A 115,343-nucleotide genomic window follows, 5' to 3' on the forward strand; every position below is an offset into this window, starting at 1 on the left:
AAGGTGAGCCTGCGCTGAAACTCAAGCGCCGCGCCCGCGCGATCGCACCCGGCACCGCCTTCGCTCATAGCACCGACTTCACAGCCTTCACCACGTTTTCCACGGTGAAGCCGAAGTGCTTGAAGAGGTCCCCGGCGGGCGCCGATTCGCCGAAGGTGTCGATCCCCACCACCGCGCCTTCGATCCCCACGTACTTGCGCCAGTAGTCGGTGACACCGGCTTCCACCGCCACCCGGGGTACACCCCTGGGCAGCACCGCTTCCCGGTACTGGGGATCCTGGCGATCGAACAGGGAGGTGCAGGGCATGGAGACCACCCGCACCGGGAGGCCCTCGCCGGCAAGGGCTTTCTGGGCGCCCATGGCGAGGGACACTTCCGAGCCGGTGGCGATGAGCACGCAGCGGGGCGCTCCCCCGGGCGCCTCCGCAAGCACGTAGCCCCCGCGCCGCACCCCCTCCAGGGCGGCCGCGTCCCGGGTCTGGAACGGAACGTTCTGCCGGGAGAGGAGGAGCGCCACCGGCCCGTCCCGGCGCTCGACGGCCCGCACCCAGGCCGCCGCGGTCTCCACCGTGTCGCACGGCCGCCACACCTCCATGTTGGGGATGAGCCGCAGGCTCGCCGCGTGCTCGATGGGCTGGTGGGTCGGCCCGTCTTCGCCGAGACCGATGGAGTCGTGGGTCAGCACGAACACCGCGTGCGCCTTCATCAGGGCCGCCATGCGCAAGGCGTTGCGGGCGTAGTCGGAGAACACCAGGAAGGTGCCGCCGTAGGGGATGAACCCGCCGTGCAGGGCCAGCCCGTTCATGATGGCGGCCATGCCGAACTCCCGCACGCCGTAGTGGATGTAGTTGCCGCCGTCCTTGCGGGTGACCGGCTTCGAGCCGGACCAGTTGGTCAGGTTCGACCCGGTGAGGTCCGCCGAGCCGCCGATCAGCTCCGGAAGCAGCGGCCCCAGCCCCTCGAGGGCGTTCTGGGACGCCTTGCGGGTGGCGATGGTCTCGGCCTTCTCGTGGGCCCGTTGCAGCAGCGCCTCCACGTGGGCGCTCCAGTTTTCCGGCAGCTCGCCCCGGATGCGCCGCTCGAACTCGGCCGCTTCCCGGGGATAGGCTTTGCGGTATTCGGCGAATTTGGCGTTCCACTCCGCCTCCAGCCTCGCCCCCTTTTTCCTGGCGTCCCAGGCCTCGTACACCTCCTTGGGAATCTCGAAGGGCCCGTAGTGCCAGCCGATGTGGGGCCGGGTGGCGGCCACCTCGGCCTCTCCCAGGGCCGCCCCGTGCACGTCGTGGCTTCCGGCCTTGTTGGGCGCGCCCATGCCGATCACCGTCTTGCAGCAGATGAGGCTGGGCTTGTCCGTGACCGCCTTCGCTTCCTCGATGGCCCCCTGGATCGCCACCGGGTCGTGGCCGTTCACGTTCGGCACCACGTGCCAGCCGTAGGCCTCGAAGCGCTTGGGGGTGTCGTCGGCGAACCAGCCTTCCACGTGCCCGTCGATGGAGATGCCGTTGTCGTCGTAGAAGCAGACGAGCTTGCCGAGCCCGAGGACCCCCGCCAGCGAACACGCCTCGTGGGAGACGCCCTCCATCAAGCAACCGTCGCCCAGGAACACGTAGGTGTAATGGTTGACGATGTCAAAGCCCGGACGGTTGAATTCCGCGGCCAGCACCTTTTCCGCGATGGCCATGCCCACGGCGTTGGCCAGTCCCTGACCCAGGGGGCCGGTGGTGGTCTCCACCCCGGGCGTGACCCCGTATTCCGGGTGGCCCGGCGTCTTCGAGTGCAGCTGGCGGAAGCGCTTGATCTCCTCCATGGGCAGGTCGTAGCCCGTGAGGTGCAGCAGCGCGTAGAGCAGCATGGAGCCGTGGCCGTTGGACAGAACGAACCGGTCCCGGTCGGGCCACTTGGGATTGGCCGGATTGTGGCGCAGATGATGGATCCACAACACCTCGGCGATCTCGGCCATGCCCATGGGCATGCCCGGGTGGCCGGACTTGGCCTTCTCCACCGCGTCCATGGCCAGCGCCCGGATGGCGCTGGTCAGGTTCTTGAAAACCGGTGCCTCGAAATCCTTGAAGCGCGCCTTGGCACTCATGCCTTGCTCCTTGGCGTTACGGTGAGGGATCCGGACGGGGCCCGGGCCCCGAGTCGCACTCCGAACGGCCCAGGCCGGGATCTGCGCCGAAGGGCGCTGATTATCGCCGACCCCTCATCCCCTAGGCAACGACACCCCCGCCGGATCCCTCGTGCGCGAGAAATTATGGGTGGCGGGCGCAGAGGAGAAAATCGAATGTTTTTATGGTGGGTATAACGACCGGGCGTCGGCGCGGTCAATCCTCGCCGCGGCCGGGAATGCGAATCCCCAACTGCTTCAGCTTGCGATAGAGGTGGGTGCGCTCGAGCCCCACCTTGTCCGCCACCCGGGAAATGTTGCCCTCTTCCCGGGCGATGTGGTGCTCGAAGTAGATCTGCTCGAAGCGCTCCCGGGCCTCCCGCAGGGGTAGATCCAGCGGGATCGGGAAGGGCTGCGCCGGGCCATCCGGGCGCGGCAGCAAGCGCTCGATCTCCTCCGCGGTGATCTCCGGGCCGAGGGCGGCGTGGGCGGCGGAACGGATCACCCCGTTCAGTTGCGCCAGATCGCCGGGCCAGCGGGCGTTGCGCAGCAGGTTGAGCGCCCCGGTGGACAGGGTGCGCACGGGCACCTCACCCGCCTCCACGCACTGGGAGAGGAGCATGCGAGCGATCTCGGGGATGTCTTCCCGGTGATCCTCGAGGGCCGGCACCGGGACAGTCAGCGCCGAGAGCAGCTCGTAGAGCTTGGCGTCGAACTGGCCTTGGCTCACCAGGGCAGCCAGGTTGTTGCGGGCGCTGGCGCACACCAGCCGGACGTTGTAGCGCTCCAGCTTGGCCGCGTGGATCAGCAGGCCCTTCTGCTCCAGGCGGCTCAAGTCCGCCACCTCCCGCAGGAACAACACGCCGTCGCGGGCCTCGGCCAGCAGGTCGACGGCCGGATCGATGAGGCGGGCGCCGTTCTCCAGCGCCACCCAGGGGGTGTTGGGGCGGTGCAGGAAGCGGGCGCACAGCTCCACCGGCGACCCCGGCGGGCCGAGGAGCAGCACCGGCGAGCGCAGGTTCGCCACCTGCTCCAGGCGGCGGCGCAGCTCGGCCACCACGGGCGAGCGGCCCAGGGCCAGCAGGGAAAGGGGCGGGGCGGGCTCGCTCTTGCCCCGCTGCAGGGCGCGCCCGACGGTGGCGAGCAGCTTCTGCATGGCGATGGGCTTTTCCAGGAAGTCGAAGGCGCCGATACGGGTCGCCTCCACCGCCGTGTCGATGGTGGCGTGCCCCGACATCATCACCACGGGCATGGTGAGCAGCCCCCGGCTGGCCCACTCCTTGAGCAGCGTCACCCCGTCGGTGTCGGGCATCCAGATGTCCAACAGCACCAGGTCGGGGCGCATGCGGTTGCGGATGTCCCGAGCCTGGCTGGCGTTCTCCGCCAGGCGCACCCGGTAGCCCTCGTCCTCCAGGATCTCGGACAGGAGCTCCCGGATGCCCACCTCGTCGTCCACGATCAGGATCTGGCTGGGTCCCATGGCCCGCCTCAGGAAGCCACCCGCCCCACGGCCATGCCGGCCTCGGCTACGGCGAGGGCCGGCAGCTCGATGGTGATGCGCGCCCCCCGGGGAGCGAGGTTTTCGATGCGCACTTTGCCGTCGTGGGCTTCGACGATTCTTCTCACGATGGCGAGCCCCAGTCCCGTGCCCTTGGGCTTGGTGGTGACGTAGGGTTCGAAGGCGCGGCGCACCACTTCCTCCGGAAACCCCTGGCCGTTGTCCAGCACCGACAGGGTCACCGTGCCGTCTTGCGCCCGGGTCGCCAGGGTGATCTGGGGCCGCGTCGCCTCCGCCGTGGCGTCCTGGGCGTTGCGCAGCAGGTTGTGGATCACCTGCCCCAACTGCTCCGCGTCGCCCATCACCAGGGGGAGCTGCGGCGCCAGGTCGACCCGGATAGCGGGCGCCGCCGCCTCGTAGAGGGGCAGAATGTCGTTGACCAGCCGGTTGATGTCAAGGGGCGCGCGCTTGATCTCCGGAAGCCGGGCGTAGCGGCTGAAAGCGTCCACCATGGTCTTCATGGCCGCGACCTGGGCGACGATGGTGCGGGTCGCCCGGGCGAGCACCTCCGCGTCGCGCCCGGTAAGCTTGTCCGCCAGCTTGTGCTGCAGCCGCTCGGCGGCGAGCTGGATGGGGGTGAGGGGATTCTTGATCTCGTGGGCCAGCCGGCGCGCCACCTCGCCCCAGGCCGCCTCCCGCTGGGCCTGGATCAGGTCGGTCACGTCGTCGAAAACCACCACGTAGCCGCTCGCCGCCACTTCCGGGAGCCGCGTGCCCCGCGCGAGCAGCACCTGGGTGCCGGAGGCGAGGGGTCGCTCCACCTGGCGCTGCCAGCGCTCCTCCTGGGATTGGGCGAATTCGCGCGCCACCGTCTCGACGAGAGGGGCGAGCTCCGGAAAGCGCTCGGCGATCTCGGCGTAGGTCAGGCCGACGAGGGCCTCCGCGTCCACCCCCAGGATGCGCGCCGCGCTGCGGTTGGCGGAGCGCAGCCGTCCCTCCTTGTCGAAGGCCACCACGCCCGAGGACAGGTTGGCGAGCAGGCTCTCCAGGTAAGCCTTGGCGCCTTCCACCTCGGCCTGCTTGCGCAGGGCCTCCGCCCGGGCCTCGGCGAGCTGCTGGGTCATGGCGTTGAACGAGGCCATGAGGATGCCCATCTCGTCCCGGCTCTGCACCGGGTGGCGGCGGCTGAAGTCCCCCTGGGCCACCGCCCGGGTGCCTTCAGCCAGCAGCCCCAGGGGCGCCGCCAGCCGCTCGCTCAGGATGAAAGCCAGGGCCAGCGCCGACAGCAGCGACAGCAGCAGCGACAGGGTCAGGGTCACGCGATACAGGCGCTTCAACCCGGTGCGCGCCAGTAGCAGCTCCTGGTAGTCCTGGTAGACCGCCTGCACCGACTCCGCGTCCTGCCTGAGCTGGGTCGGCACCGGCTGGATGAGCTGCAGCACCCGCACGTCCTCTCCCGGCAGGAGCACGTTCACCGGCATCAGCACCCGCAGCACCATGCCCCGGTCGGGCAGCCGCTCCACCGCCGAGTACGCCTTCTGCAACCGCACCTGCCGCAGCACGGCGGCGTCGGGAAAGTGGGGCAGCAGGGCCGCGCTGGCGCCGGTGGAGAAGGCGAGGAGCTTTCCCCGCTGGTCGAACAGGGACACTTCGAACAATCCCGTCTGCTCGCGCAACTGGTTGAGCAGCTCCAGGGGCTCGCGGCCGGGCTGTTCGGCGAGCACCAGGGAGAGATTCACCGCCGCCGCGTTCATGTCCTTGAGCATGTTGTCGAGGGCGGTACGGCCCAGGTTGAGGCCGCCTTCCAGCGCCCGCTCGACCCGCACGTCGAACCACGACTCGATGCTCTTGGTGAGGAACTGGACCGAGACCACGTACACCAGCGCCCCCGGCACCAGCGCCATGAGGGTGAAGAGCGCGAGCAGCTTGAAGGCCAGCCGCGAGCCGAACACGCCACGGCGCAGCTTCTTCACCAGCCGCGCGAGCTGCGTTCCCACCACCAGCAGCAACAGGACCACGAGCGCCCCGTTCAGCGCCAGCAGCAGCGGATACTGGTCGGCGAAAAGGGCGCTGTTGCGGCTCGCGGTGGCGAGGAGATATAGCAGCACCGCGCCCAGCCCGATGACGATGACCACCAGGTACTTCACGGGCGCCTCCTGCGGGCGGCGGCGCGGCTCACGGCATGAACCTCCACTGGTACCAGTCGGACTCGATCGCCCAGTCCCGGGTGGTGAGGGAGCTCACTTGAAACGGCGGCGGCAGCCGGGCGGGATCCAGGCGCATGCGCACCGCCGCCCGGTACACCACGCCCCGCTCGAGGGCTCGGCCGTCCAGCACCCGCCAGCCCCGCACCCGCCCCGCCCAGCGCAGCGCCGCCTCTAGGCTGTCGGCCACATGGGTGCCCTGATCGTCGGACACCTCGTACTGGCGCGTGAGGGGGACGTAGGAGAGCCGCACCGAATGCTCGCCGCCCGCGATGCGCTTGCCGAACCAGTACCTGCGCGGGCGCGACACTTCCACGTCCACCACGAAATGGACCGGCACGCCCTTGCTCAGGGCGGTAATGACGACGGGATTGAGGGAGATGGCGAAATCCGCGTTCAGGACGTAGCCGCTGCCCGCTTGCACCAGCTCGGCCGAATTCACCTCGATCGCCTCGGCCCGGGCCGCGGCGGCAGCGGCGAGGAGCAGGCAGGCGGCAAGCGCCCCGCGCCACGGACGCCGCTCAGCCCAGGGCCGGTTCAGCGCTTCCCTTACCGAGCAGGGCATAGAAAAATCCGTCCTGGGAGGCGTCGGGGAAAAGCTGCCGCATGCCGGACTCGGCGCCCGGCAGCGGCAGGAGCCGGGCGTCGCCGTGCCGCTCGAGGAACGCGCCGATGACGCCCTGATTCTCCTCGGCGAACACGGAGCAAGTGACGTAGAGCAATTTACCACCACTGTCCAGGACCCGCCACACGCCGTCCAGGATACGCCCCTGCTCGGCGGCGAACCGGGGAAGATCGGCGGCGCGTCTCAACCACTTGATGTCAGGATGGCGCCGCACGACCCCCGAGCCGCTGCAGGGCACGTCCGCCAGCACCCGCTGGAAGGGCCGGCCGTCCCACCAGCGTTGCGGGTCCGCGCCATCGGCGCACAGGAGGCTTGCCGAAAGCCCCAGGCGGGCAAGGTTGGCCTCGACCCGCTTCAGCCGCTCCGGGTCCCGGTCTAGGGCCACCAGCGCCACGTCCGCGTGCTCGAGGAGGTGGGCCGCCTTGCCCCCCGGGGCGCTGCAGGCGTCCAGCACCCGCATCCCGGGCTGCGGGTCCAGGAAGGCGGGCGCGAGCTGGGCTCCCAGGTCCTGCACCGACACCCAGCCTTCGGCAAAGCGCGGCAGCCGCTCCACCGGCACCGGCCGCTCCAGCAGCACTCCCGCGGGCGGCACCGGGCGGGCTTCGAGCCCCGCCTCCGTGAGCAGCGCCAGGTACCCCTCCAGGGTCGTGCGCCGCAGGTTCACCCGCAGGCCCATGGGCGGATGCCCGTTGCCGGTCTCGAGCAGCGCCCGGTAGCGCCCGGGATACTGGATCTTCAGCGCCTCGATCCACCAGCGGGGATGGGAGTAGCGGGCGCTCTCGTCGTCGGCCACGGCGCTCCTCACCAGCTCCGCCGAGCGGCGCTGGAAGGCGCGCAACACCGCGTTGGCGAACCCGCGCGCCCCCTGCCCTGCCAGCTCGCCCGCAAGCCCCACCGCTTCGCTTACCACGGCGTGGGGCGCCGCCCGGGTGGCATGGAGCTGGTACAGAGCCACCAGGAGCAAGGCCCGAAGCCGCTGCGGGCGGGGGGCCTTACGCGCGAGCCGCTCGAGGACCGCGGCGAGCAGCCCGTAGTGGCGCAGGGTGCCGTAGGCCAGATCCTGGGCGCGGGCCCGCTCGGCCCCCGCCAGATCTTTCCGCCGGTCCAAGGCGAGGGGCAGCGCCGTGGAGAGACTCTCGCCCCCGAGGACCCGCGCCACCGCTTCGGCGGCCACCCGCTGGGCTTCGCGCATCGTCCCGAGACCCCCGCTTCAGCCGCCCAGCCGCTCCCCGGGCTGCAGGGGGAAGCCCCGCAGGAACTCGGCCGCGGGCAAGCGCCGCCCGCCCGGGCGCTGCAATTCCAGGATCCGCAGCGCCCCCGAGCCGCAGCCCACCACCAGGCCTTCCGCGTTCGCCTGGAGCACCCGACCGGGCGCGCCCCCTGGAGATTCCACCGGCCGAGCCCGCCACAGCTTGAGGGCCGTGCCTCTGGCGGAGGTGGCGGCTCCCGGATGGGGGCTGAACGCTCGCACCTGGCGCTCGATGAAAGCGGCCTCCCGGCTCCAGTCGATGGCGGCTTCCTCCCGGGCGATCTTGGGGGCGTAGCAGGCCCCCGCCTCATCCTGGGGCGTGGGGCGCAGCTTCTCCGCTTCCAGGGCGTCCAGAGCTTCCACGATACATTGGGCCCCCAGGGCAGCCAGCTTGCCGGTGAGGCTGCCTGCGGTATCGTCCGGGGCAATGGGCAGGGCCCGCTGGAGCAGCACCGGGCCGGTGTCCAGGCCCTCGTCCATCTGCATGATGGTAATGCCCGTTTGCTCGTCCCCGGCGAGGATGGCTCGTGGGATGGGCGCGGCGCCGCGCCAGCGGGGGAGGAGGGAGGCGTGGATGTTGACGCAGCCATGGCGCGGGATCGCTAGGACCGCGCGGGGGAGGAGCAGGCCGTAGGCCGCCACTACCAGCACATCCGGCGCCGCCTCCACCAGCGCCTGCTGGACCGCCCCATCCCGCAGGGTCTGGGGCTGGAGCAACGCGAGCCCCGCCTCCTGCGCCAGTCGCTTCACCGGGCTTGGGGCGGGCTTGAGGCCCCGACCTGCCGGCCGGTCCGGCTGGGTCAATACCAGCATGACCCGGTGTCGGGAACGCAGCAGCGCCGCCAAGGCGGTCGCCGCGAATTCGGGCGTGCCGGCGAAAACGAGATTCATGGGGGAATCTCCCGGTCCTGGACCGGGACCGGGCTCACATGACCTTGCGCTGCTGCTTGCGCAGCTTGGCCAGGATGCGATTCTGCTTGAGGCGCGAGAGGTACTCGACGAAGACCTTGCCCTGCAGGTGGTCCATCTCGTGCTGGATGCACACGGCGAGCAGGCCCTCCGCGTCCAGGGTGAAGGATTTGCCCTGCGGGTCCAAGGCCCGCACGGTCACCCGCTCGGCCCGCTGCACCCGCTCGAAAATGCCGGGCACCGAAAGGCAGCCCTCTTCGATCTCCGACACGCCGCTCTTCGCCAGGATCTCCGGGTTGATGAGCACCAGCAACCGATCCCGGGTCTCGGACACGTCGATGGTGATCACCTGCAGATGAACGTCGATCTGGGTGGCAGCGAGCCCGATGCCTGGGGCGGCGTACATGGTCTCCGCCATGTCCTGGACCAAGGCCCGGATGGAATCGTCCACCAAGGCGACCGGGGCCGCTTTCTTGTGCAGCCGAGGATCGGGGTACTGCAGGATTTGCCGGATCGCCATAAAATCTTGCCGATTGAATGGACTATATGGAGAATTTAATCTAAAGTGTCAACTGGAAGCCAGCCGTCCGCCCCTCTTTACTCCGCCGGCGGGGGAGGCGCCAGCCCATCGAAAAAGGCGAAGCCGCTATGCATAAGAGCATTATATCCCTGTTTTTGTTTCCTTGTTTCCTCCTTTGGCTGCCCGCCAAGGGCGTTCAGGCCCAGCCCCTACAGCTCGTCCCTGACGCCCCGGACCGGTACGTGGTCCAGAAGGGCGACACCCTGTGGGCCATCTCCGGCCGCTACCTCCAGAGCCCGTGGCGCTGGCCCGAGCTATGGGGGATGAACAAGGAACAGATCAAAAATCCCCACCTGATCTATCCGGGCGACGTGCTGGTGCTGGACCGCCGCGGCCCGGCACCCCGGCTCTCCAAGGAAATGGAGACGGTGAAGCTCTCTCCCCGGGTCCGGGTGGAGCCCAGCACCCGGGAGGCCATTCCCACCATCCCGGCGAGCGCCATCCGGCCGTTCTTGGCCAAGCCTCTGGTGGTGGACGCCCAAGGACTCCATGGGGCGCCCCGCATCGTCGCCATGCAGGAGGGGCGGGTGATCGCCTCCGCCGGCGACCTGCTGAGCGTCGCCGGCCTGCCCCAGGGCCAGGGCCTGCTCTGGGACATCTACGAGCTGGGGGGTGCCTTGAAAGACCCGGGAACTGGAGAAATCCTGGGCCACGAGGCGGTGCATCTGGGGACGGGCCGGATCGTGCGCCATGAACCCGCGGCCACGGTGGTGGAGGTGGTGGATTCCAACCAGGAGATCCTTCTGGGGGCCCGGCTGGTGAAAGCCGTCGAAATGCCTTACATCAACTTCGTACCTAAGGCGCCCCAGCGCCGGATCTCCGGTTTCGTCATCTCCACCTACGGCGGGAGCACCGAGGCGGGCCCCACCGCCGTCGTGGCCATCAACAAGGGCAAGCGGGACGGCCTGGAGCTTGGGGACGTACTGAAGGTGCGGGCGGGCCAAGGCCGGGCGACGGTGGAGCGGGGGCGCTCGGCGGAGGCCGCCCCTGACCAGAGCATCGGGTTGATCATGGTGTTCCGCACCTTCGACCGGGTGTCCTACGCCATGGTGATGCAGGCGAACCGCCAAGTGGCGCCTCTGGACACGATCGAAAACCCTTGAGCGACGGCAGGGCCGCGACCGGGCGATTTCGCCCATGGCGCCGGATCGCCGCACCGAGGCCTGGGTTCGGCTGAGCCTCGTTCCCGGATCGGGCGGCAAGACCCTGCGGAGTCTCCTCGCCGCCTGCGGCGGACCGGAAGAGGTGCTGGCCGCCTCCCGGGGCTTGGTCGCCCGCATCGCCGGGGAAGCCGCCGCGGCCCGCTTGCAGGCGGGCCCTGACCCGGCCCAGGTCGAAGCGACCCTGGCCTGGGCCCAACTCCCCGGCCATCACCTGGTGGCCCTGGACGACCCCCGCTATCCCGGACAACTGCTCCATATCCCGGATCCACCCCTGCTCCTGTACGTGAGGGGCAGGGCCGAGCTCCTGGCGCGACCGGCCCTGGCCATCGTGGGCAGCCGCAACGCCACGCCCCAGGGCCTGGCCAACGCCGAAGCCTTCGCCAAGGCCTTGAGCGACGCCGGGCTGACCATCGTGAGCGGTCTCGCCTTGGGGATCGACGCCGCGGCCCATCGGGGCGGCCTCGCCGGAGCCTCCAGCAGCGTGGCGGTCACCGGGACCGGGCTTGACCGGGTCTACCCGGCCCGCAACCGGGACCTGGCCCTGGCCCTGGCGGAACAGGGGGCCCTGGTGTCCGAGTTTCCCCTGGGAACGCCCGCCCGGGCGGAGAACTTCCCCCGCCGCAATCGGCTCCTGAGCGGCCTGTCCCGGGGTTGCCTCGTGGTGGAGGCGGCGCTCCAGAGCGGCTCCCTCATCACCGCCCGCCTGGCCGCAGACCAGGGCCGGGAAGTCTTCGCCATCCCCGGCTCTATCCACTCGCCCCTGTCAAAGGGCTGCCATGCCCTCATCAAGCAGGGGGCGAAGTTGGTAGAAACCGCCCGGGACATCCTGGAAGAGCTGGGCCTCCAAGCGGCGGGCATCGGGCCGTCCTTAGGCCTCGCCCCCGGTTCTGCGGCACCCGGCCAGGCGGAGGCCTCGCCCCTGCTCGCCCACCTGGGCTTCGACCCGGTGGACCTGGATACTCTGGCCCAGCGCAGCGGCCGGCCACCCCAGGAGCTCCTGGCAGAGCTGGTGGCCCTGGAGCTGGAAGGCCGGATCGCCAGCCTACCCGGCAGCCGCTACCAGAGAATCAAATAAAAAAATCAAAATATTGTGAGTAAGTAAGCGCTCGCAATACGAGTGCCCCGGCTGCCCGCCTGACTTGTACCGCCCGGGAATAGCTCCTATCATCAACCGCTTTCTTTTTCCGGCGCGAACGCTCCCAGCGGTCCATTCCATGGGTAAGAAACTGATCATCGCCGAGAAGCCTTCCGTCGCCGCGGACATCGCCCGGGCGCTGGGGGGCTTCAAGAAGCACGGCGAGTATTACGAAAGTGATCGCTACGTGCTCTCCTCCGCCGTGGGCCATCTGCTGGAGCTAGCCGTTCCTGAGGGGCACGAGGTGAAGCGAGGCAAGTGGTCCTTCGCCCACCTACCGGTGATCCCGCCCCACTTCGAGCTCAAGCCCATCGAAAAATCCGAGGAGCGGCTCAAGCTCTTACTGCGCCTCATCAAGCGCAAGGACGTGACGGGCCTCATCAACGCCTGCGACGCCGGGCGCGAAGGGGAGCTCATCTTCCGCTACATCGTCCGCTACGCCAAAACCCGCAAGCCCATCGAGCGGCTGTGGTTGCAGTCCATGACCCCCGAGGCGATCCGGGAGGGCTTCGCCCAGCTCAAGAAGGACGAGGAGCTGCGGCCCCTGGCGGACGCGGCCGTGTGCCGCTCGGAGGCGGACTGGCTGGTGGGCATCAACGGCACCCGGGCCATGACCGCCTTCAACTCCAAGGACGGGGGCTTCTACAAGACCACCGTCGGGCGGGTCCAGACGCCCACCCTGCGCATCCTGGTGGAGCGGGAGGAGCAGATCCGCAACTTCGTGCCCCGGGACTACTGGGAGGTGCACGCCACCTTCGCCTGCGCGGGGGGCGAATACCCGGGCCGCTGGTTCGACGAAAAGGCGGCCAAAACGGGCGCCGAGGGCGACCCCGAGGCGCGGCCCGAGCGGCTGTGGGACCAGGCCCGGGCGGAGGCGATCCGCGCCAAGTGCGAGGGCAAGCCGGGCACGGTCAGCGAGGAGGCGAAACCGTCCACCCAGGTGGCGCCGCTGCTTTTCGACCTGACCAGCCTGCAGCGGGAGGCCAACAGCCGGTTCGGCTTCTCCGCCCGCATGACCCTGTCCCTGGCCCAGGCCCTGTACGAAAAGCACAAGGTGCTCACTTATCCGCGCACCGACTCCCGGGCGTTGCCCGAGGATTACCTCGCCACGGTCAAGAAGACCCTGGAGACCCTGCGCGGGGGGAAGAAAAGCGAAGCCTCCCCCTACGCCCCCTTTGCCGACCAGATCCTGAAACAGGGCTGGGTGCGGCCGAACAAGCGGGTCTTCAACAACGAGAAGGTCTCGGACCATTTCGCCATCATCCCCACCCTGCAGCCGCCCAAGCACCTGAACGAGACGGAAGCGAAGCTCTACGACTTGGTGGTGCGCCGCTTCCTGGCGGTGTTCTACCCAGCGGCCGAGTACTTGGTGACCACCCGGATCACCCGGGTGGCGGGCGAGGCGTTCAAGACCGAAGGGCGGGTGCTGGTGAACCCGGGCTGGCTCGCGGTCTACGGCAAGGCGGCCGAGGAGGACGCCCAGCGCCTTCCTCCCGTCCAGGCGGGAGAGAAGGCGCGCACCCTAGCGGTGGAGGTGCGGCAGAACCAGACCAAGCCTCCTCCCCGCTACACGGAGGCCACGCTCCTCTCCGCCATGGAGGGGGCGGGCAAGCTCATCGAGGACGAGGAGCTGCGGGCGGCGATGGCGGCCCGGGGCCTGGGAACCCCCGCCACCCGCTCCCAGATCATCGAGGGCTTGATCCAGGAGGAATACGTGCATAGGAACGGCCGGGATCTGCAGCCCACCGCCAAGGCCTTCTCCCTGCTCTTCGCCCTGGACCACTTCGGGGTCAACGAGCTCACCTCCCCGGAACTCACGGGCCAATGGGAGTACAAGCTCAAGCAGATGGAGCAGGGGAAGCTCCCCCGCAGCGAGTTCATGGACCACATCGTGGACCTCACCCGCGACATGGTGAAGCGCATCAAGGAGGGAGAGATCCCGGACGAAGCCTTCCGCACCCTCAAGACGCCCTGTCCCAAGTGCGGCGGCGTGGTGCAGGAGAACTACCGCAAGTTCCAGTGCCAGGGCTGCGACTTCGCCATCTGGAAGGTGATCTCCGGCCGAGAGCTGGAGCCGGAAGAGGTGGAGCGGTTGATCACCCAGCGCAGCGTGGGGCCCCTCACGGGCTTTCGCAGCCGCATGGGCCGGCCGTTTTCGGCGGTCCTACGGCTCAGCGACGACCTGCGCACCGAGTTCGACTTCGGTCAGGCGAGTGCCGAAGGCGACGAGGAGGAAGCGGACTTCTCAGGCCAGGAGCCCGTGGGCCCCTGTCCCAAGTGCGGGGCCCGGGTCTACGAGGTCGCCGCGGCGTACCTGTGCGAGCGCTCGGTGGGGCCCAGCCGTAGCTGCGACTTCCGTACCGGCAAGGTGATCCTGCAGCGGCCCATCGAGCGGGAGCAGATGAAGAAGCTGCTTGCCCACCGCAAGACCGACCTGCTGCATCGCTTCATTTCCCGCAAGAACGGCCGCCCGTTCTCCGCCTTTCTCACCCTGTCGGGCGATGGCAGCGTGGGGTTCGAGTTCGCTCCCAGGGAATCCAAGAGCGCGAAGCAGAGAGAAGCGGGAGAGGCCAAAGCGGCGCCGAAGCCCGAAACCCGCCGCCGGGCAGCCGCCAAATAACCCCTTTTAACCCCTTTCGAAATCGCCTCTAGATATCCAGGTTGCGTACGCCGAGGGCGTTTTCCTCGATGAACGCCCGCCGCGGCTCCACCTGATCCCCCATCAGGGTGGTGAAGATCTCGTCCGCGGTGATGCTGTCCTCGATCTGGGCCTTGAGCAGCCGGCGCTTGGCCGGGTCCATGGTGGTCTCCCAGAGCTGCTCCGGGTTCATCTCCCCCAGGCCCTTGTAGCGCTGGATGGAGGCGTGGGCGCGCACTTCGGCGAGGAGCCAGTCGATGGCCTCGCGGAAATCGGCGACCGCCCGCTTGTGCTCGCCCCTGGCCACGTAGGCCCCTTTGTGCAGCAGGCCCGAAAGGGCTTGGGCCGTCTCCCGGATCTGGGCGCAATCGCCGCTTTGCAAGAACTCCTGGTCGATGGAGCTCGCGCGCACGACCCCGTGCTCCCGGCGCAGGATCATAAGGCGCAGGGCCTCGGTGGCCTCGTCCACCCCCACCTCGACGGCGAGCGCCGGATCGTCCACCGCCGCCGCCAGGACCCTGGCGCTTTCCTCCGCCGCCGCCCGGCCGGACAGGTCCAGCGTCACGCCCTTGAGCAGGGCGCGCAGGGCGTCCCGGTCCACCCCCCGGCTTAGCCGGTCGATCACCGCTTCGGCGAGAAGATACTGTTCCGCGAGCCTCTGGAAAGCGGCCGGTGGCAGCGCCTCTGCCTCCGCCGAGGGGTACAGGGCCGCGTCGGCGAGGGCCTGCTTGAGCAGGAACTGCTTGAGCTCGTGGTCGTCCCGCAAATAGGTCTCCTGGCGCCCAAGCTTTATCTTGTAGAGGGGCGGCTGGGCGATGTAGATATGGCCGCGCTCGATCAGCTCCGGCATCTGGCGATAGAAGAAGGTGAGCAGCAGCGTACGGATGTGGGAGCCGTCCACGTCGGCGTCCGTCATGATGATGATGCGGTGGTAGCGCAGCCTGTCCGGGTTGTACTCGTCCTTGCCGATGCCGGTGCCCAGCGCCGTGATCAGGGTGGCGATCTCCTGGGAGGAGATGAGCCTGTCGAAGCGCGCCCTCTCCACGTTGAGGATCTTGCCCTTCAAGGGCAGCACCGCCTGGAAGCGCCGGTCCCGCGCCTGCTTGGCCGAGCCGCCGGCGGAGTCCCCTTCCACCAGGTACAGTTCCGACCGGGACGGGTCCCGTTCCTGGCAGTCGGCGAGCTTCCCCGGCAGGCCGAAGCCGTCCAGCACCCCCTTGCGCCGGGTGAGCTCGCGCGCTTTCCGCGCCGCCTCCCGGGCCCGCGCCGCCTCGATGATCTTGTTGCAGATGATCCTGGCGTCCTGGGGATGCTCCATCAGGAAGTCGTGGAGCTTGGCGGAGACGATCTCCTGCACCACCGGCTGGACCTCCGAGGAGACCAGCTTGTCCTTGGTCTGGGAGGAGAACTTGGGCTCGGGGACCTTCACCGAGAGCACGCAGGTCAGCCCTTCCCGCATGTCGTCGCCGGTGGTCTCCACCCTGGCCTTCTTCGCCAGCTCCTCCTTCTCGATGTAGCTGTTGAGCGTGCGCGTGAGCGCCGCCCGAAGCCCGGTCAAATGGGTGCCACCGTCGCGCTGGGGGATGTTGTTGGTGAAGCACTGGACCGACTCCTGGTAGGAGTCGTTCCACTGCATGGCCACCTCCACCGTGATGCCGTCCTTTTCTCCGACCGCGTGGAAGATGTTGGAGTGGAGCACCACCTTGGTGCGGTTCATGTACTCCACGAACCCCTTGACACCGCCGCTGTAAGCGAAGTCCTCGCTCTTGCCGCTGCGCTGGTCCACGAGCTGGATCCTGACGCCGTTGTTCAGGAACGAGAGCTCCCGCAGCCGCTTGGCCAGGATCTCGTAGTGGAACTCCACCTTGCCGAAGATCTTCTCGTCGGCGAGGAAGTGCACTTCGGTCCCGGTCTTCTCGGTCTTGCCGATCACCTTGAGGGGCGCCACCGGCACGCCGTGGTCGAACTCCATGGCGTGCACCAGGCCGTCGCGGCGGATGGTGAGGCGCAGCCACTTGGAGAGGGCGTTGACGCAGGACACCCCCACCCCGTGCAGCCCGCCCGACACCTTGTAGGAGTTGCTGTCGAACTTGCCCCCGGCGTGCAGCTCGGTCATCACGATCTCCGCCGCCGAGCGCTTGAGCTCGTCGTCCTCCTTGATCCCGGTGGGGATGCCGCGGCCGTTGTCGATCACCGACACGGAATTGTCCGGGTGGATCACCACCTTGATGTCGTCGCAGTAGCCGGCCAACGCCTCGTCGATGGAGTTGTCCACCACCTCGAACACCATGTGGTGCAGCCCGGTGCCGTCGGAGGTGTCGCCGATGTACATGCCGGGGCGCTTGCGCACCGCCTCCAAGCCCTTCAGCACCTTGATGCTGCTGGAGTCGTAGCTGGAGCTCGGGCGTTCTTTGGCCGCTATCTCAGTCACCGGATTCACCCTCGTTAGATGCGCATCGGCATGACGACGTACTTGAACTGGTCGTCGCCCGGCACCGTCACCAGGCAGCTGGAATTGGGATCGTTAAAGGCGCAGCGCACGGTCTCGCTGGCAAGATTGCCCAGCACGTCCAAGAGGTAGGTCACGTTGAAGCCGATGTCCAGCGGCTCGCCGCTATAGGCCACCGCCAGCTCCTCCTGGGCCTCCTCCTGCTCGTTGTTGGTGCAGATCACCCGCAGGCTATCGGCTGTCAGCACCAGGCGCACGCCGCGGATCTTGTCGTTGGAGAGGATGGCGGTGCGGCTTAGCGCCTGCAGGAAGGCGAGGCGCGGCAACTCGACCACCTTGGGATGGGCCTGGGGAATCACCCGCTGGTAGTCGGGGAACTTGCCGTCTACCACCTTGGAGACCAGCACCACGCCGCCGAAGGCGAAGCGTACCTGGTTCGGCCGCACGGTGATCTCCACCGCGTCCTCCGAGTCCGACAGGAGCTTCAGCACCTCCAGCACTGCCTTGCGCGGCACGATCACCTCCCGCGCTTCCTGGGCGGAGGGAAGCCCCGTCGCGGCGTAAGCCAGACGGTGGCCGTCGGTGGCCACCAGCTTGAGGGCCTGGCCGCCCAGCACCAGCAGCAGCCCGTTCAGGTAGTAGCGGATGTCCTGCTGGGCCATGGCGTAATGGACCAGGGCCAGCAGCCGCCGCAACTCCTTCTGCGGCAGCCGCACGCTCAATTCGTCACCCGCGGTCTCGGCGAGCCGGGGAAAGTCCTCGGCGGGCAGGGTCTGCAAGCTGAAGCGGCTGCGGCCCGCCTTGACCTGGAGCCGCCCGTCCTCCTGGGCGAGCGCCACCTGGGCATCCTCCGGAAGCGCCCGCAGGATATCGTGGAGCTTGCGCGCCGCCACGGTGAGGGAGAAAGGTTTCGCGCTTTCCTTGAGCCCGTGAGCCGAGGTGGAGACCTGGATCTCCAGGTCGGTGGCCATGAAGCGAGTGCCGTCCTGGCCGCGCTCGATCAGCACGTTGGATAGGATCTGAAGGGTGTGCCGCCTCTCGACGATTCCGGTGACCGCCTGGAGGGGCCTCAAAAGCGCGTCCCGGTCGGCTTCGATCAGTAACATGATTGTCCTTCTGGTAAGAATAGATAAGCCCGTCGAAAAGCCCTCGAAACAGGAAATTTGTTAATTATAACAATCTCTTGTACCTATGGAAAGACTGGGTATAAGCCCCAGTCGGGCTGTGGACAGATTGTGTACGAAAAACCGGACCGGACGCGCCGCGGGGGTTATCCACAGGCTGTCCATGCGCCATCAACCGCGCAGGATCTGAATGAGCGTCTTGAAATCCCGGGAGATTTCAGGGTTTGTGGCCTGCAGCTCGCCGATCTTGCGGCAGGCGTGGAGCACGGTGGTATGGTCGCGCCCTCCGAAGGCGTCGCCGATGTCCGGCAGGCTCAAGGAGGTGAGTTCCTTGGCCAGCGCCATGGCGAGCTGTCGCGGGCGGGCCACGTTGCGGGAGCGCTTCTTCGAGTACAGGTCCGACACCTTGATCTTGTAGTAGTCGGCCACCGTCTTCTGGATGTTCTCGATGGAGATCTGCCGGCTCTGCACCGCCAGCAGGTCCTTCAGCGCCTCCCGGGCCAGGTCGAGGGTGATGGGCATGCCGGTGAAGCGGGAGAAGGCTACCACGCGCTTGAGTGCCCCCTCTAGCTCCCGGACGTTGGAGCGGATGTGCTTGGCGACGAAGAAAGCGACGCCCTCGTCCAGTTGAATCTGCTCGGAGGCCGCCTTCTTGATCAGGATCGCCACCCGCATTTCCAGCTCCGGCGGCTCCACCGCCACCGTGAGTCCCCAGCCGAAGCGGGAGATCAGCCGGTCTTCGATCCCGTTGATCTCCTTCGGGTAGCTGTCGCAGGTGATCACCACCTGCTTGTGGGCCTCGATCAGGGCGTTGAAGGCGTAGAAAAACTCCTCCTGGGTGCGGCTCTTGCCACCGAAGAACTGGATGTCGTCGATCAGCAGCAAGTCCAGGGAGTGGTAGTACTGCTTGAAGTCGTCGAAGGACTTGTGCTGGTAAGCCTTCACGACGTCGGAGACGTACTGTTCGGCGTGGGTGTAGCGGATCTTCGCTTCGGGATGGAGTTCGTGCACCAGGTTACCGATGGCCTGGATCAGATGGGTCTTTCCCAGTCCCACGCCGCCATAGATGAACAGGGGGTTGTAGGCGGTGCCGGGATTTTCCGCCACCTGGATGGCGGCGGCCCGGGCGAGTTGGTTCGCCTTGCCGGTGACGAAGGTGTCGAAGGTGAAGATGGGATTGAGCCGGCTCGGGTCCCGGACCCGGGTTCTGGCTCGGGGCAGGCTCGCGGCGCCGGCACCCTCGACCCCCTGACCCGAAAGCTCCAGGGTGACGGGCACGGCCGCGGCGAAATGGGCCTTGGCCATGCCTTCGATCGCCTCCAGGAAGCGGTCCCGCACCCAGTCCAGGACGAAGCGGTTGGGGGCGTGGAGGACGATGCCCCGGGGCTGCCGCTCGTATTTCAACGGCTTGATCCAGGTCTTGAACTGCTGCGGCGTGAGCTCGCGCTCGAAATGCTTGAGACAGCCTGCCCAGAACTCGTCCATGGAGATGGGGGATCTTTTTTTGGGAGAAGGACTTCGCGCCGGCGGCGCGAAATCGACGAAGCGTTATTCTAGTCCCTTCGCCGTGCCTTATCCACAGCGCCCGAGCGCGTCCGCGGCTGCGCCGCCAGCGGGCCGCGGTTGACAGGGTGCGGGTCTCGGTTTGTAATAGCGGGCTTTTCCGCCCAACGATGAGGTTTAACCATGAAGCGCACCTATCAGCCGTCGGTCGTTCGGCGAAAGCGCACCCATGGCTTCCGGGTCCGCATGCGCAGCCGCTCGGGTGCGGCAGTGATCCGCGCGCGCCGGGCGAAGGGCCGCGCTCGGCTCAGCGTCTGACCCTGGCGGTACGGCGGCACGGTTTTCCCAAATCGGCGCGACTGCGCCTGCCCGGTGAGTTTCGCGCCGTCTTCGAGCAGCGTTCGAGCCTCGCCGGCCAGTATTTCCAGGTGTTCGCCCGGCGCAACGGCCTGGGGCGGCCGCGGCTCGGCCTGGCGGTCTCCCGCAAAGCGGCGCCCCGCGCCGTGGATCGCAACTACGCCAAGCGCATCGCCCGGGAAGTCTTCCGCCAGCGGCAGGCGGCGTTGGGAGGGGCGGACATTGTCGTGCGCTTGAGGCGCCCGATTTCCCGAAGGGAGGGGGGAGCGGCGCGGGAAGAGCTGGCGGCCCTGATGCAGAGAATTGCCCCATGTCACGGTTCCTGATCGTCCTTATCCAGGCCTACCAGATAGGGGTGAGCCCCCTGCTCGGACCCCGTTGCCGGTTTACCCCGAGCTGCTCCGAATACGCCCGGGAGGCGATCCAGCGTCACGGCCCCGGACGGGGGACGTGGCTCGCCCTCAAGCGCCTGGCGCGCTGCCATCCGTTCCACGCCGGGGGCTATGACCCGGTGCCCGAGGACCCATGGAAATCCAACGGCTGATCCTGTTCCTGATCTTTTCCATGTCCCTGCTGTTCCTGTGGGACGCCTGGCAGCAGCACCAGCGCGGCTCCGTCGCGCCCGCGCCCCAGGCTCAACCCGCGCCCGAGGCGCCGGCGCCCACGGTGGGGCGGGAGCTGCTGGAGAAGCAGGGGGATCTCGCGCAAGCCGAGCGCCCGGCCACGCCTGCGAGCGGCAGCACCCTCACCGTCACCACCGACGTGCTGCGGGCGCAGATTCAGACCCTGGGGGGGGATCTGGTCCGGCTGGAGCTGCTCAAGCATCCGGGAGCGGTGGATAAGAGCAAGCCCTTCGTCTTGTTCCAGCGGGAGGGGGAACGGGTGTATGTGGCCCAGTCGGGCCTGATCGGGGATAGCCTGCCGAGCCACAAGACCCTCTTCACCGCCGAGCCTGGGTCCTACCAGCTCAAGCCGGGGGAGGACGCGGTGCAGGTGCGGCTCGCTGCTCCGCCCGTCAACGGTACCGTGGTGGAGAAGATCTACACCTTCCGCCGCGGCAGCTACGTGGTGGACGTGGCCTTCTCCATCCGCAACGAGGGCGCCGCGCCCATCGCTCCCTTCGCCTACTACCAGTTTCAGCGGGACGGCAAGGCCCCCGAGGGCGAGCAGCGGTTCCTCCATACCTACACCGGCCCCGCAGTGTACACCGAGGCGACCAAGTTCCAGAAGCTTCCCTTCTCGGATATCGAGAAGGGCAAGGCAGAGCTGCCGAAGGCGGCCAGCGACGGCTGGATCGCCATGGTGCAGCATTATTTCCTTGCGGCCTGGCTGCCCGAGGGCAACGCCTCCCGGGAATTCTTCGCCCGGCAGCTTGCCCCGGACTTGTACGCCGTAGGGATCATCGTGCCGGTGGGCACCCTCGAGCCGGGGGCGAGCCGCACGGCGAGCATGCGGCTTTACGCAGGGCCCCAGGAACAGCGCACCCTGGCCCAGCTCGCCCCCGGCCTCGACCTGGTGGTGGACTACGGCTGGCTCACCGTGATCGCGGTGCCTCTGTTCTGGGTGCTGGATCTGTTCCATCGGTGGGTGGGCAACTGGGGCGTGGCCATCATCCTGCTCACCGTGCTGGTCAAGGCCGTGTTCTATCCCCTGTCCGCGGCGAGCTACCGCTCCATGGCACGCATGAAGGCCGTCACTCCCCGGCTGCAGCGGATCAAGGAGCTGTACGGCCACGACCGGCAGAAGCTGCACCAGGCGATGATGGAGCTCTACAAGGAGGAGAAAATCAACCCTTTGGGCGGATGCCTGCCGATCCTGATCCAGATCCCGGTGTTCATCGCCCTGTACTGGGTGCTGGTGGCGGCGGTGGAGCTGCGCAACGCTCCCTTCGTCGGCTGGATCCAGGACCTCTCGGCGCCGGATCCCTATTTCGTCCTGCCGGTGGTGATGGGCGCCACCATGTGGATCCAGACCAAGCTCAACCCCACGCCCCCGGACCCGATCCAGGCCCGGGTGATGCAGATCATGCCCATCGCCTTCTCCATCTTCTTTTTCTTCTTCCCGGCGGGGCTGGTGCTCTACTGGCTGGTGAACAACGTTCTGTCCATCGCGCAGCAGTGGTACATCACCCGCCGGATGGAGCGGGCGACCGCTGCCCATGCAAAACGGTGAGCCGATCGCGGCCATCGCCACGCCTCCCGGGCGCGGCGGCATCGGCATCGTGCGGCTCTCCGGCCGGGATCTCAAGCCTTTCCTGATCGCGCTCCTCGGGCGCGTGCCCAAGCCCCGCTTCGCCACCCTGGCCTGCCTCCAGGACGCCGAGGGGAGGGTGATCGACGAAGGCATCGTGCTCTATTTCCCCGCGCCCCACTCCTACACGGGGGAAGACGTGGTGGAGCTGCAGGGCCACGGCGGAATGACCGTGCTTCGCCTTCTCCTCCAGCGCTGCCTGGAGCTGGGCGCCCGGCTCGCCGAGCCGGGGGAATTCAGCAAGCGGGCTTTCTTAAGCGGCAAGCTGGACCTGGCCCAAGCGGAAAGCGTGGCCGACCTGATCGACGCCTCCACCGCGCAGGCCGCGCGCAGCGCCATGCGCTCCCTTCAGGGGGAGTTCTCCCGGGAAGTGAACGCGCTCAAAGAGGAGCTGATCGAGCTGCGGGCCCTTACCGAGGCGACCCTGGATTTCCCCGACGAGGAGATCGATTTTCTGCGGGAAGCCGACGCCTTCGGGCGGCTCGAGCGGCTGCGCCGCAAGCTCGAGACGCTCACCGCCAACGCCCGGCAGGGAGCGCTCCTGCGGGAAGGGGCCCAGGTGGCCCTGGTGGGGCGCCCGAACGTGGGCAAGTCGAGTCTGCTCAACCGCCTGGCGCGGGAGGAGGTGGCCATCGTCACCGAGGTCCCCGGCACCACCCGGGACACCCTGCGCAGCCACGTGGAGATCCAGGGCGTGCCCTTCCACATCATCGACACCGCTGGCCTGCGGGAGACCCAGGACGCGGTGGAGCGCATCGGCATCGAACGGGCGCGGGCGGTGGCGGCCCAGGCGGACCTGGTGCTGGTGGTCACCGAGTACGCCCGGGGGGTGACGCCGGAAGATGAGGCGATCCTGCGGGAGTTGCCCCCGGGGCTCCCGCGGGTGATCGTGCGCAACAAGATCGATCTCGTCGGCGTGGCGCCCCGACTCGCCCAGGAAGGGAGTGCGGCCGAGGTGTGGCTCTCCGCCAAGACGGGGGAGGGGGTGGATCTGCTGCAGCAGGCGCTGCTCCGGCAGGCGGGATGGACGGGGGGCGACGAAGGGCTGTTCATGGCCCGGGCGCGGCACCTGGAGGCCCTCGCCCGGGCCGAGGAGCGGCTCGCCGCCGCGGCCGAGGCGGCGGGCCGGGGCCTGGAGCTCTTCGCCGAGGAGCTGCGCCTGGCCCACCTGGCCCTGGGCCAGATCACGGGGGAGTTCACCGCCGACGATCTGCTGGGCCAGATCTTTTCCCGCTTCTGCATCGGCAAGTAGGGTTCCGCGGTGCCTCGGGGCTCGTGTAAAGTGTGTGTCCCATCCCGTCCAACAAAAAAGCAGGGCTACAACGATGAATCGAACCACGGCGGCCGCCGCGAGCCGGCTCGGCGCTCCTGACGAAGTGAGGCATGCACGGCTCATCGAGTGGGTGCGAACCATCGCCGAGCTTGCCCGGCCGGAGCGGATCGTGTGGTGCGACGGCAGCCAGGCCGAGTACGATCGGCTATGCGACGAGATGGTGGCCGCGGGCACCTTGATCCGCCTGAACCCGGCGCTTCGTCCCAACAGCTTCCTGGCCCGCTCCGACCCCACCGACGTGGCGCGCATGGAGGACCGCACTTTCGTGTGCAGCCGCCGCCGGGAAGACGCCGGCCCCAACAACAACTGGGTGGACCCACAGGAGATGCGGGGCACGCTTCGGCGGCTGTTCGCCGGCTGCATGCGCGGCCGCACCCTGTACGTGGTGCCGTTTTCCATGGGGCCGGTCGGCTCCCCCATGGCCCACGTCGGGGTGGAGCTCACCGACTCGCCCTACGTGGTGGTCAGCATGCGCATCATGACCCGCATGGGGCGCGCCGTGTACCGCGTCCTGGGAGAGGACGGTGATTTCGTGCCCTGCGTTCATTCCGTTGGCATGCCCCTCGGCCCCGGCGAAAAGGACGTCCCCTGGCCGTGCAACCGCCAGGAGAAGTACATCGTGCATTTCCCCGAGGACAAGGAAATCTGGTCCTACGGCTCGGGCTACGGCGGCAACGCGCTTCTCGGCAAGAAATGCTTTGCCCTGCGCATCGCCTCCGTCATGGCCCGGGAGCAGGGCTGGCTCGCCGAGCACATGCTCATTCTCGGGGTCGAGTCTCCGAGCGGCGAAAAGAAGTACATGGCGGCCGCCTTCCCTAGCGCCTGCGGCAAGACCAACCTGGCCATGCTGGTGCCGCCCAAGGCCCTGGCGGGCTGGAAGGCTACCACAGTGGGGGAGGACATCGCCTGGATCAAGCCCGGCGCCGACGGACGCTTCTACGCCATCAACCCGGAAGCGGGCTTCTTCGGCGTCGCCCCGGGCACTTCCACCGAGACCAACCCCAACGCCGTGGCCACCCTCCATGCCAATTGCATTTTCACCAACGTGGCCCTGACCCCCGAGGGGGACGTCTGGTGGGAGGGCATGACCCGCACGCCGCCCCCGGTGCTCACCGACTGGCAGGGTGAGCCCTGGACCCCGGACTGCGGGCGCAAGGCGGCCCATCCCAACGCCCGCTTCACCGTGCCCACTGCCCAGTGTCCATCCATGGACACGGAATGGGAGAACCCGGACGGGGTGCCGATCTCGGCCTTCATCTTCGGCGGGCGCCGCTCCGAGACGGTGCCCCTGGTGACCGAGGCCTTCAGTTGGAGCGACGGGGTCTACATGGCCGCCACCATGGGATCCGAGACCACCGCCGCCGCTACCGGCCAGGTAGGGGTCGTGCGCCGGGACCCCTTCGCCATGCTGCCGTTCTGCGGCTATCACATGGGGGACTATTTCCAGCACTGGCTGAGGATGCGCCGGGCGGTGGTGGAGCTGCCCCGGATCTTCCGCGTCAACTGGTTCCGGCTCGGGCGGGACGGCGGCTTCCTATGGCCCGGCTTCGGCGAGAACATGCGGGTCCTCCAATGGATTTTCGAGCGCTGCGCCGGCCGGGCGAATGCCCGGGAGACCGGGCTCGGCTGGATGCCCCGGTACGAGGACCTGGACTGGCGCGGGCTGGAGTCCTTCCCCCCGGCCCAGTTTGAGGAGCTCATGTCGATAGACCTGGAGGCGTGGCGCCAGGAACTTGCCGCCCACCGGGAATGGTTCGAGCGGCTGGGGGAGCGCCTGCCCCGGTCCCTGGCCCTGAGACAGGAGCTACTGGCCCTCGAGCTGGGCGCATGATTTATACAACAAATTGATTTTAATTAATTTTTAGCCGTTCCGTTTCACGTGAAACGCCCATGGGCAGGCCCAGTTTCACGTGAAACCCGAGCCGTCCTGATTGGGCGACCCCCGCGATTGCAGTATCATTGGCAGCCCAATGATTGCGGTTGCGCCATGGAGTATCCCACCCATTTCGACGTGATCGTCGTCGGCGGCGGGCACGCGGGCACCGAGGCGGCCCTGGCGGCGGCCCGGGCCGGAGTCCGCACCTTATTGCTCACCCATAACATCGAGACCCTGGGGCAGATGTCCTGCAACCCTTCCATCGGCGGCATCGGCAAGGGGCACCTAGTGAAAGAGATCGACGCCTTGGGGGGCGCCATGGCGGCGGCCACCGACGAGGCGGGGATCCAGTTCCGCATCCTGAACGCCAGCAAAGGGCCGGCGGTGCGGGCCACCCGGGCCCAGGCGGACCGGGTGCTCTACAAGCAGGCCATCCGCCGGCGGCTGGAAAACCAGCCCAATCTGTGGCTGTTCCAGCAGGCGGTGGACGACCTGCTCCTGGAAGGCGAGCGGGTGACGGGGGTGGTGACCCAGTTGGGGCTTCGTTTTGAGGCCCGGGCCGTGGTGCTCACCACCGGCACTTTCCTGTCCGGCCTGATCCACGTGGGCTTTACCAACTACCAGGCCGGCCGAGCAGGGGACCCGCCGGCCCTGACCCTGGCCGCCAGGCTGCGGGAGCTGAAGCTCCCCGTGGGACGCCTGAAGACCGGGACGCCGCCCCGCATCGACGGGCGCACGGTGGACTTTTCGGTGATGGAGGTGCAGCCCGGGGACGATCCACCCCCCGTCTTCTCCTTCCTGGGGGATCCGGCCCAGCACCCCCGGCAGCTTCCCTGCTGGATCGCCCATACCAACGAGCGTACCCACGAGATCATCCGGAGCGCCCTGGACCGCTCCCCTTTGTACTCGGGCAAGATCCAAGGGGTCGGTCCCCGGTACTGTCCCTCCATCGAGGACAAGGTGGTGCGGTTCGCGGCCAAGTCCTCCCATCAGGTTTTCCTGGAGCCCGAGGGACTGACCACCACCGAGCTCTATCCCAACGGGATCTCCACCTCGCTACCCTTCGACGTGCAGCTGGCGGTGGTGCGCTCCATCCGCGGCCTGGAGAACGCCCATATCACCCGGCCCGGCTATGCCATCGAATACGATTATTACGATCCCCGCTGGCTCAAGAGCTCCCTGGAGACGAAGCAGATCGAGGGGTTGTTCTTCGCCGGGCAGATCAACGGCACTACGGGCTACGAGGAGGCAGCGGCCCAGGGCCTCCTCGCCGGCATCAACGCGGCGCTCCAGGTCCAGGAGCGGGAGCCCTGGAGCCCACGCCGGGACGAGGCTTACCTGGGGGTCCTGGTGGACGACCTCATTACCCGGGGCGTGACCGAGCCCTACCGCATGTTCACCAGCCGGGCCGAGTACCGCTTGAGCCTGCGGGAGGACAACGCGGATCTGCGCCTCACCGAAACCGGGCGGCGGCTCGGCCTGGTGGACGACGGGCGCTGGGAGCGCTTCTGCCGCAAGCGCGACGCCATTGCCCGGGAGCAGGAGCGGCTCAAAAGCACCTGGGTCAACCCCCGCCTGCTGGACCCGGAGGTGCAGGCGCGTCTCTTCGGCAAGTCTCTGGAGCGGGAGGCCTCCGCCCTGGAGCTGTTGCGGCGCCCGGGGGTCACGTACCGGAGCCTGATGACTCTGCCCGGGGTGGGGCCCGGGCTGGAGGACGCCCAAGCCGCCGAGCAGGTGGAGATCCAGGCCAAGTACTACGGGTACATCGAGCGTCAGAAAGACGAAGTGGAGCGCCAGCGCAGCCTGGAATCGACCCGCCTGCCCGAGGACCTAGACTACACCACGGTGCGCGGGCTGTCGGTGGAGGTGCAGCAGAAGTTGAATCTCCACCGGCCCGAGACCCTGGGCCAAGCGGCCCGGATTTCGGGGGTCACCCCGGCCGCCATCTCCCTGCTGCTGGTACATCTCAAGCGGGGTTTCTCCTGCACGCCAGGGCGAGCACAGAAGAGGCGGGCCTGAGGGAAGCCCGGCTCCTGGAAGAGGGGCTTGCCCGGTTGAGCCTCGCGCTGGCCCCCGAACGGGTCCAGCGCCTTCTCGACTACATCGCCCTGCTGGCGAAGTGGAACCGGGTGTATAGCCTCACGGCGATCCGCACACCGGCCCGCATGGTCACGCACCATCTGTTGGATTCGCTTGCGATTTTGCCCTTGATCGAGGGGGCGCGGATCGCGGACGTGGGCAGCGGGGCGGGACTGCCGGGAATTCCCTTGGCCATCGCCCGGCCGGGGCTGGAAGTGACCTTGATCGAAAGCAGCCAGAAGAAGGCGGCGTTTCTCGTCCAGGCGAAGGCGGAACTGGGGCTCGCCAACGTGACCGTGGAGCGGCGCCGGGTGGAAGCTTGGGTGCCCCACATCCCCTTCGATGGGGTCGTGTCCCGGGCTTTCGCGGCGCTGCCGGAATTCCTGCGGCTGGCGGGCCACCTGGTCCGCAGCGGCGGACAAGTGCTGGCGATGAAAGGAGAATATCCGGTGGAGGAGCTGGGGGGAATCCCTCCCGGCTACCGGTTGGAGCGGGTGGCGGCCCTGGGGGTCCCGGGCCTGGAAGCGGCCCGGCACGTGGTGCTACTGCGCAAGGAAGCGGGGCCGGGGGCCTGACCCGGATGTGGCACGAAAGAGGATAGAGGGAGAATGGTACGGATCCTGGCGGTCGCGAACCAGAAAGGGGGGGTGGGGAAGACCACCACCAGCGTCAACCTGGCGGCCAGTCTGGCGGCGGCCTCCCGCCGGGTGTTGCTGGTGGACCTGGATCCCCAGGGCAACGCCACCATGGGCAGCGGCGTGGACAAGCGCAAGCTTTCCCGCACCGTCTATCACGTGCTGTTGGGTCAGGCGACGGTCAAGGAAGTCCTCGTCATCGGACAGTCCTGCGGCTATCACCTGCTCCCCGCCAACCGGGAGCTGGCGGGGGCGGAGGTGGAGCTGGTGGAATTGCCCGACCGGGAGTCGTGCCTGAAACGGGCGCTGGCGGAGGTGGAGGAGGACTATGACTTCATTTTTCTCGATTGCCCGCCGGCCCTGAACCTGCTCACGGTCAACGGGCTGACCGCTGCCCACTCGGTAATGATTCCGATGCAGTGCGAGTACTACGCCTTGGAGGGATTGTCCGACCTGGTGCAGACCATCCGCCGGGTGCGGGCCCATCTCAACCCGCGCCTGGAGATCGAGGGGCTGCTGCGCACCATGTTCGACCCGCGCAACACCCTTTCCCTGCAGGTATCGGCTCAATTGGTGCAGCATTTTGGCGACAAGGTTTACCGCACCGTGATCCCGCGCAATGTGCGGCTGGCGGAAGCCCCCAGCTTCGGGGTGCCCGTGCTGCAGCACGACCGGACCTCTAAAGGATGCCAGGCTTACCTGGCCCTGGCCGGGGAGCTGCTCAACCGGCACCCGGCGCCCCCGTCCGGCCAAACCTGAGAGAGCACCCATCATGGCAAAAGCGAAAGGATTGGGGAGGGGGCTGGACGCCCTCCTCGACGCCACTGGACAAGCCTCCCCCTCAGAGGACCTGCGGACCTTGGCGGTGACGACGCTGCGCCCCGGGCGCTACCAACCCCGGGTCCGGGTGGACGAAGAATCTCTCCGGGCCCTGGCGGACTCCATCAAGGCGCAAGGAGTCATGCAGCCCATCCTGGCTCGCCCCCAGGGGGACGGGCACTACGAGATCATCGCCGGCGAGCGCCGCTGGCGCGCCGCCCAGTTGGCGGGGCTCAGCGAGATCCCAGCCGTGGTGCGGGATGTCCCGGACGAGACGGCCCTCGCCATGGCGCTGATCGAGAACATCCAGCGGGAGGACCTGAATCCCCTGGAGCAGGCCCGGGGGATCCAGCGCCTGACCGACGAGTTCGGCATGACCCACCAACAGGCGGCCGAGGCCTTGGGGTACTCCCGTAGCGCGGTTACCAATCTGTTACGGCTGCTCAATCTGGCTCAGCCGGTGCAGGAGATGCTGCTGGAGGGCAAGCTGGACATGGGCCACGCCCGGGCGTTGCTTGCTCTTTCGGCGGCCCAGCAAGTTCAAACCGCCCGCCTCGTGGTGGCGAAGCAGCTCTCGGTGCGGGATACCGAGCGCCTGGTCCAGAAACGCGGCGCGGTCCCTGAAGCGCCCAGGGCCCGGCGGATCGACCGGGACGTGCGCCGGCTGGAGGAGGAGGTATCCGAGGCCCTCGGGGCCAGGGTGGAGATCAAGCCGGGCGCCCGGGGCCGCGGGCGAGTAATTTTCCACTATGCCACCCTGGAGCAGTTGGATCACCTGTTAGGGAGGCTAAGGGGCGGTCCCCGTCATTAGTGCGGCGCAACATGAAGGGTCCGGCAACAAGCTATTGATAATATAATGTTTTCCTTCGCGCCCCCGACTTATCAAGCGCTATTGCCGTTGACGGCTTTTAGAGCCGCCCAGTAGAATTTCAAGTCTTTTGCGTGGGCTTGCCGCCGAACGGACGCCCCTCGGGCCGTGAATCGTACGATCGCACGAGTCATCTACGCCCAGATCGCGGTCACCGTGCTCGGCGCGCTGCTCGCGGCCGTCTGGGGAGGGAAATGGGCGGCGGCATCGGCCAGCGCTGGCGGAGCCATCGGCTTCGTCCCGAGCCTCGTCTACGCGATGACGGTTCGGGCCGCCGCCGGGGGGACGCTGGAAAAGCAGTGGCGGGCCGGGTATGTGGCGGAGTTCCTGAAAATCGTCGTCACACTGGCGCTCTTCGCGGCGACCTTCATCGGTTTCGCGGAACTCAAGTTCTGGCCCCTGTTTCTGACCTACCTCGGGACCCAGGGAGCCTATTGGCTGATTTTATGGTTTGACGTTCCGGTCATCAAACAACAATGAGCACACAAGCGCCTCAGTCCGCCTCCGAATACATCATCGGCCACCTGACCAACGCCAAGATCGGCAGCGGCTTCTGGACCCTGCACGTCGACACCCTGTTCTTTTCCGCCCTTCTGGGCGCCATCGTTTTCGGCCTGTTCTACAAGGCGGCCAGGAACGCCACGGCCGGCGTTCCCGGCAAATGGCAGAACTTCGTCGAATGGCTGGTGGAGTTCGTCGACAGCCAGGTGAAAGTGATGTTCCACGGCAAGAGCGAGCTGATCGCACCCCTCGCCCTCACCATTTTCGTGTGGGTCTTCATCTGCAACGCCATGGACCTGCTGCCGATCGACATCCTGGCGGTCTTCGGCGTGCACATGAAGCTAGTGCCGACCACCGACCCCAACATGACCTTCGCCATGTCGATCTCGGTGTTCCTGCTCATGATCTACTACAACTTCAAGATCAAGGGGATCAAGGGCTTCCTGCACGAGGTTACCCACGCGCCGTTCGGCAAGTGGCTGGCGCCGGTGAACGTTCTGTTCCGCATTATCGAGGACCTGTCGAAACCCCTGTCCCTGGCGCTGCGGCTTTTCGGCAACATGTACGCGGGCGAAATGGTGTTCATCCTGATCGCCCTGCTGCCGTTCTACATCCAGCCGCTCTTGTCCTGGCCGTGGGCCGTGTTCCATATCCTGATCATCACGCTCCAGGCCTACATCTTCATGATGCTGACCATCGTCTATCTCAGCATGGCCCACGAGACCCACTGATTTCGCTTTCTTTGACCATCAACTTCGGGAGAAAAAATGGAAACAATCGCAATTCTTGGCAACGTTCACGGCCTTGCGATGATCGGTGTGGCCCTGATGCTGGGGCTGGGGGCGCTCGGCGCCGCCGTCGGCGTGGGCCTGCTGGGGGGGCGCTTCCTGGAGGGGCTCGCCCGCCAGCCGGAGCTGATGCCCATGCTCACCGGCCGCTTCTTCCTGGTGGCGGGCCTGGTGGACGCCGTGCCCATGATCAGCGCGGCGATGGGCCTGTACGTGCTGTTCGCCGATCCCTTCGGCTTCCTCGCGGTGGTGCAGAGGGCCGCCGGCGGCTGACCGGCCGGGCCCCGGGGAACTTGAAAGGAGCGCTCCAGTGAACATCAACGTAACGATCATCGGGCAGATGATCACCTTCATCCTGCTCGTCGTGTTCACGATGAAGCTGATCTGGCCCTACCTGATGCGGGCCATGGAAGAGCGCCAGAAGCGGATCGCCGATGGCCTCGCGGCGGCGGAGCGCGGCAAGCACGAGCTCGAGCTGGCGGGCAGGCGTTCGTCGGAGATCCTGCGGGAGGCCAAGCACCAGGCCGCCGAGATCCTGGCTAACGCCGAGCGCCAGTCCGCCCAGCTCATCGAGGAGGCCAAGGCCGCCGCCAAGCAGGAAGGCGAGCGGCTCATCGCCAGCGCCAAGGCGCAGATCGAGCAGGAAGTGTTCCGCGCTAAAGAGGCGTTGCGGCAGCAGGTGGCGGCGCTGGCGGTCGCGGGCGCCGAGAAGATCCTGCGCCGGGAGGTGGACCCCAAGGTCCACCGGGACATCCTGACCCAGATCGAGAAGGAGCTGTAGGCGCGCCATGGCCGAGCCTATCACCATCGCACGGCCCTACGCCGAGGCCGTATTCAAGCTGGCAGCCGAGCAGCAGGCCCTCGCCCGCTGGTCCGAGATGCTGGCGCTGGCGTGCGCCGTGGCCGAGGATCCGCGCGTGCGCACCCTGCTGGGCAATCCCCTGGTTACCCGCAAGCAGCTCGCCGACCTCTTCCTCGGCATCTGCGGCGAGGGGCTCACCGCCGACGCCCGCAACTTCATCCTGGTGCTGATCGAAAACGGCCGCTTGGCGCTGCTGCCCCAGATCCGGGAGCTCTACGAGGATCTGCGGCGGCAACGGGAGGGCGTGCTGGAGGTGGAAATCGAGTCGGCCTACCCGCTGGACGAAGCCCAGAAGGCCGAGCTGGTGCAATGGCTCAAGAAGAAGTACGGTCGCGAGGTGAGCGCCGGGGTGAAGGTCGAACCGGAGCTGATCGGCGGGGTGCGCATCCACGTGGGCGACGAGGTGCTGGACGCTTCGGTGCGCGGCAAACTGGAGGCCATGGCGGCGGCCCTGGCGGCCTGAGGCGGTGGAATTGACGCCGGCGCTGCTTGAGAGCGGCGGCGAAACTTTCGAGGAGTGACCATGCAGCTTAATCCTTCCGAGATCAGCGAGCTGATCAAGAGCAAGATCCAGAGCCTGGCGGTGACGGCCGAGACGCGCACCGAAGGCACGGTGGTGTCGGTGACCGATGGCATCGTGCGCATCCACGGGCTGGCCGACGTGATGCAGGGGGAGATGCTGGAGTTTCCCGGCAACACCTTCGGCCTGGCGCTCAACCTGGAGCGGGACTCGGTGGGAGGCGTGGTGCTGGGCGACTACGAGCACATCACCGAGGGCGACACGGTCAAGTGTACCGGCCGCATCCTCCAGGTGCCGGTGGGACCCGAGCTGATCGGGCGCGTGGTCAACGCCCTCGGACAGCCCATCGACGGCAAGGGACCGATCAACGCCAAGCTCACCGACCCCATCGAGAAGATCGCCCCGGGGGTGATCTGGCGCAAGTCGGTATCCCAGCCGGTGCAGACCGGCTTGAAGGCCATCGATTCCATGGTGCCCATCGGGCGCGGCCAGCGGGAGCTCATCATCGGCGACCGCCAGACCGGCAAGACCGCGGTGGCGGTGGACACCATCATAAATCAGAAGGGCAAGGACCTCTTCTGCATCTACGTGGGTATCGGCCAGAAGGCCTCCACCATCAAGAACGTGATCCGCAAGCTCGAGGAGCACGGGGCGATGGACTACACCATCGTGGTGGCGGCCTCCGCTTCCGAGTCGGCGGCCATGCAGTACATCGCCCCTTACGCCGGCTGCACCATGGGCGAGTACTTCCGCGACCGGGGCCAGGACGCTCTCATCATTTACGACGACCTGACCAAGCACGCCTGGGCCTATCGCCAGATCTCCCTGCTCCTGCGCCGCCCGCCGGGCCGGGAAGCGTACCCGGGCGACGTGTTCTACCTCCACTCCCGGCTGCTCGAGCGTGGCGCCCGGGTGAACGAGGCCTACGTGGAGCGGTTCACCAAGGGCGAGGTCAAAGGCAAGACCGGTTCCCTCACGGCGCTTCCCATCATCGAGACCCAGGCGGGCGACGTGACGGCGTTCATCCCGACCAACGTGATCTCCATCACCGACGGGCAGATCTTCCTCGAGACCGATCTCTTCAACGCCGGCATCCGGCCCGCCATCAACGCCGGCATCTCGGTGTCGCGGGTGGGGGGCGCGGCCCAGACCAAGGTGATCAAGAAGCTGGGCGGTGGCGTGCGCCTGGCGCTCGCCCAGTACCGGGAGCTGGCGGCCTTCGCCCAGTTCGCCTCCGACCTGGACGAGACTACCCGCCGTCAGCTCGAGCGCGGCCGACGGGTCACGGAGCTGATGAAGCAGCCCCAGTACTCGCCCCTGTCGGTGGCCGAGATGGCCCTCACCCTGTACGCGGTGAATAACGGCTATGTGGACGACATCGACGTCAAGCAGTGTCTCGCCTTCGAGGCGGGCCTGCGCGCCTACATGAAGAGCCAACATCCCCAGATCCTGGCGAAGATCGAGGAGACCAAGGACCTGGACGCGGACACGGAAAAGCAGCTCGCGGCGGCCATCGAGGCGTACAAGAAGACCGCCACGTTCTGAGGAGCCGTTCGAAGGAGGATCGCGCCATGGCCGGAGGCCGCGAGATACGCAACAAGATCAAAAGCATCAGGAACACGCAGAAGATCACCAAGGCGATGGAGATGGTGGCCGCCTCCAAGATGCGCAAGGCCCAGGAGCGCATGCGTGCCTCGCGCCCCTACGCCCTCAACATCGCCCGGGTGATGATGCATCTGGCCCGGGCCAACACCGAGTACAAGCATCCGTTCCTGATCAAGCGGGAGACGGTGCGGCGGGTGGGCATCATCGTGGTCACCTCGGACAAGGGGCTGTGCGGGGGCCTGAACACCAACGTGTTGCGCCTGGCGGTGAACCAGATGAAGGAGTGGCAGGCGCAAGGGATCGAGATCGACGTGTGCGCCATCGGCAACAAGGGCTTCGGCTTCATGCAGCGCATGGGCGCCAACATCGTCTCCCACGTCGTCAACCTGGGCGACACGCCCCACCTGGAGAAGCTGATCGGGCCGGTCAAGGTGTTGCTGGATAGTTACAGCGAGGGCCGCATCGACGAGCTGTACGCCTTCTACAACCGCTTCGTCAACACCATGCGCCAGGAGCCGGTGCAGGCCCAGATGCTGCCCATTCCCCAGCAGATCACCGACTACGAGGGCAAGCCGATCGCCGGCTTGGCCGGCACGGGGCTGTGGGATTACCTCTACGAGCCGGAGGCTAGGCCGCTGCTCGATGCGGTGTTCACCCGCGCCACCGAGGCCGAGCTGTACCAATACGTGGTGGAGAACATGGCCTCGGAGCAGAGCGCTCGCATGGTGGCCATGAAGGCGGCCTCCGACAACGCGGGGAACCTGATCGACGAGCTGACCCTGATCTACAACAAGACCCGGCAAGCGGCCATCACCAAGGAGATTTCGGAGATCGTCAGCGGCGCGGCGGCGATCTCGTGAGGAGGCGCCGCTGACGATCGGGCGAGGCTAACGTGAGCGGCAGCGAGCGTTACGACGAGACCAGATCGCCGAAAGCGCGGCGGCGATCTCGTGAGGAGGCGCCGCTGACGATCGGGCGAGGCTAACGTGAGCGGCAGCGAGCGTTACGACGAGACCAGATCGCCGAAAGCGCGGCGGCGATCTCGTGAACGAGGTGCCGGCGGCGCCCGCCCCGGTGAGCAGGGTTTCATCGCTTTGAGGAAAGGACCATGACCGAAGGAACGATTGTCCAGTGCATCGGCGCGGTGGTGGACGTCCAGTTCGACCGCGAGCACATGCCCCGCGTCTATGACGCCCTCACCATGGACGAGATCGGGCTGACCCTGGAGGTGCAGCAGCAGTTGGGCGACGGGGTGGTGCGCACCATCGCCCTCGGTTCCTCCGACGGCCTGCGCCGCGGCATGAAGGTGAAGAACACCGGCGCCCCCATCTCGGTACCGGTCGGGCCCAAGACCTTGGGGCGCATCATGGACGTGCTGGGCCGCCCGATCGACGAGGCCGGCCCCATCGGCGCCGACAAGACCATGCCCATCCATCGCAAGGCGCCCAGCTTCGAGGAGCTCTCCCCTTCCCAGGAGTTGCTGGAGACCGGCATCAAGGTGATCGACCTGATCTGCCCCTTCGCCAAGGGGGGCAAGATCGGACTCTTCGGCGGGGCCGGCGTGGGCAAGACCGTCAATATGATGGAGCTGATCCGCAACATCGCCATCGAGCATTCCGGCTACTCGGTGTTCGCCGGCGTCGGCGAGCGTACCCGGGAGGGCAACGACTTCTACCACGAGATGAAGGAATCCCAGGTGCTGGACAAGGTGGCCCTGGTCTACGGCCAGATGAACGAGCCCCCCGGCAACCGGCTGCGGGTCGGGCTGACCGGCCTCACCATCGCCGAATACTTCCGCGACGAGGGCCGGGACGTGCTGCTGTTCATCGACAACATCTACCGCTACACGCTCGCTGGAACGGAGGTGTCGGCGTTGCTCGGCCGCATGCCCTCCGCCGTGGGCTACCAGCCCACCCTCGCCGAGGAGATGGGCAGGCTCCAGGAGCGCATCACCTCCACCAAGACAGGCTCCATCACCTCGATCCAGGCGGTGTACGTGCCGGCGGACGACCTGACGGATCCCTCGCCCGCCACCACCTTCGGCCACCTGGACGCCACCGTGGTGCTCTCCCGGGACATCGCCGCCCTGGGGATTTACCCCGCCGTGGACCCCCTGGACTCCACCTCGCGCCAGGTGGACCCCAACGTGATCGGGGAGGAGCACTACAACACTACCCGCGCCGTGCAGGCGACCCTGCAGCGCTACAAGGAGCTGCGCGACATCATCGCCATCCTGGGCATGGACGAACTCTCCCCCGAGGACAAGCTGGTGGTGGCCCGGGCCCGCAAGATCCAGCGCTTCCTGTCCCAGCCCTTCTTCGTCGCCGAAGTGTTCACCGGCAGCCCCGGCAAGTACGTGCCCCTCAAGGAGACCATCCGCGGCTTCAAGATGATCGTCAACGGCGAGTGCGATCATCTGCCGGAGCAGGCGTTCTACATGGTGGGCACCATCGACGAAGCGTTCGAGAAGGCGAAGACGCTCCAGTAAGGAGGCTCCATGGGAACCACTATGCACGTGGAAGTGGTAAGCGCGGAGGAGTCCATCTATTCCGGCCCCGCCGAGTTCCTGGTGGCGCCGGGCGAGATGGGGGAGCTTGGCATCTACCCGCGCCACACGCCGCTCCTCACCCGGATCAAGCCGGGGGCACTGCGCATCAAGGTGCCGCTCAAGGACGAGGAGGAGATGGTGGTGGTCTCGGGCGGCATTCTGGAGGTCCAGCCGAGCGGTGTGACCGTGCTGGCGGACACCGCGGTGCGCGCCGCCGACCTGGACGAGGCCAAGGCGCTGGAGGCGAAGCGAGCGGCGGAGGAGGCGCTGCAGAACAAGACCTCCAAGCTGGAGATCGCCAAGGCCCAGGCGGAGCTGGCCGAAGCCGCCGCCCAGCTCGCCGCGATCCAGAGGCTGCGCAAGGCGCGCAAAGGGTAATTTTTTTGCCCCCTCCCGAGTCTACGGAAGGCAGCCTGCAGGCTGCCTTCGTCACTTATACTGCCTAGGGTGCTTCGAGCTCGCGGCAAGCCGGGACCGAGCCTCGAAGATTGACAGGCATCGTTCTTGCTCTTGCTTTCGCCATGACCGCCCTCGACATCGCCATCCTCGCCGCCGGCAAAGGGACCCGCATGCATTCCCGGCTGCCCAAGGTGCTCCATCCCCTGGCGGGACGGCCGCTGCTCGCCCACGTGATGGAGACCGCCCGGCGGCTCGAGCCCCGGACCCTCTGCGTGGTCTATGGCCACGGAGGGGAGCAGGTGCCCGAGGCCCTCGCCGGCTGCGACGCGGTTTTCGTGCGCCAGGAGCCCCAGCTCGGCACCGGCCACGCCCTGGCGACCGCGCTGCCCCACTTGCATCGCACCGGCGTGGTCCTGGTGCTCTACGGCGACGTGCCCCTCATCGGGGAGGCGACCCTACGGCGCATGCTGGAAGGGCGAGCCGACGAGCGGCTCACCCTGCTCACGGCCGAAGTGGACGACCCGGCGGGGTATGGGCGCATCGTGCGCGACAGCGCCGGGCAGGTGGTGCGCATCGTGGAGCACAAGGACGCCTCGGCCCGGGAGCGCTCGATCCGGGAGATCAACACCGGCATCCTGGCGGCGCCCGCCCGCAGGCTCGCCCAGTGGCTGGCGCGGCTCGGTACCGACAACGCCCAAGGCGAGTACTATCTCACCGACGTGGTGAAAATGGCGGTGGAGGAAGGCTTCCCGGTCGCCACCGTGCAGCCGGAGACGGTGGAAGAAGTCCTCGGAGTCAACAGCAAGCGCGAGCTCGCGACCCTCGAGCGCCGCTACCAGCGGCGGCAGGCGGAGCGCCTGATGGCGCAAGGGGTGACCCTGCTGGACCCCGAGCGCATCGATGTCCGCGGCGAGCTCACCTGCGGGCGCGAGGTGGTGATCGATGTGGGCTGCGTGTTCGAGGGGAACGTCCTGCTGGGGGACCACACCCGGGTGGGGCCCTACGCCGTCCTGCGAGACACCCGCATCGGCGCCCGGGTGGAAGTGCTGCCTTACACCCTGATCGAAGGGGCCGAGGTGGGCGACGACTGCCGCATCGGTCCTTACGCCCGGCTGCGTCCGGGGGCGCGCCTGGCCGAGGAGGTGCACATCGGCAATTTCGTCGAAGTCAAGAACAGCGAAATCGGCCGGGGGAGCAAGGCCAATCATCTAGCTTACGTGGGAGATGCCGCCGTGGGTCGTGACGTGAACATCGGCGCCGGCACCATCACCTGCAACTACGATGGGGCCCAGAAGCACCGCACGGTAATCGAGGACGAAGCCTTCATCGGCTCCGACACCCAGCTCGTGGCCCCGGTCAGGGTGGGCAAGGGGGCGACCCTGGGGGCCGGCACCACCCTCACCCGGGACGCCCCGCCCGGCAAGCTCACCCTCTCCCGCGCGCCCCAGGTGACGGTGGAGAACTGGAAACGGCCGGTGAAAAAAGGCGAAAAGTGAGGCTGGAAAGAGTGGGTCCGGGGTTTTTGACTTCCTTGATCTTTTCCTGACATGTGCGGAATCGTAGGCGCCGTAGCGCGGCGAAACGTGGTGCCCATCCTGCTGGAGGGCTTGCGCCGCCTGGAGTACCGCGGCTATGACTCGGCGGGGCTTGCCGTCATCGACGGCGGGCTTAAGCGGCTGAGGAGCGTGGGCCGGGTGGCGGAGCTCGCCCGGCGGGCGACGGCAGAGGGCCTGAACGGCCGCCTGGGCATCGCCCATACCCGCTGGGCGACCCACGGCGCCCCCACCGAGCGAAACGCCCACCCCCACGTGAGCGGCAACGGCCTGGCGGTGGTGCACAACGGCATCATCGAGAACCACGAGGCCATCCGCCGGCGGCTGACGGAGGCCGGCTACGCGTTCGTATCCGACACCGACACCGAGGTCATCGCTCACTTGATCGAGCATTACTTGCGCAAGGGCGAGAGCCTGTTCGACGCCACCCGCCGGGCGGTGGCCGAGCTCCACGGCGCCTATGCCATCGCCGTCGTCTCGGCGGACGAGCCCGAGGGGCTGGTAGTGGCGCGCCAGGGGGCGCCCCTGCTGCTGGGGCTGGGCGAGGGGGAAAACTTCGCTGCCTCCGACGCCTCCGCCCTGCTCCAGGTAACCCAGCGCATGATTTACCTGGAGGAAGGGGACGTGGCCGAGCTGGGACTCGACCGCTACCGGATCGTGGACGCGGCGGGCCACGCGGTGGAGCGACCGGTGCACCTGTCCCAGTTGACCGCCGACGCGGTGGAGCTGGGGCATTACCGCCACTTCATGCAGAAAGAGATCTTCGAACAGCCGGGGGCGGTGGCGGCGACCCTGGAGATGGTGACCGGCGCCTCCTCCCTCTCGCCCCAGCTCTTCGGCGTGGATGCCCAGGAGGTGCTGGCGCGGGTGAACGCCGTCACCATCGTCGCCTGCGGCACCAGCTTCCACGCCGGCCTGGTGGCCCGCTACTGGATCGAGCGGGTCGCCCGCATCCCCTGCAATCCGGAGATCGCCAGCGAATACCGCTACCGGGACAGCGTCCCCGACCCTGACGCCCTGGTGGTGGCCATCTCCCAGTCGGGGGAGACCGCCGACACCCTGGCGGCCCTCGGCCACGCCAAGGCCCTGGGACACCGGCACACCCTGGCCATCTGCAACGTGCCGGAAAGCGCCCTCATCCGCCAGGCGGACCTGCGCTTCCTCACCCGGGCGGGCCCGGAGATCGGGGTCGCCTCCACCAAGGCCTTCACCACCCAGTTGGCCGCTCTGTTCTTGCTCACCCTGGTGCTGGCCAAGCTGCGCGGTCGGCTCACCCCCGAGGAGGAAAGGCGGCACATCGCGGCGCTCCGGCACTTGCCTTCGGCGCTCTCCCGGATCCTGGAGCTGGAGCCCAGGATCGTGGAGTGGTCCCAGCGATTCGCCGAAAAGGAGCATGCCCTGTTCCTCGGCCGCGGCATCCACTATCCCATCGCCATGGAGGGGGCGCTCAAGCTCAAGGAAATCTCCTACATCCACGCCGAGGCCTATCCCGCCGGGGAGCTCAAGCACGGGCCGCTGGCCCTGGTGGACCGGAACATGCCGGTGGTGGCGGTGGCGCCCAACGACCTCCTGCTGGAGAAGCTCAAATCCAACCTCCAGGAGGTGCGGGCCCGTGGCGGGGAACTCTACGTCTTCGCCGACGCCGACAGCCAGATCCAGGAGAGCGAGGGCGTGCACATCATCCAGATGACCGACCATGCGGGGCTGCTCAGCCCCATCCTGCACGTGCTCCCGCTCCAGCTCCTGGCCTACCACGTGGCATTGCAGAAAGGCACCGACGTGGACAAGCCGCGCAATCTGGCCAAGTCTGTGACCGTCGAGTAGCCCGGCTCGGAGCCCGCCCGCCGGTGCCATCTCCACAAAAATTAACTTAATTTTCAGAGCTTATGCTTGATGGGAGGACCCCTTTGGGCCAAGCTTGGGGCTAGGCCACCGGTTTTCTTGCCTCGCGAAGCCGGCCCACGGGGCGGGTTCCATTTGAGCCCGCGGTGAATGGAATGGCTAACCGGCCATTCACCGCCATCCCGTTCCCCTCTTCTGCTGGGAGAGAGGGAGAGAGGGCGGGGAGAGGGTCGAGCGTCTTCGGTTCATGACGCTTGGCGAGCCATAAGAGGAAGCGTCTTCGCGGCGCTTCGTTAAAAACTTATAAACGCTACAAGTGGGGGTTCGTCATGATTTCGGGACCGGGCGCTGCCCGGGCGCTCACCGCAGTCAGGGCGGCGCCGGGCCGGGGCATGGGCGCCGGCCTCGCTGAACCCTTTACCACCGTCATGGCCGGATTTGCCTCCGGGACCCGCCGCCGGGGCTTCGGTCTTCCTGGAATCCCCTGGGGGCGAGGATCGAGTGGGTAGCACGCGCCCTTCCCCGCCGAAGCAGAATCCAGAGCCGCCCGAGGAATCCACGGGCGGGTCCAGTCACGTCTCCGAGCTGGAGGCCCGGCTCGTCGATTCGGTGGTCCGGCGGACCCGGATCATCCGCCTGCCGGCCCTACCCCAGGTGATCGACCGGGCGCTCAAGGCCCACCGGGAAGGGACGGAGACGAACAAAACGGCCGAGTGGCTCCTGCTGGAGCCGGTCCTGGCCCTGCGGGTGCTAGAGGCCGGTGCTAGCATGGCGTTCTCTGCCGGGGCCGGGGGCGCCCCGTCCATGGAGCGGCGCATTGCCGCCCTGGGACACGAGGCCGTCCGGGCCCTCTTGTTGAGCGCGGCCCGGGCGTCCCTGACCCCCCGCCGGGCCCCTCTCTCCCCCGAGGCGCTGGGCGGCTACTGGAGCCATTGCGTGCGAGTTGCCCTCATCGCCCGGGCCTTGGCGGAGGCGGCGGGCTACGAAAGCCAGGAGGAGGCTCACCTGGCCGGACTCCTACACGATTCGGGCGCGCTGCTGCTGGCGACCGCCGTGCCCGATACCTTCCGCTCCCTGGTGGACCAGAAGGCGTGGGCCGAAACGGAAGGCATCCCCGAACAGGCGGGGCGGCTCGGCACGATTCACGCCGATATCGGCGCCCGATTCTTGGATGGGCTCGACCTTCCCTTCCCCTTGCGCGACGCGGTCCTGCTCCATCACGCCCCGGGCGTGGAGCTGGAGGGGACCCACCTGCTGGTGCGCATCGTCCGCTCGGCCGAGTCCCTGGTGCGGCAGCCCGCCTCCGAAAGCCGGCGGGGGCTCGCGGCGGATTTGCTGGGAATTCCCGCAGCGTCGGTGCAGACCGCCCTGGAGCGCGCCGCGCGGGCATTCGAAGCGGTGTTGCGAGGCCTGAACCTGGCGACGCTGCCGCCGCCCCGCTACGAGGAAGAGGCCATTTCCCGCTCTTTCGTCGACACCCGGGCGCTCACCGAGACCCTGGTGGGGCGGGTGGTGGAGGAGGCGAGGCGGCCGGAAGCGCGGGACAGGATCCCGCCGCAAAGAGAAGAACCCGTCCGGGCTGCGGGCGAACCCCAGGGCGGATCCCAGGGGCCGCCCCCCATGGCCTCGGCGGCCGCCTCCCTGCTGGAGCAGGTGCTGGAGGACGCCCTCCAACTCGAGCTGACGGTTCCCTTGCAGGCCCTGGACCGGGTTCCCCTGGGATTGGGAACGCTCATGCCCCTGCTGGCCGCCGTGGCGGGGATCAAGCGTTTCCTCCTTTTCCTACCCGCCGAAGGCGAGGCCGTCTGGCCCGGATGGAAGGTGGAAAGCGGGGAGGTGGCCCGTTTCCAGCTCGATCTCTCCCCTGCCGTGGCCCATAGCCTGGTGGCCCGGGCGGCCCGGGAGGGCACCACCGTCGTCTCCTACGAGGCGGGAGGCCTTAAGCGGCTCATGGGCCTGGATGTGCAGATCGCCCGGGCCCTAGGGGCGGAAGCCCTCGCCGCCCTGCCGTTGAAGGAGGCGGGTGCCCCTGCCCGGGGGGTGTTGGTGCTTCCCGTCCCGGCGTTGCAGGCGGCGGAGTTCGAGGAGATCCTGCCCTTGCTGGAAGAAGTGGCCCGCAAGCTGGCCGCCGCGGCTCGCCGCGGGAGGAAGGAAGCCGGTCCGGCCGAAGCCCTTCCCCTGGAGGCCTTGCAGGCTTCCATCCGGCGCCTGGTCCACGAAGCGCGCAATCCCCTTTCCGCCCTCAAGACCTATCTGGAGATCGCCCGCGGCCGTACGAGGGCCGGGGAGAACGTGGAAAAAGATCTGGAAATGGTCGGTCACGAGATCGACCGGGTCGCCCGGCTGCTGGAGCGCATGGGCCAGCCCGAGGAAGAGGCCGCCCCGGAAGGAGGGCTCATCGACATCAACCGCATGGTGGAGGAGTTCCTTCTGGTTTACCGGGAACCCCTGTTCGCCCAGCGGGGCATTCGGGTCGACCTGGAGCTGGACCGGGGACTGCCGCCCGTGCGCACCGACGCCCGCATGCTTAAGCAGGTGTTGCTCAACCTGCTGAAGAACGCCTCCGAAGCCGTGCCGGAGGGCGGCCGGCTGCGGATCACCACCTCGGACCTGGTCAACTACGAGGGCCAGATGATGGTGGAGATCGCGCTCGCCGACACCGGGCCGGGCATCGCTCCGGAGAAGCTCGCCACCCTTTTCACCCCGCCCGCCGAAGCCGCCCTGGCGGGCCGGGGGGTGGGGCTGGCCAACTCGCTGGCATTGGTCAAGACTATGGGGGGTCACCTGGCCTGCCACAGCCGGGTGGGCGCGGGCACCACCGTGCGCATCCTCCTTCCCCGGATCACCCAGGGGTAAAAGTAGAAACGGTTCTTTCGATGACCGGATGAAAGCGATTCCATGACCCAGGACCCCCCGTCGGCCCAGACCTTCGCCCGCTCGAGCTGGTTCGCTCATGCCGATCATTGATGGCCTGCCCCAGTGGCCCTCCCTGCCGGAGGCGGCGCCGGAGCCCTTGCGGCTCCTGGTGGTGGAGGACGACGCCTCCGTGCGCAATGCCATCCTGGCCCTGATCGCCGGCGAGGCGCGGGAGGTGCGGGCCGTGGACACGGGCGCTGCCGCCGTGGAGCTGCTCGCCCGGGAGCCCGTGGACGTCGTGCTCCTCGACATCAACCTGCCCGACATGACCGGGCTGGAGGTCCTGCGCCGAGCCCGGGAGGCAGGGCTCAAGGTCATGGTCATCGTGGTGAGCGGCGACGACAGCATCGACTCCGCCATCGCCGCCCTGCGGCTCGGGGCCCACGAGTACATCCGCAAACCCTTCGAGCCCGCGGCGCTCCAGCGCAGCGTGGACAACGCCCTGACGGCGCGCCGACTCGCCCTGGAGAACAGCCTCATGCGGGCGCGGCTGGAGCACTCCGAGCGCCTCTATCGCTCCCTGGTGGACCACTCGCCGGACCTGATCTTCGCCGTGGACCCCGAGGGCCGTTTCTGGTACGTGAACGAGCGCTTCGGCACCCTGCTCGGCTACTCCAGGGAAGAGCTCACGGGTGCCCACTACTCGACCATCGTCCACGAGGACGACCTGGCCCGCGCGGCCCGGGTGTTCCACGAACGCCGCATGGGGGAGCGGGCCACCCGCAACGTGGAGCTGAGGTTCAAGGGAAAACCCGTCCAGGACAGCGGCCCGGCGGAACCTGCCTCAGTGATCGTGTCGGTGAGCGCGGTGGGCCTCTACGGCCCGGGCGCCGAAGGCGCGCCCCTGGCGCGGCGCTTCGTCGGTACCTACGGGGTGGCGCGGGACATCACGGCGCGAAAGCGCGCCGAGCAGATCATCGCTTTCCACGCCTACCACGACGCCCTGACGGGGCTGCCCAACCGGGCCCTGTTCCTGGACCGCCTGAAGCAGGCCATCGCCCACGCCCGGCGCCACCAGCGCCGGCTCGGGGTGCTCTTCGTGGACCTGGACCGCTTCAAGCTGGTGAACGACACCTACGGCCACCTGAAAGGCGACCTGCTGCTGCAGCACACCGCGGCGCGCCTGCGCAAATGCCTGCGCAGCACTGACACCCTCTCCCGCATCGGCGGCGACGAGTTCCTGGCCCTGGTCCCCGACCTGGAAGCCCGGGAAGACGCCCTGGCCGTGGCGAAGAAAATCCTTCACGAGCTGAACCAGCCCTTCTTCCTGGGCGACGGGGAATTCACCATCGGCGTGAGCATCGGTATCGCCGTGCACCCCGAGGACGGGACGAGCGAGGAAGACCTGATCCGCAACGCCGACATCGCCATGTACCACGTGAAGCGCCGGGGCAAGAACGCCGCCGCTTTCTTCTCCCCGGACATGAGCGCTTCCTTCAGCGAGCGCATCCAGCTCGAGAACGACCTGCGCGGCGCCCTGCAACGGGCCGAGCTGGAGCTCCACTTCCAGCCGATCCACAACGTGCGCACCGGCGGCATCGAGCGGGTCGAGGCCCTGCTGCGCTGGCGCCACCCGGTCCACGGCCTGCTGGCGCCGGGCCGCTTCATCTCCATCGCCGAGGAGACGGGGCTGGTCCACGCCATCGGCGACTTCGTACTCCAGTCAGCCTGCGCCCAGCTTGAGCGCTGGCGCGCGGGAGGCTTCGCCGACCTGGGGGTGGCGGTCAACCTCTCGCCCCGGGAGTTCGACCGCATCGACCTGGTGGAGCGGGTGATCGGCGCGGTGGAGCGGCATCGCCTGCCGCCCCACGCCCTGGAGGTGGAGATCACGGAGAACGTGCTCATCGAGGACGTGGACGCGGTGGCGCGCAAGGCGGCGCTCTTGAGGGAGCACGGGGTGGGCATCGCCATCGACGACTTCGGCACCCGCTACTCGTCCCTGGCCTACCTGCAGTCGCTGCCCATCAGCGCCATCAAGATCGATCAGGCCTTCGTGCGCGATCTCGGGCAAAAGCGGGAAAGCCATGCCATCGTGGCGGCGATGATCGGCATCGCCCGGGGGTTCGGCCTTGGCTTCGTGGCCGAGGGCGTGGAACGGGCCGAGCACCTGGAGTCCCTCGCGGGGCTGGGATGCGACGTAATGCAGGGGTTTTTCTTCAGCCGCCCCATGCCGGCGGCGCAGATGGACGCTTACCTTGCCCGCCATCGGATGGGTTAAGCCACCTCGGCCGAAACTCCAAGCGCTTCTTTCGGCGACTGCTTTGCCTACGCGCTTGCCGAGGTAGCGGGCGAGCCGCTGCTGTTCGAGGGAGAGGACTTTCTGCACACGGACGTCACGCCGGCCACGCTCGACCTTTAGCCTGTGGCTGCGCGGTCAGACGCCAACGGCGGAGGCGATGGATAAGGTGAGCGTTTCACAGGCGCCGATGAAACTGTAAAGCCTTCGGTGACGCGAAAACCTCCTCGCCTTCAAAAGGGAAGCCGAGAAGGGGAGATAGGTGCATCGGGCACAAGAGCCGTAAAGCGGCAAACCTCGAAACCCATCCCCACCCTGACCCTCCCCTTGAAGGGGAGGGGACCCCATCCCCACCCCAGCCCGTCCACGGCCCGGCAGGCTCGTGTCCTCCTCCCCCTTCAAGGGGGAGGCCGGGAGGGGGATGGGTGCCTGTGGGCGCAGAGCAGTGCTCTGCGAAACCCCCGCTCCGCCCCCTTGAAGGGGAGGAAACGCGCTCCATGCGCCGCGGCGCCCGCCACTGGCGGCGCAGGAAGAAGTTAGAAAGTTCCTTCCCCTTCAAGGGGAAGGACAGGAAGGGGATGGGTGCAACGCCTGCAAGATGCGCTCGAGCACGGCCTCCGTCTCCTGCAGCACTTCGTTGTTCCAGAAGCGAAGCACTCGAAACCCTGCCGCTTCGAGCGCCGCGGTGCGTGCCGCATCCTGGGCGAGGGCCTGGGCGTGTTGCGATCCGTCCACTTCGACAATCAGTTTTTGCTCCAGGCACACGAAATCGAGGATGTAATTTTCGAATGGGTGCTGACGGCGGAACTTCACCCCCAGTTGTTCGCGCCGTATGCGATGCCAAAGCTTTCTTTCTGCGTCGGTCATGCTTCGGCGCAGCCGGACGGCGCTTTTGCGAGCAAGTGGACGTGTTTGGCCGTGCATAGGATTTCTCGTTACCCCATGAAACCCATCCCCACCCCAGCCCGTCCGCGGCCCGGCATGCCCCCGTCATCCTCTCCCCTCAAGGGGGAGTCCGGGAGGGGGATGGGTAGGAGAAACCGTCTCGGCTGGGACTTCTAAAGCGGGGTTAAGGTGCTCTTGAGCGCACCGTTCGTGGGATTTCGACCCTTCGGTGGATGGTGCGTTTCGCCTGCCTGCCGCGGCCCGTGGGGCGCAGGCAGGCTCCACTTAACGCACCCGACGGATTGCCCGAACCCATTCCAGTGTCCACGCGGCCACCTGATCCCGGTGGGCGGCGCTGGAGAAGGTATGGTCCGCCTCCGGCAGCTGCTTCCAGGCGACTCGACACGCGGCGAGCGCCGTGGTCCAACGCTTCGACACCCGCGCCACGTCCATGAATTCCTTGGCGGTGTAGTCGTTCCCGCTTAGCATGAAAAGCACCGGTCCCCGGAATCGAGCGAGACTGGCGGCCATACGGTCGGGAAGGCTCCCTGGGCCCGGAGCGGTAGCCAGGGATGATGCGCCATCTTCCCCGTCCTGCTCTTTGGGTCGCAGCGCTTTGCCCACGAGCCGGGCGAAGGCGCCGAGCGACTCCGTCGGGCGCCACTCTCCCCGGGCGAGCTTCATCCAGAAATCCCGATCCCAAAGCCGCCGGGCGTAGTAGTGCTTCAAGTAGGTGGCCGCAGCGGTCGCCTCGGTGCGCACCCAGGGATTCAACAGGACGAGCCCCGCCACCCGGGCGTCGCTGGGCGCGTACAGGCAGGCGACGGAGGCGGCGTCGCACAGTCCCCACAGCACCACTTGCTCCAGCCCGGGCAGCCGGTCCATGAAGGCGTCGATGGCGACGCCCACGTCGGGCAGCGCTTGCTCGAAGCCTTGCGCAGGCCCAGTGCTGTCTCCCATGCCCCGGTAGTCGAAGCGCATACAGGGCACACCGTGGGCGGCGAGCATGCGACTCAAAAGCAGGAACTGACGGTGGCTGCCTACCCGGTACTGGGGGCCACCCACGATCACGAGCACCCCGACCGGCGCCGGACGGGATGGCCGGGCGATGATTCCGAGCAGGGACTCGCCGCCGCAGGAGAAAAAAAAGGGCAGCTCTTCGACGGTCATGCCCCGCTTGCCCGCAATGCGCTGATCGTCGCCTCCACCAGGGCCGGGCACTCGCTCACCTCCACGGTTTGCCAGAAGGGCGGCCCCGCCACGGCGTGAGCCGCGACCCGCAGCCCCTCCTCTTGCCACCGGGCGATGCGCTGCCCCGCGGCGGGACTCAGGACTGGCGGAGTTGTTGCGGAAACCTCGAGCCAAACGATGCGCTTCACCTGCGCCCCGATCTCCAGGGTGGCGTGCTCAAGCCCCCGGGCAAGGGCAGGGGTAAGGGTGTAACCCGCCACTTCGACGGGCTGGTCTTCTTCAACAAGCTTGCGCCTCAAGTCGTCACGGCGGGAGGCCGACCCCGAGGCCAGCAGCGCGTTCGCGCTCTTGAGCCTCAAAAACTGGGCTAGGTGTTGGGCACCGCTCGCCACCGGCTGCCACAACAGCAAGCCGTTCACGCTTTCGATGCGGCGCGAGGCTTCCGCGGCCAAGAGGCATCCGGCCCGCAATCCCCACAGCCAGCCCACGGGCGATCCCTGCTCCCGCGCCAGCCAGTCTGCTGCCGCCCGGGCGTCTTCCAGCCAGCCGTCCCAGGTGGCCTCGCCGAAATCCCCCGGGCTGTCACCGCATCCCAGGAGATCCACCTGGAGCACCGCGAACCCCGCCGCCGCCAGGGCCTGGGCGCCGAGGGCCGCCATGCGGCGGCACTTGTTCATCTCCTCGGCGAAGGGATGCAGGTAGAGGACGACCCCCCGGGGGTTGCCAGCCGCGGGACGGTGCAGGAGGCAAAAGCGGGGCCCGGTGGCGAGGGGGGCGAACAGGCACCGGGAATCGATGGGGGACAAGCCTCAACCTTGGGCGAGCTTGCCTTCCACAAAGGCGGTGAGGCTCCCCACGGTGGCGAAGGTAGATCCGTCGATCTCGTCGTCGGCCACGACGAAGCCGAAGTGCTCCTCCAAGCTCGTGATCACCGCCACCACCGCCATGGAATCGAGTTCGGGGATGTTGCCCAAAAGCCGCGTGGACGCCGTGAAGCCCGCCGCGCGCCCCCGCAGGCTCAGCACCTGGTCGAGGATGTGGAGCACCTGGTGTTGAACGTCCGAGGTTGCGATGTCGGAAGGAGGCACGCTCATGAGCTTAAGCCCCGTGGCTGATTCGAGGAAATAGGAGGCGAAGGCACCCTTCGGAAGGCGTATTATAGGCGAGCTGGCGGGCTGTAAGCCTTATCCGGCAGGCCATGCGCCCAGGATTAATAAAATTTAAACTCGCCCTGGCAGGAAGCCTTCTATCATGGCGTCTGAACCCGTTGGAGCCCCTCGAGCCCTGTGACTGCGAGGCCGCATCCCTTGCCTTCCGCTTCCAAGGCCTTTCCCATTCCCAAACTGCCGGTGTTCGGCTGGCAGACCTTTGCCGGGGACAGCAGGGCCCCGCTGCCTACCCTGCTGGACCTGCCGGGCCTGGTCTTTACCACCAGCGGCCGGGCGGCCATCGGCCTCGCCCTCAAAGCCCTGGGCGTGGGCCCCGGCGACCGGGTCCTGCTGCCCACCTACCACTGCACCACCATGGTGGCGCCGGCGGTCGCCGCAGGGGCGCGGCCCGTGTACTACCCTATCACCAGCTCGGGAAGCGCGGACCTGGCGGCCCTCGAGGGCCTCGATACGGCCGGCGTGCGAGCCATGCTGGCGGTGCACTACTTCGGCTTTCCCCAGCCCCTCGGGGAAGTGCGGGCCTTCTGCGATCGCCGGGGCATCACCCTCATCGAAGATTGCGCCCACGCCCTTTTCGGTGAAACCGACGGGCGCACGGTGGGAAGTTGGGGGGATCTCGCCATCGCGAGCCTCACGAAGTTTTTTCCCGTGCCCGAAGGCGGCTGCCTCGTCTCCACCCGGCGCCCGCTGAACGGGGTGGGATTGAAGCGCCGCGAAGCGCTGGCCGAGGTGCGGAGTCTCGCCAACATGGTGGAGACGGGGGTGGATCATGACCGGCTGTGGGGACTCAACACGGTGCTCTCGATGGCCTTCGGGGTGAGAAACAGCTTCCTCCATCGCAGGCGGGCGGAGTCTTCCAACGGAGTCGATGCACCGCGTACCACCGAAAGCGAACTCTTGGCCCAATTCGACCAGCGGCTCGCCGACCACCGTCCCACCCGGGTCTGCCGTTGGCTCGCGCGCCGGGCGAGCCGCGAGCGCATCGTGACCAGGCGGCGGGAAAATTACGCCTATCTCGCCAGACGTTTCGAGCATTTTCCCGGCGCGCGGCCCTTGCTGCCCGAACTGCCGCCCACCGCCGTGCCCTACGTGTTCCCCCTGTGGGTGGAAAACCCCGACGGCCGTTACGCGCTCCTCAAGGCCGAGCGCTTCCCCGTGTTCCGTTGGGACTGGCTGTGGCCGGGCACGCCGGCCCTCCCCGGCGATCACGGGCTGCCGTGGTCGAGGCACGTGTTTCAGTTGCCGTGCCACCAGGATTTGTCCCGGGAGCATCTCGATGCGCTGGTCGATCGCCTGGGGCGGACCTTCGAGCGCGTGAAGCCTTGAAAAAAGTCTTGATGATCGCCTTCCACTTCCCGCCCTTGATGGGCTCGAGCGGGATCCATCGCACGTTGAATTTCGTGCGCTACCTGCCCAAGTTCGGCTGGTCCTCCCTGGTGTTGACGGCCCACCCCCGGGCCTACGAGACGGTGAGCGACGATCAGCTCGCGGCGGTTCCCCCGGACACCGTCGTCGAGCGGGCCTTCGCCCTCAACACCGCGCGGCACCTCTCCCTCCTGCGCCGCTATCCGGCGTTCCTCGCGCGGCCCGACCGGTGGGTGAGTTGGTGGCTGGGGGCGGTGCCGGCGGGACTGCGCCTCATCCGGCGCCACCGGCCGGACGTCATCTGGTCCACCTATCCCATCGCCACCGCCCACCTGATCGGCGCCACCCTGGCGAAGCTGACCGGCCTGCCCTGGGTGGCGGACTTCCGCGACCCGATGGCGCAGGACGGCTACCCCAGCGACCCGAAAACCTGGCAGAGCTTCAAGCGGGTAGAAGAACGCGTCTTCGACCGGGGGTCGGCCTTCGTCTTCGTCACCCCCGGCGCCGCCCGCATGTACCAGCAACGCTACCCGAGCATCGAGAGAAGCCGCGTGTTCGTGATCGAGAACGGCTACGACGAGGCCATCTTCGCGGCGGTGGAAGCGGAAACGGACCGGACGCAACCGCTCAATCCCGGCCGGGTCACTTTGCTGCACAGCGGGGTCATTTATCCTTCCGAGCGCAACCCCGATCCCCTGCTAGCCGCCCTCGGCGAACTCGTGGCCAGCGGCAAGATCGACGCGAACCGTTTCCGCCTGCGCTTCCGGGCGGCGGTGCACGAAGCGCTGCTGCGCCGGCTTGCGGCGAAATACTCCATCGAGCCCTGCGTCGAGCTTTTGCCTCCCGTGCCTTACCGGGAGGCCCTCGCCGAGATGCTGCGGGCGGACGCGCTCCTCATCCTGCAATCCCGGGGCTGCAACGACCAGATCCCGGCCAAGCTCTACGAATATCTCCGGTGCGCAAAGCCGGTGCTGGCCTTGACCGACCCCCAAGGAGACACGGCGAGCCTGATCCACCGCCACCGGGCTGGCCTGGTGGTCCCCATGGAGTCGAAGGAGGAAATTGCCCGGGCGCTGCCGGAGTTCCTCGCTCGGCTCGCCCGGGGAAGCCTCCCCGTGGCGGATCCCGGCAAGGTGAAAAACGCATCCCGCTTGGAGCGGACACGGGAGCTTGCCCAGGTGCTGGACGAAGTGGCGTCCGCGGCGGGTGCTCGCGCCCCGGCGGCCCAGGAAGCCCCGCCTCCGCGCCGGCCATGAACGAGACGTGTCTGCTGATGGAACGGGCTTTTCTTGCCCTGAGTTCTGGTAGGGCGCGCTTCAGCGCACCGTCGCAAAAGATCGGAAGGCATGGCGCGTTTCGTTGACTCAACGCCCTTGAGGGGCTTCGAGGTAGCTCTCATGGAGAGATGCATAATCGGCCTTACGCGCGATAGCGCAGTTGAGCTTGCCCTCTCCCCCAGCCCCTCTTCCCTGGGGAGAGGGGTGCGCGGCAGCGCAGAAGAGGGCTGCTTGGCATATCTCAAGGGATTGCGTAAGACTCTACAGGCAAGTCGAAAGACCGCCACGTGATGGAATGGAGTCTGTTGCCGGCGGACGGCTTTCCCAGCATCGCGAACGCCTGGGATCGTCTGAACGCGTTGAACCGTGCGGTGCCGTTCCTGGGCTCGGAATTCATCGCCCAGGCCCTCGCCCATTTCGGAACCGGCCGGGAGAGGATTGCCGTCTGCACGGCGCAAGGCGAGCCCGTCGCGATGGGGGTGCTAACCCGCCTGTCTGCGGGCATGTGGCGGACTTTCCAGCCCTCCCAGCTTCCCCTAGGCGCCTGGGTGGTGCACCCGAATGGGCGACTGGAGGCGTTGGCTGCGGAGCTGATCCGGTATCTCCCGGGTTCACCCCTGCTGCTCGGGATCACCCAGCAGGACCCTGACCTCGTCCCTCGACCGGAGGACTCGGAGCGCATGAGGACTCTGGACTACATCCAGACCGCCTGGGTGGACATCTCCGGCACCTTCGACGAGTACTGGGCGGCCCGGGGGAAAAACCTGCGTCACAACATGAGACGGCAGCGGGCAAAACTGGAGGCGGACGGAATCCAGGCCGTCCTCGAGGAGCTGACCCGAGCGGAAGAAGTGGCCGACGCGATCCGGGACTATGGACGGCTGGAAAGCGCCGGGTGGAAGGCGGCGAGCGGCACCGCCATTCACCCTGATAACGTGCAGGGGCGCTTCTACCGCGACATGCTGGAAGCCTATTGCCGGAACGGCGCCGGACGCATCTACCGCTACCGCTTCGACGACAAGGTGGTGGCGGTTGACCTGTGCATCGAAGGCGGCGCTACTCAGGTGGTGCTGAAGACGACCTACGATGAATCCTACAAGAATCTCTCCCCAGCGTTTCTGATGCGCCAAGAAGCCCTGCGTCGCCTGTTCGAATCAAAACGATTCAGGCGGGTAGAGTTCTATGGAAAATGCATGGAATGGCACACCCGTTGGACCGATCGGGTGCGCACTCTGTACCATATCAACGTCTACCGCTGGCCCCTGTTAAACCGGCTGCACGCCTGGTGGAGCGGCCGGCGGGACGCGCGGGAAGCCCAGGCGCCCGGCGCGGCGTGAGCGGGCTTTCCGCTGTCATGAGGGGGACAATTGGGAGACGGAACGTAGGAGGCATGGAAGCGAAGGGCAATGCACCACGCGGATTGCCGCGCGCCAAGGCGCACCCTACGACTCTGTGCCGGGATACATTAGGAATGCGACGTTGCCAGGCGGCTCAGCATAGCGCTGCGGATGCACCCCTCTCCTTCAAGGGGAGGGTCGGGGTGGGGATGGGTCTTAACGGTCACCGCCGAAATTCAACTCCGCGCCGTTCCTTAAACTTCGAAAAGCTCTCGGCATGAACCCCAACGCGCACACACCCGCGCTGAACGACGAAGAACTGCTGGCGGTCGCCCAGGAGGTGCTGCGCACGGAAGCCGAGGCCATCACCGCCCTGATCGGGCGCCTGGATGGGGGTTTCGTCGAGGCCGTGCGCATCATCCTGGTATCCAAGGGCCGAGTGGTGGTCACGGGCATGGGCAAATCCGGTCACATCGCCCGCAAGATCGCCGCCACAATGGCGAGCACTGGCACCCCGGCCTTTTTCGTCCATCCGGCGGAGGCGGGCCACGGGGACCTGGGCATGATCACCCCCGATGACGTGGTCATCGCCATCTCTAACTCGGGCGAAAGCAACGAGATCTTGCTCATCTTGCCCATGCTCAAGCGCCAGGGCGCCAAGCTCATCGCCATGACCGGCAATCCCCGCTCCAGCCTCGCCCGCCAGGCGGACGTGCACCTGGACGCGGCGGTCGATCGGGAGGCGGGCCCCCTGGGGCTTGCGCCCACCTCTAGCACCACGGCGGCCCTCGCCTTGGGCGACGCCCTGGCGCTTGCGCTGCTCAAGGCCCGGGGCTTCAGCGCCGAGGACTTCGCCCGCTCTCATCCCAGCGGCAGCCTCGGGCGGCGGTTGCTGGTGCGCGTCGCGGACGTGATGCATCAAGGCGAGCGGCTGCCCAAGGTGCCGCGGGACGCTCTGATCGTGCAGGCTTTGCTGGAGATGAGCGGCAAGGGCCTGGGTATGACAGCAGTGGTGGACGCGGACGACCGTCTGCTCGGGGTCTACACCGACGGCGACCTCCGCCGCACGTTGGAAAAACGCATCGACGTCCACACGACGAGGATCGACCAGGTCATGCATCCCCATCCCCACACCATCGGGCCCGAGCAGTTGGCCGCCGAAGCGGTCAAGTATATGGAGAAGTTCCGCATCAACGGCCTACTGGTGGTCGACGAAGACGGACGGCTCGTCGGCGCGTTCAACATGCATGACCTGTTCAAGGCGGGCGTGGTTTGATGCCAACGCGGGTTATAGGATCAACAGAGCGAGCCGAGCTCGCTTGTGTTACTGAAGGCCCTCTTTTTCTCGGCCGATAAAGTTTGGCACGGGCCGACAGGCCTGTATGGCGCAATCTCCGGGTGCACAATTCAACGTGATTACCACCATCATCCCATACTATCAGCGGAAGCCGGGCATACTGGGTCGAGCAGTTCGCTCAGTTATCAAGCAATCTCTACCTGAGCGGATCGACTTGATCATCGTGGACGATGAATCCCCTGTTCCTGCTGGAAACGAGCTCCAGGAGATCGACGTGCCAGACCGAATTTCTGTTCGCGTGATTCGCCAGCTCTGCGGTGGCCCAGGCGCAGCTAGGAATGCGGGCCTCGACAACACCTCTGAAGAAACCAGATATGTGGCATTCCTCGATTCCGACGACGAATGGACGGAGGATCATCTTGAGAATGCGGTGATCGCGTTAGACCACGGTTACGATTTCTATTTTGCGGATTTCTATCAGCTCCATCAGACAGTCAGCGCGTTTGCAAGAGCGGGCAGGATTGATGTGGCAAAACACGAGCGGGTGCGTGGGGCACAACATCTATTCGCCTACGCAGGAGACATGGTAAACCAGATCATTACTGGGAATATCATCGGCACCTCCACAGTGGTATTCAATTTCAGAAAGTTTCCAGAGATCCGGTTTCGTGAGCACCTTAGATTTGCCGGCGAGGACTACCTTTTCTGGATGGAGTTTGCGAGACGAGGTGCTAGATTCGTTTTTTCCTCGCGTCCGGAAGCCATTTACGGGGCCGGGGTAAACGTTTACTCAGGAGCGAGATTTGGCTCACTAGAGTTGCTTCGCCGAATCCAAAACGAGCTCGAATATCGCAAAGCTACCGATGAAGTTGTGGCTCTGACAGAGGCTCAAAAAAAATTCCTGAAAACAAAGATAGCCGAACTCCGGGAAAACTTTCTGAGAGCATTGTTCCAGTATGTAGTTGGTGCGAAAAAAGTACCTGCTTCATTGATCTTGCTGCAACTCAGGCAAGACCCGGCAACGATGTTTGCTCTGCCAAAGTTGATCGGGCGAGTTGCTACAAGGCTTTGGCGGCAAAAAGGATGAAACCCGCACCGCGCTCCTGGGTCCAGTCTGTGGGCAGGGAAATCATGGTCGAATCGAGCGGATTGCCGCCCTGGGTGCCACCGGAAGGCACGTTCGCTGATTTGCCTGCGACCAATACACCGGAGGAGGCCGCTCCGAAGTTTTATGCCAAGCGCAGGGTGCTAGACCCATTCATCCAATGGGGCGGCGGCGCCTACGCCCCGGAATGGGGACAGCTCGGAGCCATGCTTTACCACTCGAGCGGGCACTTGCCGAAAGGAACACCGGTTTTTCAGCCAGTGCTGTGTTTCGATTTCGATCGGTTAACTTGGTATTCGACCAACGAGCCTATTCGGCAAAACGTGGAAGGACAGCCGCTCGACCAAGATGGTAGGTTCGAAGATGGAACCTATTACACTCCGCATACGTATCTCGGCCTCCAGTATTTCCCCGTATCATGGGGTGCTACCGCGCCAAGAGGCGAACTACTGCAATTTTTCCATGCGGGCGGGCGGATTAGGAACAGGGTCTTGCGGTTCGATTTGAACCAGAAGAAATTGGGAGTCACGAAGTGGTTGACCATCGATTTCGACGGCCTCATGGGAACTTATCCTTCCACCGTGATGGATCGCAAACGCAAAGGTTGGTGGGTAGGCGCATGCTATGGCACCTTATGGCGGATGGCTTTCCTGAGCGCCGACGGTGAAATTACCTATCACGATATACCGAACAATCGCTCCACGAGCTGGTTAATCAATCCATTAGCGGATGTGATGATTGGCCTGAGCGACTGGGATGACGAAAACCCACGTACCCAGCAAGTCTACGTCGTCGATCTGGGCGCACCCAGCAGACGACGCAATAGAGTCTCCTTGAAGATTTCAGCAAGCACCCAGAAACCTTTTCCGATCAAAGGAACAAATCGGGCGGAATTGTTCAAGCTCGGAATGGTTTGGTCTGATCTGCTCAACTGTGGAGTGGGGTACGAGGGGGGCGGCAGCCTGATAGTTCACAAGCTGCTCATGCCAGACGATCCTTTTCACGGGCCATACGTATTGACCCATGAACAACTCGCACCGCACAGAAGTGCAGTCCCCGCCTTCAATGGGGTAAGGAACGGAACCTGGGGTCGCTTTCGCGAGGTGCCGGCATTGCGATCGTTTTTTTGGGCGGATTTACCCGGCGGTAACCCGCAACTCTTTCGGTTGAAAGGAATGGCTTAAAGCGCATGAGCCAAGACTTAATCTGACAAGGCGTGTCGGTTTTGATATGTTTGCAGCACCCTCAGTCGAAGGGCCGAAGGGCGCTGTGGAGAGGACCGACACGATGAACAAGCAACAGAAAGTGATTCGCTGCGAGGTGGGGCTGCTGGAGCAGGCGCAGCAGCTGGACAACGTCAGCCAGGCATGCCGCATGATGGGGTGCTTGCGAGACAGCATTTGCCGTTTCAAGGAGCTCTATGAGAGGGGGCCAAGCTAGCGCTGCAGGATATCAGCCGGCGAAAGCCCGTGATCAAGAGCCGGGTCGTCCCCGAGATCGCACAGGCGATTGTGGCGCTTGGCGCGCAAGCAGCCTGGCTGGGACAGGCGCGGGTATCGATGTACTGGCCAGGCGGGTGTGCGCTGTGTTTGGCTGCGTCATGATTTAGAGAAGGCCCGAAAGCGGCTGAAGGCGCTGGAAGCGAAGGTGGCGCAGGGGGGCTGGTGCTGACCGAAGCGCAGTTGCCTGCCATGGAGAAGGCAAAGGCCGAGAAGGAGGTGTACGCAGAGTTCGAGTCCGAGCGCCCGGGCTACTGCGGCGCTCAAGACACCTTCTACGTCGGAACGCTCAAGGGCGTAGGGCGGATCGACCAGCAGAACTTCGTGGACACCTGCGCAAAAGTGGCCTTCGCGAAGCTCTATGACCGGAAGACCCCGATCAGCGCGGCGGACTTGCTCAACGATCGGGTGCTGCCCTTCTACGAGGCGCAGGAGGTGCCGCTGCTGCGCGTTCTCACCGACCGGGGGACCGAGTACTGCGGCAACCCCGAGCGGCACGAGTACGAGCTCTACCTCGCGATCGAGGACATCGACCACAGTCGCACCAAGACCAAGAGCCCCGAGATCCGCGGCATCGTCGAGCGGCTGCATCGCACGATGCTCGATGAGTTCTACCGCGTGGCGTTCAGAAAGAAGATCTACCGCTCGATCGAAGAGCTGTAGCAGGACCTCGATGCGTGGCTAGAGAACTACAATTGGCGGCGCCCGCACCAGGGACGCTGGTGCTTCGGCAAGACGCCGATGCAGACATTCCTGGACGCACGCCCGATCGCACAGGAGAAACGCATGGCATCCTAACAAAGACCACCTCACACAACACCGGGACACCGACTATCAAACGAAATCCTAGCTAATACGGATCAAAAGTGAGGGCTTTGTTTGTATCACGCCATTTTCCGAATCCGCCAGAACAGGCAACTTATGGCGTCTTTCAGCGATTGCGGATGTTTCTTGAGGCGGCAGCCGGTCTATGTGAGCGTCTCGACGTCCTTTTTTTTGCGCCACCAAGCTTCGAAATCAACAGAAGGAGCATTGCAGCCTGGCAAGATCTTCTACGGGTCGACTGGGCACTAGACATCAATCTTTTTCTCTCGCACCTTGATTATCTTGAACAGCCTACCACAGGCGCGCTCAGGTATTACTTGACTGGAACGCTGGATTACTGCAATCAACACCCATATCGACAAGCTGCAGGGACCAAACAAGCTCATGCTCTTCTTGAGAGACTTCAGGATCAGCCTGATTTTATTTTTTTACACAAGCTCTCTGTGACCTGCGCTTGCCGGCATCTGAGAAAGAGATTGCCGCCGCTCTTTATTGATCTTGATGACCTGGATTACCTTGCGCTTTTGCGACGGCTTAGGCAAATGGCGGCCTGGCCCGGAGAGAGACTCAAGCTCGCTCAGGTGCCTGCCTTGGCCTTCGGAACAAGGAAGGCTATAGCTGCTGCTCGAAAGGCTTTCGTCTGCTCGCAACTAGACAAAAAGCGATTGTCCAGATTCTGTCGTCCTGAGAGTATTTCTGTCATACCCAATGCCGTGCCATTGCACGAAGCAGTGGCTACACTCCAAGGCACCAAGACCATCTTGTTCATTGGATCATACGGATACCCACCCAACGCCGATGCCGCTGAGTTTCTCATAAAGCAGATATGGCCAAGAATTCAGCGCCACTGCCCAGAAGCCAAACTCATCATTGCCGGACCAGAACCGGAAAAAATCCCTAGCTTTCAAGAATCGCCGCAGAGCGTGGAATTCACCGGCTTTGTGCGCCGACTAGACGAGCTTTATAAAACCGTTAGCGTATTATGCTGTCCGATCAGGGCTGGAAGCGGAACGCGGCTCAAAATAATTGAGGCCGCCTCCTACGGGGTCCCGGTGGTCTCAACGACGCTCGGAGCCGAAGGGTTGGAATTCCGGAATCGTGAGGAGATCTATTTATCCGATGACCCAGAAGAAATGGCGGGCCTGTGTGCTTTTCTGTTGAACAATGTCGCTGCAAGACAGGCGGTGGGTAGTGCAGCAAGAACCGCCTTCGTTAGGCACTACGAAAGGAAGGCGGTTATACGACGCATTCAGGACGAGCTAACGGCAGCTCTTAGCCGCCGTGGTTAGACTTTCCTAACGGCAATGAGTGGATTGCCTTGAGCGGCACCCGCAGAGCCCTTTTTCTCTCCTTCGCCCAGCGCTACGTGGGGCTGATGATCTACCTCGTCAGCACCATGATCCTGGCGCGGCTGCTCACACCCGAAGAGATCGGGATTTTCTCCCTCTGCGCCGCCTTCACAGCGATTGCCGGGACTCTGCGCGACTTCGGCGTGAGCGAATACATCATCCAGGAGCGGGAACTGACCCGAGATCGGCTCAAGGCAGCCTACGGGCTCGCGATCGTAACATCGTGGTCAATCGCGGCGGTTGTCTTTCTATCACGCTGGCCCTTGGCCGAATACTACGACGAGCCTGGATTGCGAGCGGTGCTAGCGATATTGACCTTGAATTTCTTGCTTCTGCCTCTGGCGTTTCCCGCTTACGCCGTTCTTACTCGGGAAATGAAATTTGCCGCTATATTTGTCATTCAGACCGCTGCAGCGCTCACGCAAGCGGCGACGGCGATTGCGCTCGCATGGCAGGGCTTCAGCTACCTGAGCCTCGCCTGGGCTGGAGTTGCGGCCAATGTCGTGCAGATCCTCGGCACAGGTTATTTTCGTCCGCGAGAAGCCTGGCTGCTGCCCGGATTCAGAGAGTGGAGGCGTGTCTGGGACTACGGCTCCCGCGTGAGTGGCGCGACCCTGCTGCAAGAGGTGTCTAGAAACGCCTACGAATTCATCATCGCCAAGCAGCTCGGCTTCGCTTCGTTGGGTCTTTACAACCGCGCCGTCGGCCTGATGAGCCAGTTCCACCAGAACATCACTTCGGCCATCATCCGGGTCGCCCATCCCAGCTTCGCGGCAGCAAATCGGGCCGGCCGGGACATTGTTCCAGAATATACCCGGGCGCTTGCCTATTTCACGGGGGTTGCCTGGCCGTTTTTTGCTTTCGCTGCGGTGATGTCGCGCGAGATCATCGAAGTCTTGTTCGGCCATCAGTGGCTGGAGGCGGCTCCTCTAGCGAGGATTCTCGCGGTCAGCTCGATGATTTATTGCACCTGGGCCTTTGCGCCCACGTTGCTTGGGGCTCTTGGGCAAGCGCGGCGCAAGTTGCGTGTTCAGCTCTTTTTGACGCCTTTGACCATAGGCATTGCGCTGCTTGCCTCGTTACATTCTTTAACGGCGGTTGCCTACGGCGCTGCGCTCGGTTCCGCGATGGCGTTCGTGCTGTACGGTGAGCAGTTAAAGCAGGTCATCGGCTTAAAAGCGATGCGCGCCCTTCGCGCCTGTGGCGTAAGCGCTAAAGTTGCGCTCCTTTGCTTGGGAATTTCGGTGGCGGCGCACGCACTGATAGCGGCTGAGGCCACCAACCCCTTGCTGCAATTATTTTGGGTTGGAACTTGGGCAGCGATTGCCTGGATTGTAGGAATTCTGATATTTGGCCACCCGCTGCAGGCCGAATTGTCGAACGCATGGTCAAACATCAAACGCCATCGTTCGTTGGGCATCGGCAGGGATCCGCTAGACAGGTAATGCGCGTAATTACAACGCTTAGAAATGCGTGGCCGGAACACGTCTCAATCACAGGTTCGGTCAAGCATGCCTTACTGGGCTTGCTCGTGTTTATATCGGCGTCGGTCAGGCAGTTGTACCGCCTCGTTGACAAGCATCCTGGCATCATTATTCTCTCTCCCGCCGATCCCGGAAGCCTAGGGGATGAGGCGATGATGATCGTGGCTGCGGAGCGCCTTCGCTCGATCGGTTATGCCAAAATAGCCGTCATCTATCACACGCGCCGGAATCAGCGATATCCGGTAGGCGAGCACAAGAGCATCGTCCTGAGCAGGTTTTTCTCCTGGGGATCATGGAGCGACAAGTGTCGCTTCCTATGGATGAGCACGAGTTTCGAATCGTTCGTTTGCCTTGGCGCGGATGTGTTGGATGGAGGATACAGCGTTGAGGGTTCCGTAAGAAGGCTAGAGCTTGTTCGCTTGGTAGCGAGGGCTGGAATGAGTACACGGGTGGTGGGGTTCAGCTTAAACGTAGCTTTAGACATCGCCGTTATCCAAGCCATACGTGCCTTGCCGCCATCCGTTCTTTTCTTTCCGCGTGATCCCTTGTCGTTGCAAAGACTTCGCTCGTTCGCTGGCGTTCCTGGTGAATTATCCGCCGATCTGGCATTCTTGCTCCAGCCAAGGAGCACGCCGGCTTCCAGAGCCGTTACCGCTTGGATCGAAGAACGGAGGGCAGTTGGGCAAATTCCCATCGGGATCAACGCGAACTATCTGTTGGTCAAAGATCATCACGATGACCCTTATAGCGCGTTTTTGGAATTGATAGGTTTTAATGTAGCGTTGATTGAATCTCTACGCGCCGCAAATCCTCGATATTGTTTCATCCTTATTCCCCATGACTATCGGGGTCCTTGGAGCGACGATCGTCTTGCACAGCTCATCCATGAGAAGCTTGCCAATGTGACACGAGATTACGTCTTGACGGTCGCGAATAAGCTGTCAGCCGCGGAAGTCAAGGCCATCTGCGCACGCCTAGAGTTCCTCGTCACCGGGAGGATGCACCTCGCGATTGCCGCCCTAGGTATGGGAATTCCTGCCGCATGCTTTTCTTACCAAGGGAAAGTACAGGGCCTATTCGAGCATTTTGGAATAGGCGAGCTTGCACTTGAGTTACCAGCCACCCTGACTGCCGAACGGAGTACCGAGCAAGTATGGACTCATATAGAAAACAGGGTTGCGATCAAGCGATGTATTCAGGATCGTTTAAACACGGTGTTATTCTTGGCGTCAAAGAACTTGGCAGGCCTACCATCGCATCCTAGGCGGGGAAAACGACAGACGACGACTTTTTAATGCCGCACTTTTTCCGCTTTGTTGGAATTTCGGACCACTTCGTGAGATGTCGAAAATCGTGAGAGGAGGAGCGACTGTACGCACGGCTTCGAGGGCAGAAGGCATTTGGGCATGCCAGCGAGCATGCTGAAAGTTTGCGAGCGAACAGCGCATGCTTGGTGGGGTCTCATCCTCGCAGCGTATGCCCAGAAAGGGAGAGGGCGCTAAAAGACGTCACTTTGGCAAGACCTTTTGGAGCAGCGCCCAACGCGTTCGCGCGCTCGTCGGACCGATCGGCAACAGCGCTTTATAAAAGTCTTTAACAATCCCAGCGGATCAAGGAACAAGACCGCAACGCGCTTCTTTCACTATCATCATGCTGGCGGTCGAGTAAAATTCCTGAGAAGCGCTGTCAAAATAACCCATGAAATCAACGACTCTCCTGCATGATCTTCCGACAGCGTCGGCCGAAGGCATCCCTTCGAGCCGGGCCTTGACCTACGCCGAGGCGTCGCTTTCCTATAGCGAGCTTGCCGCACAGATCGACGCTTTTTGCAGCGGCCTTTTGGCGCTTTCGTTGGCCCGCGCCGAACGGGTGGCCGTCTACCTGGAAAAGCGCTTTGAGACCGTCATCGCCATCTTCGGCACCTCCGCGGCCGGCGGGGTTTTCGTGCCGATCAACCCGCTGCTCAAGGCGGAGCAGGTCGCCTATATCCTGAAGGATTGCAACGTCCGCGTGCTGGTCACGTCAGGTGAGCGCCTGGAGACCCTCACCGGCGTGCTAGTCGAGTGCCCCGACCTGCGGCACGTGGTCGTCGTAGGGGCAGATGGTCGTCAATCGATTGCCCGCGGCGCGTTGAAAGGCCTGTCGGTCCACGCCTGGAACGAGCTGCTCGCGTCGCCGCCCCGGCCCGGCCACCGGGTGATCGACACCGACATGGCGGCGATCCTTTACACCTCCGGCAGCACCGGCCGCCCGAAAGGCGTGGTGCTGTCCCACCGCAACCTGGTGGCGGGGGCGAAGAGCGTCGCCCAGTATCTGGAAAACGGCCCGGAGGACGCGATCCTGGCCGCGCTCCCCCTCTCCTTCGACGCGGGCTTCAGCCAGCTTACCACCGCGTTTCACGTGGGCGCCCGGGTCGTGCTGCTCAATTACCTTTTGCCCCAGGACGTGGTCAAGGCCCTTGCCAGGGAGAGGGTCACGGGCCTGACCGCCGTGCCGCCCCTGTGGATCCAGTTGACCCAGGTGGCCTGGCCCCAGCCCATCGCCGGACACTTGCGCTACATCGCCAATACCGGCGGCCGGATGCCTTTGGAGACGTTGAAGGCGCTCCGGGCGCGGCTGCCCGGGACCAAGGTTTACCTGATGTACGGGCTGACCGAAGCCTTCCGCTCCACCTATCTGCCCCCGGAGGAAGTGGACCGCCGGCCGGACTCCATCGGCAAAGCGATCCCCAACGCCGAGATCCTGGTGTTGCGGGAGGACGGGACCCCCTGCGGCCCCAACGAACCCGGGGAGTTGGTGCACCGGGGGGCGCTGGTGGCCATGGGCTACTGGAACGACCCCGAGAAAACCGCCGAGCGGTTCAAGCCGTTGCCCGGGCGGGAGGCGGGCCTCGTGCTGCCCGAGATCGCCGTCTTTTCCGGGGATACCGTGCGCATGGACGAGGAAGGCTTTCTCTACTTCATCGGTCGCCGGGACGAGATGATCAAGACCTCCGGCTACCGGGTGAGTCCCACGGAGATCGAAGAGGTGCTCTACAGCACCCAGCTCGTGGCGGAGGCGGCGGCGTTCGGAGTGGAGCACCCAACGCTGGGGCAGGCCATCGTGGCGGTGGTCGTGCCCAAGGATGGGCACGATCCCACGGCGGAGGCGATCATCGCCGAATGCCGGGAACGGCTTCCCGCCTACATGGTGCCCGCCCACGTGGAGCTTCGGCGGAGGGCGCTGCCGCGCAATCCCAACGGCAAGATCGACCGCAAGGGCCTGGCTCAGGAATTCGCGGGGATGTTTCGAGCTTCTTTTACATAGACCTATCTCAAAATCGGCTAGGCGGCGTTGTGCGCAGCCGAAACGCACTGCGCATCCAGAGGCGCCGCGACGGTGCGCTGAAGCGCCCTTCCGCGCCGGCGATTTTGAGACAGGTTCTAAGGGGCTTCTTCAAGTCACCACCGCCACGCCGGCGGAGCGGCAGGCCGCGGCCAGCTTCCGATCGAGGGTGGCGAGCGGAAGCTGCATGCGCAGCGCAAGCTCCAGGTAAGCGGCGTCATAGGCCGAAATCCCGTGGCGGTGGGCCAAATCCAATATCTGGAGCGCTTGATTGGAAGTATTAGGATCGACCTCGATGGGAAGCGCCCCAAGATCGGCGAAAATGCGCCGCCAGTCATCTTCCGCGAGTCGTCCCCGGCGCGTTGCCACGAGCAGAACGTTGGCCACCTCGATGGGCCACAGCTCGGGCACGACCGCCAGCTCGGTCACGAGAGCATCGCGCAGGGCCTCAGTCCTGTCGGTGGCCTCGTCCCGGAACACCCAGGCCATGGTCACCGAACAGTCCAGCACGAAGGGCACTATTTACGACCTTCCTCGATCATGTCGCGCACGGAAAGGCCGCCCAGGTCATGGGCCGCCTGGAATGCCTTAAGATCCTCGATAGCCTTGCGGATGCGCTGGGGATCGCGTTTGCTCACGGGGGCCAGCTCCGCCACCGGACGACCGTGCTTGGTGATCAGGAAACGCTCCCCCTTTTCCACCCGCTCCAGCAATTTGGGAAGATGGGTCTTCGCCTCGTAAGCGCCGATTTCACGCATGTTGATGTGCCCATATCAGACTAGTGTTAGACTAGTCTATTTATGTTAATAAGTGCCTGTCAATAAGAGCATAAAGGCAACCAATGAGCGCCCTTGAGCACGCTTTCGTCTGCCCCTTCCCCGTCATCGACGATTGCCTCCAGGTGGGCGGCATGCCCCTTACCCGGCTTGCCGAGCGGGTGGGCCGCACCCCTTTCTACGCCTACGACCGCGGCCTCATCGGCGAGCGGGTGGCGCTCCTCAAGCGCCACTTGCCGGAAGCGGTGAGACTTCACTACGCCGTCAAAGCGAATCCCATGCCGGCGCTGGTGGCCCATATGGCCGGGCGGGTGGACGGGCTCGATGTGGCTTCCGCGGGGGAGCTTCGCGTGGCGCTGGATAGCGGCATGGCGCCCGCCGAGATCAGCTTCGCCGGCCCAGGAAAACGGGACGAGGAGCTGCGCCAGGCGGTCGCGGCCGGCATCTTGGTGAACGTGGAGTCCTTCCGGGAGGCCCGGGCGCTTGCCCGGATTTCGGCGGAACTGGGACTCCCTGCCCGGGTGGCGGTGCGGGTGAATCCGGATTTCGAGCTCAAGTCGTCCGGAGCCAAAATGGGGGGTGGCCCCAAGCCCTTCGGCGTCGACGCGGAGAAGGTGCCGGAGTTGCTCCACGAGATGGGCGCGCTGGGCCTCGCTTTCGAAGGATTCCACATCTTCGCCGGCTCCCAGAACTTAAAGGCCGAGGCCATCGTCGAGACCCAGGTGAAATCCTACGAGCTGGCCGTCAGCCTCTCCCGGGAAGCGCCTGCGCCGGTCAAAGTGGTCAACATCGGCGGCGGGTTCGGGATTCCCTACTTCCCGGGGGAGCAGCCCTTGGATCTCGCCCCCATCGGGCGAAACCTCGCCGGGCTGACCGAGCGCGTGCGGCGCGATTTGCCGGGCGCCCACCTGGTGCTGGAGCTGGGGCGCTACCTGGTAGGCGAGGCGGGGATCTACGTGTGCCGGGTGATCGACCGGAAAGAGTCCCGGGGGCACGTGTTCCTGGTGACCGACGGTGGACTGCATCACCATCTTTCCGCCTCCGGCAACTTCGGGCAGGTGATCCGCAAGAACTACCCGGTGGTGGTGGGGAACCGGGTCCGGGGAGAACGGCGAGAGGTGGTCTCCGTGGTGGGACCGCTGTGCACGCCGCTGGACCTGCTGGCGGACCGCATGGAGCTGGCCGAAGCTCACCTCGGGGATTTGATCGTCATTTTCCAGTCGGGCGCCTACGGGCTCACGGCAAGCCCGACGGCTTTCCTGAGCCATCCGGCGCCTTTGGAAGTTCTAATCTGAAAGGAAAGTCGCTGTGCCGGAAGTCAGCGTTATTGTCCCCACGTTCAATAGTGAGCGCTTCATTGCTCAGACCATTGGCAGCGTCTTTGCCCAGACCTTCAGGGGCTTCGAGATATTGGTGGTCGATGACGGGTCGATCGATGGGACGATAGCGGCGATACCCAAAAATGATCCGCGCGTTCGCATTTTTCGGCAAGAGAACGCCGGCGTGGCGGCAGCCCGTAATACGGGGATCAAGAACGCAAAGGGCCGCTACATCGCTTTTCTGGATCACGATGACTTCTGGCATCCCCAAAAGCTGGCAGCGCAGCTTGAGTCCTTTCGAAGGCGTCCAGAAATTGGCGTCGTGTACGGCTAATTCAAAAATTGGGTTGATGGCACCGAAGCGTGCTTCCCCGAGCGCACGCTTGATCCAGACGATGTCGTGGAGACGCTTTCGGGCTGGATCTACCATCAACTCCTGCTGACTAACTGGGTGCTTCTGACCACAGCAATGTTCCGTGCTGAGGTCATACACAAGACTGGCTTTTTCGATGAGTCTCTCCCGCCGGCAGATGACTGGGATTATGTGATTCGCGCTTCAAGACGCTACAAGTTTTGCAAACTCAGGCAGGTGATAGCGCTTTATAGAGTGCATCACGGGCAAGCTTCACGAAGAGTATCTAGCAAGGATCACGCATCTGCGCTGCGGAAATCCGCCATTCGCAGATTTGGTTATGAGGGACGCGATGGGGCGAAACCAAACCCGATAGAATTCAGGCGTCGGTGTTTTCAGAGTCATTTTAGCTTCGGTCTTGCTCAGTACCGAGAGGGAAATAGGGCATTGGCGGCTGCCGCTTTTGCCGAGGCTCTCAAAGAGCGTCCATTTTCGGTCAAAGCTATCGCTTATCTTGCGGCCAGCGCGGGCTCGATCGCCCTAGGGCGTCTAGGTAGAAAATAGGCGGTGAGCTAGAGTCAGGGCTGCGTTGGAAAGCTTCGCCTGTTATCGTCCTGCATCAGGTTTATCGCGTCCTCATGACATAGAGGGGCGACTCACCCGAATCCATCCAGACAAGTAAATGTAAGCGGGGAAAATAGACCATATTACGTTCGACCACGTGGAACGTATTCGCGGGCAGCGCACCAGGCTTGATCCCAAGTTTTTCGTCTGCAAAGGTGATTTCGTAGGTTTTTGGATCGATTAGAAGCAGAACGACGCTGCGCTCGGCTCCGTCGCGGTTTTTCATCAATGGCACTGCGTAGATAAAGGCGTCCCAGTCATCGACATAAGTCAAAGCCGCTCCATCGGGTCCCTTGGTGGAGAATGAGTCTATGGTGATTCGCGGGTCGAGCCTTGCTTCCACCACCCGCCGCTGTCGCGTGTCGAGGTCATGGATGCGGAGCTTTAGCGGCCACCAGTCTCGCACGTGCATGTTTTTGCGGCTGACGAGCGTGATGAGCCACCACTCCCGCCCACGACGTTCCAGGGTGCCGCCACGCGCTTCATATCCGCCCTGGATATCTTTTCGATCTTGCCACTCGTTCGTGGCTGGGTTCCAGGCCATGAACCGCCCATAGTCGCCATTATCGGTGGGCCCGGCGATGACGAAGCCGCTTCGCTCGTCAAAGGTCGAATCAATGTTTTCGCCCATATACCCTTCCGCGCCCCGATAATCTTCCCCGGACCGAAACGATCTGTCGAAAGGAAAGCGCACGGACCATTTGCGCGTCTTGAGATCGAAATCCCACCAGCGACGGCACACCATGACGACCTTTTGATCAATCGGGTCGTAGGTTAGGGAGCGGTAAGTATGGCGGGCCGTTGGATTCCCTTGATTGTCGATGTCATAGTATTCGCTGCGATCTCTCTCCCATTGGGCCTTCGTTTCCGTGTAGACCGTGTAACTTCCTGTCGCTGGAGGCCGCTTTGCGTAACTGGGATCCCACTTGGCCGGATCGCTCGGCAGCGCTTCGATGTCCCACTGGAGCTTGGCCGCGTCGAGTCGATACAAGCCGTTGTTGCTTCCGTCCGCGTGGCCGCCGCCGAAGAACCAGGCTCGGTTACCTTCTCGGTCCACCGCAAATCCGTTCCATGCCCGGGTGTACAAGCCCCAGTTTCCGAGCTCTCTCCAGGTGGGAATCGCGGCCTTGATCCGCGGCTCCAGGTTGTCTTTCATGGCAGTGCCATCCGCCTTGACCCAAGTCTTGAGTGGCAACCGCTCGAAGGACACGCGGTTGATGAGTCCCTTGGCATCACGGCCTGGCTTCCATGTAAAAGTAGACGGGTCGTAGGTGCCGACATTCGTTCCTGTGCTCCAAGAACTTGCGTCAACGCCATGTTCAGCACGAACCAAGTCTGAAGCCAAAACTCCGGTGACTAGGAAGCAAGCGATCAAGCTGCGCACTGCGGTACTCCAAAACCGGCTTTCTATGAGAGTGAAAGTCACCATAAAAACATTTTTGCTGTGGCGCAACGAGATCATATGGCTGCGATCGTTGCCGGAGTACAAAAATGGTGTCCCGAACTGTAACACTTTGTTAGTATTTTCTTATGGCCCCTTTTTAGAACGGAGGCGACGTGCCGTATATGGGCAATGCTCCGGATGAGAGCGATTGTGGAATAGGAGAAGTTGCCGTGCGCTTTCTTATGTTCCTTTTGTTAGGCTTTCTGAACATGGGAGTTCCGGTGATGGCGGCTCATCAAGGTTATCATGCTTGGGACTGCGGCGATTTGGCCAACGGGTATGGCCCTTTCGACTATCGCAAGGCCACCTCCGAGCAGAAAAGGCTGGTTGAAGGCGCGCACTTCACAGCCGGTATTGAATCGCTGCTCCAAGGGCGTACGGGAAAGATAGGTGCAGATATTGACTATACGCTTCGGGCCTTTCCCAATCACCCCAGGGCGCTTATGGCCATGATTCGGCTTTCCGAGAGAGAGAAGCGTGATCAGCCGGATGGGGCACGCTATACCCTGGAGTGTTACTTTGACCGGGCGCTGCGCTTCGCCAACGACGACCCCAACGTGCGGCTCGTTTACGGAATTTACTTCCTGCGAAAAAACAATCCCCAGGCCGCCTTGCAGCAATTCGAGGAGGCGAAGGCACTGGGGCTGGAGGACCCGAACCTCGACTATAACCTCGGCTTAGCCTATTTCGAACTTGGACAGTACGACAAGTCCATAGAGCACGCGAAGCGAGCCTATGCGCTTGGTTACCCCTTGACCGGATTACGTGAAAAGCTGCAGGCGAAAGGTCACTGGAAGTAGTCTCGGTTGACGCTTGGCTTTGAAGCAAAGGTCCCCCATCCTCCTCCCGACTCTCCCCCTTAGGAGGGGGAGGCAAGTCGGCCGTGCCGTGGCAGACTGAAATGAGGCAATCACCATGAAAACAGGTTCCGCTTGGCCTGTTATGGTCTTGGCACACAACGAGGAGGAAAAGATCGGTGTATGCTTGGACAGCCTGTGTGCCGCGGAGCCGGAGCACGAGCTGGACATATACGTGATGGCGAACGGATGCACCGATCGAACGGAGGACATCGTTCGCGAGTATTCGCGCTCTCGCTCAGAGGTTCATCTGGTCTCGATCGCACTCGGCGACAAATGCAACGCCTGGAACGTCTTTATCCATGAAACGGTCCCTCTGCGGTGTCCCGGTCGAGAGGTCTACTTCTTCATGGATGGAGATGCACGGATACGTGCGGGCTCCCTCTCGACGATGGCCGAAGCGCTACGAGCCGACTCCCATGCTCATGCAGCATCCGCCGTCCCGGGCTCGGGTCGCAGCATGGTGAAAGACCGGCGAGAGATCCTCGAACAACGGGGCCTTGTGGCGAATCTGTACGCTTTGCGCGGCGCCTTCGTCGAACGCTTGAGGCGCCACGGCGTGCGACTGCCCCTCAAGCTCGAGGGCGACGACGGCCTCCTGGGCGCTCTCATCAAGTGGGACTTGGAGCCCCGGGGCGAGTGGGATGATCGCCTGATCCATCCCTGCCCGGATGCGGTTTTCGAATTCGATTCGGTTCCCATCGGAAAGCTGAGCGAATGGCCCAAGTATTGGCGGCGACTCGTGCGCTACGGGCGGCGGCACTTCGAGTTCCAGCTTCTGGGGCCACGGCTGCGGCGGATGGGGCTGGCGGGATTGCCCGCCGATATCCAGGAGTTGTACGCAGGTGCCGATACCCTGAGGCTGCCCTGGAAAGGCATCTACACGCTGACGCATATGGTCGCCCTGCGCCAGATGCGCAGGATCGGGCGGGCGCGCCAGGCAGCCGGGGAAGTCGGCTCCTGATGCTATGGTGCCTTACATAATCCTGCCACGAAGCGATGCGCTGTATGGCTCTCTCCCCTCTCCACGGAGAGAGGGGAGCCTTGCCGTCAGCATAGGCAAAGCAATTGTCATCCAGTTGCGTAATTCTCGGTAAGTTCAATCACAATACAGCTCATCGAGCGGGGATGGTTTCCTTCTACCTTCGATTTGCCCCTATCGTCGTCACGTTCACGGTGGTCTCGGTCTGCCTTGCGGAAGAGGTAATACCGCTCTACGACGGTCCCAGCGGCGCTACCTGCGATTACTACAACACCGCGGCTCGCATCCCCTGGAAAACGCGCGGCGGCGATTGGATCGATGCCAAGGGCAAGCAGGACGGTCCTGAGCCTTACGCCGAACGAGTGATTGCCCAGGAGGCCAGCGCGGTTCCTGTGCAATGGGATGTCACGGAACTCGTTCGGCGCTGGCTGGAGCAACCCTCGTCCAACGGGGGATTGCTCGTCCAGGCGATACCGGCGACCCGCTCGGGGGTCGTCAATTTTTACAGCCGCGAAAGCTCGGAACCTGCTTATCACCCGCGGCTGCGGATCACGTTCACCGACAGAACCGAAAAGGAGATCCCGCCGGCCGCCGACACCTCCTTGCATTGTTCCACTAACAAGTCGCTGGGGAAGATGGAGATCCTGCGCATCGGCGGTGGCTATCGGTCACTGCTTTATTTCGATATGCGCCCGGTCGCAGCCGCCAGCGGCCTCCAGCGCGCGGTTCTGGAACTCACCAAACAGGCCGAAGGACAGACCGGCGCGGCGACAGCCGGAGTCTACGAGCTGGATGCCCCGCGGATCGACCGCAGCGCTCAGGTGCGTCGGGGCCTTGCCGATCGCTATCCCAACGATCAAGGCATCGAGCGGGACCCGGCGGTGGTCAAGTTCGAGGGGTTCGAGAGCCGGTCCTGGACGAACGGGTGGGCGATCCAGAAAGAAAGCGTGTTCCGGGTGGTGGATCGGGACGAAAGCTTGCGCTTCGAGCCGCTTCAGGGAAGGGCCCTTCGCGTGACCGTCAGGAAAGGCGGCAACCTGGGGCTCAACATGGAGTACTACTTCGAAAAGGGGAGCGAACCGGAGGAGATCTACTTCCGCTATTACCAGCGCTTCGGCAGCAACTGGGCTCCTATCGCTGATGGGGGCAAGATGCCTGGGGTGGCAGGCACCTACGGCATGCAGGGTCGCGCCACCGGCACCAACGGCTGGTCCATCCGCAGCGAGTTCCTGCGCAAGCCTGAGCGGGAAAACCCCCTCGCGCGCTATACGATCGCCGCGAGCTACGCCTACCACGCGGACCAGAAAGGCAGATATGGAGACCTCTGGGTATGGTCTCTTGGGCCGCGCGGTTTTCTGGAGAACAACCGCTGGTACGCGATCGAGCACTACGTGAAGATGAACACGCCGGGCCACAACGACGGGATCTACAAGGTGTGGCTCGACGGCCGACTCGTGTTCGAGAAGACGGACGTCCGCTACCGGGACATTCCCAAGATCAAGATTCAAAAGATCCACGTCAATTATTGGCATGGGGGCATGACGCCCTCGCCCTACGACCAGGACGTGTTCATCGACAACCTGGTGATTTCTCGCGAGTACGTGGGGCCGATGTCACGGTAGGGCCTAAACCGTCGTATGGGTCAGCATCGTTCGGTGCGTTTCGCTTCGCTCAACGCACCCTACAGGAGGGCGGCCCGAGCAAGCTGTGGGCTGATGAGAGTGTCGAGGCACACAAAGTTCCTGCGAACCGTGGCCGTCCTCGTGGGGTGGAGCCTCGTGTCGCTCAGCGCGCCTTCGATGGCTGCCGAGTACACGGGGCGCCCGGACAATTATCTGGCCATTCTCGGGCGGCTCGCTCCCGGCGATACCCTCTGGCTCGCGCCGGGGACGTATCGCTACGGGCTTCCCATCCATCGGTTGAGCGGGACCGAAGAAGCGCCCATCGCGATCTCGGGGATCCCCGGCCGAGAGCGGCCAGTGTTCCTCGCCCGCCGGGGCGCCAATACCGTGAGCCTGGTCAACGCCGCTCACATCGTCGTCCGCAATCTGGTGCTGGACGGGCGGAGCCAGATCGCGGATGGAGTCAAGGCCGAAGGCCACGCGGCCTTCGCCCACCACATCACGCTGGAAAACCTCCTGATCATCAATCACGGGGTCGATCAGTCCATCGTGGGCATCTCCACCAAGTGCCCCACTTGGGGATGGGTGATCCGGGGCAACGTGATCCTGGGAGCCGGTACGGGACTCTATCTCGGCGATTCCGACGGCCGTGCCCCTTTCGTCTCCGGGTTGATCGAGCACAACGTGGTGCGCGACACGATCGGCTACAACCTGCAGATCAAGCACCAGATCGGGAGGCCGCAGCTTGCCGGGATGCCCATCGGGGATAGTGAGACCGTCATCCGCCACAACGTGTTCAGCAAGGCAAACAACGCTTCCACTGGCCCCAGGGCGCGCCCGAATCTCCTCGTGGGGCATTGGCCGCCCGAAGGCCCGGGGGTCAACGACCGGTACCTTATTTACGGCAACTTCTTCTACGACAATCCTTCCGGCGAACCCCTGTTCCAGGGCGAAGGCAATGTGGCCCTCTACAACAACGCTTTCGTGAACCCCTCGGGTTCGGCCATTCTCATCCAGCCTCACCGCGGCCTGCCGCGGGAAATCCACGTTTTCCACAACACCGTGGTCGCCCGGGACGCGGGCCTCGTCGTTCGCGGCGTAGCGCCGGGTCATGCGCCGGTGGTCGCCGGAAACGCTGTGTTCGCGGGGGAGCCTATTTTCGGTCTGGACGGGGAAGGAAACCTGGGTTTGCCCTACGCCGAAGCGGCGCAGTATTTACGGGCGCCTTTCGCCGCTCCCCCGCATCTGGACGTGTCGCCCCTGGGTGCATTGCGGCTCTCTTCGGACACGCTGCCCGAGCGGCTCCGGCGCTTGCCGGAAGCGACCATGGACTACGACGGGCTGCCCCGAAAAGCGGGGACAGTGGGGGCGTTCGCTTACCGGCCCGAAGGCAGGCCCCTTGCCCTGGAGGGCGGTCCGGGCGGGTCTCCCCGCCGGACGGCGGGCCCGTGAGCCCTAGGCCCACCCCCAAATTCGCCGCCCCTGCCCAGGTGGTATCGGGCGTTCCACATTGGCGCGCGTCCCATCATGGCACTGGGGGACCGCAATTCGATTCTCTCTCCTTCGAGAGGCGGCTGGGGGTTCGGGGAGGGCCGCTCCGCGTCTGCACACACATAGAACCCATCCCCCTCCTAGCCTCCCCCTTGAAGGGGCAGGAGGACATGGGCATGCCGGGCCGTGGGCGGGTTAGGGGAGGGGATGGGGTTCCCTCCCCTTCAAGGGGAGGGTTAGGGAGGGGATGGGTTTTCATGATCACCGCCCAAACCATTCCATTCCTGATTCTTTCCTTGAAGGGCGGCGCGGAAATAGCCAGTGAATGGTTGACGAGTTGTGGACTATGGGCATTAAGGGGGCCGTAAAGGGAGATCGGGATGTCAAAAAACTTAACATTCCGGTCATCCAAAAACCCGCCCGGTCCGTCAGGATTGGCTATACTTGGGCTTGTTCAAGGTGTTGGCGTCTACCCGGGGTACCCGGTACACAATTTGCTAGTCACTAGAGGTTAGAGCCAAGCGCCTTTCCCGGGATTATGGATCACGAACCGATCGAAAAAGGCCGTCGCGGCCTCCTGAAAGGGATAGTCGCCGCGCCGCTGGTGTTGACGGTGCGCCCGGCCTCGGCCGTCGCCGTGGGCAGCGCTGCCGCGTGCGTGGAAAACGATGCACTTAAGGCGACGAGTTACGGCACCAAGCCCGCCGAGATATCGGCTGTGGATGCAGACGAGTGGATGCGGGTCAGACTCTACGTCTATCACCTCTACAAAAACCCGCACAAAAAGATTCCCGGCCTTTACTTCATCGGCACCGACAACACCCGGTTCTGGCGGCTGGTGAACCAGGGCAGCGGCAAGTTTGGCGCCGAACTCACGGAGTACACGGTTTTCAACGTCCATCGCTTCGAGAAGGCCCCCGGAAACTACTACGCCCTTTCTTACGTGGACGGTGAGGGAACCGACATCCGGCAAGTGGGCTACGCGTGGGAGCCTAACGGGGGAACGCCGATCACCACTTCTTGCTGGACCTCGGTTTCTCCGATCAAGGTCTGAAGCCCCTTCCGGGCGTGGGCGCCAGGCGGGACGGCACCCCCATCGCTTCCGGCTCGTCTCGGCGCTGGGCATTGCGCGCTTCCGAGGGATTGCGCATCTTCCGCGAGGGGGGCGAAGCTTTGGTGTTCAATCCTCTGTCCTGGCAGACCCATTACCTCAACGAGACCGCGCTGCGCGTCCTGGACGCCTTGACCTCCGGGCCTCGGCCCCTGGAGGATCTGGTGGCCGCGGCCCTCGAGGGTTCCGCTCCCGCCGACGCCCATTGGCGATCCCAGGTCTTGCTCCTCCTGGAGGAGCTGGAGCGCATGGGGCTCGTCGTCCGCGCCGATGAATGAAACCGTCGCGGGCCTGCCCCACGAGGCCATCGCCACCCGCTTGCGCTCCGCCGGCCTGGCGCTGGATTTCGGCCTGGTGCGGGCGCGGGTGCGCTCCGACGTACCCGCCCTCCCCGATCTGCTGAAGCGGCTCTACGGGGCTTTCCCGGCGCTGCCTTCCGAAGGCTTCTTCGACTTGACCGTAGGGCTCTATCGGCAGCGGGGCTTGAGGCGGGTGGTGCGTCCCCAGGTGGTGTTCCAGGTGGACGGATCGGTCCCCTTCCAGCCGTTTCCCGCCGATACCCATTTGCCCTTGCTGGAGTGGGGCATGAACTGGTGCATCGCCCAGCGCTGCCACCGCTATCTGCTGCTCCATGCGGGCGTGGTGGAGCGGGAAGGCCGGGCGGTGGTGCTTCCGGCCCATCCGGGCTCCGGGAAAAGCACCTTGACCGCGGGGCTCGCCTGCCGGGGCTACCGCCTGCTCTCTGATGAGTTCGGCGTCGTGGATCTCGAGTCCGGGCGGCTGTTGCCCCTGCTGCGCCCTGTTGCGCTCAAAAACGAGTCCATCGGCGTGATCCGGCGCTTCGCCTCCCAAGCCGTGCTGGGGCCGGAATTCCCCAAGACCCGCAAGGGAACCGTGGCCCATCTGGCGCCCTCGCCCGAGAGCGTCGAGCGACGACACGTCCCCGCGCAACCCTTTCTGATCGTCTTTCCCAAGTACGCACCGGGCTCCCCCGTGGCGGTGGAGCGCGTCCCCGCTCCCCGCGCCTTCGTCAAGCTCTCGGGCAACGCATTCAACTACGAAACCCTGGGCCCCGCCGCCTTCGACGCGGTGGCCCGGCTTACTCGGGCGTGCGAAGCGTATCGGCTCCAGTACGGCGATCTGGAGCAGGCCGTCCGCGCCGTGGACCGGCTGACGGACCGAGCGCCCCGGGCGGGGGAACAAGAGGGCACTTTCGAGAAGCGAGCGGACGTTACCGGACATGGCTGACGAAAAGAAATCGGAAAGAGGGGATGTCGCAAGGCGCTGCTCTGGACCGCGCGTACCCCACCCCCTCCCAACCTCCCTCTTGAAAGGGGGAGGATGACATCGGCATGCCTGCTTTCCTTTTGAAAGGCGAGCATCTCGGGGGGATGCTGGCCCGTGGGCGGGGGTGGGGATGGAGCTCCCTCCCCTTCAAGGGGGCGGAGCGGGGGTTTTGCAGAGCACTGCTCTCTCGCCCACGGAGCCGGTCCGGCCTGCCTGCCGGGCCGTGGACGGGCCGGGGTGGGGATGGAGCTCCCTCCCCTTCAAGGGGAGGGTTGGGGTGGGGATGGGTTTTCATCCTCACCGCCGAAACCCATCCCGATATCGTGGATTTCGTCTGCTTTCAAGCCCGGCTGATAATCGAGGTCGATGGCGGGCAACACCCAGGGTTGCGCATCGGATCGGATACGCGACGCCTAGCGGGAAGAGCGCGGCTATCGGCTCTTGCGTTTTTGGGATTCACAAGTTTTGACTGAGTCGACGGCGGTATTGGAGAAAATCCTCGCCTCTTTTCCCCCTCTCCCCCGCCTCTCTCCCTCGGGGAGAGAGGGGTGATAGCCCATCTGAGGACCCTAGTCGATGCCCCTGCCTCCGCCGATCGCCTCCCTTGTAACTTTGCTCGCTCGTCCCGAGTCGGCACTGCGCTTGGATCTCGTCGCCTGGGACGGGGTGGTGCGGGTCGGGCGCACCGCCCGGCTGCTTGCTGCTCTGCGTGCGCGGCTGGAGAGGGCCGGAATGCTGGAAGCGCTGCCGGCGCCGGTGCGAAATCACCTGGATTCGGAAGCGGCGCTGGCCCGGTTCCAACGCCAGGCCGTGTTGTGGACCCTCGCCCGTGTCGAGGCCGCCCTGGAAGGCATCGAGGTTCCTCAGGTGCTCCTCAAGGGGGCCGCGTACCTGGTCCAGGGTTTGCCCTGCGCACAAGGGCGGCTGGTGGGGGACGTGGACCTGCTGGTCCCCCGGGATGCGCTGGCCGAAGTGGAAGCCCGGCTGCGGGAAGCGGGCTGGCAGTCCAAGCCCCTGGACGCCCACGACGAGCGCTATTACCGGCAATGGACCCACGAACTGCCGCCCCTGCGGCATCCTGAGCACGCCCTGGAGCTGGACGTGCATCACACGATTCTGCCGCCCCTGGGAAAGCTGCGGCCGCCGCCCGAGCGCCTGCTGGACGCGGCCCGCCCGGTCCCAGGAAGCCGATGGCGGGTGCTGGCCCCCGCGGATCAGGTGCTCCACGCCGCCGCCCACTTGTTCCACGATTCCGATTGCAGCAACCGCTTGCGGGACCTGGCGGATCTGGATAGCCTGTTGCGCGGCTTCGGGGTCGAGCCCGGGTTTTGGGAGGCGCTGCAGGAACGCGCCCAAGTGTTGGGACTGGGCCGCCCCCTCTGGTACGGGCTCCATTTCGCCGGCCGGTTCTTCGGCACGCCGGTGCCCCGGCAGTTGGCTTCGCAGGTCCAGGGCGCCGTGCCGCCCGCGCCGGTCAAGTGGCTCGTGGAGCCGCTGATCGCCTCCGTGCTACCACCCCCCGATCCGGACCGCCTCCCTGGCCCGGGGCGCCGCTTGGCTCGGCGGGTCTTGCTCGCCCGCGCCACCTGGCTCAAGCTGCCCTTGGGGCTGCTGGTGCAGCACATGTTCGTCAAGGCGCGGCGATCAGCCGCCGAAACTGCAAACGCACCATGAGGGAAGCCTTGATTTACGGTTGGGTGGATTTTTCTGGCGTGCGGCCGGGAGGCGCGCCCCGGGTCGATCAACGCCCCCAGGGAGGGCCGGCCCAACGCTGGACGGCGCCAGGCCTGGAAGTGGTGGTGGACCCCCTGGCCGCCGACGTGGCGGTCCAGGACACTGCCATGGCTTTGACCTGGGGGCGGCCTCGGTTCGAAGCCGAGGCTGGTGGAGGGGCGGCGGACCTATCCCCGGCGCGATGCTGGCTGCGCCTGTACCGGCGCCACGGCGCCGCCGTGGCGCCGATGGTCAAGGGCCCGTACGCGGTGGCGATCCTGGATTTCGCCCAGGGCCGCGGCGTGCTGGCCGTGGACCGGTTCGCCCGCGAGAGCCTGTGCTACGCCCGGGAGGGAACGCGGCTCGCTTTTTCGAACCGCGCCGACCGGGTGCCCCTCGTCCGGGCCCCGGAGCTGGATCCCCAGGCGCTATTCGATTACCTCTACTTCCACATGATCCCGGCGCCCCGGACGGTGTTTCGGGGCGTCTCCCGCCTGCCGGCGGGGCATGCGTTGGAGGCGAACCGGGACGGCGTGCGCGTGCAGCGCCACTGGGTGCCGCGCTTCGAAGAAGAGCGGCCGGCGCCGCTCCGATCCCTGGCGGAAGAGTTCCGGCGGCTGGTGCGGGAGGCGGTGGCCCGGGAAGCCGATGGGGCGGCGGTCGGGTGTTTCTTGAGCGGCGGCACCGACAGCTCCACCGTGACCGGTATGTTGCAGGAGGTGACGGGGCGCCCGGCCCGGAGTTTTTCCATCGGCTTCGACGCCGCGGGCTACGACGAGATGGCCTACGCCCGCATCGCCGTCCGCCACTTCGGCGCCGAGCACTACGAGCACTACCTCACGCCCGAGGAGCTGGTGGAAGGCATTCCCCGGGTGGCGGCCCATTACGACCAGCCCTTCGGCAACTCTTCGGTGCTGCCCGCCTATCGCTGCGCCCAGCTGGCGGCGTCCGCGGGCGTGGAGAAGCTGCTGGCGGGCGACGGCGGCGACGAGCTGTTCGGCGGCAATGCCCGGTACGCCACGCAGAAGCTCTTCGCGCTCTACGAAGCGATTCCGGCGCCGGTGCGCCGCCGCCTCGTCGAGCCGCTACTCGCCGACTCGACGGCCTTCGCTCGGCTTCCCCTCGTGCGCAAAGCCGCAGCCTACGTGCGCCACGCGCGGCTACCCATGCCCGACCGGCTGGAAACGTACAACCTGCTGACGCGGCTGGGGGCCGAGCACCTGCTCGCGGCGGATTTCCTGGCCTCGGTCGATCAAGCGGCGCCCCTCGCGCAGCAGAGGGCGGTCTATGGCGCCTCCAGCGCCCGCGCCCTGGTGAACCGCATGCTGGAGTACGACTGGAAATACACCCTGGCGGACAACGACCTGCCCAAGGTGCTGGGGGCGACGGCGCTCGCTGGCGTGCAGGCGGCCTTTCCGTTCCTCGCGGAAGAGCTCGTGGATTTTTCCCTGCGCCTGCCGCCACGCCTCAAGGTGCGGGGTTTGAGGCTCCGCTACTTTTTCAAGGAGGCGCTGCGCGGCTTCCTGCCGGAAGCCATCCTGCGCAAGAAGAAGCACGGCTTCGGGCTTCCCTTCGGCGTGTGGGTGCTGCGACATCCGGGCCTTCGGGAACTGGCTTTTGCCAGCCTCGATGCTCTGGGCGAGCGCGGCATGGTGCGGAAAACGTTTTTACGGGAGCTGATCCAATCCCATCTTCCACAGCATCCCGGGTACTATGGGGAAATGGTGTGGATCCTCATGATGCTGGAGCAATGGCTCCAGGCCCGGGAGCGGCAGGCGCGCGCCGAGCGACCGGCGGCCATCGCCTGAGCTTGAGACAAGAAGCAAGGGCGCGCTTCGGCGCGCCCCTGAAGGCCGGCTTGAACCTTTAGAGCGACCTGACTAGAATAGTGACTAGTTCATTTCCGACCGACGCGAACCATGTCCACATGGCCGGTGCAGGATGCCAAGGCGCGCTTCAGCGAGCTGCTGCGTGCGAGCTTGGTTGAAGGTCCGCAGTTCGTCACTCTGCGTGGCAAGGAGGCGGCCGTGCTGGTGCCCGTCAAAGAATGGCGTCGCCTATGCGAGCAGGCTCGGCCCCGGCTCAAGGCGCTCTTGCTCACGCCCGGCGCGCCTCGGAATCTGGAGGTTCCAGCAAGGGGGCGCCGCCGCCGTCGAGCGCTGAAGCTTGCAAAAAATCCGTAGCAGGGGAAGGCGGTCGCCGTTCTCCGAGGCGTGACGGAACTCTTATGAGCTCACGGCATGTACTTGCTTGATACCAACATCGTCTCGGAGCTCCGCAAACGCAATCCGCATCGCGCCGTGCTGTCTTGGCTCAAAGCCGTGCCGGAGACCGCGTTGTATCTTTCGGCGGTGACGCTCGGCGAGATCCAAGCAGGTATCGAAATCACCCGTGAGCAAGATGCCGCGAAGGCCGGCGAGATAGAAATCTGGCTTGAACAGCTCGCGCAGTCGTCCCAGATATTACCGGCGGACGCGGCCGTCTTCCGTCGTTGGGCGAAACTGATGCATCGCCGCCCCGACCATCACCTGGAGAACGCGCTGATCGCCGCCACCGCGCTCATCCACGGTCTTACGGTCGTCACGCGCAACACGCGCGACTTCAAACCCTTTTCCGTCCCCCTGCTCAATCCTTTCGTTGCCGGAAAAGATAAAAGCCCTTCTTGAGCGTCGCACGGTCGCTGTTGGAACGGGCGGTACCGTAGTAATCGTAGGGTGATGCGCTTCAGCGCACCGCTGCCCGGTTTCGAATGCACCGACACCCGGCGGTGCGCATCGCCGCGCTTGGCGCGCTTTATTTCGTCGGCTTCTCCGCCCTCATCAGGAAGGCGTGGCTCACGGCCAGCCCCAGCGGCGGAATCCAGCGCAGAAGGAGCCGGACGGCCGGATGCTCCATGACGGCCTGCCAGCGCTGCCACCGCACCGGCAGAATGGGCATCCAGTAAAGACGCACGTTTTCGAATCCGGCCTCCCGGATCACCCGCCGCAGGGCCCAGGGCGACTCGTAGCGCAGGTGCATGGGCTTGCCTCGCGCCCAGCGCTTGAGCCGAACCCACAGGTTCGCTAGGCACCAGCCGTTCAAGGCGTCGATCCACACCGCGCCGCCGGGGCGCACCGCCCGGGCGAGCTCGCGTACCGCCGGCGCCGAGGCAGAGAGGGCCTGCAGCACACCTAAGCACAGGACGCCGTCGAATCGAGCTGCACGGAATGGAAGCCGCTGCACGTCGGAGACCACCCAGGCGCAGTCCGCGCCGTCGCTTCGCTCGCGGGCTTTGCGGAGGGTAGGGGGAGAGTAATCCACCGCCACGACTTGGGCGCCTGCGCGGGCGAGGAGCCGGGAATAGGTGCCGGCACCGCACCCGGCGTCGAGCCACAGGGATTCGGGCGTCAAGCCTTCCCAGAAGGCGAGGAAATGGCGCAGCCGCGCTTCCAGCCCGCTCGCGCTCCAACCGGCGATCCCCGCGTCGTCGTCGCGCAGCTCGGCGAACTCCTGGAAGCGCCGGCGCCAGACGGTCTCGAACGGGGCCGGTCCTCGCGGCGGTCGGCTAGGCGTTTCTGGCGTCGTTGGATGCATTCGATGGTGGGACAGGGACGGACGGCGGCCACGCTCGAGGGGCCGGTTCGGTTGCCGGTACCACTTCCCGGGATACCACCATATGGGTGAGCGCCAACATCGCCGCCAGCAGGTAGGGGTAATCCCAGTAGGCGAGGCCCAGGAACGATCCGCCCACGAAATAACCCACCAAGCTCACTTGGATCATGGCCGCCAGATCGCCGGCCCAGCGCAGATCGTCGCGATCCTTGGATGCTTGGATGATCTTGGAAGCCGTTCTCCAGACAAACCACCAAAAAAGCATAAATAGACTCAGCCCGACGTAGCCATGCTCTCCAAGCACGCCGAACCAGATGCTGTGGGAATCGTGAAAACGCTCCGGCTCTGGAGCCCAGCGCTCGAAGGCGCTGGGCTTGAAGGCCTGGAAACCGCCGCCGGTGATGGGCCGGTCCTGGGCGAGATTCAAGGCGAAGGCCCAGGCGTTGAGCCGTCCGAGAGCCGAGGAATCCTCCTGGTAAGTGGCGATGGTGCCCATGCGCTCGAACCACCGCTCCGGCATCACGCTCAGGCCGAGGAGCAGGACCGGCGGCAGTAGGAGCAGGAGGAGCGCTTTCCTGCGGCTCTTGAGCCAGAGGAAAAACACCATGGCGATGATGGCGAGAAGCCCGCCCCGGGAATAGGAGCCGATGACCGCGATAGCGCATAGGCCCAGGGCGCCGTACAGACCCCAACGCAGCCACCGCTGCTCGGTCTGCTGGGCCATGTAGTAGAGGAGCGGCGCCACCATGGTGATGGCCAGCGCAATTTCGGTATTGCCCGAGATGTAGCTGCCGTAAGGGCCCAACACCATGCCCGCGCCACCGGTACGCAGCGTGAAAAGACCGCCCTTGACTCCATAGAAGGCGATGGAAAGCGCCACGACCCGCACGAGCCACAGGATGCGCTCCTTGTCCTGCATGACGAAAAGCGTCAGCAAAACCCCGAGCTGGACCTTGATGAACTTCTTCAATTGATCCACCGCGGAGTCGGGGTACAAAGCGAAAATGGTCGTGATACACACCCACACAATGAAGGCGATGAGCGTCATCGTCAACGCCGATACCGGAAAGCGCTTCTTCTCGGGAGAGAGCAGGAACGCGATGCCGGTGGTGAGCCCCACCACCTGGGCGAAGGGAAGATCCCGGGCGAAGCTCCAGGTGGAGCGGTGGGGGTTCATGAGCCCGATCCAGTGCCACAGGAGCATCCCGATCCATGGGCGCTTGAACACGAAGACAAGCGCCCCGAAGATGAATCCCGTGAGAACGATGTCGCGCAGGGGCATGATTAAGGCGCTGACTTCTCGGGTTCGAAAACCGGTTCTCGGATTTTGTTGACTACGTAACGGTACTTGCCCGTGGGCTCGGGGGCGATCGCTTCCACTTCCTCGATCTCCACCGTCACCCGATCCCCCAGATGGTGGCGGAACGCGGCGAGCATGCGCTCCCGCGTCCGCACCCTATCGTAGCTCCGCCTCACCACCAATTGCAGGCGCACGAGATCCAGCGCTTCCTGAACGATCTTGAATTGCTCGACGCCAGGCAACTCCCGAAGCAGTATCGAAAAGGCCGTGCCGTGGACGCGCTGGCCGCTCAAGCCCAGCAGGAGATCGTTGCTGCGGCCTTGCACTTCTTGAAGAAGGGGCAGCCCGCGCCCGCAGGGGCAGGGACGGTCGGACAGCACCGCCACGTCGCCGTTTTTGTAGCGAACGAAGGGAAACTCGTGGGAAAACAAGTGGGTCACCACCACTTCCCCCGGCTTCCCCGGCGGCACAGGGCGGCCGCGCGAATCCACCGTCTCCACGATCACGTCCTCCGCCGTGAGGTGGAGCCCCCCGGCCGGGCACTCGTGGGCGAGGAATCCGGCGTCGCGCCCGCCGTAACCGTCCGCTACCCGGCAGCCGAACACCCGCGCGATCCGCTCCCGCTGGTGGGGATAAAGCCGCTCGGCGGTGCAGAAGGCGACGGCGATGCCCAGATCGTCCAGCCGGATGTCTTTGTGCTCGGCGTGCTGGGCGATCAGGGTGAGGGCCGAAGGATAGCCGAACAGCATCTTGGGCCGGTAGGCGCGGATGTCGGCCACGATGGCATCGAGTTTTTCCGGGGTGAGCGCCGTTGCGGGGACAAGCCGGCTGCGCAGAAGCCGGTCGCGCAACCGCCGCAGGCGGTCCTGCGCTGATAGCTCGATGGGGGAGCTCCAGAGCACTATTTCCCGGTCGCCCACGTCTACGCCCCACCAGCGGGTGGCGCGCCACTTGGCCGCCACGTCATGGGTGATGCGCGCTCGACCGATGTAGAAGCGCAACGGATCCCCGGTGGATCCTGTGGTGGAATAGAGCTTCACGTTACGCGCATTTTCCGCCAGCAGGTCGTCGAAATTGGACCGGATCTCGGCCTTGGTGAGGACCGGTAACGCCGCCAGATCCGAGATGGACCTGATCCCGGCCGGATCGAACCCCGCCTCGACGAAGCGCTGCCGGTAGTAGCGCGTGTGGCTCGCCGCGTGCATGAGAAGTGCGCGCAGGCGCTCTACCCGTAGCCGGTCCAGCGCCTCCGGGGCTAACCACTGGCTACGCTCCAGGGAGCGCAGAACCTGCCGAGTGTCGTGCCCCTTCAAGCGCTCGTGGAGCGGGAAGAGGACCGCCGAGCAGAAGGCCGTGTATAGGCTCATGTGCTAGTTCCTACCGGAAGGCGGCAGCCGGAAAGCCGCCCGTATTCGGCGAGCCACAAGCCGCGGATCGCCTCCCAGCGGTAGCGCCGCGCTTCTTCCAACCCGGCCCGAGCCAGCCGGGCGGCAAGCTCGGCGTCGACCAACACCCGCACCAGGGCGTCGGCCATGGCTTGTGCGTCGCCCGGCTTCACCAGCAAGGCGGTGCGCTCGTGCTCGGCGATGTAGGGGATGCCGCCTGCGTCGGTGGACACGACCGGCACTCCGCTCGCGAAGGCTTCCAGGATCGAGATGGGCATGTTGTCCACCCGGCTGGGATTGAGCATGACGTCCGCGGATTGGTAGAGGAAGGGCATGTGTTCATTAGCCACTCGGCCAGCGAAGGTCACGGCTTCCTGGATGCCCAACGCCCGCGCCAGGGCCTGCAGCCGCTCCAGTTCGGGCCCCGTGCCCGCCACCGTGAGGCGCGCCTCCGGGATACGGGCGCGTACCCGGGCGAAGGCCGCCAGGGCGGAGGCGATGTCGTAGATGGGCTCCAGGTTGCGGGCGACCACGATGTGTTTGCCCGCAACCTCGGGGCGGCGGGCTGCCGGGCGAAACCGCTCCAGGTCCACGATGTTGGGGATCACCGTGGCCTGGAATCCGAACCGCTCGAACACGGCTTTCAGGAACCCGGAGGGGGTAACCAGGGCATCCGCCCGGGCGAGCGCGGCGCGACCGAGCCGTCCGGCGCCGGAAAAGAAGGTCTCGGCACCCCCGCCCCGGTAGTTCACGATCACCGCAATACCCTTGAGTTTCGCTACCCACACGGCGGGGCAGGCGTGCAGATACCAGGCCCAGCCCGAGTTGGCCATGACGTGAAAGAGACTGACCCGTCCCGCGGCGCGCCAGAGTTGTACCAGATACGGCAGGAGGCGGAACAGGGCCCGCAACCCGCGGATGCGGCCGATCCAGGCGGGGCGAGGCTCGGCATTGGTACGGATCACCTCCACCTCCAAGCCCTCCCGTTCCAGCAGCCCGGCGAGCTGCCGGGTCTGGTTGGCCATGCCCCCGAAGGGAGGCGGCAGGGGCCCCACCAGGCCGATCCTCAAGGCGCGTGGCGCTACGGGATTCATGATGTGGGGAACGGGAAAAGTTCGGCTGTCTGCAAGCGATCATTCGTCATGGAAATGGGACGCTTAGTGGCACAGCGCGGGCCGCCGCAACAGGTTTCGCGCCAGGCGCAGGCCGTACCGGATACGGGTCCGGTCCCAGGGTGTGAACCGGGGGATCTGGAACGGATCGCAGCCGGTCCCGGCGGCCCCCCACGCGGTGGAAAAGGCGGCGGCGAATCCCAGCTCCCGCACCATTGCCACGTGCTCGGGAGCATAATCCCGCCCGGGCCTGCCGTTGGGATAGGCGAAAAGCCGTACCGGCTCTCTCAACAGCTCTTCCAGGCGGCTCGCCCCTTCCACGATCTCTTCCCGCGCTTCCTGCGCGCCGACTTTGGCGAGGATCGGATGGTGGACCGTATGGGCCCCGATCCCCATGCCCGCCCGCCGCAGCGCCCTCAACTGGTCGCTGGTGAGCATCAGGTCCCGGGGGAGCCGCGCCCCCGTCCGCTCCACCAGGGCCGCCAGCTTTTCCGCCCGGGCTTCCAGGGGAAGGTACTTGAGGGCCCCGATCAAGGCGGCGATGGCTGCCCGCTTCTCCTCGACGCTGCCCAACGGGTGCACCCCCAGGTCTAGGTCGTCCAGCGCGAGGGGGTTTGCCCGAGATTGCCGCACCGCTTCGATCACCTGATCGTTCCACATGATCCCGCCGTCGAGGAAGCCGGTGGCGATGAAAAATGTGGCGGGGAGCCCGAGCCGCTGCAGAACGGGCAGCGCCACCGTCAGGTTGTCGGCGTAGCCGTCGTCGAAAGTGATACATAACGCCCTGGGTGGCAGTTGCCCGGTATGGAGCAGGGCCACCGCTTCCTCCAGGGGCAGGGGTTCGAACCAGTGCCGGACCCACCGCATCTGCTGTTCGAACGCTTGAGCATCTGGCTCGCCGGGAAAGAGGGGGTCGGGGCTCGTACGCACCCGGTGGAAGATGAGCACCGTGAGGCGCCCCCGGGCGCCGCCGGGAGACAGGCATTGCAGCAGAGCGCGCAGCGGCACGTCCAGCCCGCCGCGCTCTTGGCGGCCCAAGAGAGTGCGGCTTACCAGCATAACCCGAGGACCGTTCCCTTGAGTGGTAGCTTGCGCAGTGCCCCGGTCAGATCCAGCACGAGCTGATCCTCTTGCACGTGCCGCGCCAGGGCCTCCGCGAGCCTGTCGTAGGCCGCGCCCACCACCAACACCTCGGAATCGGCCACCACCGCCTCCAGGCTCGAGCGCAGGAGGGAGCCGATGTGGGGCAGGTGCTCCTCGATGAAGCGGCGGTTGGCGCCCAGCAGGCGCGAGAGCTGCACCTCCGGGTCGTAGACTTGCAACGACAGCCCCTTGCCGATCAAGTGCTCGGCGAGCAGCACCAGGGGGCTTTCCCGCAGGTCGTCGGTGCCCGCCTTGAACGAGAGCCCGATCAAACCCGCGCGTCGCTTGCCCGAGGCCATGATCTTGGCTATGGCGTGGTCGATGTGGGTCCGGTTGGACGGCAGGATCCCGCCCAGCATGGGCAGCTCCACGTCCCGCATCTTGGCCATGTGCAGGGTCGCTCGCAGGTCCTTGGGCAGGCAGGAGCCGCCGAAGGCGAAGCCCGGCTTGAGGTAGGCCCGGGAGATATTGAGCTGGGTGTCCCGGCACACCAGGTCCATCACTTCGAACGGGTCCACCCCGAGAGCCTCGCACAGCCGCGCCGTTTCGTTGGCGAAGGTGATCTTCAAGGCGTGGAAGTTGTTGCAGGAGTACTTGACCATCTCGGCGGCGCGAATGGAGGTGGCGTGGAACTCGCAGGGCAGGTGGCCGAACAGCGCCTTGAGCCGCTCCACCGGATAGGGGTGGGAGGCGCCCACGATGGTGAAGGGGGGGTGGTCGTAGTCGGCGATGGAGGAGCCCTCCCGCAGGAACTCCGGCTGGAAGCATATGTGGAAACCGTCCCCATCGCGTTTTCCCGACTGGCCTTCGAGCAAGGGTCGCAGCACTTCTTCCACCGTGCCGGGCACCAGGGTGGAGCGGTAGACGAAGACGTGGGGCGTGTTCTTCTCCCGCAGCGCCACGCCCAGGGATTTCGTCAAGCGCAGGATGGCCGACTGGTCCTGGCTGCCGTTGGGCGCGGAGGGGGTGCCCACACAGATCAAGGAAAGGTCGCTCTCCAGCACCGCCTCCCGGGCGTCGTCGGTCACCCGAACCCGACCCGAGGCCGCCACCGCCTCCATGAGCTCCACCATGCCTTCCTCCACCACCGGTGTCTTGCCGCGGCGGATCAGGTCCAGCTTGGCGGCGTCGATGTCCACGCCGATCACTCGGTGGCCGTCCCGGGCCAAGCAGGCGAGGGACACCGCGCCCACGTAACCGAGGCCAAAGATGCTGATGTTCACGACTGGGCTACCTCCTGCAAGGGAAGATCGCGGGCGCGGTACGTGGCCAGGCAACGGGCGATGGCCTGGTCCAGCCGTCGCATGGACATGGGCCAGGCGTGGTGGGAGAGCATGCGGGCGCGCCCGTTTTCCGCCAGCCGCTCCCGTTCCCGAGAGTCGTCCAGGATGCGCAGGATCGCGTCCTCGTATTCCTCCGGGGTGGAGGCGACCAGAAAATGCTCCCCAGGCTCCGCGTCCACACCCCCGGCCGCCACGCGGCTCGCCACCACCGGCACGCCCATGGCCATGGCCTCCAGGATCTTGTTCTGGGTACCCCGGGCAATGTTGAGGGGCGCCACCATGAGGGCGGAACGGTGCACGTAGGGCCGCACGTCGTCCACGCTGCCGGTCACCGTGACCCCGGGGATCGATCCCAGGCGCCGCACCCGCCGGGAAGGGTCGGCCCCCACGATGAAGAGCTTCAATCCCGGCCGGCGGGCCTTGAGTCGCGGCCATACCCGCTCACAGAAACTGAACATGCATTCCTGATTCGGGTAGTAGTCCATGCGCCCAACGAAGCAGAGCATGTCACGATCGTAAGGCTCTCGGGCGGGAGTGAAAAATTCCGTGTCCACCCCATTGGGGAACCAGTCGGTGGCCACCGGCACGCCGTAGCCCACCAGGGTTTCCCACTCGGCCCGGGTGGTGGCGGTGCACAGGTCGAACTTGCTCGCGAGGCGCTTCTCCGCCCGCATGAGTTTTACCCCTTCCAGCCAGTAGCCCAGGGACAGGGGGAAGGGCTTGTAGCAGGCGTACTCCAGCCACTTCTGGGAGTCCATGTCGCCGAAGTCCAGGATCTTGGGGATGCCCTGGACGTCCTCCACGTACTGCGCCACCGACGAGCAGTGCACGAAGATGAGATCGAAGCTTTCCCGCGCGAGCAGGCGCCGGATGCGCCGGGCGAGCTCCGGCGAGTAGAAGAAGCCCATGGACGAGGGCGCCCGGGTGGGCAGGCGCGCCACCATGCGCACCACCTGCACCGGATTGTGGACCTGCACCATTTCGAAGTGGGCGCACACCGAACCGAGGCCTTGCCCTTCCCGGGCTTCCGCTTCGGAGCGGGCGAGGGAGGCCACCGTGACCCGGTGCTGGCGGCTCAAGTGCCGGATCATGTTGAACGGCCGGATCTTCCCGCCCCGCTTGGGCGGATAGGGGAAGCGATGGCAGAGGTAGAGAATGTTCATGCCAAGACCTTTTCGCTACCCTGCCACCCGGGGTCTATCCCTGTTTGTCCAGTACAACGCAAGGTGGGTAGACTTTTCGTTTTCCGACGAGTTCTTTCCCCGTCAAGGGGGCGAAGCGGGGGTTTCGCGGGGCACTGCTCTGCGCCTGCGGAGCCGGCCCGGCCTGCCTGCCGGGCCGTGGACGGGCCGGGGTGGGGATGGGCCCCCTCCCCTTCAAGGGGAGGGCCGGGGTGGGGATGGGTTTCGATCGCCGTCACCACGATAGTGGCCATCACACGAATTCCTTCAACTCCGCCGTCACATCCTCCGGCGTGCGCTGGTCCAGGTAAATGCGACCCCAGATCTCCAGATTGAGAAGCGCCAGCAACAGGTCCGTGTAGTCCTCCCGGTTCGCCGCGTGATCGGCCACGATCCGGCGCAGCACCGGGTAATTGAGGAGACCCCGGCGCGCCACCGCCTCCTCGGATAGCACGCTCTCCAGCAGCCCCGCCAGGGATCCTTTCAGCCAGGCCCCCATGGGGGTGCCGAAGCCGCGCTTGCCGCGCTGGAGCACGTCCAGGGGCAGCAGGTCGGAAAGGGCGATCTTCATCAGACGCTTGAGTTCACCCTTGCGCACCTTGATCGCCTCGGGCATGCGGGCGGCGAGCTCCACCAGCTCGTGGTCGAGGAGCGGCACCCGGCATTCCAGGGAGGTGGCCATGCTCATCTTGTCGGTGAGCAGCAGCAGGTCGTCGGGGAGCTGGGTCTCGGCGTCCACCACCAGCATGCGGTTCAGACTGTCGTCGCTCGAAGCGGCGGCGAAGGCCCGGTCGAGGGCATCGTCCCCATCGAAGCTCATGCCGGAGAGCTCAGCGAGCATCTCGGGCGCGGCGATTTGTACGTAGGAACGGTAGCGCTCTTCGAAGGTAAGCTCGGCGCTGGCGAGGAAGCGCTTAGCAAGCCGCATAGCGTTCAAGGCGCCCGAGTGCCGGTCGCTGGGAAGCACGCGGCCGGCCCGCACCGCGGAGCGACGCAGCCACCCGGGCAGGCGCTCGAAGCGGGCGGCGAAGTGGTTGCCCAGGTAGCGGCGATAGCCGCCGAAGAGCTCGTCGCCCCCCACACCGGAGAGGATTACGGTGACTTCCCGCCGGGCGAATTCCGACACCAGGTAGGTGGTGAGGAAGGCGCTGTCGGCGATGGGCTCGTCCATGTGCCACAAGAGCCGCGGCAGGAGGGCCGCCACGTCGGGCTTGACCAGGATCTCGTGGTGGTCGGTGCCGAAGAGGCGCGCCACCCGCTGGGCGTGGGGCAGTTCGTTGTAATAGTCGTCGGCGGCGCTGCCCTCGAAACCGATGGAATAGGTCTTGACCGGGGCGTCGGCCGCGCGGCTCATGTAGCCCACCACGGCGCTCGAGTCGAGACCGCCGGAGAGAAAAGCGCCGATGGGCACATCGCTCACCATCTGCATGCGCACCGACCGCTCCATCTGCTCGCGCACCGCGGCGACCCACTCGGCCTCCGACATTTCCCGGTCGATCTCCTCGGGGATGCGCCAGTAGCGGCGCTCTTCCAGGCGGCCGTTCTCGGCCACCAGCAACGTGGCGGGCGGGAGCTTGCGGATGCCCTCGAACAGGCAGTGGGGCGCGGGCACGTAACCCCATTGCAGGTATTCCGCCAGGGCGGAGCGATCGACGCGGGGGGAAAAGCCCGGAGCCGCCAGGATGGACTTGGCTTCCGAGGCGAACGCGAGCCGCCGCCCGTTCAGCGCGTAGTAGAGGGGCTTGATGCCTAGGCGATCGCGCCCGATCAGGAGCCGCCGCCGCGGCGCGTCCCACAGGGCGAAGCCGAACATGCCGTTCAGGTGCTGGAGGAAATCGTCCCCGTATTCCGCGTAGGCGTGGAGGATCACCTCGCTGTCGGAGCCGGTGAGGAAGCGGTGGCCCCGGGCGGAGAGGGCTTGCCGCAGCTCCCGGAAGTTGTAGATCTCTCCGTTGCATACCAGCCAGAGGGTGCGGTCCCGGTTGGCGAGGGGCTGGTGGCCGCCGGCGAGATCGATGATGGACAGGCGCCGCATGCCGATGGCGCAGGGGCCGTCGTGGTGCAGGCCTTCGTCGTCCGGCCCACGATGGACGATCACCCGGCCCATGGGGGAGACCTGCCCCGGGTCGGCGGGGGAGTCGTCCAGATGGAGCACGCCGTAAATGCCGCACATGGCCCGACCTAATTCCTTGTCTTTTCAGCCGCCAATAAAGTTTTGTAGGGTGCGTGGAGCGAAGCGAAACGCACCGCCGCGGCGAGGTCGATACCTCCGGGCGGTGCGCTGAAGCGCACCCTACGGCTACTGGATCGCCCTCTCCCCTGTCCCCTCTCCACACGGGAGAGGGGGGCCGAGAGGCGCGCTCTCTTCTTCCTACCAGTCATATTCGGTGAAATAAGGCCTTGTCTTATTCGTGAACATTCGTGTCCATTTGTGGCTGAATAGCGATTTCCGGGTCTGACCCATTCACCGTCCGGCGATAACGGGAATCTTGGCGTCCCGCTTCGCTAGCACCCGTTCGTACACGGCCGCGTATCGCGCTACGCTGCGGGCCCAGGTGCGCTCTTCCTCCACGAACTTTCGTCCCGCCCGCTTGAGCGTCTCCCATCGTTGAGGTTCTTCCAGCAACCGCTCGATGGCCTGGGCCAGGGCTCCCACGTCGCCCGCGGGGAAGAGGATGCCTGTGCGCCCGTCCTGGATCAGCTCGCGGTGGCCCCCCACGTCGGAGGCCACCACCAGCTTCCCCTGGGCCAGGGCTTCCAGGGGTTTCAACGGCGTCACCAGCTCGGTCAACCGTATGGAGCGCCGGGGATAAACCAGGATGTCGACGAGATCGTAGTAGCGGCTGACTTCCGCATGGGGCACGCGCCCGGCGAAGATCACCCGGCCCATGAGGCCCAACGCCTGCGCTTGGCGCTTGAGCGCTTCTTCCTGAAAGCCGCCGCCCACCAGCAGGAGCTTGAGGGCCCCGTGGCGCGGCGCGAGCAGGGCCATGGCGTCGATCAGGAGATCCAAGCCCTCGTAGGCGTAGAAGGAACCGGCGAAGCCGAGCACTGTTGCGCCCTCCAGCCCCAGGGCGGCGGCCAGGGCTGGGTCCCGGGGCCGCCCGGCGCCGAACTGGGCCGGATTCACTCCGTTGGGGATCACGGTGATTCTCTCCTCCGGGATGCCCCGGGCGGCGATGTCCCGCCGCAACCCTTCGCACAGGGTGGTAACGTGGTCGGCCCGGCGCAGGGCGAAGGTCTCCAGGGCCCGGGACAGCCGGTAGCGCGCGCTCCCTTCGGTGGTGGTGCCGTGATCCACGGCGGCATCTTCCCATGACGCCCGCATCTCATAGACCACGGGGACGCCGCGGCGGCGCCCCACCCACAAAGCGGGAAGCGCGTTGAGCACGGGCGAGTGGGCGTGCAGCACGTCGGGCGCAAGCCGCGCCGTGAGGGCGTCCAGCCGCCGGGCCGTGGCCAGCATGCAGGCAAAGGGTTCAAGGAGGGTTCCCCTGGCCCAGAAACGGTTGCTTACCGGGGTACGGTAGAAGTGCCAGCCGTCCACCTGCTCCTCGTCCGCCGCGCAGGGGCCTTGCTTGGGGGAGGTCAGGTGAAAGGTCTTCCAGCCCAGGGCTTGGGCTTCCCGCAGGATCGCCAGGGTGCGAAAGGCGTACCCGCTGTGCAGGGGGGCCGAATGGTCCAGGAGGTGGAGGACGCGCAGGCTCATGCCGCCACGGTCTCCCGCCGCTGGGCGGTTTCCTGGCCCAGGGTATGGCGCAGGAATGCCTCGAACATGAGCAGCGTCCACAGGGGCGCGCTGTGGTCCGACCGTCCGGATTCGTGGGCCTCTACCAGTTGGCGCAGGAACGCGGGGTTGAACAGGCCGGTTTGCGCCAGGGCGTCGCCCAGGAGCGCCCGGCGCACCCTTTCCCGCAAGGGGCCGCGGAACCAGCGGGCGAGGGGCACGGCGAAGCCCATCTTGGGCCGGTAGAGGATTTCCTGCGGCAGCTTCGGCTCCATTGCCTTCTTGAGCAGGAACTTGCCTTCGCCGCCGCGCACCTTGAAGGTGGAGGGCAGGGTCGCGAGCCACTCCACCAGGGGATGGTCCATCAGGGGCTCGCGCACCTCCAGGGAATGGGCCATGCTGGCTCGGTCCACCTTGGTGTTGATGTCGCCCACGAGATAGGTCTTCAGATCCAGGTACTGTACCAGGGCGAGGGGGTCCTCCCGGTTGGCGCGGCGGGCGTGGCGCTCGAACACCTCGAAGGCGTTGTAGCCGCCGAGCTCGGCGCGGAACGCGGGGCTGTAAAGCTCGCGCCGCATGGAATCGCGCAGGATCGACACGCCCTGGAAGTACGCCTCCACCGAGCTTCTTGCGAGAGCCTCGAAGGTGCTCTTCGCCCGCAGGAACCGGGGCGCCCAGTCAGCTTTCGGATAGACGCGCCCGAGGAGCCCGAAGACGGACCGCCGTAGGGCAAGCGGCAGGGACGCCCTCAGCTTTTCTTCCCTCATGTGGAGCCGGTAGCGCCGGTAGCCGCCGAAGCTCTCGTCGCCGCCGTCCCCCGACAGGGCTACGGTCACGTGGCGGCGGGCGAGCTGGCATACCCGGTAGGTGGGGATCGCCGAGCTGTCGGCGTAGGGTTCGTCGTAGACGCGGGCGAGCTCGTCCAGGAGATCGAAATCGTCCACGTCCACCGGGTGGACGAAGTGCTCGGTGCCCAGCCGCTCCGCCACCAGCGCCGCGTAGCGGGACTCGTCGAAGGCCGGATCGGAAAAGGCGATGGAGCAGGTGCGTACCGGCTCCTGGGCGACCGCTGCCATGGTGGCCACCACCGCGCTGGAATCCACGCCGCCGGAGAGGAAGGCCCCCAGGGGCACCTCGGCGATCAGGCGCAACCGCACCGACTCCTCCAGCCGCGCCAGCAGCTCGGCCCGGGCGTCGGCCTCCGGGATGGGGTTGTCCAGGGTGAAGGCGACATCCCAATACTCCCGGGGTGCCGGAAGCGCTTCCCCGCGGCGCACGGTGAGGGTGTGGCCCGGGGGCAGCTTCAGCGCCTGCTTGAAGATGGTGCGCGGCTCCGGGACGTACCCGAGGGCGAAATACTCCTCCACGGCGCAAGGATCCAGGGTCCGGCTCAACCCCCCGTGGGCTAGCAGGCTCTTGAGTTCCGAGCCGACCAGCAGCAGCCCGTCGGGCAGGAGCGCGTAATGCAAGGGTTTCACTCCGAGCCGGTCCCGGGCGAGGAACAGGGTCTCCCGATTGCGATCCCAGAGGGCGAAGGCGAACATGCCCCGCAGCCGCTCCACGCAGGCCTCGCCCCAGGCCTCCCAGGCATGAACGATGACTTCGGTGTCGCTGCGGGTGCGGAACGCATGCCCCAGGCGCGTGAGTTCGGGGATGAGGGACTGGTAGTTGTAGATCTCGCCGTTGAACACCACGGCGACGCTCCCGTCTTCGTTGAACAGGGGTTGCTGGCCGGTGGCGAGGTCGATGATGGAAAGCCGCCGGTGGCCTAGGGCGAGGCCCGGCTCCAGGTGCACGGCCCCTTCGTCGGGACCCCGGTGGCGCTGGACCTCGTTCATGCGCGCCACCGCCTCCCGGGGGATGTCCCGGCGCCCCCGTGTGTCGAAGATGGCCACCAGCCCGCACATGGGTCACCGCCCCGGGGTGGGGCTCGCGGTGGCCGCGCCCCGTTCGCCGCGCCGCGCCGAAGCCAAGGCCTCGTAGACCTCCTGGTAGCGGGCCACCATCTGGGCCAGGCTGAACTGCCGCACCACCCGGCTGCGCCCGGCGGTGCCGTGGCGCCGGGCCACCTCCGGGTGATGGAAGTAGTCCAGAATCCGGGACGCCAGGGCCTCGGGGTCTGCGGGCGGGACGAGCCGCCCGGTCATGCCGTCGGCCACCAGCTCCCCGTTGCCGCCCACCCGGGTGGCGATCACCGGCAGCCCCGAGGCCATTGCCTCCAGGATGGTGTTGGAGATGCCCTCCGCCAGGGAGGGCAGGGCGAAGCAATGGAAGCCCCGCAGGAGCTCCGCCACGTCGGAGCGCTCCCCTGGCATCCACGCGAGATGGGCGACGCCCGCCTCCTCCAGGATCCGCCGGGTGGCCTCCCGCAGGGGGCCGTCGCCGACGAGGGCAAGCCGCAGCCGCTCGCGCGCGCCCGGGCTGCGCTCCAGGGCCCGCACGAAAGCCCGGGCCAGGGTGGGCTGGTCCTTGACCGTCTCCAAGCGGCCCACCGTGCCCACCACCCAGAGCCCGGGATCGTGGAAGGGATAGCCCTCGATCAACACCGGCGCCTCCTTGGCTGGACGGAAGCGCTCCGTGTCCACCCCGTTGTAGATCTGCAGGACCCGCTCCTTACCGATGCCCACGGCATCGGTGAGATAGCGCTCCAGATGCTGGGACAGGGCGATGTAGCGATGGACGAAGGGCGAGAACAACTGGCGCATGCGCCGGTAGCGGCCGTTGGTTCCGTCCAGATCCTGGGCGCCCCAGCCGTGCTCGCCGTGGATCCGGGCGGGCACCCCGGCGGCCCAGGCGGGAACCACGGCCTCCAGGGCGGCCAGGTTGCGGGTGTGGACGATGGCGGGCTTGAGCTCGCGAAAGAGCCGGTAGAGCCGGGGGTAGAGGCGCAAGGCATGGCCGGGGCTCTTTTGCAGGGCCACGAAGACCACGTCCTTGCGGGCGACGCGGCGGCGGAACTCCTCGGAAACGTCGGTCAGGGACACGACGCCGTGGCGAAACGCCTCTTCGGGCATGCGGTTGATGAGGTTCACCACCCCGTTTTCCAGCCCGCCCACGGCGAAGCGGTACACCACGTGCAGGATCAGAGGACGTTCGGCCCGGGCACTCATGGGCGGCCTCCTCCGGCGGCGCGCTCGAGCAGGTCGTCGATGGCGGGGGCCATGTCGGCGACGAACCGCTTGAGGGTTCGTTCGGCCGCTTCCCGGTCGTCTTCGACCGGGGTATAGACCACCACCAGGGCGGAATCGTCCCCCCGTCCCTGGAGCTTCAGCCAGGCTAGGTAGAGCTTGGCCAGGTGATCGACGGCAGTAAGCCGGCCATCGACCCAGTACCACTGGTAGACGAGGAACCGCTGGCCGGGGCCCGCCAGCAAGGCGGATTTCGCCTGGAGCGGCTCCCCTTTCCAGGCGAGTCGGGCCGTCCCGCCGCTCACCTGCCGCCAGCTCTGGTCGCTGGTCTTGACTAGGGCGTTCAACGAGCTCACCAGCTCGGCGCCCTGGCGCTGATCCCGGTAGTAGGCGAGGTAGAGCCCGACGGCAGCGCCGTCCCGCTGGAATGCGGCGTTGAGCTCGGCCCGGGGTGACTCGAACGCCGGCTTCCAGGGAGTGAAAGGTGCAGCGGGCTGCCAAGGCCCGGCGAGATCGCTCGCCGCCAGCGCGGGCGGCGGGGCGTTGCGGGGCGCGTCCAGGGCCGCCAGGGCCGCCGGCCACAGGCTCCCGATGGAGAGGGCGAAGGCGGCGGCGATGAGCAGCGACCCCGTGGCGGTGGACGCCCCCGCTGGTCCAGCGGGCGCCGCGGCAGGGGGGGCTTGCTCCGGCGGGTCGCGCCAGAAGTAGCCGATCCAGAAGGTCAGGGTTATCACCACGCCGAAAAACAGCCATCCGTAGATCAGATGGTCCACCCCGGCCGCCAGCTTGTTGCCGGAGAGATGGCCGATCATGACGATCAGATAGGCCCGCAGCCAGTTGGCGACCACCGGCACCGCCAGGGAGACGGCGACGAAGGCCAGCCGTTTCAGGGGCTTGCGGTAGACCAGGTAGGCGTAGAGGCAGCCCACCATGAAGCTGGCGATGAGGTAGCGTACCCCGCTGCAGGCCTCCACCACCGACCAGGCGCCGGTGGGAATGAGGAAGAAGTTGCCTTCCCGGTATACCGGGACGCCGGATGCGCGCAGGGCGGCGATGGTGACGTCGGCGGTCACGTTCATCATGGCCGGCACGAGAAACTCCCCCGCCGGCACGGCGAAGAGCAGAAAGGCGAGGGGGAAGACGATGCGCCGGGCGATCCCCAGGCCCAGGACCGCGACGAGGGCGGCCTGGAGCATGAGCACCAGGGCGAAATGGGTGACCCCGATCACGCTGGCCAGCTCTCCTAGGAGCCAGCCGAATCCCGCCAGCGCCACGCCCGCCAGGGCGGGGTAGAAGGGCCGCGGCACCTGTCCCGTCAGCCGGTGCCGGTCGCGCCACACGAGCCACAGGGCAATGGGCGCCACCAGGAAGCCGTGGGCGAAGGTCTCCGAGCGGTACCAGATGGACACCAGGTCGCGAAGCGTGTCGAAGTAAAGCAGCAGCAGTCCGACCATCACTGCGGCGGCCACCAGGACGGCGATCCCGCTCGTTCCGAAAGGCCAGGGGAAGCCCTGCCCGAAAAGCCCGGAACGCCCCGTCCCGGGAGGCGGGTCCGGCGCGGCGACGAAGGGGTCGGTTTCTACTTTCATTCCGGACTACCCTAGATGGCGCACGATGCGGGGCCCCAGCGCGTTGGCCACCCCAAGGGGCAGGCGCCGCCAGAGGGCGATGAAAGCCCGGTACTTGGGGTTGAGGGGATTGTGCTGGGGAATGGCGGTTCCCCGGTACAGGCAGTACTCGTAATGGAGGGGCGAGGGCTCGAACCCCCAGTGGCGCTTGAAGTCGTAGGACCCGGTGCCCCGCTTGCTCCTGCCGTAATCGAAGACCCGCACGCCCCGCTCGCATGCGCGCCGCATGAGCTCCCAGTACTTGAAATCGTTGGCCGCCAGCTCCCGGGCGCTGGCGTCGTCCCCGGCGTAATAGGGCAAGACCTCGTCCCGAAAATAGAAGGAGAGCACGCTGGAAAGGGGACGGCCCGCGGGGTCCACCACGGTGAGCACCTCGCAGTCGCCGCCGAAAGCCTGCTGGAGGGCCCGGAAGTAATCCTGGGGCAGGGCCGGCGTGCCGTGGCGGTGCACGTTGTCCGCGTAAAGGCGGAAGAAGCGGTCCACCGTGGCGTCGATCTCGCTGCTCAAGCCCGCCTTGATGCCTTTGCGCACCATGGCCCGCTGCTTGCGGGGAACCGCGTTCAGGTTCACTTCGGGTTCCGGAGCCAAGGTCTTGCGGAAGGTCACGTAGAGATCCTGGCGCGGCCAGGCGGGCTCCCGCGGCTCCCGATGGCGCAGCTCCAGGTGATCCACGCCCAGGTCCCGGCCCAGGGCGCGGGCGGCCTCGATGAGGGCGCGCCGGGCGCCCTCGCGGACCGCGGCGACGCCTCCGTACGCGCAGAAAGGCAGAGAGGTCAGGCGGTGGCCGAAGAGGAGGCTCTTCATTTCCGCCAGGGGCAGCACGCCCACCACCTCGCCGCCCTCCTCGGCCAGGAGGTAATGGGTGCGATGGCCGAAGACGCCCTCGATCACCTCTTTCCACTCGATGCGATGGAAAAAGGTCGCCTCCGGGCAGCCGGCCACGAAAGCGGACCAGCGGGCCCGATCCGCGTCCCCGTAGCGTCGCACGGCGATGCCGGCTGCCTTCTGCCGCGGGACGAGTACGCGCTCGATGCCCCCCATGCCTCAGTCCTTGAGAAACACCCGGTCCACCCGGTCCCAGGCGAAATCGTCGAGCAGGCGCTTGAGCCGCCGTTCGGTGCGGGCGAGGTTCAAGTAATGGCGGAAACGGGCCTTCAGCGCCACCCCGGGGACCCGGGGCTGTTCCGGGTCCAGCTCCCAGGGATGGAAATAGAACACGGCGGGCATGCCGTCCACCCGGTTCACGCGCCGGAGGAAGGCCCGGGACACCGCGTAGGGAAAGAGGCGGAAATAGCCGCCGCCCCCCGCCGGCAGGTTGGCGTTCCACAGCCGCGCCGTGGTCACGGGCACCTCCAGGAGCCCCGGTCGGGGCGAGTAAGGGAAGCGGGGCGCCTCGGGCATGCCATAGTGGTCGTGGCGCACCGGATAGACGCTGGAGCTGTAGCGGTAGCCGGCTTCCAGCACGCAGTCGAAGGCCCAGGAGTTGTGCCGGTTGAAGGAAAAGCTGGGGGCCCGGTAGCCTTTCACCGGCTGGCCGGTGATGTCTTCCAGGAGGGACTTCGCCCGTCGGATGTCCTCCAGGAACGCCGCGGGCGGCTGATCCCCCGCTCGCCGGTGGCCATGGCCGTGGCTCGCCACTTCGTGCCCCGCCTCGGCGATCGCTTTCACCAGGCGGGGATAGCGCTCCGCCACCCAGCCCAGGACGAAGAATGTAGCCCGCGCCCTGGCCCCCGCGAGGAGGGTGAGCACTCGCTCCACGTTGCGTTCCACCCGGCAGGGAAACCGCTCCCAGGCGTCCCGGTGGATCTGGGGCTCGAAGGCCGACACATGAAAGTAGTCCTCCACGTCGATGGACATGGCGTTGACCACGGTGGAACCGTCGGCCCTGGGAAGACCATCGGTCAAGGGAAGGCCGTCGGCCACGGGAAAGCCGTCGGCCGTGGGCCGGGGTGCGGGATCCGGCCTCATGGCGAAACCCGGGTCAAGGGCCCTTCAGCCGGCCGGCGGGCGAGCCACCCGGCGAGATGGGCGGCGATGCGCTCCGCGGCGTGGCCATCCCAGCCTTCGGGTCGTCGTCCCTTCTTTCCCCGCCCGGCCAGGATGGCCTCCACTAGGGAGAGGATCAGCCCCCGGTTGCGGCCCACCAGAGTGTTGGTGCCCTGCTCCACCGTGATGGGACGCTCGGTGTTGTCCCGTAGGGTCAGGCAAGGAACCGACAGGGCGGTGGTCTCCTCCTGCACCCCGCCGGAATCGGTGAGCACCACCCGGGCTGCGCCCAAGAGGCCCAGCATCTCCAGGTAACCCGCCGGGGGGAGCAGGGCGATGGAGGGGGTGGCGAAGCGGGCAGCGAGGCCGAAGCGCTCCAGGTTGGCGCGGGTGCGCGGATGAACGGGCCAAACCAGGGGCAAGCGCTCGCTTACCGCCTTCAGGATCTCTACCGTTTCGGCCAGCGCTTCGGGCTCGTCCACGTTGGAGGGACGGTGCAAAGTGACCAGCCCGAAGCCCCGCTCGTCGATGGAAAAGCCGGCCTTGCCCAAGGTGGACGCCGCTGGCACTGCATGGGGCAGATGGCACAGCAGGGAATCGATCATGACGTTGCCCACGAAGTGGATCTTCTCTGGCTCCACACCTTCCCGGGCCAGGTTCTCCGCCGCCGCGGGCTCGGTGGTGTAGAGCACCTCGGCGAGCTGATCGGTCAGGAGCCGGTTGATCTCCTCCGGCATGGTGCGGTCGAAGCTGCGCAAGCCCGCCTCCACGTGGACCACGGGCACCGCCTTTTTCACCGCCACCAGGCTGCAGGCCAGGGTGGAGTTGACGTCACCCACCACCACCACGCAGCTCGGTGCGTAGTTGTCCACCACCGGCTCGAAGCGGCGCATGATTTCCGCGGTCTGCAGCGCGTGGCTGCCCGAGCCCACCTCCAGGTTCACGTCGGGGGGCGGCAGCCCCAGGTCGCGGAACAACTGGTCGTTCATGAGCCAGTCGTAGTGCTGTCCCGTGTGCACCAGCACTGCGCCGGGCAGATCCCCCCGGGCGGAAAAGGCGCCGAGCAGAGGCGCCATCTTCATGTAATTGGGGCGCGCCCCCACCACGCACAGGATGGGTCCCTGCTTGCCGTCCGCAGCGCCCATCAGCCTCGCTCCCTCTGCCTGGCTGCGGGCTTCGCCCCCGGCGCGCCGGAACTTTCCTTGCGCACCAGCTCGCTCAACAGGTCCAGCACCGTGAACATGGCCCGCTCCAGCCGCAGCAGCCGTTGCTGCAGGCTCACCGGGTCCATGCCTTCGGAGCTGCCCAGGCCACCGGCTAGCTCCAGGCCTTCCCCGGGCCCGAGGCTGTCGGCCGGGCTCCCCTGTCCTGCCCCGGCCGCCGCTTTAGGGGCCGCCCGCTCCCTGGTGGCCCCCTGCTCGGCTGGCGCCGGGGCGCCCTCGTCCTGGGACACGGCCAGGTCCAGGCCGCCCTCGTCCTTCATCTCCGCGGTCACCGCGCGCACGTCCTCCCCGCGGAAGACGTGCTTTTCCGCCAGATAGCCAGCGAGGAGCAGGCGGTTGCACAGCGTGTTGATGCGCCGGGGAACGCCGCCGGTGGCGCCGTAGATCTCGTCCATGGCCTCGGCGTCGAACTGGGGATCGCCTACCCATCCCACCCGCGCCAGGCGGTGCTCGATGTAACCCTGGGTTTCCTGGCGGTCCATGGGACCCAGGTGGTAGGAGGCGATCACCCGCTGGCGCAACTGCTTCATGCGGGCGCTGCGCATCACTTCCCGCAGCTCGGGTTGCCCCACCAGCACGCTTTGCAGCAGGGCGTGGTTACCGAGCTGAAAGTTGGACAGCATGCGCAGCTCCTCCACCGCCCGGGGGCTCAAGTTCTGGGCCTCGTCCACGATCAGCAAGGCCCGCTTGTGCCGCGGCACCAGGGCGGTGAGGTAGGCCTCGATCTCGGCCAGCAGCTCCGCCTTGTGGGGCGCCTTCACCGGGATGCCGAAGGCGGTGGCCACTGCCCGCAGCAGGTTTTCCGCGTCGAGCTGGGTGCTCACGAGCTGGGCCGCCACCACTTTCTGCCGGTCGAGCTGCTCCAGGAGGCTGCGGATCAGAGTGGTCTTGCCCGTGCCGATCTCGCCGGTGATGACGATGAAGCCTTCCCCCTGGTACATGCCGTATTTGAGATAGGCGAGGGCGCTCTTGTGGCCGCGGCTCGCGTAGAGGAAAGCGGGGTCCGGGTTGAGCTGGAAGGGCTTGCCTTTCAGCCCGTAGAAGGCTTCGTACATGGCTCAGAAGCGGTGGTCGAGGCCGACGAATACCGCGAACTCGTTGTAGTTGTTGAACAGAGGATCGTCGGAGTCGAACTGCTGGTACCGGGCGCCGGCCAACCCCCGGGTTTTGGGGGCGAGCTGGGTGGAATAGGTGAGCCGCACGCTGTTCTGCTCGGAATCGGGGCGGCTGCCCGCAAGGGTTTGCTCGCGCTTGGTGCGGGTGTGGGAGAGCAGCAGGTTCACGTTACTCAAGCGGGTCAGCCGCAGGGTGTAGGAAATCGACGCCCCGATCTGGGTGAACGGCTGGTCCACCAACAGGAGTTCCGGAGGCAAGGTCGCATTGGTCGTGGAGACCGGCTCGTTGTCACTATAGAAGACCGAAAAGACAACGGTGTTACGCGCTCCGTTGATGGCGGCGGAGGCCTCGTAGCGCTCCCGCAGGAAGATCCGCTGGGTGAAAAAGCGCAGCGGCGTATTGAGGAAAAGAGGAATCTGGTTCTCCTGCAGGAACTGGACCACGGCGTTGAAGCGCTCCACCGGGTCCGGGATGCGCGCGGCGAAGATGGCGTCCAAAAGCAGCGGCGTGAAGCCGGGCTGCAGGGTGAAGAGTTCCTGGGGGAAGTCGCTGATGTCGCGGGAGGCCGAGAGCCGCCACGCGGTGAGCCGGGTGCGGTGGGTGAGGTTGGCCCCGAAAGAGCTGCCGAAGAAGCGCTCCTCCCAGAAGCCGTTCACCGCCGTTCGCGGGGTCGGGCGCCAATCGAGGCCGGCGCCGTAGATGGCGCCCTCCTGATCAGTGAGCCCGAAATCGTTCTGCTCGTAGCCGCCCCGGGCTTCTACGCGGAAGGTGGGAACGACCTGGTAGGTGACGATCAGGCGTCCCAGGTTGTTGGTAAACGTTTGCTGGTCTTCGAACTTGGTCTCCTCGCGAAACGCTTCGGCGCTCCAGCCGATACGCCGGGTTGGCGCCGAGAGGCGCCCCAGCCACTTGGTGCGCCGGGCGTTGGCGAGGCTCTCCCGATCGGTGTCGGTCCACGTGGTCTCGTAGCGGCCGAGGTAGTCGATGTTGCCCACCGTCCGGCCCTGGATATAGGGCGAAACCCGCAGCCTGCGGGTCTCGATGCGATTATCGGTGTCGAGGCCCACGTCCCCGGGCTGGGGGCCGAAAGGGGAGACGAACTCCTGGGAGATGTCGGCGTTGGCGTCGATGAAAAAAAAGTTCTCGATGGCCTCCAGCTTGGCGGAGGAGGCGAGCTCGTGGGCGATGCGGCTGCGGGAGGTCTGATTCACGTAATACAGCAGCCGGGGAGAGTAGTCGGCGGAAAGCTTGAGCCGCCCCCCCTCTCCCCGGATACCGATGCGGGGCCGCACTTCGGTGTAGAGGTCGCCCTCCTCCCGACCGCTGGGAGCAAGGTTCACGTTATCGGTGTAGGTTGCCCGCGCTGACACCCCGCTTTCCAGCCTCCAGTCGGCGCCGTGGGCGGCGGCGGCGAGGAGGCCGAGCGCCGCCCCCAGTACGAGCCCGCCGCAATGGCTAACATGCCGCTGGAAAGCTACCCCTCCTCCTCGGGGAGGAAAGCCCGCCCCCTCCCCTGCAAGGGGGCGGAGCGGGGGTTTCGCAGAGCACTGCTCTGGGCTCGCAGAGCCGGCCCGGCCTGCCTGCCGGGCCGTGGGCGGGCTGGGGTGGGGATGGGCTCCCTCCCCTTCAAGGGGAGGGTTGGGGTGGGGATGGGTTCCCTCCCCTTCAAGGGGAGGGTTGGGGTGGGGATGGGTTCCCTCCCCTTCAAGGGGAGGGTTGGGGTGGGGATGAGTTTTCATGCTCGCCGCCAGACCCCACCTCCATCCTGTCCTTCCCCAAAAGGTGAGGCATCGACTAAGCGCCAGTGTCCAGCTTGAGAGACAGTCCCAGGGCCGTAGGGTGCATTGAGCGAAGCGAAACGCACCGAACCAGGGACGGCGACCACTCGAAAAGCGCTGCGCTGAAGCGCACCCGATAGCTTTCCCGTTGCGGATGGACATGGAGGCGAAGACCGCGGTCAGCCGGCGCAAGGGCGTCAATCCGAAAACTGCTGGCGATAGCCGTAGTAGGAGCCGACCTCCGACTCGAATGCCTTGTTCAACACCGTCATGACCACTGGGCAGGGCTCCAGGGTCTCCAGGGCCTGCTGCACCGTGGCGTGGGTGGTGCGGTCCGCCTCCACCACCAGCACGATCTGGCCCATGTAGGTGGCGAGCACCCGCGCCTCCGGAGTGGCAAGCAGGGGCGGCGAGTCGAAGACGATGACGCGGTCGCTGTAGCGGTAGGCCATCTCGTTCAGCAGGGTCCGCATGGCCTCGCTTGCCAGGAGCTCGGTGGCGTGGGGGTGCCGGCGCCCCGCCAGCAGCAGGGACAGGCGTTCCACATTGGTGCGCAACAACGCCTCCGAGGGATCCAGGCCGGGATTGCTCAGCAGATCCAGCAGGCCGGGACCGGAATGCCGCACCCCCAGAATGGCCGGCAGCGACCGGCCGGCCACGTCCGTGTCCACCAGGAGCACGTAGGTATCCCGTTCCATGGCCATGCTCATGGCGAGGTTCACGGCCACGAAGCTTTTCCCTTCCCCGGGAACCGCGCTCGCCACCATGATCAGGTTGCCCCGCTCCACCGGCGCGGCGGAGCCGCCCCGGGCGTTCTGGAGCAGGGGCCACTTGATGACCCGGAACTCGTCCGAGAGCTTGGACTGGGGCATGTCGGGTACCACCATGCCGGCGGCCCGCATCCGTCCCAGATCGATCTCCACCCGGCGGCTGATCTGGCCCTGGGGCGCCTCCAGGGGATGGGAAAAGCCTTCGCGGCCGGCGCCCCGGTCCAGGTCGGGCGCCGGGTGGCCTATGGAGCCCAACGCGGGCTCGGCGCCGGTCAAACCGTCGGGCACCTGGATGCCCGACTTCTTGAGCTGTTCGAGCCGCTTGGCGGCTTGTTCGATGATACTCACGGAGGCGGCCTCACAGCAGAGGGGTTTTGGTCAAGGTGAACAGGATGCCCACGGCATAGCAGGCCACCAGCCCGGCGAGCCCGGCGGCGAAGGCCCCGATGCGGCGCCGGCGCTGGCGGGTGAGGGCCGGGCTCGGCAGCAGGGAAATGGTGCCGAGCACCGGCCGCCGGGTGACCTCCCGCAGCGTGCGGCTGTCGTGGAACGTGGGGAAGAGCTGGCTCACCAGGAAGCTCGCCAAGAGGCCCGCGCCGAGGGAGCCGGCGAAAACGACGGGCAGCAGCAGGGACCGGTTCGGCGCCACGGGCTTCGATTCGGCCCGGGGCGGGTCGATGACCCGGAATTCCCCGATTCCGCCCGAGCCCTGGAGCTCCTTGGACATGGCGGCCTGCTCCCGCCGGGCCACCAGGTTTTCGTAGGCGCGTTTTTCCACTTCGTAGTCCCGGTTCAGGCGCGCCAGCTCCGCCTCCATCTGGGGGATGAGGGCCTGCCTTTCCTGGAGCTGCCGGTAGCGCGCCTCGTAGTTGGCGACCCGGGCGCGCAGGGCCGCCACGTTGGCCTCGGCCGCCGCGAGGGACACCTTGATCTGCTGGTAGACGGGGTTGCGGTCGGCCGAGCCCATCGTCCCAGGACCCCCTCCGCTCGCGCGCCGCGCCTCGAGGATCTCTTTCCTCTCCTTTTCCAGCTCGGCGATGATGCGCCTGGTGTTCTGCACGTCCGGGTGCCGGTCCGTGTACCGGCGCAGCAGCTCGTCCAGGGCTTGCTTCAGGGTGGCCAGGCGCGCGTCGATCTCGGGCACCGCGCCCGTCTCCGCGGGCACGGCGGCTCCCGCATCGGGCAGGAACACCGGTTCTTCGCCGGCGAGCTCCCGCTTGAGGGCGTCCCGGGATTCCTCGGCCGCGCGCAGCTCCACCCGGGCCCGGGCCAGCTCCTCGCTCAAGGCGGTGAGCTGGCTGATGTAGTCCCGGTCGCCGCCCGCGCCCAGTCCCATGTACTTGAGGCGAAACTCCTTGAGCCGGTTCTCTGCGTCCTGCAGGCGCTTTTCGTAGATCGCGATCTGCTCGTTGATGAACTTCTCCGCCTGCTCCGCGTCGCTGCGCTTGTTCCCCAGGCTGGATTCCAGGAAGATGGAAAGGAGCGCCTGGACTACCCGCTTGGCCTGCTCCGGGTTGGTGTCCCGGTAGGAGATGGTGTAGAGATTGTCCTCTCGGCGGGCGGCCCGGATCTGCAGGCTGCTCATCATCCGGTCGATCAGCTTTTCCCGCTCCTGGGGCGACTTGATTCCCAGGTCGCTGTCGGTCATGCGCACCAGCTTCTCCACGTTGGGCCGGCTAATGAGGATCCGGCTCAGGATGGAGAGCTCCTCCGCCAGATTGCGCTGCACGGCGATGCCCGTCATTAGGGGCCGCAGCACCGAATCGGTGTCCACGTAGACCCGGGCCGAAGCCTCGTACCGGTCCGGGATCGAATAGACGACGAGCGCGCCCACGGCGCCCACCAGCCACGCCACCGCCAGTCCGTACCAGCGGCGGTGCCACATGCCGCGGGCCATGTCACGAAGCTGCTTGACCAGATGTTCCACCGTCTTCTCCGATGCCTTCCGGCGGGCTGCGCGACGCTACGGGGTCCGCCCCAGGCGGCTAGCAAGCTGCTGAAAAAACGCCCTCTCCCCTCAGAACCAGCTCTGGGGAATGACCAGCACGTCGCCCGGCTTCACTTCCACGTTGGCGGACACGTCCCCGTCCTTCAGCAGATCGTTCAGGCGCACGCTATACTGCTTGTTCCCTTCCGAGGTGCGCAGGATGATGGCCCGGTTGCCGTCGGCGAACTCGGTGACCCCGCCCACGGCGATCATGACGTCGAGCAGGGTCATCTTCTGGCGGTAGGGCAGCACCTGGGGCTTGGCCGCTTCGCCGATCACCCGGATCTGCTCGCTGAACGGGCCGATGAAGCCCGTCACCATCACCGTCACCACGGGATCGCGCACGTATTTGGAAAGCGCTTTTTCGATGTCCCGGGCGAGGGTGGTGGAGTCCTTGCCGATGGCCACCAGGTCCTCCGCCAGGGGCACGGTGATCTTGCCGTCCGGGCGCACGGTCACGGTGGTGGACAGGTCGGGGTTGCGCCACACCACCACGTTGAGGGTGTCGAGCGGCCCGATGATGTAGTTGTACTCCGGCGTGGCCGCCGTGGCCGGCGCGGGGGGCAAGTCGGACCGAGCGGCGCAGCCGCCGAGCAAAGCGGCCCATGCCAGCGTGATCCCGAGCAGGCGCCCATAGCGAAGAATGCCGGACGGATCGAACGAGCCCATAACCCACCTCTTGTTAATGGTTGCAGTGGACGGATTACGCCGCTATTTTAGCCCGGACGGATCTTTCCTGATCCACCCTGTCACGCCCGCAAGCCGCGGCGGCCGGGCAGAAAGCCTGTGCGTTTCCGAGCTTAGGCGAAGCGCCGCCGTCTGCCAAGGGGCCCAAGAAAAAGTAACATTCATTTAAATTTTGCGCTTGACATTCGACTATCAGCAGACTTTCTCCCGCAACATCGGCTGGGTGACCGCGGCCGAGCAGGCGCGGCTGCGGGGCTGCCGGGTCGCCATCGCCGGCCTCGGAGGGGTGGGGGGCGTCCATCTCGTCACCCTGGCGCGGCTGGGGATCGGCCGCTTCAGCCTGGCAGAGAGGGATGTCTTCGAGCCCGCCAACTTCAACCGCCAGCTCGGCGCCGGGGTGAGCACCGTCGGCCGGGCCAAACTGGAGGTGCTCTCGAGCCTCGCCCGGGACATCAACCCGGAGGTGGACATCCGGACGCTTCCCGATGGGGTCACCCGGGACAACGTGGGCGAATTCCTGCGGGAGGTGGATCTCTATGTGGACGGGCTGGACTTCTTCGCCTTCGAGGCGCGACGCCTGGTGTTCGCCGAGTGCGCGAGGCGCCGGATCCCGGCCGTCACCGTGGCGCCTCTGGGGATGGGGGCGGCGCTGCTCAACTTCCTGCCCGGGGGAATGACGTTCGAGGAGTATTTCCGCTGGAAGGGTTGTTCCGAGGAGGAAATGGCGCTTCGCTTTCTCATCGGGCTGGCGCCAGCCATGCTCCATCGGGCCTATCTGGTGGAGCCCGTCGCCGTGGACCTGGCGGCGGGGCGGGGCCCCTCCACAGCCATGGCCTGCCAGCTTTGCGCCGGCATCGCCGCCACCGAGGCGCTCAAGATCCTCCTGGGCCGGGGGCCCGTGCTCGCCGCGCCCCGCGGCATGCAGTTCGACGCCTACCGCAACCGGGTGGTCCACACCTGGCGCCCGTTCGGCAACCGCAACCCCCTGCAGCGGCTCGCCCTAATGATCGCCCGGCGTTTATTGGCGAAACGGTCTTAGGTTTCGTCGCTGACGCTTCGCCCATCACGCGCTCGCCCGCGGTTTGCGGGCGATCACGTCGTAGGTATTGCCCGAGATCTGTTCCTGCAAGATCTCGAAGCCTGCCACAAGCATCCGCCGGCGCACGTCCTGGGGCTCGTAGGGGGAAAAAAGAATCCCTTTGCCCATGCCCCAGGCGTTGATTTTGTTGGCGATCCAACGCAGCGGCCGCGGGCCCCGCGGGTAGAGCAGGACGTTCGCCGCGAGCCTGCCCCCCGGTTTGAGCACCCGGAAAACCTCCCGCAGGCCCGCGTCCACGTCCGGGAAGCAGTGGAGCGCGTTGGCGATATTGGCCGTGTCGAAGCGATCGTCCGGAAAGGGCATCGCGGCGACGTCCGCCAGATGGAGTTCCACATGAGGCTTTCCTGCAAAGCGCTTGATGGCCCCCGCCAGCATGGGCTCGGCGTAGTCGATTCCTACGACCCGAACTTCGGGAAGGCCCTTCCATTTGCGCCATCGCAGCACCAGTTCGGTCAGAGTGCCGGAGCCCACCGCCACCTCGAGGTGCTCCGGGCCCATGTTCTGTCCAAACAGGCGGAGTTGCGCCGTCAGCGTGCTCCGGTAAGCGAAGGTCAGAATGAAAAACCCGCGGACGTCGTACCACCAGGGAGGTGAAGAATAGGCTTGGGCGATTTTCTCCAAGGTCTTCTCGTGCTCGGACCGACTTGCTCCCATGGTTTGCCTCCCATCGATGGCATGCGGGTGCCTGGCGGGCTGTCGGGCATTTTTACAGGGCCGGCTACCCTGATCGCCTTCGGTCCCTGTTGGGGGTGCCTGTACCCAGATCCGCCTTTTCCCTCTCGTGCCCTTTTCGAGGCGGGCACGGGAGGGCTCATTGGGGGCCGCAGCCTTGAGGATCGCCCCGTCCGGGCTGAGATTATGGGTGAGCGTGAACGCTGCGCCAAAGGCTTTGTGGAAGTACCTCTGTAGAAATTGTCGGGGAAATTTACATTCCAGCTGAAGCACGGGAAGAGGCGGCCTTCACAGGATTGTTTTTTAAGCTTGTTTTCGGCCTGGCACGATCGGTGCTAAGTATCCGGGCAGGATTGCGGGATTTGCCTTCTTAAACGGATAAACGGAGAAAGATCATGGAAAAACTTCTGAGCAAGGCGCTGGCTACGACCGCGGTGGCCCTGGGGTTTGGCTTGGCCAGCCTGCCCGCGAGCGCCGTGGGGCTCTTCAACGAATTCACGATCGATGAAGGAGGCGTGCCCGGAAGCAGTTCGGTGACCTTCGTGGCCGACAAGATAAACGGCGCGTATACCGAAAAGATTACCTTCGACGGTATGGGCGGATTCGACGCGGCCGCCTTTGCTGACTTCGGCCAATATTTCGCGAACGATGGGACGACGCTGATCACGATTTCCCAGCTAAACACGAACTATGGACTGTACGCCCTGTTCGAGTCCTCGGGAACGGTCACCCCGCTCGGCCCCCCGTTTCCTGCGGGTTCGGCAATTTTTACCGGCACGTCCGGCGGGTTTAGCCTCTTCCTCGACCCCGACCAAAATACCACCAAGACTCTGGGGGCCACCGGGAGCGATCCCATCACGCTGGCGAATAATGCCGACGATATTCTGATCGCCTTTGCCACCGACCTGACCTCCGCCACCGGCACGCTGGTGGCCGGCGTTGGCGGATTCTTCGATCTGGTCTTTAACGACTTTACCCTCACCCCTGCCGGCGCGTCGTATTTCGTTGCACCGAGCCCCTTCTACTTCCGGGTCAACGTGGACGGGGACTTCGACAGCTTCTCCATCACGGGCACCCAAACGGTTACCGGCGACGTGAGCGCGGTGTTCGTGCCGGAGCCCGGGACCCTCGCCCTGGTCGGCATCAGTCTGCTGGGTCTGGGGGGATTGAGCCGGATTCGTCGGGCCCGCGCGTAAGCCTTCTCTTGAGACTTAACGCATCGGGTTAGCCAGCCAAGCCCCGGCCGCCAACTAGGCGGCCGGGGTTTTTTTCGGGACTTTCCTTCCCCCACTGGACCGCTTGGCCGCGGGTATCCCAGAATACCCGGAGGGTTGGCCGGTGCCCGCCGACCCTTGCCGTTCAACCCGATGGCCGAGAGATGAGCGCACTGGCGGTTCGCGGCGGGGCCTTCTTGCACGGTCTCACGACCGATTTTTTTCTGGCTTATCGCAATGTGGCCCGCCAGGGCCACCGGAGCCTGGTGGCCATGGGGGCGATCATTGCCGGCGTGGCCCTGTACATGCTCGCCGCCGGCTTCATCGACTGGTCGTTACGGATGGGGCGTGAATGGACCATCCGCGCCCATTTGGGTCATCTGCAGGTGGCGAAACGAGGCTATTTCGAGTCGGGAGCGGCGGATCCGTGGGCGTTTCTGATCGATCCCCAGGTGGACGTCGAAGGAGCGCTCCGGGGGAGCCGAGAGATCACCGAGACGGCGCCGCGCCTTTCCTTCTCCGGCCTCGTCAGCCTCGGCGATGCGACGCTCTCCTTCTCCGGCGAAGGGGTGGATCCCCGCCGCGAAGGGGGGCTCGCCCGCGCCGTCGTGATCGAGCGCGGGCAACCCCTCGACGCCAACGATCCGCGTGGCGTGATATTGGGCCAGGGGCTTGCCTTGAATCTGGGCGCCAAAGTGGGCGACACGGTCGTGTTGCTCGCCACCACGCGCACTGGCGGGGTGAACGCCGTCGAGGCCCGGGTGCGGGGGCTTTTCTCGACGGTGACCAAGGCCTACGACGACTACGCGCTGCGTGCGCCCATCGGGCTCGTCCAAGAATTGCTCCGGGCTTCCGGCGCTCACAAATGGTTGGTCTTGCTCAACGAGACGGAAGCGACCCCCGAAGTATTGGCGCGCCTCCGCCCCCGTCTCGAGGCGCTGGGGCTGGAGATCGTGCCCTGGTTCCGGTTGGCGGATTTCTATAACAAGACCGCGGCGCTTTTCAAGCGCCAGGTGGGTTTCGTCAAGCTCATCATCGCGGTGATTATCGTGCTCAGCATCTCCAACGTGCTCACCATGTCGGTTCTGGAAAGAACCTGGGAAATCGGCACAGCCCTCGCGCTGGGGGCAAAGCGACGGCAGATCATGCAACGCTTCGTCGGCGAGGGCCTGCTGATCGGGCTCGCTGGGGGAGGGCTGGGAGCCCTCCTGGGAGCCGTCGCCGCGGCGGTGATCTCCGCCGTTGGCATTCCCATGCCCCCCGCCCCCGGCATGGGCCGGGGTTACACGGCCGAAATCGCCGTGAGCTGGTCCCTCACGGCCGACGCCGCCCTTCTCGCTTTGGTCACCGCCTTTTTCGCCAGCCTCTATCCGGCCTGGAAGGCGGCGAGCCTGCCCATCGTGGATGCCCTTCGTCACAGCCGTTGAGCTCATGTCCCGTATCCGGCTGCGCTTCGAGCGCTTCGCTATTTTGCTGGGACTGGCCGCCCGCAACGTCGCCCGGCATCGGCTGCGCACTGGGCTCACGCTGGCGGCCATCGGGTTCGGGGTGAGCGGGTTGGTGCTGACCGGCGGCTTCGTCCAGGACATCTATATCCAACTGGGAGAGGCCATCATCCGCTCCCAGACCGGCCACGTGCAGGTTGCCCGGAAAGGCTTTTTCACCTATGGCTCCCAGGCGCCGGAGAAGTACTTAATCGAAGACGCCACTGCCCTGGCGAAACGCCTGGAAGGCCAGTCCGGCGTTACCCAAGTGATGGGGCGCCTTCACTTTTCGGCCTTGCTCGGCAACGGCCGCACCGACTTGCCGGTCGTCGGCGAAGGGATCGAGCCGGACAAGGAGGCGCGGCTGGGCACCTATATGGTGATCCAGTCCGGGGAGCGCTTAAGCTCGCGCCATCGCTACGGGATTCTCGTGGGCGAGGGGTTAGCGAGGGCCCTCAAGCTCGGGCCCGGCGACACCGTGACCCTGATGACCACCGCGATGGGGGGCGCGGTGAACGTCCTGGACTTCGAGGTGGTGGGGGTGTTCCAAAGTTACTCCAAGGACTACGACGCCCGGGCGGTCAAGATCCCTCTGGAGGCGGCCCAGGAGCTGCTCGCCACCTCCGGCGTGAACGTGCTGGTGGTGGAACTCGGTGCCACCGGAGCGACGGACCGTTTCGCCGCCTCGCTCCGAAGCCGGTTGGAAACGGCGGGCCTCACCCTTCGCACCTGGCGGGAACTTAGCGACTTCTACGAAAAGACCGTGGACCTGTACGAGCGGCAGTTCGGGGTGCTGCGCCTGATCGTGCTGCTCATGGTGCTGCTTTCCGTCGCCAACACCGTGAACCTGAGCCTCTTCGAGCGCATCGGCGAGTTCGGCACCATGTGCGCCCTGGGAGACCGGCGCCGCAAGGTGTTTGGCCTGATCATGACGGAAGGGCTGTTGATCGGCTCCATCGGTGCCGGGATCGGGGTCGCGCTGGGAGTGGGACTGGCGGCGGCGATCTCCGCCGTCGGCATCCCGATGCCGCCGCCCCCCAACGCCAACTTGGGCTACATGGCCCGGATCCAGCTCGTTCCCGGAGTAATCACGGGGGCGGCGCTGGTGGGCGTCTTCGCCACCGTGCTGGCCACCCTTCTGCCCGCCCGCCGCATGGCGCGGCTTTCCGTCGTGGACGCGCTGCGGCACAACGTCTAGAAATCGTGGCGCAGCTCGGTATAGATTCGATCCCGGTTGCCGTAGCGGCCGAAGAACCCGTCCTGCGGCCCGGTGAAGATATCGAGCCCGAATCCCAGGGTGGTGTTCTTTTCCAGCAGCCAGTTGAGCCGCGGGCGGATGAGCCCGCCCGCGTCCTTGAAGCTCTGGATCCAGAGGAGCTGGGGCTCGAACCGAGCCCCCAGCTTGGTGGTGAGCCGGAGGCTTCCGCCGAGGCCGTCGGTCTTGATGATGTGACCCCCGCCTCCCCCGTCCAGGAAAGCGCGCTGAAACGCCTGCACGTTGAGGTGGGTGGCTCCCCCCAGGGAGAAATCGGCGCCGGCGATGACGTCCAGGGTCTCCTGCTCCACCACCCCGTTAGGGGCCGCGGGATCGGTCACGCCGAAGCGTTGACCGTGGGTATAGACCGCCTCCGCCCGCAGCACGAAAGCGCCCAGGTCCTTGCTCAAAGTCCCCCCGAGCTGCCAGATGCGGTCGTAGCGGGGCTGGAATCGGGCGGGCAGTCCGGGTCCGGCCGGCGCCAGGCGGAAGAAGGTGGGATGGGCGCTGAAACTCCGGTAATAGAAGAGCGACCAGTCCCAGCCGGCGGTGAGGGTATTGAAGCGAAGCCCGTAGTTGCCGTTGCCAAGGGTGCGGGCCGGGCGCTCCGGGTCCATGAACAGGGCCGCCGCCTCGGGGGGCGTCGGCGAAGGCAGAGGCACGGGGTAGAAATCCGAGCCGGGCTTGCCGATGTCGTCGAACACGGGAACGGGGATCCAGACGAGTTCCAGGTGGGCGTCCCCGGCGAAGTACTCCGCCCGCGCCGCCCATTGGGGAATGCGGATGACATCGAAGCCGGGCAGGAGGAAGTCCCGCAGATCCCGCGCCGAAACCACGTCGGCGAAGAACAGCCCCACCACCTCGCCCCACACGATATTCTGCGCGCCGACGCGCAAATCCCATCCGGCGAGGGGAAAGTCCAGGTAGATTTCCCGCCAGAACGCCTCCAGCCGCTGGTCTTCCTTGACCTTGGGCAAGTAGAACTCGGAGGCGAAATAGACCGGGTCCGCGTCCACCCGGGCGCCCGCTTTCCACCGCAGGCCATTCCCCAGGCGCCCTTCGGCTTCGAGCTGGGTGCGTGCCACTGCCCGGGACCAGTGGGTGGGTTTGCTGTACGTGTAGGCCAGGGTGGAGTCGAGGAATCCGCCCCACTTGACCGCAGGAGCGCTTTCTTCGGCCGGCGCCAGCCCGAAAAGCTCCTCCCGGCTGCTGGGCAGCGGCGCGCCGGCATCCCCCGCGCCATGGGCTTCGGCCTGGGCCAGCCGCAGCGCCCCGTCTCCGGCCTTGACAGGCACGACGCTCACGTCATCCCGCCGGCCGTCAGCGGGCAGGGGGCGCCTTGGCGCACCGTTCACCGGCGCTGCCCGGTGCGCTTCGCCTCGCTCTACGCGCCCCACGGTTTTTGTCTCGGGGTGTTCGATGGATGCCGAGCCGTCCCTGGGAAGGGGTGGCGGGCTTGACGCCGCCTGTTGAGCGGCAAGACTCGCTAGCAGACCGCCCAGCGAGGACGCGCTCATCGGGTAGGGGGCAGGCACCGACCCTTCGAGCCGTGAACTATCCCGCTCCATGGCGGCAGGCCCGGCGGGCGCGGCCCAAGCCGCGCTGGCCAGGCTCGAAGCTGCCAGCCCGGCGAGCAGCCCAAAAGTGCTATGCCGCTTAATGGGACCTCCCCGCCACGTCGAGGGCACCCCCCCGCTTGCGGGCGTCCACCGCGACCCAGCGGTCGCCGGCGCGCACCGCGAGCCGGGTGATCCGACCGTCTTCGATCTGCACCAGGCGGTCGGCCATGTCCATCACCTTCTGATCGTGGGTGGAAAAGACGAAGGTGGTGCCGAGCCGGCGGTTGATGGCCCGCATGAGCTCCAGAATGCTGCTCCCGGTGCGATGGTCCAGGTTGGCCGTGGGCTCGTCCGCCAGCACGATGCTGGGATGGGTGGCCAGGGCCCGGGCGATGGCCACCCGCTGGCGCTGGCCGCCGGAGAGCTGGTTGGGGCGATGACGGGCGAATTCCCTGAGCTGCACCACGTCGAGGAAATGGGCGACCCGCGCTTTGCGCTCCTTGCGGGACAGCTCCGGAAACTGGAGCAGCGGGTACTCCACGTTCTCCTCCGCCGTGAGCACCGGGAACAGGTTGAACGTCTGAAAGATAAACCCGATGGTGCGCCCGCGCAATCCGGCGAGCTGGTCGGGCGTTTTCCCGGTCACGTCCTGACCGTTGACGAAGACCCGTCCCTCGGTGGGCGTGTCGATGCAACCGATCAGGTTGAGCAGCGTGGACTTCCCGCTCCCCGAGGGGCCGGCGATGGCCATGAAAACGCCCGCTTCGACCGCGAGGGACACGTCCTCCAGCGCCTTGACCGTCTGCGTACCCAGCCGGTAGATTTTGGTCACGTGCTCAACCAGGACGACGCTCATGGCATGGCGTGTTCGGAAACGCTCGTCTCTCGGTTGCAGTCGTTAAGCGCATGATGTCCGCGCTTCCGGCTCGCGGCCTCGCGACAACGGCGTTCGCTTGCGTGGCAGCGCTCGCTTTGACGGCCGTGTCTCTCGGCGCCGCTTCCCCTACCACGGACGCCGATGCGGTTGCCCGTAGTATAGTGGAAAAGGCCGACGCGATCCGATTTCCCCAGGAGGGGTTCGAAGTCGACGTCGCCATCACCACCACCAGCGATGGCGCCACCACCGAGAACCGCAAGTACCGCGTCCTCTCCAAGGGCAACGACAAGACCATCGTGATGGTGACCGAGCCCGCCTCCGAGCGAGGCCAGATCCTGCTCATGCGGGATCGGGACCTGTGGGTTTTCCTTCCCAACGTTTCCCAGCCGGTGCGGCTTTCCTTGTCCCAGCGCCTGACGGGCCAAGTGGCCAACGGGGACTTGGCCCGGGCCAATTTCACGGGGGATTACGCGCCCCGGCTGTTGCGCGAGGAGACGATCGAGGGGAAAGACTATTATGTGCTGGAGCTCAACGCCGTGGACCGGGGGGTGACCTACCACAGGGTGATCTACTGGGTCCAGAAGGCGAATTTCTTTCCCTACAAGGCGGAGTTCTACTCGGTGTCGGGCCGCCTGCTCAAGACCTGCCAGTACGAGGAGTTCCAGACCATGGCGGGGCGGGTGCGGCCGACCCGGCTGGTCATGCGGGATGCCCTGCGGGAGGGTGAGGTTTCGATACTGGAATACGCCAACATGAAGCTGCGCGACCTGCCCGACAAGGTCTTCACCAAGGATTACCTCAAGCGGCTGTGATGGGACGGGTTCCGTCCAGCCCTGTCGTCGATCGACGACAACAGGGGTTGCCAGGGTTGATCAGGCTTGCACCGCCGCATCGCCCGCCTGGGCGTTTTGGCTGTCGCATATCGGCGACAGGAAACGCGCCGCTCATTCGGTCGCCTGATCTCTAATGCGTTGAAAGGTAAACTTATATCGGTGGTGGCCCGGTTTTTGCCATGGAGGGGAGCATCGATTCTCGGGCCTAGGGGAGGGGTGGCACCGTATGGCGCCATACGAGGCATGGGGACTGCTGTCCGCGGTCCCAAGCACGGTTTCCTTTGTTTCTTCGGATTCTTTTCTGGCTGCGTTCCGCGCCCGGCGTTCAGGGCAAGACGAAGAGGGCGAGGCATCCCGCACTGCGGCCCAGGAGGCTCTCTCGAGAATGCCGTCCGGGTCCATGAAAGTGGTGGTGGCCCGCTCCAGGCGCGAGCACGAGTCCGCCATCACCCTCGTCCGCCAGAACTAC

At 65.9% G+C, this 115,343-nt stretch carries 96 protein-coding genes and 2 pseudogenes (1 of these 98 cut by a window edge); 58 read left to right on the plus strand and 40 right to left on the minus strand.

What is annotated here, in order from left to right; all coding sequences use genetic code 11:
• Window positions 1–64: 64 nt before the first annotated feature.
• From tkt to def, 7 genes are all read right to left on the minus strand, one after another.
• Complete coding sequence (tkt, locus tag ACUVYZ_RS03185; protein ID WP_439932992.1) at window positions 65–2,089, minus strand: transketolase; 2,025 nt, start codon at window positions 2,087–2,089, stop codon at window positions 65–67.
• Between the two features lie 235 nt (window positions 2,090–2,324).
• Window positions 2,325–3,587 carry a sigma-54-dependent transcriptional regulator gene (locus ACUVYZ_RS03190; RefSeq protein WP_439932993.1) on the minus strand — a complete coding sequence of 421 codons (1,263 nt, stop codon included), beginning with the start codon at window positions 3,585–3,587 and terminating at the stop codon, window positions 2,325–2,327.
• An 8-nt stretch (window positions 3,588–3,595) separates the two neighbouring features.
• On the minus strand, window positions 3,596–5,752 hold the full coding sequence (locus ACUVYZ_RS03195; protein ID WP_439932994.1) for a sensor histidine kinase: 2,157 nt from the start codon (window positions 5,750–5,752) through the stop codon (window positions 3,596–3,598).
• Window positions 5,753–5,780: 28 nt separating this feature from the next.
• A complete protein-coding gene (locus tag ACUVYZ_RS03200) occupies window positions 5,781–6,374 on the minus strand; it encodes a DUF4390 domain-containing protein (RefSeq protein WP_439932995.1) in 594 nt (197 codons plus the stop codon).
• Entirely contained in the window at window positions 6,331–7,626 is a 1,296-nt protein-coding gene (rsmB, locus tag ACUVYZ_RS03205) for a 16S rRNA (cytosine(967)-C(5))-methyltransferase RsmB (RefSeq protein WP_439932996.1), read from the minus strand. Before rsmB ends, ACUVYZ_RS03200 begins: the two co-directional genes overlap by 44 nt.
• A gap of 18 nt (window positions 7,627–7,644) precedes the next feature.
• A complete protein-coding gene (fmt, locus tag ACUVYZ_RS03210; protein ID WP_439932997.1) occupies window positions 7,645–8,574 on the minus strand; it encodes a methionyl-tRNA formyltransferase in 930 nt (309 codons plus the stop codon).
• 34 nt (window positions 8,575–8,608) lie between these two features.
• On the minus strand, window positions 8,609–9,112 hold the full coding sequence (gene def, locus ACUVYZ_RS03215) for a peptide deformylase (RefSeq protein WP_439932998.1): 504 nt from the start codon (window positions 9,110–9,112) through the stop codon (window positions 8,609–8,611).
• A gap of 128 nt (window positions 9,113–9,240) precedes the next feature.
• Between def and ACUVYZ_RS03220 the strand changes: the two genes are divergently transcribed.
• From ACUVYZ_RS03220 to ACUVYZ_RS03230, 3 genes are all read left to right on the plus strand, one after another.
• Window positions 9,241–10,275, plus strand: a complete 1,035-nt coding sequence (locus ACUVYZ_RS03220; RefSeq protein WP_439932999.1) for a LysM peptidoglycan-binding domain-containing protein — start codon at window positions 9,241–9,243, stop codon at window positions 10,273–10,275.
• 34 nt (window positions 10,276–10,309) lie between these two features.
• Window positions 10,310–11,410: a DNA-processing protein DprA gene (gene dprA / locus ACUVYZ_RS03225; RefSeq protein ID WP_439933000.1), complete on the plus strand. Its 1,101-nt coding sequence runs from the start codon at window positions 10,310–10,312 to the stop codon at window positions 11,408–11,410.
• A 139-nt stretch (window positions 11,411–11,549) separates the two neighbouring features.
• Entirely contained in the window at window positions 11,550–14,090 is a 2,541-nt protein-coding gene (locus ACUVYZ_RS03230) for a DNA topoisomerase III (protein WP_439933001.1), read from the plus strand.
• Window positions 14,091–14,118: 28 nt separating this feature from the next.
• Here the strand turns inward: ACUVYZ_RS03230 and gyrB are convergent, their stop codons facing one another.
• From gyrB to dnaA, 3 genes are all read right to left on the minus strand, one after another.
• On the minus strand, window positions 14,119–16,548 hold the full coding sequence (gene gyrB, locus ACUVYZ_RS03235) for a DNA topoisomerase (ATP-hydrolyzing) subunit B (protein ID WP_439933002.1): 2,430 nt from the start codon (window positions 16,546–16,548) through the stop codon (window positions 14,119–14,121).
• Between the two features lie 5 nt (window positions 16,549–16,553).
• Window positions 16,554–17,663 (minus strand): DNA polymerase III subunit beta, encoded by a 1,110-nt coding sequence (dnaN, locus tag ACUVYZ_RS03240; RefSeq protein WP_439933003.1) that lies wholly within the window; start codon window positions 17,661–17,663, stop codon window positions 16,554–16,556.
• Between the two features lie 189 nt (window positions 17,664–17,852).
• Window positions 17,853–19,166: a chromosomal replication initiator protein DnaA gene (gene dnaA, locus ACUVYZ_RS03245; protein WP_439933004.1), complete on the minus strand. Its 1,314-nt coding sequence runs from the start codon at window positions 19,164–19,166 to the stop codon at window positions 17,853–17,855.
• 201 nt (window positions 19,167–19,367) lie between these two features.
• Between dnaA and rpmH the strand changes: the two genes are divergently transcribed.
• From rpmH to ACUVYZ_RS03360, 23 genes are all read left to right on the plus strand, one after another.
• Entirely contained in the window at window positions 19,368–19,502 is a 135-nt protein-coding gene (gene rpmH, locus ACUVYZ_RS03250; RefSeq protein ID WP_439933096.1) for a 50S ribosomal protein L34, read from the plus strand.
• Window positions 19,503–19,549: 47 nt separating this feature from the next.
• Window positions 19,550–19,867 (plus strand): ribonuclease P protein component, encoded by a 318-nt coding sequence (gene rnpA / locus ACUVYZ_RS03255; protein ID WP_439933097.1) that lies wholly within the window; start codon window positions 19,550–19,552, stop codon window positions 19,865–19,867.
• Entirely contained in the window at window positions 19,852–20,085 is a 234-nt protein-coding gene (yidD, locus tag ACUVYZ_RS03260; protein ID WP_439933005.1) for a membrane protein insertion efficiency factor YidD, read from the plus strand. Before rnpA ends, yidD begins: the two co-directional genes overlap by 16 nt.
• Window positions 20,067–21,713, plus strand: a complete 1,647-nt coding sequence (gene yidC, locus ACUVYZ_RS03265) for a membrane protein insertase YidC (protein ID WP_439933006.1) — start codon at window positions 20,067–20,069, stop codon at window positions 21,711–21,713. The genes yidD and yidC overlap by 19 nt, the downstream gene beginning before the upstream one ends.
• On the plus strand, window positions 21,700–23,043 hold the full coding sequence (gene mnmE, locus ACUVYZ_RS03270) for a tRNA uridine-5-carboxymethylaminomethyl(34) synthesis GTPase MnmE (RefSeq protein WP_439933007.1): 1,344 nt from the start codon (window positions 21,700–21,702) through the stop codon (window positions 23,041–23,043). The genes yidC and mnmE overlap by 14 nt, the downstream gene beginning before the upstream one ends.
• 73 nt (window positions 23,044–23,116) lie before the next feature.
• Window positions 23,117–24,955: a phosphoenolpyruvate carboxykinase (GTP) gene (locus ACUVYZ_RS03275; protein ID WP_439933008.1), complete on the plus strand. Its 1,839-nt coding sequence runs from the start codon at window positions 23,117–23,119 to the stop codon at window positions 24,953–24,955.
• 156 nt (window positions 24,956–25,111) lie between these two features.
• The gene (gene mnmG / locus ACUVYZ_RS03280) at window positions 25,112–27,019 is read left to right on the plus strand and encodes a tRNA uridine-5-carboxymethylaminomethyl(34) synthesis enzyme MnmG (RefSeq protein ID WP_439933009.1); all 1,908 of its coding nucleotides are present in this window, start codon (window positions 25,112–25,114) and stop codon (window positions 27,017–27,019) included.
• Window positions 27,020–27,054: 35 nt separating this feature from the next.
• Window positions 27,055–27,654, plus strand: a complete 600-nt coding sequence (rsmG, locus tag ACUVYZ_RS03285) for a 16S rRNA (guanine(527)-N(7))-methyltransferase RsmG (protein WP_439933010.1) — start codon at window positions 27,055–27,057, stop codon at window positions 27,652–27,654.
• Window positions 27,655–27,687: 33 nt separating this feature from the next.
• The gene (locus tag ACUVYZ_RS03290) at window positions 27,688–28,473 is read left to right on the plus strand and encodes a ParA family protein (RefSeq protein WP_439933011.1); all 786 of its coding nucleotides are present in this window, start codon (window positions 27,688–27,690) and stop codon (window positions 28,471–28,473) included.
• 13 nt (window positions 28,474–28,486) lie between these two features.
• Window positions 28,487–29,344: a ParB/RepB/Spo0J family partition protein gene (locus ACUVYZ_RS03295; protein WP_439933012.1), complete on the plus strand. Its 858-nt coding sequence runs from the start codon at window positions 28,487–28,489 to the stop codon at window positions 29,342–29,344.
• 165 nt (window positions 29,345–29,509) lie between these two features.
• Window positions 29,510–29,881 carry an ATP synthase subunit I gene (locus tag ACUVYZ_RS03300; RefSeq protein ID WP_439933013.1) on the plus strand — a complete coding sequence of 124 codons (372 nt, stop codon included), beginning with the start codon at window positions 29,510–29,512 and terminating at the stop codon, window positions 29,879–29,881.
• Window positions 29,878–30,633: a F0F1 ATP synthase subunit A gene (gene atpB / locus ACUVYZ_RS03305; RefSeq protein ID WP_439933014.1), complete on the plus strand. Its 756-nt coding sequence runs from the start codon at window positions 29,878–29,880 to the stop codon at window positions 30,631–30,633. The genes ACUVYZ_RS03300 and atpB overlap by 4 nt, the downstream gene beginning before the upstream one ends.
• A 36-nt stretch (window positions 30,634–30,669) precedes the next feature.
• A complete protein-coding gene (atpE, locus tag ACUVYZ_RS03310; protein WP_439933015.1) occupies window positions 30,670–30,963 on the plus strand; it encodes a F0F1 ATP synthase subunit C in 294 nt (97 codons plus the stop codon).
• Between the two features lie 37 nt (window positions 30,964–31,000).
• Window positions 31,001–31,471 carry a F0F1 ATP synthase subunit B gene (locus ACUVYZ_RS03315; protein ID WP_439933016.1) on the plus strand — a complete coding sequence of 157 codons (471 nt, stop codon included), beginning with the start codon at window positions 31,001–31,003 and terminating at the stop codon, window positions 31,469–31,471.
• 7 nt (window positions 31,472–31,478) lie between these two features.
• Complete coding sequence (locus ACUVYZ_RS03320; protein WP_439933017.1) at window positions 31,479–32,015, plus strand: F0F1 ATP synthase subunit delta; 537 nt, start codon at window positions 31,479–31,481, stop codon at window positions 32,013–32,015.
• A 60-nt stretch (window positions 32,016–32,075) separates the two neighbouring features.
• A complete protein-coding gene (atpA, locus tag ACUVYZ_RS03325; protein ID WP_439933018.1) occupies window positions 32,076–33,617 on the plus strand; it encodes a F0F1 ATP synthase subunit alpha in 1,542 nt (513 codons plus the stop codon).
• Between the two features lie 26 nt (window positions 33,618–33,643).
• Complete coding sequence (gene atpG / locus ACUVYZ_RS03330; RefSeq protein WP_439933019.1) at window positions 33,644–34,537, plus strand: F0F1 ATP synthase subunit gamma; 894 nt, start codon at window positions 33,644–33,646, stop codon at window positions 34,535–34,537.
• 248 nt (window positions 34,538–34,785) lie between these two features.
• Window positions 34,786–36,165, plus strand: coding sequence for a F0F1 ATP synthase subunit beta (gene atpD, locus ACUVYZ_RS03335; RefSeq protein WP_439933020.1), 1,380 nt, complete (start codon window positions 34,786–34,788; stop codon window positions 36,163–36,165).
• Between the two features lie 9 nt (window positions 36,166–36,174).
• On the plus strand, window positions 36,175–36,603 hold the full coding sequence (locus ACUVYZ_RS03340) for a F0F1 ATP synthase subunit epsilon (protein WP_439933021.1): 429 nt from the start codon (window positions 36,175–36,177) through the stop codon (window positions 36,601–36,603).
• Between the two features lie 143 nt (window positions 36,604–36,746).
• Window positions 36,747–38,120, plus strand: coding sequence for a bifunctional UDP-N-acetylglucosamine diphosphorylase/glucosamine-1-phosphate N-acetyltransferase GlmU (glmU, locus tag ACUVYZ_RS03345; RefSeq protein WP_439933098.1), 1,374 nt, complete (start codon window positions 36,747–36,749; stop codon window positions 38,118–38,120).
• Between the two features lie 51 nt (window positions 38,121–38,171).
• Window positions 38,172–40,001 carry a glutamine--fructose-6-phosphate transaminase (isomerizing) gene (gene glmS / locus ACUVYZ_RS03350; RefSeq protein ID WP_439933022.1) on the plus strand — a complete coding sequence of 610 codons (1,830 nt, stop codon included), beginning with the start codon at window positions 38,172–38,174 and terminating at the stop codon, window positions 39,999–40,001.
• A 519-nt stretch (window positions 40,002–40,520) separates the two neighbouring features.
• Window positions 40,521–42,875, plus strand: a complete 2,355-nt coding sequence (locus tag ACUVYZ_RS03355) for an HDOD domain-containing protein (RefSeq protein ID WP_439933023.1) — start codon at window positions 40,521–40,523, stop codon at window positions 42,873–42,875.
• Between the two features lie 97 nt (window positions 42,876–42,972).
• Entirely contained in the window at window positions 42,973–45,153 is a 2,181-nt protein-coding gene (locus ACUVYZ_RS03360; RefSeq protein WP_439933024.1) for a putative bifunctional diguanylate cyclase/phosphodiesterase, read from the plus strand.
• A 573-nt stretch (window positions 45,154–45,726) separates the two neighbouring features.
• Here ACUVYZ_RS03360 and ACUVYZ_RS03365 read toward each other — a convergent pair.
• The 4 genes from ACUVYZ_RS03365 to ACUVYZ_RS03380 all read right to left on the minus strand — a co-directional run bounded on the left by ACUVYZ_RS03365 (window position 45,727) and on the right by ACUVYZ_RS03380 (window position 48,341).
• Window positions 45,727–46,038: an endonuclease domain-containing protein gene (locus ACUVYZ_RS03365; RefSeq protein WP_439933025.1), complete on the minus strand. Its 312-nt coding sequence runs from the start codon at window positions 46,036–46,038 to the stop codon at window positions 45,727–45,729.
• Between the two features lie 303 nt (window positions 46,039–46,341).
• Window positions 46,342–47,226 carry a hydrolase 1, exosortase A system-associated gene (locus ACUVYZ_RS03370; RefSeq protein ID WP_439933026.1) on the minus strand — a complete coding sequence of 295 codons (885 nt, stop codon included), beginning with the start codon at window positions 47,224–47,226 and terminating at the stop codon, window positions 46,342–46,344.
• Window positions 47,223–48,053 carry a hydrolase 2, exosortase A system-associated gene (locus ACUVYZ_RS03375; protein WP_439933027.1) on the minus strand — a complete coding sequence of 277 codons (831 nt, stop codon included), beginning with the start codon at window positions 48,051–48,053 and terminating at the stop codon, window positions 47,223–47,225. Before ACUVYZ_RS03375 ends, ACUVYZ_RS03370 begins: the two co-directional genes overlap by 4 nt.
• Before the next feature lie 3 nt (window positions 48,054–48,056).
• Window positions 48,057–48,341, minus strand: coding sequence for a phosphopantetheine-binding protein (locus ACUVYZ_RS03380; RefSeq protein WP_439933028.1), 285 nt, complete (start codon window positions 48,339–48,341; stop codon window positions 48,057–48,059).
• Window positions 48,342–48,554: 213 nt separating this feature from the next.
• Here ACUVYZ_RS03380 and ACUVYZ_RS03385 point away from each other — a divergent pair, with 213 nt between their 5' ends.
• From ACUVYZ_RS03385 to ACUVYZ_RS03435, 11 genes and pseudogenes are all read left to right on the plus strand, one after another.
• Entirely contained in the window at window positions 48,555–49,742 is a 1,188-nt protein-coding gene (locus ACUVYZ_RS03385; protein WP_439933029.1) for a DegT/DnrJ/EryC1/StrS family aminotransferase, read from the plus strand.
• Window positions 49,739–51,037: a glycosyltransferase gene (locus tag ACUVYZ_RS03390; protein WP_439933030.1), complete on the plus strand. Its 1,299-nt coding sequence runs from the start codon at window positions 49,739–49,741 to the stop codon at window positions 51,035–51,037. Before ACUVYZ_RS03385 ends, ACUVYZ_RS03390 begins: the two co-directional genes overlap by 4 nt.
• 311 nt (window positions 51,038–51,348) lie before the next feature.
• Complete coding sequence (locus ACUVYZ_RS03395) at window positions 51,349–52,395, plus strand: GNAT family N-acetyltransferase (RefSeq protein WP_439933031.1); 1,047 nt, start codon at window positions 51,349–51,351, stop codon at window positions 52,393–52,395.
• A 277-nt stretch (window positions 52,396–52,672) separates the two neighbouring features.
• The gene (locus tag ACUVYZ_RS03400) at window positions 52,673–53,671 is read left to right on the plus strand and encodes a KpsF/GutQ family sugar-phosphate isomerase (protein WP_439933032.1); all 999 of its coding nucleotides are present in this window, start codon (window positions 52,673–52,675) and stop codon (window positions 53,669–53,671) included.
• A gap of 106 nt (window positions 53,672–53,777) precedes the next feature.
• Window positions 53,778–54,779: a glycosyltransferase family A protein gene (locus tag ACUVYZ_RS03405; protein ID WP_446033026.1), complete on the plus strand. Its 1,002-nt coding sequence runs from the start codon at window positions 53,778–53,780 to the stop codon at window positions 54,777–54,779.
• Between the two features lie 44 nt (window positions 54,780–54,823).
• On the plus strand, window positions 54,824–55,981 hold the full coding sequence (locus ACUVYZ_RS03410; RefSeq protein WP_439933034.1) for a hypothetical protein: 1,158 nt from the start codon (window positions 54,824–54,826) through the stop codon (window positions 55,979–55,981).
• A gap of 103 nt (window positions 55,982–56,084) precedes the next feature.
• Window positions 56,085–57,094: pseudogene (locus tag ACUVYZ_RS03415) on the plus strand (integrase core domain-containing protein).
• Between the two features lie 68 nt (window positions 57,095–57,162).
• Window positions 57,163–58,410 (plus strand): glycosyltransferase family 4 protein, encoded by a 1,248-nt coding sequence (locus ACUVYZ_RS03420; RefSeq protein ID WP_439933035.1) that lies wholly within the window; start codon window positions 57,163–57,165, stop codon window positions 58,408–58,410.
• Between the two features lie 29 nt (window positions 58,411–58,439).
• Window positions 58,440–59,915, plus strand: coding sequence for a lipopolysaccharide biosynthesis protein (locus tag ACUVYZ_RS03425; RefSeq protein WP_439933036.1), 1,476 nt, complete (start codon window positions 58,440–58,442; stop codon window positions 59,913–59,915).
• Window positions 59,915–61,249: a polysaccharide pyruvyl transferase family protein gene (locus tag ACUVYZ_RS03430; RefSeq protein ID WP_439933037.1), complete on the plus strand. Its 1,335-nt coding sequence runs from the start codon at window positions 59,915–59,917 to the stop codon at window positions 61,247–61,249. Before ACUVYZ_RS03425 ends, ACUVYZ_RS03430 begins: the two co-directional genes overlap by 1 nt.
• Window positions 61,250–61,652: 403 nt before the next feature.
• Window positions 61,653–63,260 carry an acyl-CoA ligase (AMP-forming), exosortase A system-associated gene (locus ACUVYZ_RS03435; RefSeq protein WP_439933038.1) on the plus strand — a complete coding sequence of 536 codons (1,608 nt, stop codon included), beginning with the start codon at window positions 61,653–61,655 and terminating at the stop codon, window positions 63,258–63,260.
• A gap of 129 nt (window positions 63,261–63,389) precedes the next feature.
• Here ACUVYZ_RS03435 and ACUVYZ_RS03440 read toward each other — a convergent pair whose 3' ends face one another.
• Window positions 63,390–63,797, minus strand: a complete 408-nt coding sequence (locus ACUVYZ_RS03440) for a type II toxin-antitoxin system VapC family toxin (RefSeq protein WP_439933039.1) — start codon at window positions 63,795–63,797, stop codon at window positions 63,390–63,392.
• Entirely contained in the window at window positions 63,797–64,036 is a 240-nt protein-coding gene (locus tag ACUVYZ_RS03445) for a type II toxin-antitoxin system Phd/YefM family antitoxin (RefSeq protein ID WP_439933040.1), read from the minus strand. Before ACUVYZ_RS03445 ends, ACUVYZ_RS03440 begins: the two co-directional genes overlap by 1 nt.
• Before the next feature lie 83 nt (window positions 64,037–64,119).
• Here ACUVYZ_RS03445 and ACUVYZ_RS03450 point away from each other — a divergent pair, with 83 nt between their 5' ends.
• Complete coding sequence (locus ACUVYZ_RS03450; protein WP_439933041.1) at window positions 64,120–65,349, plus strand: pyridoxal-dependent decarboxylase, exosortase A system-associated; 1,230 nt, start codon at window positions 64,120–64,122, stop codon at window positions 65,347–65,349.
• A gap of 13 nt (window positions 65,350–65,362) precedes the next feature.
• On the plus strand, window positions 65,363–65,707 hold the full coding sequence (locus ACUVYZ_RS03455) for a glycosyltransferase family 2 protein (protein WP_439933042.1): 345 nt from the start codon (window positions 65,363–65,365) through the stop codon (window positions 65,705–65,707).
• Window positions 65,708–66,350: 643 nt separating this feature from the next.
• Here ACUVYZ_RS03455 and ACUVYZ_RS03460 read toward each other — a convergent pair.
• Complete coding sequence (locus tag ACUVYZ_RS03460; protein ID WP_439933043.1) at window positions 66,351–67,811, minus strand: hypothetical protein; 1,461 nt, start codon at window positions 67,809–67,811, stop codon at window positions 66,351–66,353.
• A 152-nt stretch (window positions 67,812–67,963) separates the two neighbouring features.
• Here ACUVYZ_RS03460 and ACUVYZ_RS03465 point away from each other — a divergent pair, with 152 nt between their 5' ends.
• The 13 genes and pseudogenes from ACUVYZ_RS03465 to ACUVYZ_RS03525 all read left to right on the plus strand — a co-directional run bounded on the left by ACUVYZ_RS03465 (window position 67,964) and on the right by ACUVYZ_RS03525 (window position 79,522).
• Window positions 67,964–68,593, plus strand: a complete 630-nt coding sequence (locus ACUVYZ_RS03465) for a tetratricopeptide repeat protein (protein ID WP_439933044.1) — start codon at window positions 67,964–67,966, stop codon at window positions 68,591–68,593.
• Window positions 68,594–68,735: 142 nt separating this feature from the next.
• Window positions 68,736–69,614, plus strand: coding sequence for a glycosyltransferase (locus tag ACUVYZ_RS03470; RefSeq protein ID WP_439933045.1), 879 nt, complete (start codon window positions 68,736–68,738; stop codon window positions 69,612–69,614).
• A 164-nt stretch (window positions 69,615–69,778) separates the two neighbouring features.
• Entirely contained in the window at window positions 69,779–71,254 is a 1,476-nt protein-coding gene (locus ACUVYZ_RS03475; protein ID WP_439933046.1) for a polysaccharide lyase, read from the plus strand.
• A 177-nt stretch (window positions 71,255–71,431) separates the two neighbouring features.
• Complete coding sequence (locus ACUVYZ_RS03480) at window positions 71,432–72,706, plus strand: hypothetical protein (protein WP_439933047.1); 1,275 nt, start codon at window positions 71,432–71,434, stop codon at window positions 72,704–72,706.
• Window positions 72,707–73,283: 577 nt separating this feature from the next.
• The gene (locus ACUVYZ_RS03485; RefSeq protein ID WP_439933048.1) at window positions 73,284–73,799 is read left to right on the plus strand and encodes a hypothetical protein; all 516 of its coding nucleotides are present in this window, start codon (window positions 73,284–73,286) and stop codon (window positions 73,797–73,799) included.
• Window positions 73,800–73,813: 14 nt separating this feature from the next.
• The gene (locus ACUVYZ_RS03490) at window positions 73,814–74,134 is read left to right on the plus strand and encodes an HPr-rel-A system PqqD family peptide chaperone (protein ID WP_446033027.1); all 321 of its coding nucleotides are present in this window, start codon (window positions 73,814–73,816) and stop codon (window positions 74,132–74,134) included.
• Window positions 74,127–75,104, plus strand: a complete 978-nt coding sequence (locus tag ACUVYZ_RS03495) for an HprK-related kinase A (RefSeq protein ID WP_439933050.1) — start codon at window positions 74,127–74,129, stop codon at window positions 75,102–75,104. Before ACUVYZ_RS03490 ends, ACUVYZ_RS03495 begins: the two co-directional genes overlap by 8 nt.
• Before the next feature lie 143 nt (window positions 75,105–75,247).
• Complete coding sequence (locus ACUVYZ_RS03500) at window positions 75,248–75,616, plus strand: DUF559 domain-containing protein (RefSeq protein ID WP_439933099.1); 369 nt, start codon at window positions 75,248–75,250, stop codon at window positions 75,614–75,616.
• Window positions 75,576–75,695, plus strand: a pseudogene (locus ACUVYZ_RS03505) (hypothetical protein); the annotation flags it as partial. The gene ACUVYZ_RS03500 and the pseudogene ACUVYZ_RS03505, both read left to right, overlap by 41 nt.
• Before the next feature lie 24 nt (window positions 75,696–75,719).
• On the plus strand, window positions 75,720–76,817 hold the full coding sequence (locus ACUVYZ_RS03510) for a nucleotidyltransferase domain-containing protein (protein ID WP_439933051.1): 1,098 nt from the start codon (window positions 75,720–75,722) through the stop codon (window positions 76,815–76,817).
• A complete protein-coding gene (locus ACUVYZ_RS03515; protein ID WP_439933052.1) occupies window positions 76,814–78,664 on the plus strand; it encodes an asparagine synthetase B family protein in 1,851 nt (616 codons plus the stop codon). Before ACUVYZ_RS03510 ends, ACUVYZ_RS03515 begins: the two co-directional genes overlap by 4 nt.
• Window positions 78,665–78,775: 111 nt before the next feature.
• Entirely contained in the window at window positions 78,776–79,039 is a 264-nt protein-coding gene (locus tag ACUVYZ_RS03520; RefSeq protein WP_439933053.1) for a type II toxin-antitoxin system Phd/YefM family antitoxin, read from the plus strand.
• A 57-nt stretch (window positions 79,040–79,096) separates the two neighbouring features.
• Window positions 79,097–79,522: a type II toxin-antitoxin system VapC family toxin gene (locus ACUVYZ_RS03525; protein WP_439933054.1), complete on the plus strand. Its 426-nt coding sequence runs from the start codon at window positions 79,097–79,099 to the stop codon at window positions 79,520–79,522.
• 127 nt (window positions 79,523–79,649) lie between these two features.
• On the opposite strand, the gene ACUVYZ_RS03530 is transcribed toward ACUVYZ_RS03525, so the two are convergent.
• The 20 genes from ACUVYZ_RS03530 to ACUVYZ_RS03625 form a co-directional block, all read right to left on the minus strand.
• Entirely contained in the window at window positions 79,650–80,429 is a 780-nt protein-coding gene (locus tag ACUVYZ_RS03530; protein ID WP_439933055.1) for a class I SAM-dependent methyltransferase, read from the minus strand.
• On the minus strand, window positions 80,401–81,729 hold the full coding sequence (locus tag ACUVYZ_RS03535) for a putative O-glycosylation ligase, exosortase A system-associated (protein WP_439933056.1): 1,329 nt from the start codon (window positions 81,727–81,729) through the stop codon (window positions 80,401–80,403). The genes ACUVYZ_RS03530 and ACUVYZ_RS03535 overlap by 29 nt, the downstream gene beginning before the upstream one ends.
• 2 nt (window positions 81,730–81,731) lie before the next feature.
• A complete protein-coding gene (locus tag ACUVYZ_RS03540; protein WP_439933057.1) occupies window positions 81,732–83,114 on the minus strand; it encodes a phenylacetate--CoA ligase family protein in 1,383 nt (460 codons plus the stop codon).
• Window positions 83,111–84,226, minus strand: a complete 1,116-nt coding sequence (locus tag ACUVYZ_RS03545; protein WP_439933058.1) for a glycosyltransferase family 4 protein — start codon at window positions 84,224–84,226, stop codon at window positions 83,111–83,113. Before ACUVYZ_RS03545 ends, ACUVYZ_RS03540 begins: the two co-directional genes overlap by 4 nt.
• Window positions 84,227–84,289: 63 nt before the next feature.
• Window positions 84,290–85,303 carry a polysaccharide deacetylase family protein gene (locus tag ACUVYZ_RS03550; protein ID WP_439933059.1) on the minus strand — a complete coding sequence of 338 codons (1,014 nt, stop codon included), beginning with the start codon at window positions 85,301–85,303 and terminating at the stop codon, window positions 84,290–84,292.
• Window positions 85,294–86,610, minus strand: a complete 1,317-nt coding sequence (locus tag ACUVYZ_RS03555; RefSeq protein ID WP_439933060.1) for a nucleotide sugar dehydrogenase — start codon at window positions 86,608–86,610, stop codon at window positions 85,294–85,296. The genes ACUVYZ_RS03550 and ACUVYZ_RS03555 overlap by 10 nt, the downstream gene beginning before the upstream one ends.
• Entirely contained in the window at window positions 86,607–87,833 is a 1,227-nt protein-coding gene (locus ACUVYZ_RS03560) for a TIGR03087 family PEP-CTERM/XrtA system glycosyltransferase (protein ID WP_439933061.1), read from the minus strand. The genes ACUVYZ_RS03555 and ACUVYZ_RS03560 overlap by 4 nt, the downstream gene beginning before the upstream one ends.
• A 271-nt stretch (window positions 87,834–88,104) precedes the next feature.
• Window positions 88,105–90,024: an asparagine synthase (glutamine-hydrolyzing) gene (gene asnB / locus ACUVYZ_RS03565; protein WP_439933062.1), complete on the minus strand. Its 1,920-nt coding sequence runs from the start codon at window positions 90,022–90,024 to the stop codon at window positions 88,105–88,107.
• Window positions 90,025–90,315: 291 nt separating this feature from the next.
• Complete coding sequence (locus ACUVYZ_RS03570; protein WP_439933100.1) at window positions 90,316–91,554, minus strand: TIGR04063 family PEP-CTERM/XrtA system glycosyltransferase; 1,239 nt, start codon at window positions 91,552–91,554, stop codon at window positions 90,316–90,318.
• Between the two features lie 2 nt (window positions 91,555–91,556).
• On the minus strand, window positions 91,557–93,485 hold the full coding sequence (locus tag ACUVYZ_RS03575) for an XrtA/PEP-CTERM system amidotransferase (protein ID WP_439933063.1): 1,929 nt from the start codon (window positions 93,483–93,485) through the stop codon (window positions 91,557–91,559).
• 3 nt (window positions 93,486–93,488) lie between these two features.
• Window positions 93,489–94,688: a TIGR03088 family PEP-CTERM/XrtA system glycosyltransferase gene (locus tag ACUVYZ_RS03580; RefSeq protein WP_439933064.1), complete on the minus strand. Its 1,200-nt coding sequence runs from the start codon at window positions 94,686–94,688 to the stop codon at window positions 93,489–93,491.
• Entirely contained in the window at window positions 94,685–96,295 is a 1,611-nt protein-coding gene (gene xrtA / locus ACUVYZ_RS03585; RefSeq protein WP_439933065.1) for an exosortase A, read from the minus strand. Before xrtA ends, ACUVYZ_RS03580 begins: the two co-directional genes overlap by 4 nt.
• A gap of 6 nt (window positions 96,296–96,301) precedes the next feature.
• Window positions 96,302–97,375, minus strand: coding sequence for a FemAB family XrtA/PEP-CTERM system-associated protein (locus ACUVYZ_RS03590; protein WP_439933066.1), 1,074 nt, complete (start codon window positions 97,373–97,375; stop codon window positions 96,302–96,304).
• Between the two features lie 3 nt (window positions 97,376–97,378).
• Complete coding sequence (locus tag ACUVYZ_RS03595; RefSeq protein ID WP_439933101.1) at window positions 97,379–98,191, minus strand: XrtA system polysaccharide deacetylase; 813 nt, start codon at window positions 98,189–98,191, stop codon at window positions 97,379–97,381.
• Window positions 98,192–98,298: 107 nt separating this feature from the next.
• Window positions 98,299–99,465, minus strand: a complete 1,167-nt coding sequence (gene wecB, locus ACUVYZ_RS03600; protein ID WP_439933067.1) for a non-hydrolyzing UDP-N-acetylglucosamine 2-epimerase — start codon at window positions 99,463–99,465, stop codon at window positions 98,299–98,301.
• Entirely contained in the window at window positions 99,465–100,598 is a 1,134-nt protein-coding gene (locus ACUVYZ_RS03605; RefSeq protein WP_439933068.1) for an XrtA/PEP-CTERM system-associated ATPase, read from the minus strand. The genes wecB and ACUVYZ_RS03605 overlap by 1 nt, the downstream gene beginning before the upstream one ends.
• Window positions 100,599–100,601: 3 nt before the next feature.
• Window positions 100,602–102,599: a TIGR03016 family PEP-CTERM system-associated outer membrane protein gene (locus ACUVYZ_RS03610; protein ID WP_439933102.1), complete on the minus strand. Its 1,998-nt coding sequence runs from the start codon at window positions 102,597–102,599 to the stop codon at window positions 100,602–100,604.
• 35 nt (window positions 102,600–102,634) lie between these two features.
• On the minus strand, window positions 102,635–103,555 hold the full coding sequence (locus tag ACUVYZ_RS03615) for an XrtA-associated tyrosine autokinase (protein WP_439933069.1): 921 nt from the start codon (window positions 103,553–103,555) through the stop codon (window positions 102,635–102,637).
• Window positions 103,556–103,565: 10 nt separating this feature from the next.
• Window positions 103,566–105,134 (minus strand): XrtA system polysaccharide chain length determinant, encoded by a 1,569-nt coding sequence (locus ACUVYZ_RS03620; protein WP_439933070.1) that lies wholly within the window; start codon window positions 105,132–105,134, stop codon window positions 103,566–103,568.
• Between the two features lie 90 nt (window positions 105,135–105,224).
• Entirely contained in the window at window positions 105,225–105,863 is a 639-nt protein-coding gene (locus ACUVYZ_RS03625) for an XrtA/PEP-CTERM system exopolysaccharide export protein (RefSeq protein WP_439933071.1), read from the minus strand.
• A 190-nt stretch (window positions 105,864–106,053) separates the two neighbouring features.
• Between ACUVYZ_RS03625 and ACUVYZ_RS03630 the strand changes: the two genes are divergently transcribed.
• Window positions 106,054–106,920: a ThiF family adenylyltransferase gene (locus tag ACUVYZ_RS03630; protein WP_439933072.1), complete on the plus strand. Its 867-nt coding sequence runs from the start codon at window positions 106,054–106,056 to the stop codon at window positions 106,918–106,920.
• A gap of 24 nt (window positions 106,921–106,944) precedes the next feature.
• Here the strand turns inward: ACUVYZ_RS03630 and ACUVYZ_RS03635 are convergent, their stop codons facing one another.
• The gene (locus tag ACUVYZ_RS03635; RefSeq protein WP_439933073.1) at window positions 106,945–107,634 is read right to left on the minus strand and encodes a class I SAM-dependent methyltransferase; all 690 of its coding nucleotides are present in this window, start codon (window positions 107,632–107,634) and stop codon (window positions 106,945–106,947) included.
• A 413-nt stretch (window positions 107,635–108,047) separates the two neighbouring features.
• Between ACUVYZ_RS03635 and pepA the strand changes: the two genes are divergently transcribed.
• From pepA to ACUVYZ_RS03650, 3 genes are all read left to right on the plus strand, one after another.
• Entirely contained in the window at window positions 108,048–108,848 is an 801-nt protein-coding gene (gene pepA / locus ACUVYZ_RS03640) for a flocculation-associated PEP-CTERM protein PepA (protein WP_439933074.1), read from the plus strand.
• A 182-nt stretch (window positions 108,849–109,030) separates the two neighbouring features.
• Window positions 109,031–110,293 (plus strand): ABC transporter permease, encoded by a 1,263-nt coding sequence (locus tag ACUVYZ_RS03645; RefSeq protein WP_439933075.1) that lies wholly within the window; start codon window positions 109,031–109,033, stop codon window positions 110,291–110,293.
• Window positions 110,271–111,548, plus strand: coding sequence for an ABC transporter permease (locus tag ACUVYZ_RS03650; RefSeq protein WP_439933076.1), 1,278 nt, complete (start codon window positions 110,271–110,273; stop codon window positions 111,546–111,548). The genes ACUVYZ_RS03645 and ACUVYZ_RS03650 overlap by 23 nt, the downstream gene beginning before the upstream one ends.
• Here the strand turns inward: ACUVYZ_RS03650 and ACUVYZ_RS03655 are convergent.
• Together ACUVYZ_RS03655 and ACUVYZ_RS03660 are read right to left on the minus strand one after the other, a co-directional pair.
• Complete coding sequence (locus ACUVYZ_RS03655) at window positions 111,545–112,909, minus strand: DUF1302 family protein (protein WP_439933077.1); 1,365 nt, start codon at window positions 112,907–112,909, stop codon at window positions 111,545–111,547. The genes ACUVYZ_RS03650 and ACUVYZ_RS03655 overlap by 4 nt on opposite strands.
• A gap of 352 nt (window positions 112,910–113,261) precedes the next feature.
• Window positions 113,262–114,020 (minus strand): ABC transporter ATP-binding protein, encoded by a 759-nt coding sequence (locus ACUVYZ_RS03660; protein WP_439933078.1) that lies wholly within the window; start codon window positions 114,018–114,020, stop codon window positions 113,262–113,264.
• A gap of 53 nt (window positions 114,021–114,073) precedes the next feature.
• Between ACUVYZ_RS03660 and ACUVYZ_RS03665 the strand changes: the two genes are divergently transcribed.
• Entirely contained in the window at window positions 114,074–114,853 is a 780-nt protein-coding gene (locus ACUVYZ_RS03665) for an outer membrane lipoprotein-sorting protein (RefSeq protein WP_439933103.1), read from the plus strand.
• A 421-nt stretch (window positions 114,854–115,274) separates the two neighbouring features.
• A protein-coding gene (locus tag ACUVYZ_RS03670; RefSeq protein ID WP_446033028.1) for an N-acyl amino acid synthase FeeM domain-containing protein crosses the window boundary here: on the plus strand, window positions 115,275–115,343 show its 5' end (the start). Its footprint extends 501 nt past the window's final position; 69 of the gene's 570 nt are visible here — the first part of the coding sequence; it begins with the start codon at window positions 115,275–115,277; the stop codon falls past the right edge of the window.

The sequence above is a fragment of the Pelomicrobium sp. P1 genome, from assembly GCF_052805615.1.

Bases quoted from the DNA above. Each gene is read 5' to 3' on its own strand.
- tkt (WP_439932992.1), bottom strand. From the start codon at position 2,089: ATGAGTGCCAAGGCGCGCTTCAAGGATTTCGAGGCACCGGTTTTCAAG.
- ACUVYZ_RS03190 (WP_439932993.1), bottom strand. From the start codon at position 3,587: ATGGGACCCAGCCAGATCCTGATCGTGGACGACGAGGTGGGCATCCGG.
- ACUVYZ_RS03200 (WP_439932995.1), bottom strand. From the start codon at position 6,374: ATGCCCTGCTCGGTAAGGGAAGCGCTGAACCGGCCCTGGGCTGAGCGG.
- rsmB (WP_439932996.1), bottom strand. From the start codon at position 7,626: ATGCGCGAAGCCCAGCGGGTGGCCGCCGAAGCGGTGGCGCGGGTCCTC.
- fmt (WP_439932997.1), bottom strand. From the start codon at position 8,574: ATGAATCTCGTTTTCGCCGGCACGCCCGAATTCGCGGCGACCGCCTTG.
- def (WP_439932998.1), bottom strand. From the start codon at position 9,112: ATGGCGATCCGGCAAATCCTGCAGTACCCCGATCCTCGGCTGCACAAG.
- ACUVYZ_RS03220 (WP_439932999.1), top strand. From the start codon at position 9,241: ATGCATAAGAGCATTATATCCCTGTTTTTGTTTCCTTGTTTCCTCCTT.
- dprA (WP_439933000.1), top strand. From the start codon at position 10,310: ATGGCGCCGGATCGCCGCACCGAGGCCTGGGTTCGGCTGAGCCTCGTT.
- ACUVYZ_RS03230 (WP_439933001.1), top strand. From the start codon at position 11,550: ATGGGTAAGAAACTGATCATCGCCGAGAAGCCTTCCGTCGCCGCGGAC.
- dnaN (WP_439933003.1), bottom strand. From the start codon at position 17,663: ATGTTACTGATCGAAGCCGACCGGGACGCGCTTTTGAGGCCCCTCCAG.
- dnaA (WP_439933004.1), bottom strand. From the start codon at position 19,166: ATGGACGAGTTCTGGGCAGGCTGTCTCAAGCATTTCGAGCGCGAGCTC.
- rpmH (WP_439933096.1), top strand. From the start codon at position 19,368: ATGAAGCGCACCTATCAGCCGTCGGTCGTTCGGCGAAAGCGCACCCAT.
- yidD (WP_439933005.1), top strand. From the start codon at position 19,852: ATGTCACGGTTCCTGATCGTCCTTATCCAGGCCTACCAGATAGGGGTG.
- yidC (WP_439933006.1), top strand. From the start codon at position 20,067: ATGGAAATCCAACGGCTGATCCTGTTCCTGATCTTTTCCATGTCCCTG.
- mnmE (WP_439933007.1), top strand. From the start codon at position 21,700: ATGCAAAACGGTGAGCCGATCGCGGCCATCGCCACGCCTCCCGGGCGC.
- ACUVYZ_RS03275 (WP_439933008.1), top strand. From the start codon at position 23,117: ATGAATCGAACCACGGCGGCCGCCGCGAGCCGGCTCGGCGCTCCTGAC.
- mnmG (WP_439933009.1), top strand. From the start codon at position 25,112: ATGGAGTATCCCACCCATTTCGACGTGATCGTCGTCGGCGGCGGGCAC.
- ACUVYZ_RS03290 (WP_439933011.1), top strand. From the start codon at position 27,688: ATGGTACGGATCCTGGCGGTCGCGAACCAGAAAGGGGGGGTGGGGAAG.
- ACUVYZ_RS03295 (WP_439933012.1), top strand. From the start codon at position 28,487: ATGGCAAAAGCGAAAGGATTGGGGAGGGGGCTGGACGCCCTCCTCGAC.
- atpB (WP_439933014.1), top strand. From the start codon at position 29,878: ATGAGCACACAAGCGCCTCAGTCCGCCTCCGAATACATCATCGGCCAC.
- atpE (WP_439933015.1), top strand. From the start codon at position 30,670: ATGGAAACAATCGCAATTCTTGGCAACGTTCACGGCCTTGCGATGATC.
- ACUVYZ_RS03320 (WP_439933017.1), top strand. From the start codon at position 31,479: ATGGCCGAGCCTATCACCATCGCACGGCCCTACGCCGAGGCCGTATTC.
- atpA (WP_439933018.1), top strand. From the start codon at position 32,076: ATGCAGCTTAATCCTTCCGAGATCAGCGAGCTGATCAAGAGCAAGATC.
- atpG (WP_439933019.1), top strand. From the start codon at position 33,644: ATGGCCGGAGGCCGCGAGATACGCAACAAGATCAAAAGCATCAGGAAC.
- atpD (WP_439933020.1), top strand. From the start codon at position 34,786: ATGACCGAAGGAACGATTGTCCAGTGCATCGGCGCGGTGGTGGACGTC.
- ACUVYZ_RS03340 (WP_439933021.1), top strand. From the start codon at position 36,175: ATGGGAACCACTATGCACGTGGAAGTGGTAAGCGCGGAGGAGTCCATC.
- glmU (WP_439933098.1), top strand. From the start codon at position 36,747: ATGACCGCCCTCGACATCGCCATCCTCGCCGCCGGCAAAGGGACCCGC.
- glmS (WP_439933022.1), top strand. From the start codon at position 38,172: ATGTGCGGAATCGTAGGCGCCGTAGCGCGGCGAAACGTGGTGCCCATC.
- ACUVYZ_RS03360 (WP_439933024.1), top strand. From the start codon at position 42,973: ATGCCGATCATTGATGGCCTGCCCCAGTGGCCCTCCCTGCCGGAGGCG.
- ACUVYZ_RS03365 (WP_439933025.1), bottom strand. From the start codon at position 46,038: ATGACCGACGCAGAAAGAAAGCTTTGGCATCGCATACGGCGCGAACAA.
- ACUVYZ_RS03370 (WP_439933026.1), bottom strand. From the start codon at position 47,226: ATGACCGTCGAAGAGCTGCCCTTTTTTTTCTCCTGCGGCGGCGAGTCC.
- ACUVYZ_RS03380 (WP_439933028.1), bottom strand. From the start codon at position 48,341: ATGAGCGTGCCTCCTTCCGACATCGCAACCTCGGACGTTCAACACCAG.
- ACUVYZ_RS03395 (WP_439933031.1), top strand. From the start codon at position 51,349: ATGGAATGGAGTCTGTTGCCGGCGGACGGCTTTCCCAGCATCGCGAAC.
- ACUVYZ_RS03400 (WP_439933032.1), top strand. From the start codon at position 52,673: ATGAACCCCAACGCGCACACACCCGCGCTGAACGACGAAGAACTGCTG.
- ACUVYZ_RS03405 (WP_446033026.1), top strand. From the start codon at position 53,778: ATGGCGCAATCTCCGGGTGCACAATTCAACGTGATTACCACCATCATC.
- ACUVYZ_RS03410 (WP_439933034.1), top strand. From the start codon at position 54,824: ATGGTCGAATCGAGCGGATTGCCGCCCTGGGTGCCACCGGAAGGCACG.
- ACUVYZ_RS03430 (WP_439933037.1), top strand. From the start codon at position 59,915: ATGCGCGTAATTACAACGCTTAGAAATGCGTGGCCGGAACACGTCTCA.
- ACUVYZ_RS03435 (WP_439933038.1), top strand. From the start codon at position 61,653: ATGAAATCAACGACTCTCCTGCATGATCTTCCGACAGCGTCGGCCGAA.
- ACUVYZ_RS03445 (WP_439933040.1), bottom strand. From the start codon at position 64,036: ATGCGTGAAATCGGCGCTTACGAGGCGAAGACCCATCTTCCCAAATTG.
- ACUVYZ_RS03450 (WP_439933041.1), top strand. From the start codon at position 64,120: ATGAGCGCCCTTGAGCACGCTTTCGTCTGCCCCTTCCCCGTCATCGAC.
- ACUVYZ_RS03460 (WP_439933043.1), bottom strand. From the start codon at position 67,811: ATGATCTCGTTGCGCCACAGCAAAAATGTTTTTATGGTGACTTTCACT.
- ACUVYZ_RS03470 (WP_439933045.1), top strand. From the start codon at position 68,736: ATGGTCTTGGCACACAACGAGGAGGAAAAGATCGGTGTATGCTTGGAC.
- ACUVYZ_RS03475 (WP_439933046.1), top strand. From the start codon at position 69,779: ATGGTTTCCTTCTACCTTCGATTTGCCCCTATCGTCGTCACGTTCACG.
- ACUVYZ_RS03480 (WP_439933047.1), top strand. From the start codon at position 71,432: ATGGCTGCCGAGTACACGGGGCGCCCGGACAATTATCTGGCCATTCTC.
- ACUVYZ_RS03485 (WP_439933048.1), top strand. From the start codon at position 73,284: ATGGATCACGAACCGATCGAAAAAGGCCGTCGCGGCCTCCTGAAAGGG.
- ACUVYZ_RS03495 (WP_439933050.1), top strand. From the start codon at position 74,127: ATGAATGAAACCGTCGCGGGCCTGCCCCACGAGGCCATCGCCACCCGC.
- ACUVYZ_RS03500 (WP_439933099.1), top strand. From the start codon at position 75,248: ATGCTGGCCCGTGGGCGGGGGTGGGGATGGAGCTCCCTCCCCTTCAAG.
- ACUVYZ_RS03510 (WP_439933051.1), top strand. From the start codon at position 75,720: ATGCCCCTGCCTCCGCCGATCGCCTCCCTTGTAACTTTGCTCGCTCGT.
- ACUVYZ_RS03515 (WP_439933052.1), top strand. From the start codon at position 76,814: ATGAGGGAAGCCTTGATTTACGGTTGGGTGGATTTTTCTGGCGTGCGG.
- ACUVYZ_RS03520 (WP_439933053.1), top strand. From the start codon at position 78,776: ATGTCCACATGGCCGGTGCAGGATGCCAAGGCGCGCTTCAGCGAGCTG.
- ACUVYZ_RS03525 (WP_439933054.1), top strand. From the start codon at position 79,097: ATGTACTTGCTTGATACCAACATCGTCTCGGAGCTCCGCAAACGCAAT.
- ACUVYZ_RS03530 (WP_439933055.1), bottom strand. From the start codon at position 80,429: ATGCATCCAACGACGCCAGAAACGCCTAGCCGACCGCCGCGAGGACCG.
- ACUVYZ_RS03535 (WP_439933056.1), bottom strand. From the start codon at position 81,729: ATGCCCCTGCGCGACATCGTTCTCACGGGATTCATCTTCGGGGCGCTT.
- ACUVYZ_RS03540 (WP_439933057.1), bottom strand. From the start codon at position 83,114: ATGAGCCTATACACGGCCTTCTGCTCGGCGGTCCTCTTCCCGCTCCAC.
- ACUVYZ_RS03545 (WP_439933058.1), bottom strand. From the start codon at position 84,226: ATGAATCCCGTAGCGCCACGCGCCTTGAGGATCGGCCTGGTGGGGCCC.
- ACUVYZ_RS03550 (WP_439933059.1), bottom strand. From the start codon at position 85,303: ATGCTGGTAAGCCGCACTCTCTTGGGCCGCCAAGAGCGCGGCGGGCTG.
- ACUVYZ_RS03560 (WP_439933061.1), bottom strand. From the start codon at position 87,833: ATGAACATTCTCTACCTCTGCCATCGCTTCCCCTATCCGCCCAAGCGG.
- asnB (WP_439933062.1), bottom strand. From the start codon at position 90,024: ATGTGCGGCATTTACGGCGTGCTCCATCTGGACGACTCCCCCGCCGAC.
- ACUVYZ_RS03575 (WP_439933063.1), bottom strand. From the start codon at position 93,485: ATGTGCGGGCTGGTGGCCATCTTCGACACACGGGGGCGCCGGGACATC.
- ACUVYZ_RS03580 (WP_439933064.1), bottom strand. From the start codon at position 94,688: ATGAGTGCCCGGGCCGAACGTCCTCTGATCCTGCACGTGGTGTACCGC.
- xrtA (WP_439933065.1), bottom strand. From the start codon at position 96,295: ATGAAAGTAGAAACCGACCCCTTCGTCGCCGCGCCGGACCCGCCTCCC.
- ACUVYZ_RS03590 (WP_439933066.1), bottom strand. From the start codon at position 97,375: ATGGGGGGCATCGAGCGCGTACTCGTCCCGCGGCAGAAGGCAGCCGGC.
- ACUVYZ_RS03595 (WP_439933101.1), bottom strand. From the start codon at position 98,191: ATGTCCATCGACGTGGAGGACTACTTTCATGTGTCGGCCTTCGAGCCC.
- wecB (WP_439933067.1), bottom strand. From the start codon at position 99,465: ATGGGCGCTGCGGACGGCAAGCAGGGACCCATCCTGTGCGTGGTGGGG.
- ACUVYZ_RS03605 (WP_439933068.1), bottom strand. From the start codon at position 100,598: ATGTACGAAGCCTTCTACGGGCTGAAAGGCAAGCCCTTCCAGCTCAAC.
- ACUVYZ_RS03610 (WP_439933102.1), bottom strand. From the start codon at position 102,599: ATGTCCATCCGCAACGGGAAAGCTATCGGGTGCGCTTCAGCGCAGCGC.
- ACUVYZ_RS03625 (WP_439933071.1), bottom strand. From the start codon at position 105,863: ATGGGCTCGTTCGATCCGTCCGGCATTCTTCGCTATGGGCGCCTGCTC.
- ACUVYZ_RS03635 (WP_439933073.1), bottom strand. From the start codon at position 107,634: ATGGGAGCAAGTCGGTCCGAGCACGAGAAGACCTTGGAGAAAATCGCC.
- pepA (WP_439933074.1), top strand. From the start codon at position 108,048: ATGGAAAAACTTCTGAGCAAGGCGCTGGCTACGACCGCGGTGGCCCTG.
- ACUVYZ_RS03645 (WP_439933075.1), top strand. From the start codon at position 109,031: ATGAGCGCACTGGCGGTTCGCGGCGGGGCCTTCTTGCACGGTCTCACG.
- ACUVYZ_RS03650 (WP_439933076.1), top strand. From the start codon at position 110,271: ATGCCCTTCGTCACAGCCGTTGAGCTCATGTCCCGTATCCGGCTGCGC.
- ACUVYZ_RS03660 (WP_439933078.1), bottom strand. From the start codon at position 114,020: ATGAGCGTCGTCCTGGTTGAGCACGTGACCAAAATCTACCGGCTGGGT.
- ACUVYZ_RS03665 (WP_439933103.1), top strand. From the start codon at position 114,074: ATGTCCGCGCTTCCGGCTCGCGGCCTCGCGACAACGGCGTTCGCTTGC.